The organism is Psychrobacter sp. 1Y10 (assembly GCF_052259005.1).
GTDB lineage: Bacteria > Pseudomonadota > Gammaproteobacteria > Pseudomonadales > Moraxellaceae > Psychrobacter > Psychrobacter saeujeotis.
In genome coordinates, this window is sequence record NZ_JBQQES010000001.1 from 115,343 (window position 1) to 230,685 (window position 115,343).

Genomic DNA, 115,343 nt, shown 5'->3' on the forward strand with positions numbered 1-115,343 from the left:
TTACATAACGATACTGAAACGTACACACACGTACTCGCTGATGTTGAGCAAAAGTTATGTGCCATCATTGACCCGGTATTAGACTTTGATGCCAAATCTGGCCACACTGCCACCAGCAGCATCGATGAAGTCATTGCGTTTGTCCGCGAGCAAGGCTGGGAGCTGGTCTATGTTATCGAAACGCACGCCCACGCCGATCATATATCAGCGGCCATTCATGTCAAAGAAATGCTTGGCGGTCAGTTAGTGATAGGTCAGCATATCACTGAAGTACAAAAAACCTTTAAACAAATCTTTAACTTTGATACCCGTTTTCGTACCGATGCCAGTCAGTTTGATATCTTGATAGATGATGGTGAGATATTAGAGATTGGGAGCATTACTATTACGGCGATGTATGTGCCAGGTCATACGCGTGCTGACATGGCCTATATCGCTGCTGATAAAGAAAATACCGTGGTGTTTGTCGGTGATACTTTGTTTGCCCCTGATGTAGGTACAGCGCGCTGTGACTTTCCAGGTGGTGATGCTAAAGCACTGTATCAGTCTATCCAAAAACTGTTGGCACTTCCTGAGGATACCATCATGTATCTATGTCACGACTATCCAAGTAAGGGTCGCAAGCATTGTCCAACTACTACAGTTGCAGCGCAAAAAATGGGTAATATCCATGTAAAAGAGGGTATTAATGAGGCAGAATTTGTGCAAATGCGCGAGCGCCGTGATGCCACTCTTGAGATGCCGCGTCTGATCATTCCAGCGGTACAAATCAATATTGATGCTGGTCATTTACCGTCGCCAGAAGACAATGGTATTCGCTATCTAAAGGTACCGATTAACGCATTGGGATAAAGCTACTGGCTAACTTGTTTTTAAAATACTAAGTGATAAAGCTTAAAGAGTCAGAAATGAAGGCAAATGTCGGAAGTACTGAGAGAACGTTACGTATTATAGCTGGGTTGATCATTATTGGGCTGGGAGTGTATTATCAAAGCTTATGGGGTGTGCTTGGGTTAATACCTTTGCTAACAGGATTATTTCGTTTTTGCTCTTTGTACAGAATGCTTGGCATGAACACTTGCAAGCGTTAAGCTACTACTACAAGTCTCAGCATGAATAAATGAAGACATAAGAAATAAAGATCTACAATGCTATCAATAATTGTCTTTGCTATTTGTATTTGTATAGGAGTTCTATAATGAATGAGCAAAATTGCCATCTTGTCTGTCCACATTGTCAAGTGACCAATCGCGTGCCAGCCGCACGGCTTAGTGCTGCACCAAATTGTGGTAAATGCAGTCAACCATTATTAACTGGCAGCCCACATGAGCTAAACGCACAAACGGCTAGTAAAGTCATTCAAAAAAATGATGTGCTGACTATCGTTGATTTTTGGGCGAGTTGGTGTCAGCCTTGTATTATGATGGCACCGCAGTTTAAAGCGGCTGCCAATCAGCTGCCACAAGTAGTCTTTGCTAAAGTCCAAACGGACAAATATGAGCAAGCTGCCGCGCCCTATAATATTCGTAGCTTACCGACGATGGTGGCTTTTAGAGGCGGCAAAGAGATCGCGCGACAGTCGGGCGCGCTGCCAAGCCAGCAGATCGCCCAATGGGTACAAAGCTTACAAACATAACAACTGGTTTAAATTTGTTTTTTGCAAACCAAAAAAGCCAATACGTTGATGGCGTATTGGCTTTTTTTAGTGACTTAAAGACAGTATTTTATCAGTACTGTATGCAAATTATTTTAACTTATTCGCCATAAATTTTGATGCCATTGACGAAGCTACAGCGCTGGATACGAGCAGATTGGACTATCGCATCACGTTCGCCGTAGAGCCGTGAAAGTTTAGCATCGCGGGCTTTGGTATTGTTGCTTTTACCTACACCAAAGCTGATATTAGGCGAGATACCCCAGCGCCCAGCAGAGACACCAACACCTACCCCTGAAGCAGACAACGTTGATTGCTGATTACGAGCCGATTCAACGTAACGGTTTATACGGTTATATTCTTGACTAAGTGCTTGGCAGTCATAATTTTGATAGGTACTTGGTGGCACATATTGCGGGGTAATATTACCAGTTGAGGCGCAGCCAACAAGACCAAAAGCGCCAACTGTTGCCACTAGGGTTGCGGCGGTAAGAATGTTCATAATGGCTCCATAAGGCTAAGTTGTTGTAATTGCTATTATTGTACTCTTAATGAACATACTTTCAATCACTAACATTTAAAGTACGCTGATTATTAAATGATCTTTTATAGGCTCATTTATACGTAAATATTGTGTATTAAATTAATATTACTTCAATATCAAAACAAGTTTGCAGGTTTTGTGAATGCAAGTATTACAATACCGATATACGCAATCGCTGAAATTAAAATCCCTGTCTTTCTTTGAATAGGTGTTGCATGATTGTGAAAGGCTTTTATGCTTGCACTGATGGCAGCAACAAGTAAAATAATTTTGGCAAATACCCATTGTATAGGGGCGTTTGCACTCATTAATTGCATCAACATTAAAGCCCCTGAGAAAATAACTAAAGCATAAACAATATGATTGGCTACTTTTACCATCTTTGGCGCGCGTCTGTTGGCACTTAATACTAGATAGCTTTGATATAAGAACAATACAATTACCAATACTGCCATTAGCATATGCAAGTGTTTCATTGAGTATCGTCTCCTCTAAGGTTACGGCAATTAGACTTATTATTTGTGTCTGATGATTGTTCAAGTAGGGTTTATTATTTGTTTTGTCCAGCACACAATGGGCTGTCTGGACTTTGACCTTGCCATTCTGTTGGCGTATAGGCATGAATAGCCAGTGCATGCACCGAGCCGCCTTGAGAAGTAAGTAGGGGCGCGACTAGACCATAAACCAGTTGATGACGAGCAACCAAACGCTTACTCTCAAAAGCATCGCTTACGATGGTAAGTTTAAAATGGCTTTCTTTGCCTTCAAAATAACCAGCGTGGTTCATTGATTCATTGATTAGCTCAATATACTGCGGTTGTAATGATTTTAGCTCAGCATTTAGCGCATCAGCGGTAGGGGTAGTACTCATAGCAGTCCTTTTTTATATCGTGTCAACGTCTATTACGTATTAGCACCTTTCGGTGATTTATGATCGCTATTATAGCAGACACTACCAATGATACTTTGTCATTCAATAGACATTAAGCTTGTAACGACAGCAGTAAAAAAGCAGAGTGCAAACCATGGTTTGTACTCTGCTTTATACCCCATCCAAAAATACACAATTAACGACGTGTTCTTTGGTAGAGTGGCATGACTTTGGGCATCAATGATTGCAATTGTGCAATGCGATTGCTACTGGTTGGGTGAGTGCTCAAAAATTGCGGTGGCTCGCCTTGGCTGGCACGTTGCATTTTTTGCCATAAGGTAATCGCAGCTTGTGGGTTGTAGCCTGCGCGTGCCATTAGCTCTAAACCGATTTGATCAGCTTCTGCTTCTTGAGTGCGGCTATGCGGACGACTCAGACCGAGATCACCAGCGACGTTTGCAAGCTCGGCCTGTCCTTGCGATAGACCAAAGATGCTCGCGGCGACACCGATGCCTGTTTGAGTTGCATACTCACGTGAGAGGCGCTCGCGAGAATGCTCACGAAGTGCATGAGACATCTCATGACCCATAATTGCAGCGATCTCATCATCAGTTAAATTCAGGCGATCGATAATACCTGAATAGAACATGATTTTACCGCCTGGCATAACAAAGGCGTTAAGCTGATCAGACTTTATCGTATGTACTTCCCATTGCCATTTAGCAGCGTCTGGACGATATGTACCAACTTGACCAATTAAACGATTAGAGATGTTTTTTAGGCGATTCAGTTGTGCCTTGTTAGTGTCGAGCAGACCGCGCTTGCGAGCTTCTTGTAGGTTTTTATTATAACTCTGAGCTGATAGCTGTTGTACCTGTTCACTAGAAACCAATAAGAACTGTTGACGATCAACACCAACGGCACCGCTATTGGTTGTGCTCGTACAACCTGTTAAAGTGAGTGCCGATAACGAAGCTGCCATCACTGTGGTGGTAAGCATTTTTCTCATAATAAATATCCTCATTATAAATAGTAAAAAGTTGATCAAAGCTAATCTAGTAAATAAACAGACTATTATTTAAATTTTCATATTGTTTGTCAGCTTACCTACGCTACCAATAAATTTTACCCGAACTTTTGTTAAACATAAGTATAATAATGTTAATAATGAAAAACAAAGGTGGAAAAAGTAACAAAATAAAGTATCCCTGTAACTAAGGCGATGATGGATGGTCTTATTATTTTTTATTGTGAGTTAATGAAAAATTTTGCTATATCAATAGGTTATATGGATGCTTAACGTTATCTAGTACTGGATTTAATAATATTACTCATAAACTTTAAAAAATATATTGACACGCTCAGGATTTTTGCTAAAATAGCCAGCCTATCAAGACGTAGTCGTTATTAATAACGGTATGGTTTGATATTTAGCGGGATTAGCTCAGTGGTAGAGCATAACCTTGCCAAGGTTGGGGTCGAGAGTTCGAATCTCTTATCCCGCTCCAAATATGGCTCTTTAAGAGCACTAAAGCCTCACTTTATAGTGAGGCTTTTTTTATGTGTAAAATTTTTATTATTTAGTTTTTTGATTTTTTTATCTTATAGTTCCAAATTTATATCATTTATCTAAACAAAATTAACTTATAGATAATCGTTACAAAAGACGGTCAATCTGTCACATTAAGTCAAATTAATAGGCGCATACTTATTACTGTCATTCGAACAAGAGTGACAATCAAATCATAGATAACCATCTAACAATTATATAAATAATAATTATAAGGGATAAGTATGCAGAAATTTCAACATAAAGCATTTAATGAACTATTTGATTTGTCAGGTAAAGTGGCTATCGTCACAGGCGGCGCAAATGGTATTGGTAAAGCAACCGCAATGCGCTTAGCAGAGGCGGGCGCTAATATCGCTATTGCTGATCTAAAGTTAGAAGATGCTAAAGCTGCTATTAAAGATATTGAAGCACTAGGGGTCAAAGGTTTAGCGGTCGAGTGCAATATCCTAAAAGATGATGATTTAGTCGCTATGGTTGATCAAGTAGTGACAGAGTTTGGAGCGGTTAACATCTTAATCAATAACGCTGGCGGTGGCGGCGGTGGTAAAGAAGATCCTACTAAAATCTCAGTAGATGATATCCGCCGCGACTTTGAGCTAAACGTTTTTAGTGGCTGGCGTCTGTGTCAGTTGTGCGTGCCATACATGAAAGAGTCAGGTTATGGTTCCATTGTGTTTACCACTTCCATGTCGAGTGTGAATAAAAGCCCAAATATGAGTGGTTATGCAGGATCAAAAGCCGCTGTCAATCATATGGTGGCAAACTTGGCACATGATTTTGGCCCTGAAGTACGTATTAACGCAGTTGGTCCTGGCGCGACGCGCACGGCTGCGTTAGAGAGTGTATTGACACCTGAGATTGAGAAGAAAATGCTCGCAAATACGCCTATTAAACGCCTAGGTGAAGCCGATGATATCGCCGGTGCTATGTTGTATTTTGCTGCGCCTATATCGACTTGGGTCAGTGGTCAAACTATCTTTGTAAATGGTGGTGGTGTACAAACCTTGGATTAAGATTTGCGCGATTACTGCAAAATCAAAGTATTAAAATAAAAGCATCATCTGACTTTTGACTAGATGATGCTTTTTTTATTCTAACGTTGATACATTATAGTAGAGATTTAAGTATTTCCATCAGTACAAAGACTTAAGCATGTTTATTCAAAGCAAATATAAGCCGCTTCATTGCAAAAAGTCTGCTTGCCATTTTTAAAACCCGCGAGCGCTTGTGCATTGGTGCGGATCGCTTCTACGGCACTCTTGGCTTCTAATACGATGAGCGTTGCCGGCGCACCAACGATGATATCGCTCTTAACCGCTAATAATTTAGCAGCATTTTTGGTAATCATATCAAAGGTATCGGTAAGCTCATCATCCGTAGATAGTTGTGCAATATTGGCATACATGTTAGCCATTCTGATTAATGACGCATCACCATAAGGCGTAAAGGCGTTCAAAATATTATTGCTAGAGATTGTTGTATTAAGTCCCAACGCTGCAAATTGATTCGCATTGACTGTGCCTCTAGGTATCAGGGCTTCATAGTTGCTACCGTTGATATAGATATCAGTAGCTGGTAGTACAATCAAGGTGATGTCTGCTTGTTTGAGCAATCCTGCCATCTCACCGCGCTTCATTTTATCCATAGCTGACAGTTTGGTAACGTGACCGATAGAGACGCGGCCTTGATAGCCACGCTTAATAGTCTCTTCTGCTACTTTTGGAATGCTTGAACCTTGTGGATCTAAATCAAAATCTAAATGAAAGTCGACATTGACATCAAACTGCTCAGCAATGTCAAATATCATCTCGATGTGCTGGTCTGGATTTTCATCCTTATACGGGCAGCCCCCTATTAGATCAGCGCCTTGCTCAAGCGCCTGTTGCAACAGCTCATGAGTTTTGGGTTTAGTGGTTAGGCCCGACTGAGCAAACGCGCAGATCTCAATATCGATAGCAAAAGCGTACCTATCTTGCGCTCTTTTTATCGCCTCAAAGCTACGTAATTCTGTCTTCTCATCAGTCTCTACAAAGGTACGTAGACCTACTGTGCCTTTTTTTATTGCCATCTCAATAACTCTTGAGGCGCGCTCAAATACGTCTTGTTCGGTAAAATCTTCTTTAGCTTTACCTGTCTCTTCAACCGCTTCCTTAAGTGTGCCTTCTTGTACGCTACACCGATCTAAAATGCAGGCTTTATCAAGATGAATGTGACTCTCAAAAAACCCTGAGCACACAAAGTTGCCTTTAGCATCGTAAACGTTTTTGGAAGTTTTAGACTTTTTGTCCGATTCGTTATCAGTGATATAGTCTTCTACAACGTCTATATTAGCAATATGTCCATCTTTTATGTGAATATCGACAGGGTACTGATAATCCATTAGTCTGGCATTTTTTATTGTTAAATCCGTCATTGTTATTATCCTATTTTAGGTAGTATGCGCTTATTATACTTTGCAAGACTGTTTTGATGATTAGATAGAGTAGAGTATCGAAAAAACATCTACCATCCGTTACTGTCTTAGTTCGGTGGGAATTATGTAGATGCGATAGTGAAAGGTGTTATTAGCCATAAAAAAGCCAAGCAATATGCTTGGCTTATATCTACAAGTTGATGAGCAAATTACCTTTTCATAGACAATGCCACGGTCTTATTACCTATCCAATTCACCCATTTCACTGGGAAGAAGCGCAGCTGTAATCTTATTAAGTTTGCCATTACGCCTGGTACGACTAGGAACTCTCGGTTTTCCACACCTTTTAACATGGATTTAACCGCTCTCTCAATCTTTAGCTCACCTGCTAGCTTTTTCATACCGACGCCAGCTTGCGACATGACGCCGACTTCAGATTGCGTCAATGGTGTATCTATCGGCGGCGGCGCAAAGACAGTGATATCGATACCCAATGGCTTCCATTCAAAGCTTATCGACTGCACCATGCCCCAAATAGCAAACTTCGACGCGCTATAAGAGCTGTAGCCATAACTGCCAGTGAAAGATGACATAGAAGCGGTAACCATGACTTGCTTGCCACGTGACAAAAACGGACGTACGGCAGCCAGAACGTTGCGCGTACCAAACAGGTTGATATTTATCACCCGTTCAAACTGCTCTTGGCTCATATCATCAAAAGTCCAAGGCCCTGTAATCCCCACGAAATGCATTAAAATATCTGGTGATAAGCTTTCGGCAGCTGTAGCGATTTGCTTAGTGGTCATATCCGCATCGGTCACATCCAACTGATAGGTTGCAATCGAAGCGTCATTTTTATTCATAGCTTGTAAGGTTGGTAGTACCTCATCGAGCGGTTGTACATCAAAAAGTACTAAATTGGAACCTTGGTTAATCAGTTGCTTGGCAGTTTCAAGTCCGATACCAGATGCCGCGCCAGTGATATAAACCGTCTTATTGGTAAAATAACCCATTAGGCACTTTCCTTTTGCAAGGAGCTATTTCTGGTGGCAGTTGTCTGCGTTGAGCGACTTTTTTTCGATTTTTTATGTAAGGTTCCAAATTTTGCTTCACCGATGAGATGACTGACTTTATGACCAGGGATAAGCCAGTAAGGGGTCGCTTCACTGCTTGAGGCACAGTTAGGAAAGTTAGGGTTTTTAGAGGGACCGGCGATGGTTTTTTCGACGACCATTGAGATATATTGATCATTACTGCCTTCTAGCGTGTTGCCGTTTAGGATCACCTCCATGCCTGTCTGCTGAGCATAACGGCGGATGGCATTCACTTTTGAATTCATTGGCGCATAAGCATCTGCGCCCACGCCATTCTCTGAGGTGACTCTTATCCCATCGAGCACACGTGCGACTAGCGAATGGTTACCCTCGGTATGGCCTGGGGTATGTACTAGTGCCAAGCCTTCGCCCAATTTGATGCTACCAGTAAACTTAATGACTTTATTAGGGTCGACGCCTTCGATACCGTTGGGGCAATACCAATCTGCTTGTACTGGTAGCAAAGCAGTGGTGCTTAGCCATTCTTGTTCATGCACCAAAATCTTGGCATTAGGGAAGTAGGCGACGTTATCTTTGGTGCCTAGCCAGCGGCGTATATCTTGGGTATGTAGATGATCGTAGCTGATGTAATCGACATCTTCTGGAGCTAAACCGACTTCGGCTAATGCGCCAGTCACATCACGGATGATGGGAGCAACCACGCTTTCAAGAGGCGACCAGTTGGGCATCTTGTCCGTTAAGCGTTTAAAAAACGGCGTCTCGCGATCCGCTTCGATATCAGAAGGAGAGAATAACAAGGTCTTTAATTCGTCTAAAAAGTCATAATATTGAATGATAAAAATGCGGTTTAAGATATGAAGATAGGGGAATTTATAAGTGCTTTGCGTATAGACGCCGCTGTAAGCGTACCACGTTGGGTAGGGTACTCTGACCATGTCCGCGCTTTGATAAAATTGAACAGGTGGCTCATCTATAAAGCGTTCTCTAAACGCGCTTGCCTGCTTGCGAGCTACATGTAAGCGCTCTTGAGGTAGGGGACTTTGACGTACATTGTCAAAGTCATTAATCGCTTTCATACCTAGTGCTTGCAAATCCATAATGCATCTCCTTATGATTGATGGATATCTTGACACAATACTAGCAACATTGTTTTGGGGTTTATAGCGACTTTAGAAAACTGTTGAGTCTTATTAAATTAGGCTTGCTTGTGTTTTTTATTAGAATTCATCCCAATAAGGATCGTCACCAAAACGCTCTGCAATAAAATCGATCAAATAGCGACAGCGCTGTGATAAAAAGCGGTTTTTTGGATATACCGCATAGGCGTTTAGTGTGGGCAATTGGTATTGCTTAAGAATAGGTATTAGCTCACCTTTAGCCAGTTTTTGATAAGCGATAAAGGTTGGTATAAAAATAATACCGTGATCTTTCACTGCCAAATCTACTAAGAACTCACCATTAGTCGCTTTGATTTTTGCGTTTATTGTATGGTTATGCTTTTTTCCTTGTGCATCAGTCAGCTGTAGGTTGCTTGTTTTACTAAGGCCATACTGCAAAAACTCATGTTCTTTTAAGTCTTCGAGCGTTTCAGGCGTTCCCATCTTTTCTAAATACTCAGGGCTGGCACAGAGCGCATAACGAATCAGCGCTAAACGTTTTGCCTGATAGCTAGAGTCTTGCAGCTCTCTAATACGAATGGCTAACTCAAAACCCTCTTCAATTAAGTCAACATGTCGATCAGAAAAATCTAAATCAAAGCTTAAATTGGGATGTTGATTGGCGTACTCATCGATCACATCATTTAAATGCATAAGCCCAAATGACAGGGGCGCTGTCATTTTGAGCGTGCCTTCAATGCGTGTAGGTGCACCACTGGTCTGCTCATTAAGTGCGTCAACTTCACTGAGGATATTGTTCGCCTGTCGATAATAATGCTCACCAGCCTCGGTCAAGTTAGACTGCCGTGTGGTCCGACTTATCAACTGGTTGCCCAAGCGAGACTCTAAATCTTTTAGTCGCCTACTTACAGCCGACTTAGCAACATCCAATTGCTCAGCGGCTTTAGTAATACTACCGGCTTCGACAATGCGTACAAACATTGCCATATCTTCTAGCTGTCCCATTTTAGCTGTCCTATTGTTATCTTAACTTATCGCTTTATAAGGGAGATTGTCTGCATAAAACTCTCATAAACACTTTCACAAAATAAAAAAAGCCGGGTTAAAAAACCCAGCTTCATTGTAGTACAGATTGTCTTAAGTGGACGAGCCATTGTTGTTTAAGGTCTACTTACTTAAGATCTGCTTGTTTACTGCCCTCTACCTGAATGACCAGCTTGACATCTTTCATCATACCGCCGTCTGTATAGGTATCGATACCCCATTTGGTTCTGTCGATAGTGGTTTCAAAATCACCACCACAAGCTTCTGCTTCTAACAAAGGACTATCGTAGCAGTTAAATTTAGTGGCTGTTAAAGTCACAGGATGGGTCTCATCAAGTAAGGTTAAGTCACCTTTGACGGCCTTAACTTTATTGCCATCAAACTGCCATTCAGTAGATTTAAAATAAGCCGTTGGATATTCTTTTACATTGAAAAAATCGGCAGACTTTAGATGCCCATCAAAGACTTTGAGGCCTGTGCTTAAGCTGCCCATAGGGATAGTAATACCTATAAAGCCTTTCTGCTCTTCAGGTGCGTACTCAAGAGTACCCGATAGATTATGAAAGCCGCCGCTGTTGGTCGTAGTGCCAAAGTGATCGACATAAAAGCGTACCGCGGTATGTTTGGGATCAAGCTCGTAAGTCGCTGCATGACCCAAAGTGCTAAGCATACCAAGCGCACTGATGGCTGCAAAAGTCATAGCACGATTCGCTTGTTTGATAGATTTTAAAGTCATTATAAATAATCCTTTTTAGATAAGTAAATTAATTACATTTAAGTTTGTACGTATAGGTAAGTAAGGGGTTTAGTAAATATAGTATTTCCTTTGATCGTCAGCATAAAACTGATTGAATCTGAAACTATATTATTAATTACTGCTTATACATAGAAGTAATAAGTTTAGCAAAGAACTACTTTATTTAAAGCCAAACACTATCAAGAGATGTGTAATTCCGTTATTTTTTTGTACTTTTTATAGAGTCTTCAATACTTTCCTAACTAAACTCTGCTATACAAGTGAATAGGTTTTAACCATCTTACATAGGACGTTTTTCGTAAATGATTCACTTATAAAAGTTCTTTTGTGAGCAAGAAGTTGTTAAATGTCTAGGTATTGTTCTGATAAAAAGAACATATATTTGAGATTATTACTGTTTATCTAAGTATAGTCAATGTCTACAATGAGTGCATTAAATAACTGAATCAACAATACTTAAATATATTTATTTTCATAAATATTTTAATTTACACTTTTATGGAGAGTGGCAATGGATAAATTACAAGACATAAGCGCCCCTATCGGTCGTCTGTTTTTATCAATGATTTTTATTTTTTCAGGGTTTAGTAAGATTACAGGTTATGCAGCGACAGCAGGCTATATGGAATCGGTGGGCGTACCAGGTATCTTGCTACCATTAGTGATTGCACTTGAGTTATTGGGCGGTATCGCTATCTTGATTGGCTTTAAAGCACGTCTAATATCGTTGTTGTTTGTTGGATTCAACATCGTTTCTGCACTTCTTTTCCATCAATTTTGGAATGATGAATCACAGATGAACCCATTTATGAAAAACATCGCTATGGCTGGTGGTTTCTTAATGATATTCGCTCATGGTCCAGGTGCTTATTCAGTTGATAAAGGTCATGCACCTAGAACAAGAACGTTACACTAAGCAACACAAAGCTAAGCACTGTCAAATCAATTAACGTACGGTAAATAGGAGGTCTTCATCATTATGAACACATCGACGAATATAGCCCTAGTCATCGGAAGCTTGCGTAAAGAATCAATTAACCGCAAGTTTGCTGAATTTATTGTGTCGCAGATACCAGAAAGTCTCACGGTAGAAGAAGTCAATATTGCAGACTTACCTCTCTATAACCAAGATTATGATGATACAACCATAGACAGCTACGAACGAGTTCGTCAGCAGTTAAAGAATGCTGACGCGGTGTTGATTGTCACACCAGAGCATAATCGCACCATGCCTGCTGCTTTAAAAAACGTCATCGACATCGCCTCTCGTCCTTATAAAGAGAGTGTGTGGGAAGGCAAAAAAGTAGCAGTAGTGACAGCATCACCAGGCACTTATGGGGGTAGAGTTAGCGGTCTCGATGTACGCAAAAGCATGCAGATGCTATCGGCTCAAATGATGATTAGCCCTGAAGTATACCTAGGCCATGCGACTGATAGCCTAAATGAAGATGGTAGTGTCAGTGAGCGCACGCAAAAATTCCTGCAAAAGTTTGTGGATGAGTTTGTCGTGTTTGCTGGAAATACTGGTGCATAACAGCGCCTCTAACAACACTGAATCTAACATTACAGCCTCTAAGAATGATAAGAGTGGCGCTCAAGATGATAAGCCGCCAAGCTTTTGGCAACGTTATCAAGCGCCTGTGTTGCTGACAGTCGTTGGTGGGGCTATCGATACTATTGGCTTTATCACCTTGTTTGGGTTTTTTACCGCTCATGTCACTGGTAACTTGGTGCTGGCAGGTAGCGGTCTGGTGAAAGGCGAAGATGGTCTATGGATTAAGCTTGCGTCTGTACCATTGTTTATTTTGACGGTAGTAGTAACGAAGATATACATAGATAAAAGCAAAAAACAGCAGCTGATACTGAGTCATTTATTATTAGCTGAAGCAGTGTTTTTGACCGCATTTATGGTTGCAGGCTTGTCTTTTCAACCTTTTATCGATGCAGGCGATATTACCGTTGCAATAACTGGCGGTTTGGGTTTGACTGCGTTAGCGATTCGTAATACTGCTAGCAAAACAGTCATCAAGCACATGAGTCCAACGGTACTGATGACTGGCAATACGACGCAACTAGGGATAGGTCTATCGGACTACTTATCCAATAGAACGTCTGAAAATGCTAAAAAGTTGGGACATAGCTCAGCACTGGTCATAAGCTTTGTAATAGGCGCGTTGTTAGGCGCTGTACTATATGTCAAGTTGAGCTATTGGGCCGTTGGTCTGTTTGTACTGCCCGTACTCTATTTATCATTTTTGGCCAAAGATAAAGAATTTTTACAGAATATTGGTTAAGAGCTTTTTGTGTTGTTAAGTCGCTCTGTTAATTTATTATTTGTTAAAGTAGGGCTATTCAATTACGACAGTCTAATCTTCAATGAGTAAACCATCAAAGGTAAAGATTTTTGAAAAAGGTTAAATAGTTTATCGTTAAATCAAAAACGCCACGCTTTTTAGCATGGCGTTTTTTTGTCTTTAAAATCTGATGTTCAAAATGTGAGTTACGGCGTAGCGTTATGAAAGACAGAGTTGTCTTGATACTCAGGATGCTTGTCGATGTAGGATTTGACGTAAGGACAAGTCGGTTTAACTCTTAAACCCTTTGCCGCTGCATCATCTAAGATGTATTTCACTAAGTAACCGGCGATACCCTGACCACCAAGCGCTTCTGGCACTTCAGTATGTTTATACTCGATGCCTTTTTCACCCTGACTGGTAGTAAAAAACTCGTAGTCCTCTAATGCAATTTGATCATCAATATGGATCTCAAAACGTTTTTGTTCAGTATTGTCAATGACCTCATAATCTAGAGGCTGTTTGTTTAATTCATTAGACATGTTTAGCTTTCCTTATTAGTTAATATTATGTGTTTAACGTTTTATAAATTTAACACAATTTAGTTAACATTAATAATATTAACAGCTTATGCTGATTGTTCTGTTATGAATATATTACTCTATTTAGGTTTTTATATTGTTCTTGAAATAAGAATAGTTATTTGCTATTTACCTTGTTTATCTCTCAACCAACAACAATTATAATAGCTCCATTGTTTAGACAAGTTCGTTAATCATAAATTTTCAGACATGTTTAACTACTCAATAAATAAGGATAAATTATGAAAACTATCTATCATGCAGCAGATTCTCGTGGTGATGCAAACCATGGCTGGCTCAAAAGCAAGCACACCTTTAGCTTTGCAAACTACCACAATCCAGAACGTATGGGCTTTGGCGCACTACGCGTAATCAACGATGACCATGTGAGCGCAGGTCAAGGTTTTGGTAAGCATTCGCACCGTGATATGGAAATCATTAGTATTCCATTATCGGGTAAGCTTGGTCATGGCGATAATATTGGTAACAACGGCATCATCGAAACGGGTGAAATCCAAGTCATGTCAGCCGGTACTGGTATCACGCATAGTGAGATGAATGGCGACAATGAAGAAGATGTAAAGTTTCTACAGATCTGGGTCATTCCAAACAAAATGAATGTAGAGCCTCGTTATCAGCAAGTACGCATGGACGATATCATGCAGCATAATGAGTTCACCCAAGTACTGTCACCTAATCCTGACGATGCTGGCGTGTGGATTCATCAAAATGCTTGGTTCAGCATGGGCGATTTTGACAAAGGCGTCACTCAGACCTATCAGCTAAACGATGCCAATAACGGTGTTTATATATTGGTTCTTGAAGGTAAGGTCACTGTAAACGGTCACACTTTGGATACTCGTGATGGCCTTGGTGTTTGGGATACTAAGAACTTCACAATGGATGTAGAAGAAGACGCTAAAGTACTACTAATGGAAGTACCGATGAGTTTATAAGCCACTTTGAGCTTATAAGATACGTCTTTTTAAATGATAATATTTAGAAGATGTTAAGATTATAAAATACGATAATTAAAAGTAGCGTGGTGAGATATTTATAACATCTATGTTTTAGCGCTACTTTTATTTTTACATACCGTATGTCAGGCCGTATCATTTTCATTACATTGACTGTCACATAATAGATAATAAGAGGTGAACCATGAGTATCGAAACCCTAGAACCGCGTTTGGCAGATGTTGGCGGTATTCCAATTGCCCGTCTTTTACCAAATAAAGGCAAAGAGCCTATTGGTCCTTGGTGCTTTTTGGATCATGCAGGCCCTGCCGAATTCGATGAAGATGACTCAGGCATGCAAGTCGGCCGTCATCCGCATACTAATCTGCAAACTTTTAGCTGGATGTTGAATGGCGAAGTGCTGCACAAAGACAGCTTGGGTAACGAGCAAGTTATTACCAAAAACCAAGTCAATGTCATGACTGCAGGGACAGGCCTTAATCGCGGTATCAGCCATACTGAGCAAAGTGTCTTCCCAGATACGGGTGGCTCACCAGATGCGGCACGTGCGCTAAGCATGGTGCAACTATGGATCGCACTACCAACCGACCAAGAGATTGAGCCAAGTTTCCATCATTATCCAGAGCTACCAACGTGGACGGAAGATAGCGTTGAGATGATTCTGACGACCGGTAGCTATAACAGTATCACAGGGGAGCGCTATGAGGCGCCAACCGTACAGTACTCAAAAATGGTCGGTATCGATGTGTACTGGGTCGAAGACGGTGAAGTTACGCTGAACCTAGAGCCAGGCTTTGAGTATGGGATCTTGGTGACCGAAGGCGAGATTGAGTCTGAGGGCAAAGTCTGCCCGCAAGATCAGCTACTACGCTTCCACGATAGCGATGTCGCTAACAATGAGAGCATCAAGCTGGTCGCTAAAAAGGGTACTCGTGTGATGTTTATCGGCGGTGAGCCTTTGAATAATCAAGTACTACTATGGTGGAACTTCGTCGCTGATAATAAAGAAGAGATTGAGCAATCAATTATTGACTGGAACAATGGTCATGAGCGCTTTGGCGATGTTGATTCTGATATGAAGCGGTTGGTAGCGCCAGAATTACCTGAAGGCTTTAAAGGCTAATTTGATAACAAAGACGATTTGTTAAATTATCTTTTTAAAGAAGATTTATAATTAAGTTTTTTTACAAAAAGGAAATAAGGATTTAATCCAGTTTTCTTTATAATAAATGAAATTAATCTAGTGGATGGTTATCAGATATGACTTTTTAATCATACTCATCTAGCGTTTATTTTAATCAATACACATTAATAATTTGGAGAAAATCTATGTCAGACCTAAAAGATCTACAACAATTGGCTGAAAAACGTCGTTCTATCTATGCACTAAGCAATAAGCTGCCAGTGTCTAATGATGAGGTCATTAAACTGGTTGAGCATGCTATTTTGCACACGCCATCAGCGTTTAACTCACAATCAACGCGTATCGTTGTATTATTCGGTGACGATCATCAAAAGCTGTGGGATATCACTGAAGAGACCTTGAAGGTTATAGTTGGCGATAATGAGAAGTTCCAAGGTACGAAAGATAAAATCGCAGGCTTTAAAGCAGGCGCCGGTACGATATTGTTCTTTGAAGACAAAGGCGTGGTCAGAAACATGCAAGAAGCAGCGCCTTTATATGCGGACAAATTCCCAATTTGGGCACACCAAACCAACGCCATGCATCAGTATGTGATTTGGACGGCATTGGCAAGTATCGATGTTGGCGCAAACTTGCAACATTATAATCCAGTAATTGACCAGCAAGTTGCCGATACTTGGAATATCGCTGATGACTGGGAGTTGAATGCACAAATGGTGTTTGGTGCGATCGAGCAGCCAGCTGGCGACAAAGAGTTTAAGCCAGTAGAAGAGCGTATGAAAGTATTTGGTAAATAATACCCAGGCTCAGTAATATAAAAGATGAAGAGCTAAAAAAAGCGCCATCCAGTTAAGGGGTGGCGCTTTTTTAGGTGTAAAAACTATCAATACGTAAGTTGTGGCTACATAGCGCGCTAAACATAAAGCGTTGCGCTGTTAAACGGTGGTTATTAGCTGTTTTTGCCACCCATAAGGCTGTTGGCCACCCAAGCAGGGCCAATCAATAAAAACTGTAAGTCTTCAAAAAACGATGGTTTTTTGCCTTCAATTTTATGACCGATAAACTGTCCAATCCAAGCGACAATAAAAATACCTGCCCAAATCTTAAATCCCCATGGCAGCAAGCTCATCACTGACAGACAAATAAGAATGAAAATTCCCATCGCCATAAATAGTGGCGTAGAGAGTTGCATATAAAATAGTAATACCAAAGCACTAAGTACCAGAGTAAACCAGACTGAGAGCGACATTCCCATCCCTAAAAGGCTGACAAAGATAGTCGGGACGCAAAGCCAATGAATTTTCTTATTGACTAAGTTTTGGTGGCTGACAGAGTACTCACTGAGCCATTGTTCAAGTGTACGTTTGGACATACCTGTACGATTGATACGCGACATACTAACCTCCTTGTTAGTGTTTGAGTGCTTACGAGTAGTTAAGTCATTACTGAACCATCAGTTTTAACACTATCTAAGACAATCTACCATATTATTAGCTAGACCATGCAGTCATAAGGCCTTGTTTTGGTAGCGTTATTCGCCATTTAACTATCTAATATTCTTATTAACTTTAAACTTCTACTGCATCTTGCTCGCTACGATGCCATTCGTACAAGCCGATAAAGGCATTGACTTGATAAACCATGGTTTGAATAGCAAAAATATAGTTGCCAGACATCAAGTTTACGATTAACCAAACGAAGTTGACGATAATCCACAGCCACCAGTTAAACGAATAGCGCAGAACCATAGCAGCCTGTGCGGTAATAGACAGTACAAAGGCTAAGACGTTGATCCAAAAAAAAGAAATAACGCCCAAAAACTTACTATTATCATCTTCTACAACAGCATAACCATAGCTTGCTAGTATGTCGTTGACTGTCGGAAATAGTGCTAAACCAATGACAATAAAGGTGGCGGTGATAAGCCAAACCCATTTACTGGCTGATTTAGGTACCATGTCCCCATCGAGGTCGGTGTGCTTGGACCAATAAAACAATCCATAAACATGGGTAAAAAAGTTAAATAATGGCGCAAGCATCAAGCCCACTGCACCAGACGTTGCTTGTACGACCACCTCACCAGCGGTCGCCGCCATACCAAGACCGTTACCCATGACGTTTTTGCGAAATGACAGCGACACCACACAGATCAAGCCGACAAAAGAGACTCCCAAATAAAACATGTCAAGGGTTGTGTGTTCTGTAGTGAGCCAAAAGCCTGTAGATAGTGCAACCACACCGCAAATGAACCAGATAACAATCCATTGCATGGACCATTTTCCAGTAATGTTATCTAATAGCTGAATGCGCATAACTTGTTTTCCTAAAAATATATCAGGGAGGTACTGACAAAAATGATATTATTATAAATGTGGTATTCGTGAATCTCCGAAACTTCGGATTATGATGAAACTTTAAACTATGATTTTGGTATGTTTTTACCATAAATATACTGATCGATAAATCGTAACGCTTGCTGATAGCGAGCGTCGTAGTCAGGTTCATCGATCAAATATGGTGCTATATCATGCCGTACAAATATATCGATAAGACGCTGCTCAAAACGTCCACGTGCATCAGGGTCTCCCAATGAGCGCATGCCATCGTCAACCCATGGTGTGTTGTTATCTAGCATGATCGTATGGTCTAAGCGAAACTCGTCAATACTGGCAGTGACAAATGGGTGAGTACGACCTTCATACTCTTCACAAAATGCTTGTGTGGTCACAAAATCTGTATCAACAATAGTAACAGGGGCGGTTGCTACAGCAGTAGCATCTCGAATGGCCTGTGCATGATCAAGCGCAATAGGCCCATAATCACTGTATTGTAGACCAATTTCACTACCGCCTAAGTCCGTCCCTACGTACAAGCGTCCCATCTCTAACGCAAAACTCGCCCCATAATAGTTAGCAAGCTTATGGACTAAAGTGGTCTTCCCTGAGCTTTCACCGCCAACGATAGCGACCGTCTTTGTGTAATCACCGCGTGCTTGTGGATGAATCGCTGACCAATGGGCGATGGGATCACAAGCGATAGCATAAGAGTCAAATTCAGGCTGAAGTGGGGTAGTGACCACTGTCATCAGTAATTGCTCATGAATGTCGCTCTGCGCCAATGGATGATTATCCGCGACGAATAAAACCGCTTCTGCGGGTAAGTTGAGCGCAGCGATTAAACGTTGCAGTCTAGCATTGCTGGCTGGGACATCAATCTTGATATCATCAAAGCTATCATGAAGTGGTAGCTCAATCTCATGAGTGGTGTGAATGTGGATAAACGGCAGATCTGCACAAGCCATCTGGAGCCAGCGGGCTTTATCTTGTAGCGTAATAGTGAAGTCTGGATGCGGTGACGGGTGAGCGGTAATGATGATGTGTAACGATTTTGCTTGTCCTGCAGCGTCTAAAATACTACGCATTTGCCCTAAGTGTAGCGGTTCAAAGTGTCCAATCATCAAGCCGTTATCGTACATATTGTTCCCTAAGTTGTTCTCTAAAAGTGACTTATCAAATGTTTTATTGCTCAAATTTTTATCTGTTATTTATCATGGATTATATGACACAGAGCCTTACTTAGCACAGACTATATAAAGCTTTTCGCTCTGATGCAGGTACCTTATTGTAAACTACTGCTTGGTTTTTGTGAGTCTATTTCAATACGTCACTATATCAAACGATAAAATTATCCATTATTGACTAACCATACTTTTATATCAAAAGTAACAGAGCAAACTACCAGTAGAATAAGAGAAAGATAAGCGTAACAAAGGTTATTCTGAAACATTTTGAAATACCTATTTAAAATCAAGTAGTTAGAGGTGGTCATCGATATATTAGGGTAAGTTTAAGTAGCATAAATTCACAAAGCATACCTACATGAATAACAGATGGTAAGTAAATCATTGCTATAATTATCTCAAGTCAAAAAACAACAAATGCGCAAACAAACACTATTAGAATTTTTACTGAAAGTTGAGTTAATAACGGTTTGGTTTTCTAATAATTGTTCAAAGCATGATTTTCACGCATTTTATAATAATAACGCTAATTGAAAGTAAAAAAAGAAGAGGTATGGATTTTGGGTAAATTAGCAAAATTACATCGTTCACAAAATAGCCGTATGATCGCTGGTGTGATGGGAGGTATTGCAGAGTATGTAGGTTGGTCACCAACTTGGGTACGCCTTTTATTTGTAATAATCTCTACGTTGAGTGCAGCAGTACCTGGCATATTAATTTACGTTATCTTATGGGTCGTTATGCCTAAAGCCTCAAATCAGTCTTATCAGTAATATAATTTATAGTCAGTTATACAGCATTATCAAACTTAATAAACGAATAATAATAATAGTAACATGCTACAAAGGTTGCTTATAAAGTGCACAAGCCTTAAGCATAAATCAATAGCAGCCATACAGCTTTCCTCCTGCCCAGATGTTAATTCATCTGGGTATTTTTTTGTTGTCTGGTTTTACGCTACTTGATGATCATGACGTTTATGAATGTCTAGATACCATTTTATTATTCGATATGACTTACTAGCAAGATAAATTTAGTTGCGGTAAATATGGATAAAATATCCGTTTTTTAGTAAGGTGAGCAGGCAAATAGATATGTAGCCAAATGCGCTACACGAACAGTTAGCATAGATGTTTGTTACGTTCGGTCTAACCTTCTTAATTCCATAGTGATTTTCTTATGAATTCTCAACCGATGACTTTTCAAGATTTAATCTTAACCTTACAGAATTATTGGGCTGACAAAGGCTGTGTGGTCTTGCAACCTTATGATATGGAAGTTGGCGCGGGTACCTTTCATACGGCGACTTTTTTGCGCTCACTTGGTCCTGAGCGTTGGAACGCCGCTTATGTGCAGCCATCACGTCGTCCAACTGATGGCCGTTACGGCGATAACCCCAACCGTCTACAGCATTACTATCAGTTTCAAGTAGTGCTAAAACCCAACCCGCCCAATATCCAAGAGTTATATTTAGACTCATTAAGAGCCATTGGTATTGATCCTTTAGTGCATGATGTGCGTTTCGTTGAGGATAATTGGGAATCACCTACGCTTGGCGCTTGGGGGCTTGGTTGGGAGATTTGGCTCAACGGTATGGAGGTGACGCAGTTCACTTATTTTCAGCAAGTCGGCGGTATTGAATGCTTCCCAGTCACAGGCGAGATTACTTATGGTCTTGAACGCTTGGCGATGTATGTACAAGGCGTCGATAGTGTTTATGACTTGGTTTGGACAGATGGTGAGTTTGGCCGTGTCACCTATGGCGATGTCTTTCATCAAAACGAAGTTGAACAATCAACCTATAACTTTGAGCACGCTGATGTGCCAAAGATGGGTGAGTTTTTTGATTTTTATGAAGCGCAAGCGGATAAATTGGTTGCCGAAGGCTTGCCATTACCAGCGTATGAGATGGTGCTAAAAGCCTCACATGCTTTCAATTTGCTCGATGCACGCGGTGCTATTTCGGTTACTGAACGTCAGCGCTTCATTTTACGTGTGCGAACGCTAGCGCGTAAAGTGGCTCTTAGTTATGTCGAAGCGCGTGCCAAGCTTGGTTTTCCATTGGCAGATGACGATCACCGTCAAGCGGCGCTTGATAAGTATTTGCCAAAAGAAGAGCCTGAGACGGCAGCTGAAATAGCGGACAAAAACCAGTCTAACGACAATCATCAAACGACTAATAATAAATAGGAGCATCCCATGAGTACGATATTATTTGAATTGGGGTGTGAAGAGCTGCCTCCAAAAAGCCTAAAACCACTACGTGATGCCATGCAAGCCAGTGTCATCGAACAATTAAACGAATTTAATATTAGCTTTGATAGTATTAAAGCTTTTGCCGCACCGCGTCGTTTGGCACTTCAGATTCAAGGAATTAGCGATAAGCAGCCAGATCGCATGGAACAAAAGCGTGGCCCTGCTATTAAAGCGGCATTTGACGCTGATGGTAACCCGACGCGCGCAGCAATGGGCTTTGCCAAAGGCTTAGGCATCAATGCCAGCGAGCTTGTCACTATCAACACCGATAAAGGCGATTATGTTGGCTACGAGCAGACCATTCATGGTCAGGCAACGACTGAGTTACTGCCTACTATTTTTCAGGCAGCGCTAGATAATTTGCCAATTGCCAAACGCATGCGTACAGGTGCGAGTCGTGATGAGTTCGTGCGTCCAGTACAGTGGACAGTATTAATGCAAGATGATGCTGTCATTGATGCGGTGATTCAGGGACATCAGACCAGCAATCAAACCCGCGGTCACCGCTTCCACAGTCCTGACTATCATAATATTGCTCACGCCAATGATTATGAGGAGCTCCTTACTGACCTAAAAGTTGTGGCCGATTTTGATAAGCGTCAAACAATGATCAAAAACCAAGTCAAAGCATTGGCGGATGAAGTCAATGCTGATGCGATCGTGCCGCAAGACTTGCTTGATGAAGTGACGGCGTTGGTCGATTACCCTATTGCATTACGTGCAAGCTTTGAGCCGCGCTTTTTGCAAGTGCCACAAGAAGCGCTAATCTCCACCATGCAAGCGGATCAAAAGTACTTTTGCTTGACTGATAAAGCAGGTAAGTTGCAACCGTACTTTATTTTTATTACTAATATCGAGTCAAAAGACCCCAATCAAATCATCGAGGGTAATGAGAAAGTGGTGCGACCACGTCTGGCTGATGCCGAGTTTTTCTTCTTACAAGATCAAAAGCAGCCATTGTTTGCACTAACTGAAAGCCTCAAAACCCGTGTGTTTCAAGACAAGCTGGGTACGATTTGGGAAAAGTCTGAGCGTATTGCTAAGCTTGCTGCCTTTATTGCTACCTTGATGCAACAGCAAGATCGTGATATTAGTGTTGATGAAACAGTACGCGCGGCTATGTTGTCCAAGGCGGACTTGGCAAGCTCGCTTGTTGGTGAGTATCCTGAATTGCAAGGTATCGCTGGTACTTATTATGCGCGTTTAAATGATGAGCCAGAAGCCGTCGCTACAAGCCTGCAAGAGCAGTATTTACCTAAATTTAGCGGCGATATATTACCGCAGACGCAGATTGGTATCTGCTTAGCGCTAGCTGATCGCTTAGATACGCTCGTCGGTATCTTTGCAATCGATCAAGCGCCAACTGGTTCAAAAGATCCGTTTAGCCTGCGTCGCTCTGCTATTGGTATCTTGCGGATTTTAATTGAAAAACAGCTACCGATTAATTTGGTAGCATTGGTTGAGCAAGCGATCAAAGGCTACAGCACAAGCGATGGCAGCAAAATCACTAAGATGGGTGATACTTTCACCCAAGTGATGGCGTTCTTAAATTCGCGTTATCGAGCGATGTATACAGAGCAAGGAGTGAGCGTCGATACCATCCAAGCAGTACAAGCGATTAATCCGCATATGCCACTAGATTTTGATCAGCGTATTCGCGCAGTACAAGCGTTTAGCGAGTTGCCTCAAGCTTCGATGTTAGCCGACTCTAATAAACGGGTGGCTAATATTTTAGCCAAGTCAGAAATAACCGTTGCTGACAATGTCGATGAAGCATTACTGAGCGAAGCGGCCGAACAGAATCTGTATCAAGCTGTTCAGCAAGCACAAGAGGCTGTAGAACCGCTACTTGAGCAAGCTGATTATACGCAAATATTGCAAACGCTCGCCAGCTTAGATGGGCCATTGACGCAGTTCTTTGATAACGTGATGGTCAATAGTGACGATGCAGCGCTTAAAAACAACCGCTTAGCCTTGCTCAAACAAGTACGAGCCTTGTTCTTAACCGTGGCTGACATCAGCGAGCTACAACTATAACCTTATGGTTTAAGCTCGCTTAAATTGTTTTTGCAAAGTAGTGCACTAATAATAAAAAACTGACCCTAATGAGTCAGTTTTTTATTCTCTTTAAAAAGCGTTTTTAAAAAGTGCTAAGCGCTTGGTAACAATTAATATGACAGTAAACAAACAGAGCAAAGATTGTGCTTATAGTTTAACTTACAGTACACTTCATACCGTACCTATAGTATATAAATTATCTATCTAAGGAGCATGACCGTGGCTGCTGCTATTATTATAATCATTCTTATTTGGGTCTCAATGTGGGGGTTTTATAAGTTCATGTACCCACGAGCACCCAAAAGTATGATGCCAAAAGAAGGGGATGTGACCACACCGCGCAATTGCGATTTTTGTGGGCACAGCTTGGCTGAATATCGCGGCGTCCTCGAAAGCCAGCCTAATTTGGCCACAGATAGCGATGGGCATACTGTAGCCAATAAAGAACTATTTTTTTGTAATTATGAGCATCAAGCAGACTTTCATGCTGGTAAGCATTATCAGCCAGAAGGGTAGTCTGTCATTTATGAGCTTACAAAATAGACTGTGCATCTTTCATAATTTTTCTAAGCAGTGCTTCAGCTTGTTTAGATGCTTGAGCAGTCTCGTCATCTGATTTTTTATGAGCATGAATTTTTTCATAAAGGTTCAAGCAGCATAGTACGAGTAAGTTTTCTTGACTTAAGTTCGGCGCATCTTTTTTGATATTGAGCAAAAAGTCATTGATATAATATACTGCTGAGCGTAGCTCCGCTTCTTCATTTGCAGGGCAATAAATTTGATAGGTCACACCAGCGATGACAATGTCTACTTTTTTCATTTCTGGTTCCAAAGTCGCAGGTTTTGCGCTTGTATTAGAGGCAGAGCTCCTAGAAGCTGAGTTGTTAGAAGTCAAGTTTGCATTGTCAGCGCGCTGTTTTGATGCTTCATTTTGGTTTTGCTGAGATTGCAGTTTGTCTTTTTGAGTGGCGTTGCTATTGTTATCAGTCATAGAGAATCCTACAAGTTAACGTCGTTAAAATAGTATCATTAGCCCAGACATCATTAATACATGATGCACCGCAGCATTATTAAATTAAAGTATATAAAAAACTATGCTTAGCCTTCCATTTGATCAATACGCGTCAATCGTTTTAGTACGACTTGCGTACGTTCAGCGGCGAGCTGATTTTTTTCTTGTAAGTCATGATTTTGCTTTTTGATATCGCTATTTTGTTGCTTAAGTTCATTGTTGTGCTGTTGTAGCTCATTATTCTTATGCTGCAAATCACTTATCTGTTTATGCAGTTGGTCTTGTTCTTCGCCAATCATATGATGTGCTTCAGCGAGGCTTTGATAGCGTTTATCCAGATCGCCCAACTGTTTTTTGGCATTATCGTTTTCAGATTTAAAGCTGTTTAGCTGGGTTTTAAGCGCTGCTAGTTCTTTTGGGTCGCTATTTGGCTTTTGTTTGAGGCTGCTAAGTTCGCTACTGACGAGCTGATACTGCTTTTTTATATCGAGTATCATTTTTTCTAAGTTTTTGAGTTGATCGTACATAGTCAGTTATTATCCTTAACAAGTAATGTGTGGAGGAATTTTCTTCGTTACGTTTAATAATGCCATAGGTGACCGCATAATATCTATATCAACAAAGTAATTGCACGTATTGTGCTCCATTTTTTGCTTTTATTGGCTGTAATCTTATAAATAGTATGAAATTACAGCTATTTTAAATGAATAAGTACCGACTAATTGATAGGACGATAGTTATGAATGACAACATCTCAGGCTGGAATACTTGGTCAAATACCATTGAAGATTGGACTGATGTTAGCATTAGTGAGCTACATGGTTTGATGACAGGCTTGATGACAGCATGCAATGCTCCTAGTGAGCAAGAATGGGCGACTGTCCTTGCAGAGCTAAGTTTTGCACCATTGCCAGACGCGGCGCTAACCTTATTGGCAGAGGAGGGCGAAGATACAGTATTTCAGCTAAAAGACAAAGACGATGCCTATGCATATATGCCACTTGTCCCTGATGACGAACATAGCTTATACGAACGTGTCATTGCTTTGAAACAGTGGGCGAATGGTTTTATGACAGGGTTTGGGGTTACTGATTGTGGTCTGACTGCTGAAGAAAATGAGATGCTTTCAGATTTGGCCAAAATTGGGGCTATCCGCCTTGAAGAAGATGAAGAATATGAGGGCGGTGAAGAGTCTTACCTTTATATTTATGAGTTTGCGCGTATGATACCTGTAAGCTTTGCCACCCGTAAGCGTAAACCTGTCAAAGATATCGCCCTGATTTCTGGACTGGCCATTGATGCTAAAACGACCAAAGAGTTACAAGCAGAAGGTAAGCTGCCGAAACCGATGCCACCAGTGATAGATATCATGAATCAAAACAATCCGTCATAATTGAATCGTTATAATAAGCAGTGTGATAGGAGTGCTGGTTGACAGTAAGCTTATAAGCTATAAGCGATTAAAAAGGAGACTGTGATGATAACAGACAAAGACATGCAACATCTGCGTCGCTGCGTTGAGCTTGCCGCCGAAGCTTTGGAAGCGGGCGATGAGCCATTCGGTAGCGTATTAGTGGATAGCGAGGGTCATGTATTACATGAAGATCGTAACCGTGCCAATACGGTTGATGCGACTTATCACCCTGAGATTGCTGTCGCCAAATGGGCGGCTCAAAACATGGACCCTGATGCGCGTGCAAAAGCAGTGGTCTATACCTCAGGCGAGCACTGTGCTATGTGTTCTGCTGCGCATGCTTGGGCAGGATTGGGGCGTATTGTTTACGTTAGCTCATCGAAACAGTTGGGCGAATGGATGGAGGAGATGGGCATTAAATCTTCTTCTCCTATCAATACCTTGTCGATTCAGGAAGTGGCTCCGAACATACCAGTAGAGGGCCCAGTTACTGATTTAGACAACAAGGTAAAAGAGTTACACCGGCGCTCAATCCAGAAAGACTAATGTTTGTTTTATATCGTAATGAGGATGTTCTATGGCTATGAGTAGTAGTAACGATGATGATAATCAAACCTTGTCTCATGTGACGTATCCTGCGCAAAGTATCGATTGGCTAGAGCGTCTGATAGGCTTTGATACGGTCAGTCGCCATTCCAATTTAGCGTTGATCGAAGATGTACAAGCCTATTGTGAGCAATTGGGCTTATCGGTGGATTTGACTTTTAATGAGGCTAAAAATAAAGCCAATTTATTTGTCACCGTCCCAGCAGGAGCCAACGCTGATGAGGTGAACCGTGGCCTTGTGTTGTCTGGTCATACGGATGTAGTGCCAGTTGATGGACAAGAGTGGGCATCGGAGCCATTCACCGCGACCATTCGTGGTGACAAGCTATATGGGCGCGGTGCTTGTGACATGAAAGGCTTTATTGCCTGTAGCTTAACGGTGCTACCTAAAGCAGTAGAATTATCTAAAGCGGGTAAGCTGAGCCGTCCGCTGCATCTGGCACTATCCTTTGATGAAGAGGTGGGCTGTTTGGGTGCGCCGCTGATTTTAGCGGATATCGAGGCGCGCGGTATCACTCCTGATTATTGTATCGTCGGTGAGCCAACCAATATGACGGTGGTTGTGGCACATAAAGGCATTGCTGTTTATCGCTGCCGCGTCCATGGCAAGTCTGTGCATTCATCATTGACCAAACAGGGCGTCAATGCCATCAGCTATGCCAGTCGTCTAATCGGCTATGTCGATGAGTTGGCGGAAGAGATTAGCCAGCGTGATGACAACGATGACATGTTTGATGTGCCTTTTTCAACCATGTCAGTGGGTACAATAAAAGGCGGCACAGCGACCAATATCGTACCCAATCTGTGCGAGTTCACCTTTGACTATCGTAATCTACCGCATATGACGCAAGAGAATATTGTAGCGCCCATCCAAGCTAAAATTGCCGAGCTAAACGCGCAGATGCAAGCGCGGTCTCCTGAAACCGGTATCGAGCTGATACAGGAAGAGGGCGTACCCGCAATGAACGATAATAATAATGATGAGCTACAAACGCTGATAGCGGCATTAACGGGCGATAATGAGCGCCATAAAGTGGCTTATGCCACCGAAGGCGGGCAGTTTACCAATTCTGGCATTCCGACCATTATTTGTGGCCCCGGCAGCATTGAGCAGGCGCATAAAGCCGATGAGTTCGTGGCATTGAGTGAGATTGCGCGCTGTAATGAGTTTTTACAAAAATTGCTTAAGAGCTGTGCGGTTAGTTAAGGCAGTAAGCAGTTCTTTTTTGTTATGAAGTAGCATAAAATATACCGTCTTTATGGCGGTATTTATTTTTTGCGTCTTTTGCGTTTATGCCATTTATTTTAAATAAAAGAGTAGGGGTTGGTTGATGTCTTGGCATCTGTTTGCGGTATTTTTTGCAAGTACGTTTTTTATTTCAGCGACCCCTGGTCCCAATATGTTATTAGCGTTCCAGTATGGGATGAACTATGGGGTCAAGCGGACAATCTGGACGCTGGCGGGGTTAAGCCTTGGTTTGTTTATACTGCTATTATCGACATTGCTTGGATTGGATGTCATCAGTCGCCAGTCCCCTTGGTTGCTTACGGTTATTAAAGCAGTCGGCGCAGCATATCTTATCTATTTGGGTATCAGCTCGTGGCGCGATGCTAGTGAAGGCAGCTTAATGAGTGATGCTTGTGAGATAGGTGAAGAGGTGGCAGCTGACTATCCCACTACTATGCAACCTATGGCTGATATGCCCAGACCGCGTTCGCTATCTAGTGCAGCCGTTAAGGTATCGCCGAGCAACACGACCTTGTTTCGTACTGGTATTTGGGTATCACTGTCTAATCCAAAAGCCATCTTGTTCTTTGCTGCGTTCTTTCCTAAGTTCCTCAATTTTAGTGCGCCATTGTGGCCACAATATGTGGTATTGACTATAGGATTGTTTTTGAGTGAGACAATCTGGCAGATTGTTTATACCCTAGGTGGTACAAAGCTCGCAAGCTGGCTCGATGTTGGAAATCGCTTAGCGTGGCTTAATCGTGGTTGTGGAGTGATTTTTATATTAATTGCGGCGGCGCTATTGGCCGAAGTGCTTAATAGCTTTATGGTTTAAAATAAGCCGTTTGTCATTTAGAAACTTATCATTGAGTCATAAAAAAAGTCGCTTCCTATCGAATAGGAAGCGACTTTTCTTATTTGTATCTACACAAAATAAATTTAGGCTAAAACAGCCTCAAGCTCACCCTTGACCATATGCGGACTCACAAAATCCGTCACGCGTACGTTGACGATTTTACCGAGTAGCTGATCTATTTGTTCCATATCGTAAGGGAACATAACAGTGCGTGTATTGTCCGCCGTACCGATTAGGCAATCCGGATGACGATCTGCCACTTGTTCAACCAATACGCGAGTCGTCGTGCCGACCATTTCATGAGTTTTAGCAAGCGTTGAGTCAATAATGACTTGCTGAAACTCTGCCAAGCGCTCTTTTTTGGTCGTAAAGCTCACATCGTCAGGCAGCTCTGCTGCTGGCGTACCTGGGCGTTTAGAATAGATAAAGCTATAAGAATGATCGAAATTTAACTCTTTTGCCAAGTTTAATGTATCTTGGAAGTCTTGATCGGTCTCACCAGGGAAGCCAATGATGAAGTCGCTCGACAGATAGATATCAGGACGAATAGCTTTGAGTTTATTAATCTGATTGATATAAACATCGATCGTATGATTGCGTTTCATCGCTGCAAGGATGTTGTTTGAGCCACTTTGTACAGGTAGGTGCAGGTGCGATACCAGCTCTGGTAATTGCGCATAAGCATCAATGATATCATCAGTAAACTCTAGCGGATGGCTTGTGGTATAACGAATACGCTCAACGCCATCGATATGTGATACATAATGCAGCAGCTCAGCGAAACGGCAAATACTGCCATCATCCTTTTCTCCGCGATAACCATTGACGTTTTGACCGAGCAGGTTGATCTCACGAATACCTTGCGCCGCCAAACTGTCAATCTCAGCCAATACATCGTCTAATGGACGTGACAGCTCTTCGCCGCGCGTATAAGGAACCACGCAAAATGAGCAATACTTTGAGCAGCCTTCCATAATAGAAACAAAGGCTTTATAACCCTCTACCTTTGGTTCAGGCAAAAAGTCAAACTTTTCGATACTAGGAAAAGAGATGTCAATGGTGCCAATACGATTTTTGGGAGCGATATTACGTTGCTCGCTCGATTGATCATATAGTTCTGGCAGACGGTGCAGGGTCTGCGGACCAAATATCATATCGACGTAAGGGGCACGTTTTTGGATATTATCGCCTTCTTGTGAGGCCACGCAACCACCGACTCCGATGACCAAGTCTGGACGTTTCTCTTTCAATTTACGCCAGCGACCCAATTCTGAAAACACTTTTTCTTGGGCTTTTTCGCGGATTGAGCAGGTATTCATCAAAAGCACATCAGCTTCATCAATGTCCTGCGTCACTACCATGCCGTGCGAATCGCCCAGCACATCAAGCATTTTATCAGAGTCATAAACGTTCATCTGACAGCCTTGAGTCGTGATAAATACTTTCTTAGTAGCAGTTGAGGCAGTTTCTGGATTTGTCTCTACGAGTGCATTGATAGCAGGCGCAGTGACATCAGTTTTAGCACTAGCGTCAATGATGCGGGGGTCGAATACAGAAACACTCATAAGTTAAAATCCACAATTATCAAAAATTATCAAAACATAGCGGCGATGGGCCACTAATGCGTGGCGTATTTTATCATAACCATCTGCTAATGTGAAAAGTAACCGTAGCGTATTGGATATAATTATCATAAATTATTTATAATACTATCAATTGCTTATCATGATTTTTATAGGTGTTTGACGAATATAGCAGAGTCGGCGCTATATCATCTCTGTGTTACGCGCCACTCTCTTATTTATTAACGAATAGTAAGGGCGCTGGTTGAAGGTCAGATGAATGTAGTATGATAAGTGTGATACTACCAATACAGTACATTGTTCTAGTCTTTACTTATTTTGACTGATCTCTACTCATTTTAATAAGTAGTGAGCCTATCATGGTATGAATGAACAGATAGTCGATGTTAATAAAGAGTATTTGTCAAATATTAGAATGACGTTCATAAAGTTAGTACAGGAAATGAGCACAGATAAGAGAGCTAAAACAGCATAAAGGGTTTTGGCAGTAAATGATGATTAAAATACAAAGAGAGAAAGTATGAGAAAGCAGTCAGCTGCCAATCACATTCAAAATAACAGCCAAGCTAGTGATTTTGCTATGTCTAAACCTAAACGCCATATAACTGTTATGGGCGTGCAAGCCCGATCATTACGTATTGGGGCGCTAAGTCTAGTCACCGCAATGAGTGCAGCTGGGTTGTCACAGGTTGCTTGTGCACAGCCTACAACCTCTTATGGTAATAGTTACCAGCAAGACAACAGTGTGGATTACTTTACATTAGCTGCACAAGCGGCAGACCGCGGGGACGTTAATGCCTTGTTTAATTATGAGCAATTGATGAGTGGCGGATTGTTTGCCATGTATCCGACCTACTGGCGTATGAATCTAGATTTAGAGGCACAAACCTCTGCCGCCGTATCGCAGTTCGTTCGTCAGTATCCTAATACGGTAATGGCTGAAAAATTGGTTGCTGATTTTGCCGAAACAAAAGCCGCTTCAGGTGACCACGCTTCGGTACGTCAAGTTGCTAATTTAGTGACAAATGGCGATCGTAGTGAGCGCTGTGCTGTTGCTCTTGGATTTAATAGTGGCGGTGATACGATGCGTGCGCTGGCAGAAAAGTCAGATGTTTGGTTGAGCACGCTTAAGCAGCCTGCACTGTGTGATCAGCTTGCCACTGAGCTTAATAATAATACGCTTATTAGTAATCAAGACCGCGCCGCTCGTCTCAAACGTATGTTACGTAAAGGCAAGACAGGCGATATTATGGCATTATCATCACGTCTTGGTACGCCGATTCCTTATTCTACGTTAAGCGAGATTCAGCTTAATCCAAGTGCTTATTTTGGTCGCTTTAGCATGCAGCCTAATAACCAAACCAACCAGTATTTATATCTATATGCTATAGGACGACTCGCTGAAAAGTCATACCGTGAAGCTGCTCTGCAGTTAGATTTTGATATCAAACAAGACAATCAGCGTTCAGCCAAATTATTGAATGATGATACACGTCGCTACGCTTACCGTATTCTAGGGGTAGAGCGTATGAACCACACCACTGATGATGGTTTTAGCGCTGAGGCTATCGACTGGTTTCGCAACAGCTTAGACGATGACTTTAACTTTGAAGAAGCTGAAGATTATGCTAAAGCGGCTATTCGTTTTAGTCGTTGGGATGATGTGATCGAATCGATCTCGCAAATGGATGCTGAAACTCAAAAACTGAATCAGTGGCAATATTGGCTAGCACGTGCATACGAACAGTCAAATAACAGCAGCAAGCGCAATACGGCTAAGAAAATGTATCAATATTTGGCCAAAAGTAATGATTATTATGGTTTGATGGCTAAAGACAAAGTCGGACAGCGTTTCGATGCTAGGAGCTTAGGTGGTAGCAACCTGCCAAATGTAAGTACTGCTGATAAAGCTCGTGTTCTACAAGACCAACACTTTGCACGCGCTTTTGCTTTATATAATGCTGACGCTAGCCGTGCCTATGCCAACCGTGAATGGAACTGGGCTGTAAAGCAGGCACGCGATAATCGTGATGATGGCTTAATTATTGCAGCGGCTCGTCAAGCGCATGATATGGGCTGGCTTGATCGTGCTATTTATGCTGCCGACAATACTAATAGGATAAACAGTTTGGCATTATCGCATCCAATGCCGCATCAAGATGCGGTGGTACGTTATAGTCAGTCGGCCGGTATTGATCCAGCATGGGCTTATGGCATTATGCGTCAAGAAAGCCGCTTTGTGACGTCAGCACGTTCTAACGTTGGCGCTAGTGGACTTATGCAAATCATGCCAGGTACAGCAAAATATATCGCACGTAACCTAGGTGAGTCGTATAGTGCCAGCCGTGCCAATAGTGGAGACACTAATATTCGCTATGGCACATGGTATATGAGTGATATCTTGGGTAAGCTGAACTATCAGCCTGTACTGGCAACGGCAGGTTACAATGCTGGTCCTAACAATGCCAAACGCTGGCAACCTACTTATGGTCCGCTTGCCGCAGATCAGTATGTTGAATCGATAGCCTATCCTGAGACTCGTAATTATGTGAAGCATGTAATGGAGAACGCGACTGTTTATAGTAGTTTGTTGGGTCGTACTAAGTCGATTAGTGAACGTATGGGCACAGTGCCAGCAGCGCTTTAGATTTAACAGCGATCTGATTTTTCCTATGTCGGTATTATAAAATTAAAGTTTTTGTAAGTGGTAGTAAGGGCGATGTGAAAGCGCTTTGCTACCTCTGTTATAATTGTCATTCTTTACAAAGTTTTACTAAACGGTTCATTTAAAACTGTTGCTTAAATTATTAGCATTTTACGTTCAGAACTTAGCTGCATTTTACTGTATGATGTTGCCTAAATGCTGCTGTCCATGTTTAATAACTATTGAGTATTTTTTTATTTATGATAAACAATGCCCCCATCCGGCTTGCGCATACGTTCACCAGATTTCAGTTATCTGCTCGAAAGCGTGCGCGCCAGTTTGTGCGGGTATTTGTTTCAATAGCTAAATTACGGCGAAGTGATATAAAAAGAGATGGGTCACAAAGATATTGGTCGAACAAACTTGAAAATAATGTCCCTAATAAAAATCATTATCTAACCTTGAATATTGTAGGTCTAATCCTACTACAAGGCATATTTTTACTACCAGCACAGGCAGCAAATGCTATTCAATCTAATCAAAGAGTACTAATGATTGAGATGACGCCAGCGCTGTGTAATTTGCAACCTTCACGCGCACGCATGCGTCAATGTTTAGAAGGTTATTCCTTGACGGTATCTGGACTGGATATGGGATATGGAGAGCGCTGTGGTCGCGGTAGTGATCCACGTTTAACGCCGTTGCAGCTAAAAGTTGTTAATCGTATTATGCCTGATACGACCGTACGTAGCCAAGCATGGCAGCATCATGGTGCTTGTAGTCCGCTGAGCGCCAGCAGCTATTTTCGCCAAATTACCAACTATGCCGGCGCTTTAAAACTACCTAGCGAGTTGAATACAGGTAATAGTTATACGGTTTCAAAGTCTCGTTTTATTAGTCAAATGACTCGCCTCAATAGTGGAATGTCTTCTGCTAGTGTTGATTTGATCTGTCAAGCTGGTAATCGTCGTCAGTCTGTACTGACTGACATACATGTTTGCTACGATGGTGGCCAGTTTGGTAAATGCAACGAAGTAACAAATAGTTGCGGCAGTAACTTTATTATTTCGGGTGGTAAGTAGCCATAACTATTGATGAGACAAATCAATTAAAGCAGTTCTCTTACTGTACAGCCCTTTCTTATGTGCATGATGGTTTTTGCTGACAAACTTTTGTACGTATAAAATGTAACAATATAGACATCAGTAAGCGCGTCGTTGTCCCTAGACGGTTTACTAAATGAAGTGCTACACTAGCTTTCGGTTTGTGACCGCTACCATTGAGCAAGTCTATATCTCATTGCGCAAGTCCATATCTATTATGCTTGTCTGTATAATGATGACGACATTATCTAATAATTAATTAGGGAGTATTCTATGAAACAGCCTTTACGTATTGCCGTGACTGGTGCCGCTGGTAATATCAGCTATGCGATGCTATTTCGTATTGCATCTGGTGAGATGCTTGGTAAAGATCAACCAGTTATTTTACAATTGCTTGAAATCACACCAGCGCTTGATGCTTTAAAGGGCGTGGTCATGGAATTAGAAGACTGTGCATTCCCATTGTTGGCAGGTATTGTCCAGACTGATGATGCCAATGTTGCATTCAAAGATATCGATTATGCGTTACTAGTAGGTGCACGTCCGCGTGGCCCAGGTATGGAGCGCAAAGACTTGCTAGAAGCCAACGCTGCGATCTTCTCAGCACAAGGTAAAGCATTAAACGAAGTGGCCAGCCGTGATGTAAAAGTATTGGTCGTCGGCAACCCTGCCAACACCAACGCGCTAATCGCCCAGCGTAATGCGCCAGATCTTGATCCACGTAACTTTACTGCCATGACTCGTCTAGATCACAATCGTGCGATGGCACAGTTGGCTGACAAGACAGACAGCACTGTTAATGACATTAAAAACATGACTATCTGGGGCAATCACTCATCAACTCAGTATCCAGATCTAACCGCTTGTACGGTAAATGGTAAGCCAGCATTAGATTTGGTAGATCGCGACTGGTACGAAAATACTTATATTCCAGAAGTACAACAGCGCGGTGCAGCAATCATCAAAGCGCGCGGTGCATCATCTGCGGCCTCTGCTGCCAATGCTGCCATCGCTCATATGCGTACATGGGCACTCGGTACTGATGAAAACGATTGGGTATCAATGGGTGTTTATTCAAACGGCGAATACGGTATCGCTGAGGGTTTGATTTACTCATTCCCATGTACATGTAGCAACGGCGATTGGTCTATCGTAGACGGCGTTGACGTGTCATCAGATTTCTCAAAAGAGAAGATGGCAGCTACAGAACAAGAACTTAGCGAAGAGCGTGATGCGGTTGCACACCTGCTTCCATAGGTCGTAAATTTGCTAAACCCATTGTACAAAGTAATCTAGAAGAAGCCCTCTTATATAGAGGGCTTTTTGGGTTTTAAGCGTACATCAATACAATTGATAACGTTAGATACACGTTGATTAACAGCGAATAAAAAAAAGCTTGCTACAATAAATGCGTTCGTTGAAATAATAAGTACAATCAAACTTGCATTATTTAAGGAGAGACAGTATGTTGGGTGAACCTGAATATAATATGAATGAGCTATTTGCTCAGTTGGGGCTAGATAGCTCGGATGAAGCGATTGATGAGTTTATCGAAAAGAACCAATTAGCAAAAGAAGAAGAGCTAATCGATGCTCATATTTGGAATGATAATCAGCGTATGTTTTTGCAAGAAGAATGGCAAAAAGATGCAGTGTGGGTTGAGACGATTGATGAATTAAACGTACGCTTGCATCCAGACGCTTAGAGTAAAACAACAGATGAATTAAAAAAGCCCACAACTTTACTTACAGCTTGTGGGCTTTTTTCTGCAAACAAGTTGCGCTCTTTAACTTATTTTTTGATGCTCTCGCCATTCAAGTAATTCTTTAACATCTTGATGAATACCTGCTTTAAGGTCTTCTAAACTCTCGTAGCGCCGTTCACCATGCAAAAAATGCAAAAAGCGTACTTGTAAGGTTAGATCGTACAAATCGCCTTCAAACTCTGGAAAATGCACTTCCAAGCGCCAGTTATGTGCTTTATTAATAGAAGGTCTGATACCGATATTTGCAGTACCAAACAAGCTATGCGGACGTAGGCCTACCACACCTGTTTTCTTACCCGTAGCCAGTTTTGCCAAGCCATGGGGTATTATTCTGCCTTTATCATCAAGACTGACCACATCAACAGCAAAAATACCATGAAGTGCAGGCTTTAAACGATCCAGATTTATATTAGCGGTGGGAAAGTCCATCGTTCGACCGATTTTATCTCCGCTGACAACCGATCCTGTCATAGTATAGTCGCGACCAAGTAAAACATTGGCCGAGTCGATATCCCCTGCTAACAATAAGTCACGAACACGTGTGGAGCTAATGCGGGCCGCTTTACTGCTATCATCGGTGACCGTATGTAGATTGGTCACATTTAATCCATAATCTCGTAAAAACTGACTGTCACCAGTACGATCATGACCAAATTTAAAGTCATCACCTAATACCAAAGCTTTGACATTTAGGCGCAGTGCCAACAGATCAGCGAACGCCTGCGCTGATAGCGAACGAAACTCATCATCAAAGCTTGCAACGATTAAAGTGTCGACTCCATGCTCGGCTAATAAGGCTTGCTTTTCTACTAGATTGGTCAAGCGCGCTGGAGCCTTGGCTGGTGCAAAAAACTCGCGCGGTTGGGGTTCAAATATCATGACGGCAGAATGGAGGTTTTGCGTGTTAGCGATGTCACGCACTTGCGCTAACATCGCTTGATGACCTAAATGTACACCGTCGAAGTTGCCAATAGTAAGCACGCAAGGTGCCAAATCTACAGGACTGGTATCTGCAGGCAAAGTGCTTGGTGATGCAATCAGTTGCTCAAGAAAATAGGTGTTCATAAATTTCAGCTATGATAGATAAGACCAAATAAAAAAACAAAAAACACACCTGTACTAAAAAACGATGTGTCTAAAACCAGCTATTATAAAGTAAAATAGTCACACTAACATCTATAGTCTGCTGATAATACAAGTATAGTCAATCTACTATAAAAACGTTACATCGCCTCATTATTTACTATGCCATTAGCTATGGAAACTCTATGACTAACATTACTTTGAATGCTATACCGCCTAATTCATCAATATACAATCTTGACGAGCAGTTTATGGTGCATCTTGCCAATAAACAGGATTTACCAGAGATTTTGGCAATTTATAATCAAAGTATTGCCGGCAAGCAAGCGACAGCAAACTTGACGCCGGTGACTTGTGAAGAGCGTGCAGAGTGGTTTGATGAACATCTAAATAGTCCAACGCGTCCCATTTATGTAGTTAGAGCAGCGGTTATATCAGCAGATGATGATAAGATTGTCACACAAACAAAGTCACCAATCGTTGCATGGGGCAGCTTTAGTGATTTGTATGCTCGTACGGCTTACCATATTAGCACTGAGATTAGCATCTACCTGCATCAAGGCTACCAAGGAAAAGGCTTGGGCAGTTTGCTCGCACGCTGGATGCTGGCGCAAGCGCCAAATCTTGGAATTCAAAATGTCGTCGCGCTTGTCTTTGCCCATAATAAACCAAGCCTAGGACTGTTTCATAAGCTTGGTTTTGAGCAGTGGGGTTATATGCCAAAAGTATGTGATATGCAGGGGTTTATCGCGGATGTCGTAATGCTTGGTAAAACCGTGGTAGTTGAACAAACAAAGGCCGATAACGCATAATTAATAACAGACCCTAAATGTTCTAGCCTAAAATTTTCCATTGGCCATCTATCTTTTGCAGCTCATAGGTCAGTGGTGCAGGCTCACTTTGGTCTTTCAGCATGAGCTCACCGGTGATAGTGGCACGCGTTTTATCATCATTATATGTAGTATCAGTAATAGTGACGCCTTCGACCGTTTGCTGAAAAGCCAACTGCGTATTGGCCAGCTCCTCTTCAAAGTTTGCCATATCTACTTCATAATAAGAGGCAGATTTTTTTGCATCATCATAGTACAAGCTGTTTAGCGCTTTTTTAACAGTATCTTCTGGTGTACCAGCTTCAGTAGGATTGGTGACTAGACTTTTCTGCTTGGCAGAGGAGGTAACTGGATTGATATTATCACTATCAATAGCAGTTTCCTCTTCAACGCTATCTGCTGCTATCTGTTCACTTTCAACAGCATTGTCAGCATTAGTTAATTCTGCTTCAGCTGCCTCATCCTCAGAGGTCTCAACGACAGCTGCGGTGTTTTGAGTATCACTGTCTGCTGTCTCTGTTTTTACATTGTCATTATCGCTACAACCAGTTAAAAGTAGTCCAGTGCTTAGTACGCCGACAGTTAGTATGGTTGGCAAGCGTAACAATGTAGGTCGTGAAGATTGTAATGCTGAATTTTTAGTTGTCATAATAGTCCTCAATAGCCATTTATTCATTAAAGAGCAATTATGGCAACTATCAGCGTCCTTCACTGTCAATTCTCATACTAAGCTTGTTTTGGTTTCGTAAGTTTGTACGCTACTTATTTTTTAACACTTAGTTTTAACCATGTTTTAGCTGACGAGGACGGAAGCCTGTTGCTAACAACACCACGCCATAAACTACCGCACCAACTGCACACATAATGAGCAAAGCTGCTATACGTCGCCATTGAGCATTATCAGTTGGGAAGTAGGGCAGCATGACATAAAGCACGGCAACCATAGCGCTTGTAGAAATCGCAAATTGAGCAAACAGTTTTTTCCAGTGACTGCCAAAACGGAATATCTCACGCTTATGTAAGAAATAATACAACAAGCCTGCGTTTACAAAGGCTGCTCCCGTCGTTGCTAATGCCAAGCCGCCATGCAGCGGCATGTCAAAGAAGTAAAATATGCCGATAAATATGACACTAAATACCATATTGGCAAAAACGGAAACGATACCGATTTTTACCGGTGTTCTGGTATCTTGGCGGGCAAAAAATGCTGGTGCAAAGATTTTAATCAGCATAAAGCCTAAAATACCACCTGCCATACTGCGTAACGCTAGCGCACTCATCTGCGCATCACGTAAGGTAAATTCACCACGTAAGAACAGCGCCTGCATCAACGTATCGGCCAGTATAAACAGAGCTGCTGATGCTGGAACACCAACCAAAATGATTAGCCGCGCTGCCCAATCAATGGTCTTTTTAAAGCTAACATCATCTTTTTGCGCCTCACTTTTTGACAAGCTTGGCAGAATAACCGTACCAATAGCGACACCGATTAGTCCTAGTGGTAGCTCGCTCATACGTTCGGCAGCATATAACCAAGAGACTGAACCACCTATCATGAGAGAAGCGAATACGGTATTGAGCAGTAGGTTAATCTGAGTGACAGAGACGCCAAAGATAGCAGGTAGCATTAATTTTAAAATACGCTTAACACCTTCGTGTTGAAAATCAACTTTAGGTGCAACCAGTAATTTTTGTTGCCATAGCTGTGGCAGCTGTATTAAAAACTGCAACAAACCAGCGATAGCGACTGCATAACCGAGCGCCATAATCGGCGTATCAAACATTGGAGCGAAAATCAGTGCGCCGCCAATCATGCATAAGTTTAATAATACTGGTGCAAAGGCCGGTGCAGCAAAACGTCCGTAACTTTGCAGAATACCGCTGGCAAAAGCGGTCATAGAAATAAATAGTAAGTAAGGGAAGGTAAGACGGAGCAGCTCAGCGGTAATGGCAAATTTATCGGGCTGATCAGCAAAGCCAGGCGCAAATAATGTCACTACCCAAGGCGCGATTAAAATGACAACGACTGTCAGCATGGATAGCACCAGCAACAGCGCCCCTGAGGTACGACTGACTAAAATCTGTACCTGTTGCAGACTGTATTTTTCTTTATATTCGGACAGTACAGGGACGAAAGCTTGGCTAAATGCACCTTCTGCAAACAGACGCCGTAAAAAGTTTGGTATCTTAAAGGCGACCAAAAAGGCATCCATTAGGCCACCTGCGCCAAAGACACCTAAGAGTACGATATCGCGTACTAGACCTAAAATACGAGACAGCATGGTCATGCTACTGACCACCATGGTTGAACGAAATAACCGACTTTTTGCCATGAGAACCTATTTTGCCAAATTGTTTACTGATGGTTGTTTGCTGATGTAGTGTTGTCAAAAAACTGACGGATTATAGCACTTTCATGGCATATCTATAGCATAGATAAATGAATTGAATGTGGAATTGACTGCTGCTGTTATTATGAGTAATCGCTACTTACATAATTTCTCGGCCACCAGCTCACGCAACTTCGCCCATTCAAAATAATCACCAGGATCTGTCTTACGTCCCGGTGCAATATCACTGTGTCCGGTTAGGTGTCGGCGGGTTTTTGGATAGGCGGCGTATATAGCGGCGACTACTGCTGCAAGCGTGTCGTATTGAGCGATGGTGAAGGTCACAAAATCTGACCCTTCAAGCTCGATGCCAATGCTATAATCGTTACATTCAGGTCGGCCAAGGTAGCTTGATCTACCCGCATGCCACGCGCGTTCATCGAAATTTACAAATTGAGTAATAGAGCCATCACGTTCGATAAATAGGTGCGCTGAAACTTCTGCGCCTTCAATCGTCTGAAAATAAGGATGTGCGTCCCAGTCTAATTGATTGGTAAATAGCGCTTTTACATAATGTACGCCGTCAGTACCACAGGTGCCAAACTCATTCGGTGGTAGGCTAATATTATGGATGACGATAGTATCAATAGTCGTATTGTCAGGTCGTTTATTATAATTCGGTGATGCAACCCACGTCGCGTCGGATAATAGGCCGTCTTTGATAGTCATTGACGATGGGGTAGCTGAACTGAGCATAATGTTCTCTTTATCTTATATAGTGGTATTAATAAGTTTTCGTAAAGTAGCAACAAACATAATTTATATGCTTAAGAACCAAATAATTAAATAGTTTAGCTCAAGGATAGTTTTTGAAATATTTAAGTCAACAACCTAGCAGAACTTGTTGACCAGACCTTAGCAGCGCTACCAGCCTATCAATATTAACGTGCGAGATTTTACCTTATGTCTATAAAGCCGTCTTCTATATCTGTAGATTGTACCTTAAGCGCAATTAGCCTGCGAGCTTGCAGTCATCGAGCACGTTTGTCACTTGTTATTGCTGGGCTACTACTCTCTGCAAATGCGCAGGCCTTTTTACCAACGCCATTGTCAGTAGTGACGACAGGTGAGCTAGCGCCTAATATAAATTCTGCGTCTCAAGTAAAAGCGGTGAATTTGGATAGTGATAAGAGTGTGCAAAACAATCAAGCTCATTCACTACAAGCCGAACAACTATTAGCCACATGGCGTAAGCAGGTGCAAGCAGACAATCTTGCTGAGCATACAACATGGCGACGGTTATTATATTTTTTGGATGATAAAAAGTCGTTCTTTAATAGAGATGCGCCCAAAAGCTTAATCGATAGTCCAGAATTCTTTATTAGTGCGAATGGGCAACAGGATGCCAGTGCTGAGCTTGATGCGATGCTTGTGGCATTTGCCAATCAAATCGCAACCTCTCAAACCACACAGTCTACCAATAACTCAAACTCAGCCATTTGTCGTTTTCCAGCGCGCACGCACTGGCTTACTGAGACTTTGGGCATTGATAGTTCGAGCTTGCAAGCTGACTGCCCTGAGCTTAAAGAGTGGATGACCATGCTGAACCCCAAGCAGCTGTCGATTATGTTTGCTGAGGAGTATTTGGACAATCCTATCTCCGCTTTTGCTCACACCTTGCTGCGTATTGACTCGCCAGCAAGCGCGGCAAATCCTAGCCAAATTCATCATGCTTACGCGCTCAATGACACCGTCGATGGCAATCCTGATGATGCTTTTGCTGTTTATGCTATCAAGGCTACCAGTGGCGGCTATGATAATAGGATTGAGATTGACCCTTATCCAGAGAAGCTGGCCAAGTATCTCAAAGACGATGAGCGTGACGCTTGGACGTATCAGTTGGATTTGACACCCGCAGAAGTGCAGCAAATTATATTGCATGTATGGGAAACCAAGGATTTAGATATTCCTTATTATTTCACCACAGATAACTGTGCTTCTGAGATTTTACGGTTGATTGATGTCGTGCGCCCTGAGCAGGATTTGCTCAGTCAATTGCCCTATGTCGTTATTCCTTCCGACGTGATTCAACTGCTAAATAAAGAAGCCATATTAGCAAATGCCCGTTACACACCAGCTGACAGTACCGTACGTCAAGCTGAGCTGAATAAAGCCAAAGCAGCAGCGCTTGGTTATCAGAAACTGTCTAAAGATGACGCTCTTGATATTAAATCAGCAGAGCGCAATTTGGCATCAAGTATATCTGCTGGTGATGCTGACCCAAAAACGATTATAGATCACGGTATTGTCGCCTCAGATAATAACCCTATCGACAGGCATCCTTTGCAAGTGGCTCAAATTGGTATTGGGCAGCGCGGTGACAACAGCTATGTTGATGTTGGGTTACGTCTAGGCTTTCATGACACCCTTGATCGGGCGTCAGGATTTTCACAGTTCTTTAATTTAGAAGCGCTCGCCACTACGCTGCGCTTTTATGATACTGATAGCAGTAAGGACAATGAACCTGACAGTGTGGTGTTAGAAAACTTTACCGTGCTGCGCGGACGCTCTTTTAATCCGGTCAATACTGCCAAGCAAGGCAAGACTTGGGGCGCAAGTGTCGAAGCAACGCGTGTGAACGATGGCTCGCAAGCCGAGGGTCGGGATCATCTAGTTGGGAGCGTTGGCTATGAAACTGGCTGGTCGTGGGCGTTCGGCACACCTAGTGCTGGTACTGGTGAGATGCCGCCACAGTTATGCTATGCCCTATTATCAGGGAAAGGGCAAGCAGGGCGCGGGATTAATAAAGGTTTTCGCGTAGGCGCAGGCGTAAATGCTGGCTGCCGTTATCAGATTAACAATCAGTTACGCGCGCAGGCTGAATTGCAATTGCCATATTGGTATCATGGCAGCAGCGATGACTCTAACACTCGCGGTCATTATTGGCAGCCGATCTCAAGCTTAGGTCTGCAATACGATATCGATAAAAAACAAGCATTACGCATCAATGCCAACTACGACTGGCAAGATCGCGTCGATGCCAATGACGATGTGCAATTGTCATACAGACGCTATTTTTAAGGATATAAAATGAGTACGCAAAATTTACTGATTATCGGACAAGGTGATATCGGACTGCCAGTCACCAATAAACTTGCTGAGGACGGTTTATCGGTCACGGGTCTTGCCCGCAGTAAACGCGAACATTATGATTTAGATAGTAATGCAAAGTTTATGCAAGCTGATGCGTTGACACTTAGCGCTGAGCAGCTCCAAGACTTTACTCATATGGCAGTTATCGTCACTCCCGATGAATATTCGACCAGCGGTTATCACGATAGTTACTTGGCGATTAATCAACATTTAGCAGAGCTTGCGGACACGCTAACCAACCTTGTGCGCGTGGTTTTTATTTCCTCAACGGGTATTTATGGGCAGGATAGTGGCGAATGGATTGATGAAGATACTGCGCCTGTTACTCCTGAGCGCGCAGCTTCCAAAGTGATACTCCAAGCAGAACAAGCGCTGCAACAAGGTTTTGGTCATAAAACCATTGTCATTCGTCCGAGCGGAATTTACGGACGTGAGCGTCTCATGCGCCTACGTAAAGCCCGCGAGCCACAGAAAAAGCCCGTGGCAGCCGCGCACTGGAGCAATCGTATTATGGATCGTGATTTGGTCAATATTATCGCCAATGTACTGATTACAGATGCGCCGAAGCCCCTTTATATCGCCACTGACTATGCGCCAGTCACAACTTTTGAGCTAGGCGTTTGGTTAAGTGAGCAGATAGGAGAGACGCCTCCTGCTATTGATAATAAAAAAACAGCGGTTACGGGGAAACGCTTACATAGCAACATTCCGTTAGCTTGGCTCAATTATCCTGACTGGCAAGCAGGTTATCGTGATATTTTGAGTCATCAAGAGTAATGCCAAATCCAAAAAGTATGATTAGCGGTGTCAAACTCGTTTAGTCTACAATATGTAGTACTTACACTTGTTTTCCTTGCTACTCTAACTTTTGTGAAAGGCATAAGATGACAGTTTGATTTAATTAGAATTGATTTTATGTTTTATAGTTTATGGAGATTTCATGACCCAGCCTTCTACTTCTGATAATCGCTTATCCAGTGCTGAACGTGCAGTAATAAGCGATAAACTGGCAGAAGGCAATGCTGATCTGTCGTCTACATTGGCTGATAGTAAGCAGCCTGCGATCGTGCACCCTAACTTTGATCCGAGCCAATCGCCACTTGATCCTGCACGGCCTTTAAGTGATATCCCAGAGCCTGCTCGACGCCTAAATGGTCAATTGCGACGGCTCTATGGAAATTCTGCGCGGTTTTATCAGCCTAATGAAGACAGCTTATCGAAATGGGAGCTGGTTGCGTCAGAGGCATTGGTTGAGCATTTGTCATTATTAAATGCGGCAAAGCTTGTCGAGTTTCCTGATAATTTTTATCAAAATCATAGCGAGCAGCCGTTATTATCGCCACTAAGTGACATGACTCTATTAGATATGTCGGATATTCAGCAGGCAATTCGCGCTCATCCAAAACTGAATCGTTATGGTTTTGCGCTTGCTGATAGCCCAGTAAAAATTAATAAAAATGACGGTGGCTCTAACAACAATGTCTCTAATAACGATTTTAATAAAAAAGATACCAAAGCGTCTTCTGCCTCGTTACGTGCTTTGACCAAACGTTATAATCCTGATGAGTTACTCAACAGCCTTTATGCTGATGACTGGCAAGTGATTTTGCAGCCGCAGCAGTTTGAGACAGGCGAGGGCAGTTTGGCTACAGATATTATGGCGTGTAGCGTCGCTCTTCATGCTTTAAAGCAATGTAGTACGCGCAAAACTATCAATCATAGCTATAGCGCGGCGCAAATCTGTCAGCATGTCCGTAGCTATTTGCTTAGCCAGCTTGATCTTGAACCAGCACAGCGTTATCAGTATCGTCAAGTGCGACTATTTGCAGGACATATTATTGTTGCGGCTTATCATTTAGGCTGGGACATACAAGTGAGCCATGATGGTCAATGCTATTTTAATCTCTCATCGCGTAATGGCCTACTGACTCGTTATCCGAATATGCAAGATTACGACATCAATGGTTGGTCAAGCTGACCAATAATGCGTACAATAATGCAAATTTTTTGCCCTTTATTTTGCTGATAGGAATGCCATAATGCTCAATGCCTCAATGACTAATGCTCAACCTGCCCAAAACGTTTCTTTCTCATCGCATCAATTTATTCAGCTCGCTTTAGACAATCAAGTTTTAAAGTTTGGTGAGTTTGTGCTTAAGTCTGGTCGTATCAGCCCATATTTTTTTAATGCTGGCTTGCTAGCGACAGGTGAGATGTTATCGTTACTAGCGCGCGGTTATGCAGATGCTTTGGCTGAACAGATGGCAGCTAGCAATAACGGTGCAGAGCAGCAAGAGCTGGTTATTTTTGGCGCGGCTTATAAAGGTATTCCATTTGTGGCCGCAACCGCGCAAGCGTTATGGCTGCATCATGGCATCAATGCTAAATGGGGTTATAATCGTAAAGAAGCCAAAACTCATGGCGAAGGTGGTAACTTAGTGGGTGCTGATGTCAGTGGCAAAGCTGTCTGGGTGCTTGACGATGTTATTACTGCGGGTACAGCGATGCGCGAAGTGGTCGAGATTTTAGAGCAATCGGGTGCAAGTGTGGCGGGTATTATTGTTGCTCTTGATCGCAAAGAAAAAGGCCAAAATGATCATTCTGCTATACAAGAGCTTACCGCGACGCTAGAAGTGCCTGTACATGCTCTCGTTAATATTGATGATTTAATTAGTTATTTAGCAGACGACCATGGTGCACAAAGCGGCCAGTATAAAGACGCGACCCAACTTGCAAAGATGCAGCATTACCGCGAGCAGTACGGCGTATAGTTTGTTGTTAGGATGCTGTTCTTGAGCTGTATTCAAGCGTTAGTATATTGCAGGTACTTATAAATAAGGGTTTATAAATACCTGCCTATAGATTAAGTGTCTGTCAATTTTAATAACTGCCTATTTATAATATAACGTAAGTGAGCCTTATCATGAGCCAAGAAAATCAAAAAAAATCTCTAAAAATACTCGTTATCATGGATCCTATCGAGCAGGTTAACTATAAAAAAGATACCAGTTTGGCAATGATGTGGGCCGCTCAAGACCGCGGTCATACGCTTGGTTATTGTCAGATTCATGATCTATGGTTGGATCGTGGGCAGTTGATGGTCGATACACAGCCAGTAACGGTAAAGCGTGATCCTGAAAACTTCTATACGTTAGGTGATAAAGCGACAGGTCCGGTCAGTGACTATAACGTGATTTTGATGCGTAAGGATCCACCGTTCGACATGCGCTTTATTTATGCAACCTACCTGCTCGATCATGCCAAAGCGGCAGGCGTGTTAGTGGTCAATGACCCGCAAGCGATTCGCGACTGTAATGAGAAGCTGTTTGCGACTTGGTTTAGCGAGTATATGAGCCCAACGATTGTGACCAGTAAACAGGCCCACATTCGCAAGTTTATCGCTGAGCAACAAGACGTAATCGTCAAGCCATTAGATGGGATGGGCGGAACTGGTATCTTTCGTCTGACCGCCGACAGTGCCAATATCGGCGTAACGCTGGAGATCTTGACTGAACTTGAGACCTTGCCAATTATGGCACAGCGTTATCTACCTGAGATTATTGAGGGTGATAAGCGTGTGTTGATCGTCGATGGGGTAGTGGTTGATTATAGTTTGGCACGTATTCCAGTCAAGGGCGAGACCCGTGGTAATCTAGCTGCAGGTGGTAGCGGTGTGGCCATGCCGCTCACCGATATTGAACGTCAAGTGGCAGAAGTAGTCGCTCCTATTGTCAAAGAAAAAGGTCTCATGTTCGTTGGTTTAGACTTAATCGGTGGCCGGATTACAGAAATTAATGTCACCAGTCCCACTTGCGTCCGTGAGATTGATGATCAGTGTGGTACGGACATTGCGACAGACTTTATGATAGCGATAGAAGCTCGTTGTTAAGGATTGTATTTTGAAGATGAGCGGTTATTAATTTTTTGATATCTCTCATTTTTATTGTTTGGCATTAAAGTGTTTCAACTCATTATTTAAGCGATAAAGTGCTATATAAATGAGCATAAATTCCTCTATACTATGCGGTCTTTAGTGTATGAGCTTTTATAGTGAATTATTATTATTAATATATGAGTGGCTACTACTTAATATTTGTTTCAGTAAAGATAAGAAAGGCAGGCGTTAATGAAAACACCGCACATAATGATGATGGCCGCTGGTACGGGTGGCCATGTATTCCCAGCTCTGGCAGTTGCTGAGGAATTGACCCAACGCGGTGCCGTCATTCACTGGCTAGGTACGCCAAACGGTATGGAAAATGGTTTGGTCAAACCAGCTGGCTATGATTTTCATCCTATTGCGATGCAGGGATTGCGTGGTAAAGGTATCACGCGCCTAGCCAAGTTACCTTTTACCTTACTATCAGCGACGATGGCTACAGTCAAAATTATTCGTAGCAATCAGATTGATATGGTGGTGGGTTTTGGCGGTTATGTCACAGCACCCGGCGGTATTGCAGCACGTATGACCAATACGCCACTAATTATTCATGAGCAAAATGCCATCGCTGGTATGAGCAATCGTTATTTGGCGAAGATTGCAACTAAGGTACTACAAGCGTTTGATCATACCTTTGCTGATAGTACACAAGATGCAAAGCTTGAAAGCGTTGGTAATCCAGTACGTAATGCGATTTCGGGTGTCGCTGAACCGATTAAGCGCTACGATATCAGTGATCGTTCACCTTTAAAGCTATTAGTCGTTGGTGGCTCATTGGGCGCGCAAGTGTTAAACGATACCGTACCTAAGGCACTTGCGTTAATAGGCCGTCCTTTTGAGGTACAGCATCAGTGCGGTCGTAATAATGAGCAAGCGACAAAAATAGCTTATGATAGCGAGGATTTAAGCGCTCATAAGTTCACTGTACAGCCATTTATTGACGATATGGCAGCGGCGTACAACTGGGCAGATATTATCGTTTGTCGAGCAGGCGCGTTGACAGTTACCGAAATTCAAAATGTCGGTATTGCCGCGATTTTTGTACCGCTACCTCATGCAGTTGATGACCATCAGACTGCTAATGCACGCACCTTGACGTCACACGATGCTGCGATTTTATTACCGCAGTCTGAGCTAACAGCGCAGCGTCTGAGTAATGAGCTTGCAGCGCTTGATCGCCACACTTGCTTGGAGATGGCAAAAAAAGGCCATGCCCTTGCCAATCGTAGCGCCACTAGCCAAGTTGCTGATATTGTTTGGCAAGCCTTGTAGCCTATATCTTCAGAAGCTACTGTTTCCATAACTGGTTGTTTCTACAACTAATTCAATAAATTTACTGGCCTTTAATAAAGAGAACCTTTTATGTCTACCTCCGCGAAAGCTCTACCCAAGCGTTTGATTGAAATACCAGAAATGCGCCGTATCCAGCATTTGCATTTTATTGGTATTGGTGGCTCGGGAATGTGCGGAATCGCTGAGGTTATGAATAATCAAGGCTACCAAGTTAGTGGCTCTGATATTGCTGATAGCGTGGTAACTCGGCGTCTACAGCAGATTGGTATTGAGATATCAATTGGTCATGATTCCAAGAATATCGCGAATGCAGATGTCATCGTTGTATCCTCAGCAATTGATCGTAGCAATCCTGAAGTAAAAGCGGCGTTAGAGGCGCGTCTACCAGTGGTACGCCGCGCTGATATGCTTGGCGAATTAATGCGTTATCGTCATGGTATTGCCGTTGCGGGCGCGCATGGCAAGACTACAACGACTAGTTTGCTGACTACTATGATGGCAGAAGGGCAGCTCGATCCGACCTATGTGATCGGCGGTAAGCTAAATGCATCTGGTAAAAATGCTGCGCTTGGTAGCAGTCGCTATCTAGTTGCCGAAGCGGATGAGTCTGATGCATCGTTCTTGTCATTGCATCCAATGGCAGCGATTGTCACCAATATCGATCAAGATCATATGGAAACTTATGAAAACAGCTTTGATAAATTAAAAGCCGCTTATATTCAGTTTTTACAAAACATGCCGTTTTATGGCTTGGCTGTGGTATGTGGTGACGATCCAGAGCTATATGCAATGATTGATGATATTGGCCGTCCAGTACTAACTTTCGGACTTGAGCCGTTCAATGATGTGCAAGCGATTGACGTGGTTAGTGAAGGCACTAAGACTCACTTTACGGTACTGCGCCGTGACCGCGAGCCACTACGTTTAACGTTAAATATCCCAGGTATTCATAACGTCTATAATGCCCTTGCTGCTATCACCATGGCAACTGATGAAGGGGTAAATGATGATGCTATTGAGCGTGCTTTACAAAAATTTGAAGGTGTCGGACGCCGCTTTGAGCAGCATGCTTCTGTCAGTGTTGATGAAGGTGATGTCTTACTCATTGATGATTATGGGCATCATCCAAAAGAAGTCGATGCCACGATTAAAGCGGCGCGCCAAAGCTTCCCAGCTCGTCGTTTAGTGATGCTGTTTCAGCCGCATCGTTATAGCCGTACGCGTGATTGCTTTGACGATTTCGTTGAAGTGCTCTCAAATGTTGATGAATTGCTATTATTAGATGTATATTCAGCAGGCGAAAGTCCTATTGCGGGTGCTGATACTAAGGCCTTGGCACGTAGTATTCGTCTTCGCGGCGCCGTTGAACCTACGATTGTTGATAAAGACAATCTTGCGCCCGTTATGCAGCGTCTTCTAGAAGCTAATGACATGCTCTTGACCCAAGGCGCTGGTAACATTGGTCAAATTGCAATCGATTTAGCTGCAAATGATTTATATCTTAAATAAGTTTTAAAAGATTTTTGGAAATCGTACTCATGACTATTAATGACAATCAACACACAAATCTTCTCAATAGTGTCAACGATGGTGCTGATAATGAAACACTTATCACCAATCCAGAGTCAGCTTTAGCAGCAGCTGCTCAAGCAGAGAAAGATGGTATAGAAAATAACCAGCCAAGCCAAGCCTCATCATTGAGTGTTGCGACGAGCAAAGTCAAAGATGCCAGTGAGTTTGGTAAAGTCGCTGTCATTTATGGCGGTAGTAGCAATGAGCGCAGCGTATCATTAGACAGTGGCGCAGCAGTCTTGCAAGCATTACAAAACCAAGGTGTTGATGCCATACACTTTGATCCTAAGCATCAAGATATTACCGAGCTACGTGATTATGATCGAGTGTTTAACGTGTTGCATGGTCGCGGCGGCGAAGATGGATTGTTACAAGGCGTGTTGCAATGGTTTGATATCCCGCAGACAGGTTCAGGAATTTTAGCATCGGCACTTGGCATGGATAAAGTACGTACCAAGCAATTGTGGCAGGGCTGCGGCTTATCGACAGCGCCATTCTCATTACTAACGGCTAATACTGACTGGCAGCAAGTCGTCAACATGCTAGGGCTACCTTTGATTATTAAGCCCGTTCATGAAGGTTCAAGTATTGGCATGACGAAAGTCAATAACCTTGACGAGTTGCCTGCAGCATACGCAACGGCAGTACAGTGCGGTGATGCAGTAATGGCGGAACGCTGGATTACTGGACGCGAGTTTACGATTGTTGTTATCGATGACGAAGCTTATCCAGTGATACGTCTTGAGCCTGCCGACATTACCAATTTTTATGACTTCGAAGCAAAATACAACCGTAACGATACCAGTTATTATATTCCGTGTGGTTTGAGCGATGCTGACGAAAAGCATTTGCAAGCGTTGAGCCTTGCAGCATTCCGCGCGGTTGATGCAAAAGGTTGGGGACGTATTGATGCGATGCAAGATGAGGCGGGCAACTTTTGGCTACTTGAGATCAATACTGTCCCGGGTATGACCAGTCATAGTTTAGTGCCCATGGCGGCTAAGGCTTACGGCATGGATTTTGATATGTTGTGCTGGCATATATTGGCACAGACACTTTAATAGATAAAAGGATAAGTAGAGACTGATTGTCATCGCTTATTTTACATAAAGTGAATTTTATTACGGTTTATCAAACTAAATAGGTAATTTTTCTAGTACTATATTGAACAAAACGGATATAATGCCACTTCATATTGTATCACTAGCCCTGCTATATCCCAGCTTCATGTAAACTTGTGTAAAATCACTGGCTACAGCATGGGTTAGGCTATTGTTTACCATCAAAATACGTTAAGATTGTTATGATTGGCTTATGTTGATGATATTCAGCTCATTTTAAGCATTTTCTGTTATACAGAATGATAAAGCTATGATAAAAGGTGTTTATTGGAATAACAGTTATTCAATCAAATATTTATTAAGTTAACAACATATAAAAAGTATAGGGGCAAATGCGGCTATGGCTCAAACTGTCAATGGAACAACTGACTTGATGAGTAATGACGTCCGTCGCCCAGGATCTAGCTTACAAATACCTTTATGGGTAAAGTACATTTTTACGACTCTGGTAATAGGGTTATTGTTGTTAATACTATTAATGGGTGGTAAAGCTTTACGTGATGCACCGCCAGCGGCTATTCATGTTGATACACAAGACTTATCTACTGCTCAGCATCAAGTACTGCAACAGACCATGAACCAGCAGAAAGTAAGCAGTTTTTTTACAACTGATTTACAAGCGTTACGAGATATTGCCATGAGTCTTGCTTGGGTTGATGAAATTAGTGTGACTCGAGATTGGCAACAAGGTATTGTCATTACTGCACTACCTAAACAAGCAATAGCCAATTTTGGTACGGAACGACTGGTTGATGCAAAAGGTGCAGTATTCGTGCCAGCTGATAGTGAAGCGTTGATTCAGCCGCAGTTTGCTACATTGCAAGGTGAAGTAGACCAAGCACCTGTGATTATGCAACAAATGCAACAAATCAATGATTGGTATGTTCCGCTTGATATGCGAGTAGAGGATATTATTTTAACACCTCGAATGACGTGGCTGGTACGTTTTGATAACGGTCTACGGGTCATTGTTGATAACGAAAATACTGCTCAAAAACTGCTCAATTTGAGTCAACTTTTGAACAATCAATTGGCTGATCGTCGCGACAATATACAATCGATAGATTTACGTTATAAAAATGGTTTTACAATAGCGTGGAAAGTAAAAGAGTCGTCGGCAGAGTCTCCGACGAGCTAGTCTGTAACATAGGGTTTATGCTTTGTGGTCTGGTTATATGAGTAGGATAGTTGCACAATTTTTGTACTATAAATGATAGAGTGAATCAAATAGTACTGTTCTAATGATTCAATAGAGACAGCAGATAGTCTTCTATTTAGTGATAATTTGTTTGGTAACATGAAAAATACTGAAAATCTGGTTGTTGTCCATCTAAGTGCCACTGCAGTTTATGTGGTGATTGGTAGCGTTGTCTCTGCAAAAGACATACGTATCATGGGTGTTGGACAAGTCAAAAATAGTGATTTTTATCAAGGCCAAATCAAGCATCGCGAACGTTTACAGGGTGCAATCAAACAAGCCATTCAAGATGCTGAAGATATGGCAAATTGCCGTGTGCATAGTGTATGGCTAACACTTGCGACGCCTGAGTTATCTAGTAAAAATAGTATCGGTAACGTTGCAGTTGAAGAAGAAGTAGTACGTGCTAGGGATATGGTACAAGCATTATCTAATGCCAAATCTCAAGACTTACCCTCTGATTATTATTTAATGCATTGTTGTCAGCAAGGTATTTACATTGATGAGCAGGATACTATGGTTGATGATGCGATTGAGATGATCGCAAAAAACATCACGGTTATGTATCACATGATGATGATGCCAGTCTCTAGCCGTCAAAATATTCAAAAGCTATTACAAGGTTGTGATGTTGGTATCGATCATATTGTTTTTGATGCAGTAACAAGTGCTGAATATAGCCTAATGAGTGAAGAGCGCCAGCAAGGTGTCTGTCTAGTAGATATAGGCGCGAGTACCACTAGTATTTGTGTATATAAAGAAAATAAACTTATTTTTACTCACTGTATAGCCAGTGGTAGTCATGAAGTAACCATGGATATCTCAGCCGATATCGGTATTTCTATGATAGAAGCTGAAAAGCTCAAAAAATCACATGGCACAGTAGATATAAATAGTATGGATCCAAGCTCGTTCTTTATCTTTAAACCGCAAGGTTCAGGTGACGAAGTTAATGTTAGTCTTTATAATCTAGCGCGCATTATTGAGGCACGTTATGTACAGATATTTACTGAAGTCGTACGACAACTTCATGAAGCCGAGTTATTAGGATATATTGATCGAGGTATTGTGCTTAACGGTGGTGGTAGTACTATTAAAGGTATGATACCTTTTGCTAAAAGGCTATTAAAAATGCCTGTAGTGTTATCCAACACTCATCCTGCTATTAGTGCTTATAACCATTTCGATAATGAGGAATCGTTTAAGCAGTTAAGTATGCAGGTAAATAATCGTGCTTATCAAACGGCATTTGGTACTTTGCTCTATAGTCAAAGTGAGCAATTTCGTCATAGTGAGCAAAGTGAACCCGATGCCATTAAAAGAGGTCGTATAAAAGGGACCTTCAAAAATGTCGGTCAACGTTTTACTAGTGTTCTGAAAAAAATACTTTGAGATTTTGAGGTGATACACAAAAATCTTAAGTATTTTTAACCCATATTTGTCATGGACGATTGAAAGTAGGCGTTTGATATACGTGTTTTGAGACTATCGTAGTACTGTATGATTATATTATCAGCGTAACATGTTTTAATAGAGGTTTAACACACATTGATTGAACCTCATCTTTATTATTTTATTTGTATGTATTTATATATAGTAAGTCGATAGTACTTTATACGAGTGCGTTGTCACGTATCGACCATCACGCTATCTGCAACTGGAGAACCTTTTTTATGTCAAAATACACCATGCCAGATGATAACCAGTCTCAAAGCAACGGCCAAGCTCGTTTTACCGTATTCGGTGTAGGCGGCGGTGGCGGTAATGCTGTAGAACATATGGTACAGCAAGGTATCAAAGGCGTGACGTTTATCTGTGCCAATACTGATAGACAAGCCCTTGATCGTCTAACCGTACCGCATAAACTGCAACTTGGCGCTAAAAGTAATCGTGGTCTAGGGGCGGGTGCCAATCCAGAAGTCGGACGCGAAGCAGCAGAAAGCGAAGAAGAAGCGATTCGAACGCTACTTGAAAACTCAGACATGGTATTTATCACAGCTGGTATGGGCGGTGGTACAGGTACGGGTGCAGCGCCTGTTATCGCGCGTATTGCTAAAGAGATGGAAGTGTTGACAGTGGCAGTCGTTACGACACCATTTAAGTTTGAAGGTGGTAAGCGTAATAAATCTGCTAAAGCAGGAATTGAGCAATTAACAAACTTCGTTGACTCTATTATTACTATTCCTAATGATAAACTTATGAGTGTGTACGGCAATATTTCAATGAAAGATGCATTCAAAAAAGCGGATGACGTCTTATTGCATGCAGTACAAGGTATCGCTGAAACTATTGCTCGTTCAGGTCTTGTCAACATTGACTTTAACGATATACGTACGGCAATGACGGCTAAAGGTCATGCGATGATGGGTGTTGGACGTGCGAGCGGCGATGATCGTGCGCGTCAAGCAACTGAAAAAGCAATTAAGTCACCTTTGTTGGATGATCTGTGCTTAGAAAACGCGAAAGGTCTATTGGTCAACGTTATTTCTTCTGAAACTTTATCGCTAGATGAGTTTAGTCAAATCAGCGAGATTGTTGAAGGTATAACGGATACTGATGAAGCAAACATTTTCTATGGTTCAGTTGTTGATGAAGAGATGGGTGATGACTTGCATGTTACTGTGATAGCCACAGGTCTAACATTGGATGAAAAGATGGAGAAAGCGCCTCAAGTCCAACAGCCAGTACCTTCTGTCACTAGTACCCAATCAGTAGATCCAAACTTACATACCAGTGCATTAAACAGTCAAAAGCATTCGCAAAATCAGACGTATCAAGATAATGGCGTACGTTCTACATCTACTCAAGAACAACCGCAAACTAAAACCAATAGCATTCAAGATTATCTAAAACGTCAACAGAACAAATAGTATGTTTTAGATAACTATACTATTTGTAATGTATATATTTTTACATTTGTTTTTTATATAGTTCTTAAACATATCACCAACAATATATTAAACATAAAAAACCAGCACAATAGTGCTGGTTTTTTTGCATTTATACTAAAAAAAGGTACATATACCCTTCGTTTTGTAAGAGTCTAAGCTGACATCAGTACTTTTAGGAACCTTTATAAGTATTATAGATTGATACTTATATGGTTATTTAATATATAAATCATGGGTATAAGAAGATTACGGTGCCATAACTGTAGCGAATTAAGGCCTGCTAATGGTAAACTATGACAATTGTAACAAAGTATGTGAGAAAACAGCCATGAATCAACGAACCATAGAAAAAGCGATAGCTATCACAGGCATTGGTTTGCATAGTGGTCAGCCTGTCGATTTGGAGTTTCATCCGCAACCAGTTAACACTGGAATAGTTTTCGAGCGTTCTGACATCGTTGGTAGTGCGCCAATACCAGCCAGTGCTTTTTTGGTACAAGATACTATGATGTCATCAAATCTTGTTTTCGGTGGGACGCGTGTTGGTACAGTAGAGCATTTATTAAGTGCAATCGCTGGGCTTGGAGTAGATAACCTATTAATAAAGGTATCAGCAAGCGAGATACCAATTATGGATGGCAGTGCATCGCCTTTTGTCGGTCTATTATTGCAAGCAGGTTTTGTTGAGCAAGAAGCGCTAAAAAAGTTTTTGAAAATCGTCAAACCTGTGCGTGTCGAAGTTGATGACAAATGGGCAGAGCTGCATCCATATGAAGGATATGAGTTAAATTTTGAAATTGACTTTGATCATCCAGCATTTGATAAAGACTTTCAACATGCTCAATTAGATTTTTCAACACAGAATTTTATCGAACAACTAAGTGAAGCCCGTACCTTTGGTTTTTTACAAGATATTGAGACTCTAAGACAAAATAACTTAGCATTAGGCGGTAGTATGGATAATGCCATCGTTATCGATGATGCTCGTATTCTGAATGTTGAAGGGCTACGTTTTGCTGATGAGTTTGTTCGTCACAAAATATTAGATGCTTTAGGCGATTTATATCTGATTGGTTATCCCATTATAGGTCGTTTTAATGCCTATAAGTCAGGACACGCATTGAACAACATGCTAGTCCGAGAAATTTTATCAGATAAAAGTAACTTTGAAATTGTAACATTTGATGACAACGTAACTTGTCCAATCGAGTATTTACCTTCAACAGGCTTAATAGTTGAAGGATAAATACAGGAATATACAGGAAGTATCGCAACACTTACGTAAGATTACATAATTTAATCAAAATAATGCTCAAATTATAACCATAATAGCGAATATATGATTTTGTATTGTTTGATTGAGTAGCTGAAGCCTAGAGTATTCAAAAGCTCAAAGTTTTCTAAAAGTCATCTGTTAGTCAAAACTCTCGATTGGGTTCTGACTAACAGATGATTTTTTTTGTTTGCGAAATTACAAAAACGCAGCGTTATCAGCTTATTTCCCTCTGTCACTTTACATAAGTTTACATTGTAATAGAGGGTTTTTTTACTCATTTACCAGCCGTAAAAGGGCTTTTTTGAGGTTTTTATCTGCCGTGACATGCTCTGCAGCCTGTGCTATAGTCCGCTTTGTGTTTTGGCTAAGAGCCTGATTTTTACCAATTTTATGAGAGTTTAGGTCACTTGTTATTGACGATAAATTCTTTTCATTTAACAATTTATTTGAACTCGTTTTTGAAACGATGACCTTTATTTTCTTAAGTTGTTTAAATGTAATCGATTGTTCTGTTAATACTTGTAGATAGGCACTTTGTAGATAACGAATATGGTTGGCTGCAGTAGCAGAGCCTACACTTAATGTTAATTGCTCAGAGCTCAAGCCAACGACCCAGCAATTGGCAAGTATTTCCTCAGGTAGACAGTCAATTAGAAGTGTTTTTAGTTCATGAGTCATCTGTGCATAAAGCTGCATATTTTCAGTTAAGGCTTGAGGTAGGGCGCTACCAGCAAATGCCTGATGATCAATAAGTTTAGCAAGCTGATTAGGCTGTTTCTTCGACATTATGTTTACTCATCCATTGGGTGATAAAGGTCGATAAATAAATTGAGTATGTTGAATTTTATCACGGTTACTTAGTGATACGTCTTCTAAATTAATTAATGTTTTGTCATGGATGACAAGCAATCTTGTATTAACAATAGGTAGTAAATTTATGAAACAAGCTTTATTAATTTTGTCAGTATTGGGAATGGGTTTAGCACAAACGAGTGGTGCTGCCGAAACCACCTTTCAGCCAAATAATACCTTGAGTCATACCATTACAAATATTTCAGTATCTCAGAACTACGGTTCTAGTCGTAATATCTATAGCACTAATAGTGGCGCGCATGTTTTTAGCAATGATGAAATTAGTCAAGCTATTGACAACTTAAGTGCTCATGCCAAACAAAAAGAGTATAAATTAGCCTCATTAACCAGTCGCTTATCTTATGAGCGTCAGCAGCAAGCAAGCAGCAGAATACCAGATAGTAACTCTGCCCCTGCTATTGCAGCTGCTCGTGCGTCAAGAGTTGCTCTTTCTAGAAGCTCTGGTTATTGTGCCCGCTATGTGCGTAAAGCTTTGCAATCAGCTGGTTATGAGTTCACTCCAAACCCTTCAGCTTATCAGTACGCCTCCCGTGGTACACTTGCCAATGCTGGTTTTACTAAAATCAGCAACGACATGGCGCCTCAAGTTGGAGATGTCATAGTCTATGACCGTAGCTCAAAACGCCCACATGGTCATATACAGATTTTTGATGGTTCAGATTGGGTGTCTGACTTCCGCCAGAACAGTATTAGCCCGTATAGCGGTGTACATAGCTATACCACATGGCGTGATTCGCAATATGTTGATGATGCATCGGATCGTGGTATCTACCTAGCTATGGCTGATAAATAAAACATAAGTAAATTGTTTAAACTTATTATTTTAGCGTTTTCTCCTAACTCAGTAATGCTCTTTATGACATTACTGAGTTTTTTTATTTCTATCATCGTTCAACTATCAAAGCTATCTGCTATCTGCTATGAGCTATGAGCTATTCAAAAGACCAACCAGCCATTAAACGTTGCTTGACGTTATAAAAACTATTTCGTTAGTGCAGCTTGCAAATCCAGCACTGTCCAATAACAGTGTTGATGAAAGTCAGGCGGGGTAGCGTGAGCTGGGGCAAAGTACAGGTTTGTTTTACCAAACTGTAGAATGACGCATGGATGTAATAGCTTTATGCTGATATCGCCGGATAAGTCGTGGTTATGAGTATTGAGCGAGAGCTGTTCTAAAGACAATCCAAAGCAGCGTCGATATTGATAGTACGGAGTAAATTTGGTGATGGTTGAGTCCACAAAGTGGTTTGCCAGTGCGGGATGTGGTTTTAGACGGTTTATTGGTTCTGCCTGCTGGTTTGAGGCGTTCTTAGCCCAAGTGACGTTCGCTTTTGTAGTACAGTTTGCTTGCATCAATGGTACTGGAGGCAGTGTCGATGGTGTACGATATTCATCAAATTTGTAAAGAGCATATTGTCCGTTTGGATTAACATTGATTTCTATATAGTTAGCTGTTGTATCAAAAACTTCACTACTGACAAAACATTCAAGACAAGTACGCTCCCATAAATAGTCGGTAAAACGGACTTTTGATTGTTGCCATGCTGTCCAATCTAGCTGCGCAGCTAGCCTAACGGATGGTAGCTGTATTTGGTAGCTCAACCAAAGTTGGCGTGTCGACAGCACAATCGAGGCTTCTACGTTAATGCGTATTTTTTGTAGCTCTTTAATCGATACACCGATTTGCTCTGCATCAGCCGATAATGTGTCGGTTGCCAATCGTAAGGTAAATAGCTGGCTCATAGTACTTGATTCATTATAGAAAAGATCGTCAATGTAGATTTGATAAAATGAGGGATAAAATAAAAGCCACGAGCAATGATGCAACGCAGCTTCTATAATCTTGGCTGTTCTTTCAATCTATTTTATACGCTTCATAGATACTAATTATTGAGCATGACGTGCTAAGTTTGATAACTTAGGATTAGCATTTGGATTCTGACGTAGCAATAACGCCATACGTCCAATAGTATGAATCACATTGGCTTTGGCTGCGGTTGCAAGCTCAGTGGCGACTACGTCACGGTCATGCTTACTGCCAGCTGGTAATTTTACTTTAATAAGTTCATGATCGGTCAAAGCGCGATCAATCTCTTCGGTGATAGCGGGAGTAATGCCATTGTTACCGATCATAACAATGGGTTTGAGCTCATGACCAATACCTTTTAAGCGTTTAATCGTAGCGTTATCAAGTTGCATAGTATTCCTAAATTTTAGTAAAAATAAAAAACAGTTCTAAAATGGTTGAATTGTCATAATAAGTCATAATAAATAAGAAGCAATGTTATCTAAACGACATGACCAAAACCATGTTATTAAAAAAGTTAATATTCATTATAAATAATCTATGACTATCTTGCATGATATCAGTACCATTTTGCACGATTTTACGTGATGAAAATGTTAAACTGAATAACTTGTTGCATTATAAACGCTGCTGGATCATAAAGCTGCTAAATCGTTAATAATGCCTTTAAATTTATTTATAAAAATAAAATTATCTTTAATGGGTATTATCGAATGGGTTTATTAGCACAATATAGTCGATACTAAATAAAAAATGAGATCATCTTTAATTGATAGAAATTTAGTCAGTCGGCTGTTAAAAATTATGACATCGTAAAGTATATGACACCATAAAGTAATAGGAGCAGGTATTTTGGCCACGCGCATTGAAAATAAAGGTTTATCAAAAAGTAGCCGTGCTTGGATGAAAGAACATATTGATGATCATTATGTAAAAAGAGCGCAAAAAGATGGCTATCGTGCGCGTGCTGCATACAAGCTGCTTGAGATCAATGAAAAGGCTAAATTAATATCGTCTGGAATGACAGTAGTAGATTTGGGTAGTGCACCTGGTAGTTGGTCACAAGTCGCCGGTCAACTGGTCGGTGAAAGCGGTACATTGATCGCCTCTGATATTTTGCCTATGGACGCTCTAGCAGATGTAACCTTTATTCAAGGGGACTTTAGAGAAGCAGATGTTTTTGACAAAATTATGACTGAGGTCGGTGACAGACAAGTAAATGTGGTATTGTCTGATATGGCTCCTAATACAGCCGGAAACAGTGCTGTCGATCAACCGCGAATGATATATTTATGCGAGCTTGCAGTGGACTTTGCTTTGGAGACCTTACCTAAAGGTGGCGCGCTTATTATGAAAGTGTTTCAGGGCGAAGGGTCACAGGAATTACGTAAGCAGATGCAGTCCAAATTTAGTAAGATTCGTAGTATCAAACCTGCAGCATCAAGACCACGGTCTAAAGAGATGTTTTGGATAGCAATAAAATAACTTGTTATTTCAATAGGTTGTATCTAATAAATAGTTTATGATTGATTTTATAAAGTACGTCATATTACGTGTAAAACCGCTACAATTGCTAACTGAATAAACGCAGCTTTTGCTTGAATTGTGCAGGTTAAAACCACATATCATGATATATTAACTTTGTTTTGTTTCAAGCAAAGTCGTCTGATAATGTATGATGAATTTATATTACATTTTTATATAGGCGTTACGTGTCTAGTAAACACACCAATAAGTAAGGGATGGGAATAACTAGTGAGCGACATGGTAAAAAATACCTTATTGTGGCTGGTGGTAATCGGCGTTTTGGTACTGGTGTTTAGCGGCTTTGATCAATCATCTGAGCCAGATAACCTTAACTACTCTGAGTTTGTGACCGCAGTGTCTGAAAACCAAGTAGCCAGTGTTGAGATCGACGGCGAGCAAATCATCGGCGAAAAGAAAAATGGTTCATCTTTTGAGACCATTAGGCCAGCTGTGACTGATGAGCAGTTGATGCCTCTATTACGTGAAAACCAAGTCGAAGTCCAAGGGACTGCGCCTAAACGTCAAAGCGTGCTGATGCAATTGCTAATAGCCAGTTTCCCAATCTTATTGATTATTGGTTTATTTTTGTTCTTTATGCGCAACATGCAGGGCGGCGCTGGCGGTAAAGGCGGCGGTCCGATGAGCTTTGGTAAGTCTAAAGCTAAGATGCTGACTGAAGACCAAATTAACGTCAATTTTGAAGACGTTGCTGGTTGTGAAGAGGCTAAAGAAGAAGTCGTTGAAGTCGTTGATTTCTTACGTGATCCTGATAAGTTCACTAAGCTTGGCGCAACCATTCCACGTGGTATCTTGATGGTAGGTCCACCTGGTACAGGTAAGACACTATTGGCAAGAGCCATTGCTGGTGAAGCCAAAGTGCCTTTCTTCTCAATCTCAGGTTCTGATTTTGTAGAAATGTTCGTCGGTGTTGGTGCGTCTCGTGTTCGTGATATGTTTGAGCAAGCGAAGAAAAGTGCGCCATGTATTATCTTTATTGATGAGATTGATGCTGTTGGACGTCATCGTGGCTCTGGTATGGGCGGCGGTAACGACGAGCGTGAGCAAACGCTTAACCAGTTGTTGGTTGAGATGGATGGTTTTGAAGGTAACGAGGGCGTTATCGTCATTGCAGCGACTAACCGTGCAGATGTACTCGACAAAGCGTTATTGCGTCCGGGTCGTTTTGACCGTCAAGTACAAGTAGGGTTGCCAGATATCAAAGGTCGCGAGCAGATATTGAAAGTGCATTTAAAGAAACTTCCCAATACAGTCGCTGTCGATGCAAATGCTCTTGCTCGTGGTACACCTGGATTTAGCGGTGCACAACTGGCTAACCTAGTAAACGAAGCAGCATTGTTTGCAGCTCGTCGCAACAAAACTAGCGTCGATATGAACGACTTTGAAGATGCTAAAGATAAGCTATACATGGGTCCTGAACGAAAATCTATGGTGATACGTGAAGAAGAGCGCCGTGCAACTGCTTATCACGAATCAGGCCATGCTTTGGTTGCTGAACTACTACCGGGTACTGATCCTGTTCATAAGGTAACAATTATGCCGCGTGGATTTGCACTTGGCGTAACATGGCAATTACCTGAGCATGACCAGACCAGTATGTATAAGTCAAAAATGCTCAGCGATATTGCTATTTTGTTTGGTGGACGTATTGCAGAAGAAGTGTTCATTAATCAGATGTCAACAGGTGCTTCTAATGACTTTGAACGTGCCACAAAAATGGCTCGTGCTATGGTTACTAAGTATGGCATGTCCGATGCACTTGGTATTATGGTATACGAGGATGACGATAGTTCACAAGGCTATTTTGGTTCTAGCAATCGTACTATCTCAGAAGCCACACAGCAAAAAGTAGATGAAGAAGTGCGCCGTATGTTAGAGGAGCAGTATGACATTGCTCGTGAGCTAATTGAAGGCAACCAAGATAAGATGCATGCAATGGTCGATGCATTGATGAAATGGGAAACGATTGACCGTGACCAGTTGCAAGATATTTTAGCAGGTGAAGAACCACGTCCACCTAAGGTTTATCAGCATGGTGTCAATTTGGGTAAAGGTAACGTTAAACCAACCGGTTTAACACCGCCACCATTACCAGCAATGTAAGTCAAAATCGAAACCATAGTTATTATAAAAAAGCCCTTTTCATAAAGGGCTTTTTTAATGGTTTAAAATTTTTGGTAGCGACTAGCAATACTAATCATTAGTACTATAAGCGACAGACATCTCGCTAGATTATGTGTTTGTTCTACTATTAGATATAATTATGATCTTTTATATGACAGAATATATTATTTATAAAATATAATCATTGATGGATGAGTTATGTCATTATTCGACCCTTTACCAGCTTATACGCTATATGGTCCTACGAAAAAGCTAGATTTATCTCAGCCCCATATCATGGGTATTTTAAATGTGACGCCGGACTCGTTTTCGGACGGTGGCCAGTTTAATGCTATTGATAAAGCAGTTGAACATTGTCAGTATATGCTTGAATCAGGAGCAACCATCATTGACATAGGAGGCGAATCTACTCGTCCAAATGCCGACTCTGTGGCGACTACTGAAGAAGTATCGCGTGTGGTCCCAGTCGTTGAGGCAATAAGGCAACAACTTGGCGAGGAAGCCTGGCTATCTATTGATACCAGTAATCCTATAGTTATACAAGCCGCTGTTGAGGCAGGCGCAGATATTTGGAACGACGTACGTGCTTTAAAACGCGAAGGTGCAATTACAATGGCAGCCAAACTTGATGTTCCTGTAATGCTTATGCACATGCGTGGTGAGCCAACGACGATGGGTAGTTTGGCGCATTATGATGATATAGTCAGTGAAGTGAGTGCTGAGTTGACGACTCGTATCGATGAGGTAATAGCTTTCGGCGTTGAGCGTGATAAAATAATCATAGATCCTGGCTTTGGATTTGCTAAAAACCATGAACATCACTGTGCACTATTGACCCAACTTGATAGCTTAAAAGCGCTTGGATTACCGCTGATGTTTGGCGTGTCGCGTAAGCGCTTTTTAGCTGAAGTATTGGCTAACAGTGGCCTTGATCAGCTTGCGACAACTAAAGCCCCTGATCGCGATACAGTAGGAGTTGCAGCTGGTTTGTTTGCGCTGCAACAAGGAGCCTGTATTATTCGTACGCATAATGTCCCTATGATGCAGCAAGCGGTGGCATTATGGAATCAGTTATCTGCTTACGAGCAAAATAGAGTCCAATAACGACAATGACTATTCTATAATGCTATAACGTATTTTTATTTAGACGTATCTTCAATGAGATCAAAATTATGACAGTCAAAAGCCAGCCAGAGCCTACCAACGAACAGCGCCGGATTATTTATCAAGCACGCCGCGGCTTAAAAGAGTTGGATTTTTATATCGATCCGTATGTTAAAGAGCTTTACTTGACAGCAGATTCTGCTGAACAAGCAGCTTTTGCAAACATGCTTACTTATGAAGATCCTGATCTATTAGATTATTTTACCAATCAGGCGCGCCCAGATGATGAGGCAATATGGACGCTGGTCAAGAAAATTAAAATGTGGCGTCATGGGAAAGATTTGTCATAACGGATTGGTTTTAACCGATGTATGATTCTACTGCGGTTCAGTTGCCTACAAATCTACGTATCGATACTGCTATTAAATATGGCAGTCGACTTCGTACGTTAATGTATACTGGATTGTCAATCTCAATCGTTTTATTATCTTGGCTTGCCAAGCTGTCATGGTGGCAGTACGCTTTAATTTTGATGGTGAGTGCAGCAGTGATAGGTTATTTGGCTTTATCAAGGCCAATACTACTACATTTAAGTCAGCCTCCCTTACACAATCATCTAAATAAAGAGTGGCAGTTGCTTATGCGTACTGGTCGCGACGATGAATTATGGCGAGCTGATCTCAACAATGTTCATCGTTATCAATGGCTATTAAATTTCCAATTTGTTACTACTGAACCTTTTAAGCGCTCTTTGACCATTACTATCTATCGTGATCAAGTCAGCCTTGATCATTGGCAACAATTAAATATCTTAGCCACTATAGTAAATAAGAAGCACGGTTAATGTTAAGGTTTAAAAAACCTATATTGCTATATAATTTTATAAAGACTCTTCTTATTGGTCGTTGGGTGGCAACCTTACGAAGCACTACGTGTGATAACAAAATACCTATGCCGATGGTTAACACGGTTTGTTATATTGTCTAACAAGACTATCCATACTATAAATAGTTATGATGTCATGTACGACAATATGATTAAAATAAGGAGAGGTAAATATTATGAGTTTATTAGGAAATTTAATTACACAAGTTGCTCGCAGCGCAATGGATCCAGAAGATTCTAAACGTAATCCAGTTAATCAAAACATTAATCCGCGCCGTACCGGTGGTCTTGGCGATATTTTGGGCGGCGTATTAACGGGTAGTCGCAACCAAACACGTGAGTATAATCCGCAACAATATGACCGTCAGTCAGATAATGGTTTGGGTTTAGATGATATCTTAGGCGGCTTGACTGGTGGTGGTCAGCGCGGCGGTATCACTTCTGGTGCAGGTGGGCTGGGTGATATATTAGGTGGTGTGTTAGGCGGTCAGCGTACTAGAGGCGGCTTTGGTGGTAAGGGTATGTTAGTTGCAGCTCTTATGCCTATGGTGCTTAGCTGGATTCAACGTAATGGTGGACTTAGTGGCGCGCTATCTAAAGTTACAGGTATGGGTTATGACAACCAAGCGCGCTCTTGGATGAGTAACCACGAGCTTAATGATAATTTAGACCCTAATGACATCAATCGTTTATTTGATGAAAAAGAAATTCAACAAGTCGCTGCGCATACTGGTGCTAATGATGTAGAAGTACGTCAAGGTCTGGCTGAGCTGTTACCAGAGGTTTTTAATCAATTAACACCGCATGGCAACTTAGATAATGAATCAGAGGCCAATCAAGAGATAGACCAGATTGTTAGCCAATTATCTAGTCGTCTTGGCACGTTGAAATAAGACAAGTATTTTCCAGTTTTAATACGCCATGTTTTAGTCTAAAAAAGAGTACATTTAATAATGTGCTCTTTTTTATGTTTAATAATCAGAAAATCATAGCACCATTAGTTTTTAAACTATCAGGCTTTAAACTATCAGGCTTTAAAGAGTTATGTTAAAAAAGGTGAGCAATAAAGCAGTACTGGTCTAGTCGTTATATGATAGCTATATAATTAGTTGAGAGCTGCTTCACCATATAGTTCCATTGCAGTCATAACTTTATAAGTACGAATTGTCAAAGCTACAGAGCTAATAAATAATATATCACTAATCTCAAAAAGTTTAATAAGGTTGAGTCAGTAATGCCATTTAAGCCTATTCAAGCTGCTATTGCCGTCTTAGTTGGTCTGATAATTTGGTTCGTCATTCCAGTGCCTACTGGGGTTACACCCGAAGCTTGGCACATGTTGGCATTGTTTATCGCAACTATTGTGGCAATCATAGGTAAGGTATTGCCTATTGGAGCGATTGCTATCATTGCAGTCACCTTAGTGGCATTAACAGGTGTGACGAGTGATAGTCCAAAGCAAGCAATCAATGATGCATTATCAAGCTATTCAAGCCCATTGATTTGGCTGATTGGTATCGCGGTAATGATATCACGAGGCTTGATAAAAACTGGTCTTGGTCGACGTATTGCTTATTATTTTATTTCGATTTTTGGTAAAAAAAGCATCGGTGTGGCTTACTCTTTAACAGCAGCTGAGCTGATGATAGCGCCCATTACGCCTTCTAATACTGCCCGTGGTGGCGGGATTATTCATCCCATCATGAGGTCCATTGCAAAAAGTTTTAATTCAACACCAGAGGAAGGCACGCAAAATAAAATTGGTCGTTATTTGGCTATGGTTAATTACCATGCCAACCCCATCACTTCAGGTATGTTCATCACTGCTACTGCACCAAACCCTTTAGTCGTTGACCTAGTTAATAAAGCAACAGGCGGTAATATTCAGCTGTCATGGACGACGTGGGCAGTTGCGATGTTTGTACCAGGGATGCTGTGTTTGCTAATTATGCCATTAGTTATTTATATGATTTATCCGCCTGATATAAAAGCAACCCCCAATGCTAGAGGTTTCGCCAAAGATAATTTAGATGAAATGGGAGATATCAGTACCCAAGAAAAAATCATGCTCGGTGTCTTTGCATTGATGTTGATATTGTGGGCCAACATTCCGGCTCTGATATTCGGTGAAGCCTATAGTGTTGACGCTACCACCACAGCTTTTATTGGATTAACGACTTTGATACTGACTGGCGTACTTACGTGGGATGACGTTCTCAAAGAGAAGTCTGCTTGGGATACCATCATTTGGTTCGGTGCACTTATCATGATGGCGTCCTATCTTAACGAGCTTGGACTGATCAGCTGGTTTTCGGGTAATATTGAATCGATGATTGGCGCGACTGGGTTTGGCTGGGTAGGTGCCGTAACGATTTTGACGCTAGTTTATTTATATATCCATTATTTCTTTGCCAGTACGACTGCTCACATTACCGCGCTATTCGCCGCCTTTTATGCGGTAGGGTTAAGCTTAGGTGCACCGCCGATGTTATATGCGTTGATACTTGCAGCAGCGGGAAATATCATGATGACCTTGACCCATTACGCGACAGGTACTGCTCCAGTTATCTTTAACTCGGGCTATGTGACGCTAAGAGAGTGGTGGAGTATTGGTGCGATAATGAGTGTAGTTAACTTGGTGATATGGATAGGCGCAGGTCTGGTTTGGTGGAAAGTGCTTGGTTATTATTAAAAATGCTTGATTATAATTAACGATCTTTACTCTTAAACGGCAATAAGAATTAGCTAGAAGCGATCATCTAACGTTTCTAGCGTATAGTTGAGCGCGGCAAAGCAGATGTCGCTCTTAAATCCACGATACTGCAAAAACCGCAGCTGGCGCGCCTTGTCTTTTTGTTCAGTAGGGATATCGTTTCCATATTTTTTAGTACGTACCTCTACCGCAAGCTTTAGCCAGTCCACGCCTTCAACCAAGCTCTCTGCACTATCATCAACAAAGTCTCTAAATTCATCGGACTCTGCATTAGCCATATCAATTAACTCATCAATATTGCTAGGCATAGCTATCTTTTTTCGATAAAACTCTTGCTTGATACGTCCACGTCCACGACCTTTACGAATACTTTCTCGAATAAGCATTAAGGTCGTACGATAATCACTTTGATAGCCTTTTTCCTCAAACTCATCAAGCAGCGCATCGATTTTGTCAGGATCCTGCTCTTTATCCAGTAGCTTTTGCTTTAACTCAGCTTTGCCATATTCGCGGCGTGAGAGATAATAGAAGGCCAACCAGCGTAAGCGGCTCTCAGCTTTGATGGCATCGATATCTGCTTGTCGCTGCTCAGGCGTGCGTAAGTAGGCTTTTAACGCAGATGGTAAGTTATCCGCTTGACTATCTACTTTGCTGTCTTCGTTATTATGATTAATTGTATCGTCACTACTGTAATTTACAGCTGACTTGGCTTCTATGTCAGACTTATCGTCTATATTGGTTTCATGAACATCACTTTTAACCTCTGCCAGTATCTCTTTAATACTTTGCGCTTTAGGCGGCTGATAGGTAGGTACTGTATTAGGTTCAGGTTCAAAGTTAGCCGCTGGATGAAAACGCTTCTTACGCTTTTTGGATTTGGTTTTAGCAGTATGACCATGAGAGGAGGGTAGGAGTTTGTTGTCAGATTCATTAAAACCATCAAACGTCTCATTGACTGATAAAGAAGGCTCAGGACCGAATTTTGCAAATTTGGACTTGACGATAGAGCTTCTATTTTTGGCAGGATTTTTAGACAGATATTTTTGAGTGGCTGTTTTTGACTTTGAGGCAGGTGTACTAGCTGAATCGGCCTGCGATTCAGCTAGAATTTCAGCTAATGTTTTAATTTTCATAACTATTAATCAGCTAATCAATAAAATATATATGCAATAACTATTGAACTGGCGCTGCGTCTGATTTTTCATCCACATCATCCGCGTCTGATGCATCATTGTTGTCAACAACACCAAGTTTTTCGACACGTATCTTCGCTTCAATAGCTTGAGCAATTTCAGGATTTTCCTTCAAGAAGATGACTGAATTGGCTTTACCTTGACCGATTTTTTCATCGCCATAGCTATACCATGCTCCAGCTTTACCAACAGCACCAACTTCAACGCCTAGGTCAATGACTTCAGCTAAATGGTTGGTACCTTCACCATAGGTGATTTCAAACTCAGCCTGACGGAATGGAGGCGCCATTTTGTTCTTAATGACTTTAACACGAGTCTGGTTACCGATGATTTCATCACCGTTTTTGACCGCACCAATACGGCGAATATCCATACGTACTGAAGCATAAAACTTAAGAGCATTACCGCCTGTGGTAGTCTCAGGGCTACCAAACATAACACCAATTTTCATACGAATTTGGTTAATAAATACCACCATACAGTTAGAGCGCTTGGCATTACCGGTAATCTTACGTAAAGCTTGACTCATCAAACGTGCTTGCAAACCCATATGAGAGTCGCCCATTTCGCCTTCGATCTCTGCACGCGGTGTCAAAGCAGCAACGGAGTCAACGACAATCATATCGACTGCCCCTGAGCGTACCAACATATCCGTAATCTCTAGCGCTTGCTCACCATTGTCAGGTTGAGAAACCAATAGATCATCCGTATTTACGCCAAGTCTGCGCGCATAGACAGGATCAAGAGCATGTTCTGCATCAATAAAAGCACAAGTACCACCTTGCTTTTGACACTCTGCAATTGCTTGCAGCGTCATAGTCGTTTTACCTGAGCTCTCTGGACCATAAATCTCAACAATACGTCCTTTAGGCAGACCACCAATTCCAAGAGCGATATCCAAACCTAATGAGCCAGTTGATACAACGTCTACATCAAGCGCTGCCGAATCATCACCTAGATGCATGATAGTATTTTTGCCAAATTGCTTTTCAATTTGACCTAGTGCCGCTTTAAGTGCTTTGGCTTTGTTGTCGTCCATAATGGAGTCCTTGTCATAAATTTTCATAAAAGAGTAATTAAAAATTCGAAGGTATAATGGTAAGTGCAGAAAATATCCTATTAGATCATCTGTCTTAACATATCTTTAAGATCGTAGTTGTCTAAATAAATGCAATATAAACATCTCGTTCCACTATACAGTAAATAATACTAGCAATAGAAGTAGAATGAAGTTTAGAGTAAAAGATTGGTAGGTGTGTGAGTTGATGCAGTGATTATAACAAAATCTAGGTGCAACATCATGATAGGAAAGGTATCAAACGACAACAGCTGTCGTGTGAGATAGAGTGTAATTTAATTGTCTAAATGGGTAGAAAAACTTGTCATTATTATGATAAATTAGAATCATTAACAATGAAGGATGTCAACAAGAATATTGAGTTGTCCACAGGAAACAATAGGCTTCAGAGTCGAGTTTGTGAAACATCGATTGGTATTCAAAATTTTTTAAATTAATTCATAAAAAGTCAATTTTACTTTTATTGAGATGTAAGTTATTGATTTATATATCTATTTAAATTGTATAAAAATTAACCAATTTTACCTAAACCATTAGTTTATCAAGTCAAATACGTGTCAAGTAGTGACTTATCCACATACTTATCCACAGGGAATGGGGAAAACTCAGCAAACCCTTATGCTATCAATGTTTGCGCTAATACTAAAAGTTGTCTAACCCTCCTAGTCCTTTTTTTCAAGAACAATATATTTGAAAATTGCTTTAATTTTTCTGTTTTTATGTCTATGTTTCACGTCGCTAAAGAACATAACATATTCTGACAAATACAGTCTTTATTTGTCAAAATATTAAAATAGTAAAAAATACTTTTATTAAAAATAATCGCTAGAAATAGCAAGGGTTTTTATCATTATTTTTATCATGAGAATGTGCTTAAGAGTCACGTAGAGAATAATGCGATGTTATCGCGAATAAATATACAATAAAGCTTAGCATTAGAATCAATCGAATCATTACAAAAAAGCGGCTAAGTTAATTAGCCGCTGTATATAAACCATCAAAGAAAGTATAAGAATCTAGTCCTTAATATATATTAAGTCCCATACGCCGTGACCGCGCTCTAGGCCACGACGTTCAAACTTGGTCATTGGACGAAAGCTAGGACGCGCCGTAAAATTACCTTTACCAGCTTGATTTCTAAGCCCAGCGAAATTGTCTAGGACATCAACCATCCAAAACGCATAATGCTCCCAGTCAGTTGCGGTATGAAACCAGCCACCTTGCGTTAAACTACGAGTGACAATAGCCATGCGTTCAGGACTCACAAAACGGCGCTTATAATGGCGCTTTTTTTGCCATGGATCAGGGAAATAAAGCTGGATACGATCAATGTGATCTTCTGGCAGCTGCTTTAGTAGCTGAATGGCATCACCATTGATGATTTTAACATTGGTTAAATTCTGCGTACCGGCCATATAAGCGCACTTACCAATACCAGGCTCATGTACCTCAACGCCAACAAAGTTACGTGTAGGATCGGCCGCTGCCATCTCAATGAACGAATCACCCAGCCCAAAACCAATTTCTAGGGTAAGGGGCGCATCACTGCCATTGGGCTTATCGCTAAATAATGAACGCAGATCGTTTATGCCTTCAAGATTGCCGTCACCGAAACTATTATTGACCAAATACTGAGTAAATTCTGGATCAGTTAGGGCCAGCTCAGCATTTTTATTCATATGAGTGCGGCGTTTCATAAAGGTATTGACGATACGTTTATGTTTGTTATCAGGCGCTTCAGTATCAGATGTCATAGACTCGTTGGTCTGTGTGTCGGTATTAGCTGATACATCGGTATCATGCTTGATGAGACTATCGTTGTGAGAATGTTCATTCATAGGAGCAGTAAAATTCGATTGGGTAGCGAGTATGAGCGTATTATAAGTTAAATACTCTTGTGTGTGAACGTGCAATATTTGAATGCTCAACTAACTTATTTATGATTAAACCGTTATACATGTCTTTTCCGATGGTCTATCATCTGGTTTGAAGTATTTCATGCAGGCTTTAATAGACGCCACATCATTTTGTTGACCTATACTAAAGTACATCGTATCTGCTTTTCTATTGTCATATAATAAAGGGCATTTATCGTCACACTGCTATTTAGCGACCTAAACACCAAGTAATCGTAAACCCTTAACAGTCAATAGAGCCTACTGCTATGTTATTTATTGAGACGGATTCGCCACCACCGTTTTATCAAGAACAGCTGAGCCCTCTCAAACGTAAACAGCTTGACCAATGGTTTATTGGTCATCGTACGCAAGGTTATTACCTTAAGCGTTTTGCACAGTTTGATCAGCAAGGATACCTATCACCTAAGTGGCATTGGGCGGCATTTTTTATCACTCTACCTTGGCTCTTGTATCGCAAACGTTACATGGATGCGCTTGTATATAGTGTGGCTGGCTGGTCATTTATCCAACTTAATATCGTCATCGCGCTAGTCACGTTTGAGTTTGTAGCGATGCCTTATATTCCAGATGCCTATCAGATGGCAACACGTATTGGCATTGCTGGGATAATTTGGCTGTTTTGGTCATTTATGGTGGCGCGCTGGACCGATGCTTATTATTACCGGATGGCGCGACGTGAGATTGCTGATGCTATCAATGACCATCCGCGCGATGAAGCTGCACAGCAAGCACATCTACGCCGTGAGGGCGGGGTAAGCTTATTTGGTTTAGGACTGGGCTTTGGGTTCTTTGCTTTTGCGCTCATGGTGATCAATGTGCAGTTTTTACCAATCATTGCCAAGCAAAAAGAAAACGAGGTGTTGTTTGATGCGTATGACATCACCAAAAATGCACAAAATCGAGTCGCGCTAATTTATCAGCAAACAGGAGTGTGCCCGACCAACTTGCCACTTAGTACCGATGCTCAGCAAGTACGTATGCATGTTACTACGCAAGTAGAAGGGGTAGCTGCGACTGACTGCGCAGTCGTGGCGACCGTTCAAAACGTCAAGTTTCCTATACGCTATCTAAATGATCAAACGCTAGTATTTCACCACAATCCAGATACTGATAGCTGGAGCTGTATAAGTTCACTTAACGAAAAACAGGCTCCTAAGCGCTGTATAACTAATTAAAAATGAACATGCACACATTAGGACTATTGATAGCTAAGATTGTATAAAGCTGAACGTAATATAACGATAATATGCAGACCCTAGATAAGTTTGCAACAACCGCTAGGCTTTGGGGTCAGTAGCAACATTGTTTGAGGCATCGTCAACTGGAGTTGCTTGTTTCTTAAGTACTTCATAAAAATCCCCTAAGTCCATCTTGCGCGCTTTACCAATATCTTCGTCAAACAAGCTTTCAAGCTCTGCCATTGCAGATTGTGCTGATTCAATCATCCTTGCTTCATCATCATAGATAGCTTGCTGACGTTCAATCAAATCATCGTCATAGTCGCGGAAAGTCTGAATCGTATCGCGGGCTTTTTCAGGTGATATACCAAGCAGCTGTAGGGACTCGCGTGACATATCTAACGAGGACAAGTAGGTCTCACGCCAGATATGACGGACGCCAACCTCACGTAAACGGTAATAATGCTGACGGTCACGGGCGCGCGCCAATACAACCAAATCAGGATAGTTTTTGCGCAGATACTCAGCAGTGGTGATAGAGCGCTCTAAATCATCAACAGCGATAATAAAAATACGGGCTTTACTGATACCAGCCGCCCGCAAAATCTCAGGGTTTTTTGGGTCGCCATAATAGACTTGGTTACCAAATTTACGTACAAAATCCACTCGGTTTGCCGAGCGTTCGATGGCCGTAAATTCGATATTATGCATACGTAGCACACGGCCGATAATCTGCCCGACGCGTCCAAAACCTGCAATAATGACAGGATGCTCATGATCGGGAATGGTGTCGTGCTCGCGACTAGGCTTACTTTTAGCAAATAAAGGCTCACCGACTTTGTCTAATAATAAGAAGGCAAGCGGGGTGAGTGCCATAGAAATGGTCACGATTAAATTTAGCGTGTTCTCCATTTCGGGCGCTAATACGTTTTGGGTTGCAGCGACGTTAAATAATACAAATGCAAATTCACCACCTTGAGCTAAGGTCACGCCAAGACGGATACTGGTCGGCCAGCGATTGCCTAGTACCTTTGCAATAGTGGTAATTACAGCGAATTTGATGAACATTAACGCCACGGCACAACTTATGATAAATACAGGATGTGCCATGATGAGCTTAATATCAGTCAGCATGCCTACTGACATAAAAAATAGACCGAGCAGTAAACCTTTAAAGGGCTCAATACTGGCTTCTAGCTCATGACGATATTCAGAATCTGCTAAGAGTACACCAGTCAAAAACGCCCCCAATGCCATCGATAGGCCGATTTGTCCCATCAAAATAGACACGCCCATAACGATAAATAAGGCCACAGCAGTCAGTAGCTCTGACGCACCACTAGATGCGACAAATTTAAAAAATGGTCGAATAACATAACGGCTAGCGAGGATAAGACCACCAAAGACGGCAAAAACTTTGGCAAAATAAATCAAATCGTAGCTTTGTTCGCGCACACCTGACAAAAATGGAATTACTGCTAGTAATGGAATGACGGCAATATCTTGAAATAATAAGATGGTAAATGCTTCGCGACCATGGGTACTAGAGAGTTGCTGCTTTTCGGTTAGTATCTGTAATACAAAGGCGGTAGATGACAGGGCTAGACCAAAGCCGACGATAAAAGCGGTATCCAATCGTAAAGAGAAAAAATGATACAAGATGACCATTAATAATGTGCCAGTAAGCCCAACTTGCAAGCCGCCAAGGACAAATATAGAACGTCGTAATGCCCACAGACGCGATGGTTGCAGCTCAAGACCAATGATGAACAACAGCATGACCACGCCAAACTCAGAAAAGTGTAGTAAGCTTTCAGCATCACCTGCCACATCTAGCGCGCTTGGACCTAATATTAGTCCTGTAATCAAGTAACCGAGGACAGTGGCTATACCGAAGCGTTTACCGAGAGGGACAAAAAGCAGCGCTGCACCCAAAAATATGGTGGCTTGTAGCATCAAGTTTGGAGAGCCGGCAGCGGCAGCGAACATATAAAATCCTTAGCAATCAATTTAAAAACATAATCAACGACATAGTAAATAAAACAATACAGTTATTTTTTACGATAAATCTTCCAAACGCCATTCTCTGCTATCGGGTTACTATAGGCATCGTTACGACGTTTACGTGGTGTCTGTCTGCTATCAATTACTTTAAACTCAGGCAAAGCATGAACGATAAGCCCCGTACGATAGAAGCGTACACGCTCAGGCTCTAACATCTCACCTTTTCTGTCACGGCAAAATACATACGCACGCAGATCAATAAACTCACGGTGAGCGACTAAACGTGCCTCATCGTCGTTATCAAATACTGCTGCCATACGCGCAATATCCTCAGCACTATAATCGCCGCATTTATCAGTCAGTGCGCCGACCGAACCAAAACTTTTAGACTCCTTGGCATGAGTTTTAGTGAGATGTAGGCGCTGAACATGATAGATAAACTGGGGAATCTCAAGGCTGGCTGGCAGTGGTAGATAGTCGGGTGGTAGGTTGGCTGCAGGATAAAACGCCATCGCACGCTCAAGCAAAGTTTGCCAACGTTGTTGGTATGCTTGGACTTCTGCTAAGTTGCCTTCATAGATGGGCATGTCGCGAATTTGACGTAAAATGTCAGGCGGAAACTGCTCGTCACGAAACTTAGCAATGTCTTCTTGCAGGGTTGATAGCAAAACCTTGGCGTGTTTTTTGCCATCTTTTGACGTAGGGTTGTCAATATAGTCTGGGGCGACAAAGGGCGCTGAGCGTCTAGACATAGGATTATATCGTCAATAAGTAGGTTAAAAAAATACTAATAAGTCTGCTTACCAAAGTCAATCGGTATGATAAATAGAGGATTTATATCGTTATTATAACCATATAACCCCCTTTAAAGCTTATCTTTTTAAATTGTACAACTAAGGTTTTGAGAAAAACTACCGAATTAATCTGAACATAAGTAATAAACGAAGAAGTTCTTTATTATTGAATGAAATAAATCACGGCAATGCTCAAGACTTATTGTTAATGACTATGCCCAATATGACTATTACTATCTATAGGACGTTCTGAGACATCACAAACCAGCGCATCGCTATGGGTTTTGGTCTGCGGGTGCGATAAGCTTTCAACCTGAATGGTAGCATGATGTATACCAATCGCTAACAAACCTTGTTCAAGATTGGCAATCAATACGCTGGCATCCGAAATTCTCATATCTCCATCGACCATTACATGGCAAGATAGCGCATTTAGCCCGCTGGTGATGCTCCAGACATGTAGGTCATGGACTTGTTTTACTTGTGGATGGGCAAGCAGTTTGTCTTCAACATCGACAAGTGAGATGCCTTTTGGTGTGCCTTCCATTAAGATATGTACCGAATCACGTACGACGCGGTAGCCACTTACTAAGATAAGTATGGCGACAATGACAGACGCTGCTGCATCCGCCCAAACCCAACCAAATCCCATCATTAATAGCGCGGCAACAATAGCAGCAACGGATCCCATTAAATCACTTAGTACATGCAAGTAAGCACTTTGCATATTGAGATTAACAGGCTCTTTTGTGTCAGAGCTTTCGACTTTTACCATGTCCTTATTTGCTTTATCTTTATTTGATCCATGGCTGTGATCATGAGCGTGCCCATCGCCACTGCTACTACCACGATGCATCAGCCAAGCGACTAAGATATTGACTAGCATACCGATGGTTGCGACGATAAGCATACCTTGGGTGGCAATCTCTGGCGGCGAGTTAAAGCGTTTGATCGCTTCATAAAAAATCATCAAGGCGATAATCACCAGCGTCGCACCATTAACTGTGGCTACGATAATCTCAAAGCGTTTATACCCAAAGGTCTTTTGATGCGTGGCTGTTTTTTCGCCGATTTTAAATGCCATCAAGGTCGCACCAAGGGCGATGGCATCGCTGAGCATGTGTCCTGCATCGGACAATAGCGCCAAACTTCCAGTCAGCAACCCACCGATTGCTTCGATAAACATGTAACCAGTAATAATGATAAAGCTAATAAGTAATGTGCGCTGATAGCCTTTGGTATCTCGCGGTGCGGTAGTCTGCTCTAAATGTTCATCATGATCATGGGTGTCTTGATTGTTAGGAGTATAGTTACTATCGTCCTTTTTATACACATCAATATGCTCACTTGGAGGCAAGTGCTTTTTTTGCTTATGATTGGGATTTTCTTGACTCATAACGATACTCAAACTTATTAAAATTTATAACAAATAACTCTGATGACTGATAATAAATCTAACATAGTCGGGTATTAGAAGCTGTAACGACGAGGTAAAAATGAAGCCAGTAAGCTATAGTCGATTCACTGTAAAAATGACATAGTGCTACTGGTATAAATTTTCCTTGCGTGCTGTTATCACAGAGGCTGCGCAAAATTCATTCCAGTAGCACTCTTCAATTTATAACCATTTATAATCATGTTATTTTGAATTGACTATACGTTTAGTAGCCTAAGAATAATAAGAGTAAACTGTGATAAGTTTGAGGTGTAAGCCTACCAGCCAATGGGATCAATATCTAAAGTCAGTTTTAGGTATTTAGCGCTGGGTAGCGCCAGTACTGGTTGCCACCAGTGACTTAATACATGGTGGAGCTGCTGGCGCTCTTTGGCAAGTAATAACAGCTGCGCATGGTAGCGACTATTTTTTTTACTCATAGGTGCATCGATGGGGCCTAATACTGCCAAGTTGTGTGCATTTGGAAGAATAGATATGGCATCTTTGAGTGCTTGCCTGGTGCTGACGAGAGTTTTTCCTTCGCAGCGAATCAACGCGGCATGGGTATAAGGCGGCAATCCCATCATTTTGCGCTCTTGCAACAGTTCACGCGCAAATGATAAATAACCGTCTTTTACCAGTTTTAATAGCAAATCGTTGTCTGGTTGCAATGTTTGAATCAGCACGCGTCCTGCTTTATTGCCACGTCCTGACCGTCCTGCTACCTGAATCATTAACTGCGCTGTATGCTCAGGCGAGCGAAAGTCCGCAGACAAAAAGCCGCGATCGGCATTGGGTAAGCAAACCAAGGTAACGTTTGGAAAATGATGACCTTTGGCGACCATTTGCGTGCCAACCAATATAGCAGGATTGCCTTGATTGATACGCTGATAAATATTTTCCCAGCTGTCTTTGCGCCGTGTAGTATCACGATCGATTTGAATAATAGGGTACAGCTCTTTGCTGGTTTGCGGGTTGGCAAAAATCGCGTGCAAATTTTCGCTTAGCCTTGTCGTACCTATACCTTTGGCATCCAAGTTTTGACTGCCACAATCAGGGCAAATGGTTGGAATATAAGCTTGCCAGTCACAGTGGTGGCATTTTAGATATGAGCTATATTGAGACTGACTATTGTAATGAACGGTCAGATGGGCATCGCAGCGCGGACAATCTGCTTGCCAGCCGCAAGCTTCGCATAATAAGACAGGTGCATAGCCGCGCCGGTTTAGGAACACCAACACTTGATCGCCAGCCTCTAGCGTTTGTCGTATTGCCCCAATCATGGCGTCTGTCAGTCCTGTATCGTAGCGTGCGCCATCGTCCGTCGTCTGCTGATGGGTACTTTGCAAGCGCGCATCAATAAGCTGCATGGGCGCAGGTTTGGCATTACCTGGCCGTGTCCGTAACTGGTACTCTACCAGTTTGTCATCATCGACCAGTTTTAGATGTTCAAGAGAAGGAGTAGCGGTACCAAGTATGACTGGGATATTGTATTGTACACCGCGGTAGAGTGCGACGTCAGCAGCATGGTAACGCAGTGTATCTTGTTGTTTATACGAGCCGTCATGGGCCTCATCAACGACGATCAGCCCCAAGTTAGCAAAAGGGTAGAGCACTGCTGATCGCGTGCCGATGATGATTTGAGCGTGTCCTGTGCGGCAGTCTTGCCAGCCTTGCAAGCGGTGAGTATTGTTCATACCAGAATGCAACAACACAATATGAGCGGCAAACCGACTGGCAAAACGGGCGCGCGTCTGCGGTGTTAAGCCAATTTCTGGCACCAAAATCAAAACTTGCTTGCCAGCTTCAAGTACCGCTTGCATCGTTTGCAAGTAAACTTCGGTCTTACCACTGCCAGTAATGCCATTTAATAAAAAACCTGTGTAGCGCTGAGCTTGATGAGTAGCGATGATAGCGCTGACCGCCTGCTGCTGTTCTTCGTTTAGATCAAGGGGCATTTTCGCTAACGTGACAGGAGACGGCACTTGTTTTGGCTCAATATAGCGCTCAATCAGACCTTTTTCTTCTAAAGTCTTTAAAAAGGCGCGCTCCATACCTTCTAATAACAGTACATCTTCACTAGCACCGCGCGCGCCATGTAGTTTGAGCATATCAAACTGCTGCTTTTGTTTTTTTGCATTGGCATGAAAGTCATCGTCGCTTACATGCGGCAAAATTCGCCAATGTGTAATCAGTAAGTCCAACGGCTTGCCTTTGCGCACTAGGCTTGGCAAGATAACGGCTAGAACATCACCGAGCGGATAGTGGTAATAACGCGCAAGCCAATAGGCAAGTTTTAACATACTGGCATTTAAAATAGGCTCAGCATCTAAGCATTTATTAATAGGTTTAAGCTTACCGCTAGGTACATTGCTATCGGCTCTAGCGATATGAGCAATTACAATACCGATTAGGGTTTGACGACCGAATGATACCTCGACACGGCTACCAATCTGAGGTAAAGAGACGTTTGATGAGATGTTGTTATCAGTTGATACGCTATAGTCAAATACCCGATAAAGGGGCACGGGTAGAGCAACTTGTACCAACATAAAATGCACCCTTAGCTTTTTGATATATAGCTTTTAGATTAAATTTTTAGATATGTAGCTTTTAGCTATTTAGATTATTGCATTAAAAAGAGAGATAGCAATAAGCCCAAATAAACATATTTGGGCTTACTCTATAGTTATCTTTTAAAAAGTATATTTTTTGATTGAATCATTTGAGAGTCAAGTAAAACAATATAGCAGTTTATTCAATATATAAAATGGCTTCAATCTCAACGACGCCACCCTTTGGTAGCGCAGCAACCTGTACGGCAGCACGAGCTGGGTACGGCTCGCTTAAGTTTTCGACAAAGACCTCATTTAAAACAGCAAAGTCACTTAAGTCAGTCAAGGATACGTTAAACTTCACCACATCGCTTAAGCTACCACCAGCAGCTTCACAAACGGCCTTTAGGTTAGCAAATACTTGCTTGGCTTGCGCTTCAAATCCGTCACGTAATTCCATCGTTTCAGGGTCAAAACCAAGCTGGCCTGAGATATATACGGTATTACCAACTTTTACGGCTTGTGAATAGGTACCAACAGCTGCTGGCGCTTTATCAGTTTGGATGGTTTGACGGCTCATGTTGTATCCTTGTCTTATTTTTACTGGTTTAGTTTGCAAGAGTTTTTGCTAAAAGTTAGCAGGAGAGTCTAGCACTATTTTGGATTTTTTTAAATTCATACAAAGAGTAACGCGCGCTTGTACGCTTATAGCTGATATAGGCGTACGATATTAGGAAAGCCGAGTAAAGAGCGCAGTTCACGAATACCTTGCGCCAAATGATCACGGCTACGGACAATGACGTGAACGATGGTGTCGCTGCTACGTACATCGACAGTTTCGACGCCGATATTAAGCTGACGCAAGTGGTAGATAACTTCACTGATTTGTTCATCGCTAAGGGCAATCGACAGTTTTAGGTAAGCTGGAAAACGAATCTTTCCATTTTGCTCATCTTCTTCACTTTGTTTGATCGCTTTATCACTACGCCAGCGTAACTGTATGACCTGATAAGGATTGTCTTTACGGATATCATCAAGCGAGAAGCACTTATGACGATGAACAACCAAGCCATGACGTGAGAGATGTCCAACGATAGGGTCACCATAGATAGGATGACAACAATTGGCAAAATCAATCTCAACACCGGTGGCATTTGCAATCAGTTGCTGCGGTTGTACCATACCATTGTGGGGTCGTTGAGCCTGTAAATTGCTGACTTCATCACTGAACAAACGTGACACTACAAGCTGTGGTAGCAAGGTGCCAGAGCTTATTTGTTCAAAAAGCGCGCTTTTCTCTGGTAAGCCGCGCCATTCGATAAGATTTTGCCAATCATTATCCGTCAAGTCGTCGAGGTTCTTTTGGTAGGTCTTTAATGCGCGATCCAAAGCTTGCTGCCCATGATGCTGTTTATCAGCCGCTGATAAGTCTTTAAACCACCGTAAAATCTCTTCACGGGCTTTGTTGGTCACGACAAACCCAAGCCATTCAGCTTTTGGCTCTGAGTGACTATTGACTTCGATTTCGACCAATTGGCCGTTTTTGACTACCGTACCCAGCTTGGCTTTTTTACCCTCAATATTGGCCCCAACCGCTACGTTACCGACCATAGGCCCGACAGCGTAAGCGAAGTCTAGCGCTGTTGCCCCCTGTGGTAACTCATAAGCACGTCCCTGCGGACTATAACAGATGATTTTGCTAGAATGCAGATAGTCCATCAGCTCGTTAATGGTAGAGACGGCCGCGGTGAAGTCAGGGCTGTTCTCATCTAAAGTATCCTCATCAACCAAGTCTTTCATATTGCGTAATGAAGCTTGAATGACGGATTGACTCACGTCAGACGCATGTTCTGCACCGATAACCCCAAGCCTGGCTGCATTTTGCATCTGTTTGGTCAAGATAGTGACTTTCACAAAATCGTTATCACGTTCATAAATCAGGGTGAGCGACTGATTGCCGCCGGGCAGAGGTCTGCGAATATTGTCTTCAATATGTGAGTCATCGATTTGATACTTTTTAATCAAATAATATGCCAGCTTGTCACAAGCTTCAATATTATCCAGCACAATCTCAAATGCATAATGGCGAAGTAGGGCATTGATTTCACCGCGATTACGGAAGAACTGTCGATATATAGCCACGCGATTATCTAACACCTTTACATGACCACCAAGCCCCAAGTTATTAAGAACTATGGTCAGATAACGATGAATAGCTTCTCTTTGAAAATTACGTCCAAGACCATGCTGCAACAGTTTGTCAGATAACTTGTTGTACATATCAGAGTTAAGATTGCGATAACACAAGACTTCAATGTAATCAGCAATATCGTTGAGACCCATCAAGCGTGCAAATGGCACATAAAAATCCAAGGTCTCTTGGGCGGTAGCGCGCTGCTTTTCAGGACGAACCGCATCAAGCGTTGACATATTGTGCAGACGATCGGCAAGCTTAATGATTAGCACGCGTGGATCATTTAAAGTTGCAGTGAGGATTTTGTGAAAAGTAGCGGCTTTGTTTTGCTGCTTGTTGTGAGTAGAGGATTTGAGCTTGGTGACGCCATCGACCAGTCTTGCGACAATTTTGCCATAGCGCTGTTCAATCTGCTCATCACTAACCTCTGTATCTTCGACCGTATCATGCAAGATTGCTGCGATGATCGTATCTCGATCTAGCCGAAAGCCGGCCAATATTTCAGCGACCGCTATAGGATGAGTAATATAAGGCTCACCTGATTTGCGCCGGTCTTTTATGTGCGCAACATCACCAAAGGCACAAGCATCTATAATGTCGCGACGCTCGGCTGCACATAAATACCCAACCGAACGCAGTAAGTTATACTGAGCTTCATCAACCAGATGGTGACTGAGTTTGGGTAAGGTTTGGCTCATAGAGTGGCGATCCTATTGTTCGTGACATGACTGGGAATTATTACTCAACCAGTTTTTATACATCTGATGGCTTAATGCTAATGCTAATGCTAATTCTATATGGATATGAGTTGTACGGTTGTCGCCATGAAAATTATGCTTGTAAAGATAGCTCAGCTACAAAGTCTTTCTATTTTTATTACTGCGACGCCACCCTCTAATTAATCGTAAATTGCGTTAAATGTCAACTACTAAGCGCATAGACACTTTAAATATCTTAAAACTACAATCATTGATATAAGCTGTCCGTGAACATAAATGATTAACAATCGTTTAGAAAAATACAGCAGATATAAACGGCAAAAACCACAGCATGACACTGTGGTTTTTATTACTGCAATCTATGTTGTAGTGTTTTTATCTAAGCTGTCATATAGAATATATGGCGACCGCTCAAACAAAAACAAGACTATATCACGCTAGAAGCTATGATCGCCTGACAAGGCTAAATCTAGTGAGCTTGTGGCAAAGTTGTGCTCTGGCTGATTTAGGATATCGCGAGTAATCTTACCAGCGGCAATTTCACGCAATGCCAATACAGTCGGCTTATCGTTGTCGACTTCTACTAACGGCTCGGCAATGCCTTTTGCAAGCTGACGAGCACGTTTGCTGGCAACCAATACCAATTCAAAGCGATTATCAACATTCTCTAAGCAATCTTCAATCGTTACTCGTGCCATAAATAGCTACCTCGGTTGTTTTTATCAGTAACGAATATAGCTCGCCACTTAATAAAAATAGTATCAAAAACATAAGGGTCAATAATTGGCTATTATAGCATTTATTTACTCAAACGCGCAGTTGCTTTTTATACCTTATATTCTAAGTACCACAGCACTAATCAATCGACTTATGATTGGTCAGCTGGGTCTGACAATAGGTTTGTAATGACGCGACTATAGCGTTGCTGTTGACGTCTTAGCGTTTGTCTATCTGCTACGATGATAGATTTTAGCTCTGTTAACGCCACCTCAAAATTGTCGTTAATCACCACATAGTCGGCATGTACATATTGCGACATCTCGTTCACTGAACCTGCTAAGCGCTGTTCGATGACGTCGGTGCTGTCTGTCGCACGTGTCGATAGACGTTGACGCAATGTCGCCACACTTGGCGGTAAGATAAACACCATGATTGCTTCAGCAAATATCTTTTTGACTTGCAGCGCCCCTTGCCAATCAATCTCCAAAATAACATCAACGCCTGCTTCTAGTTGCGTACGTACACTTTGCTCTGAGGTGCCGTAGTAGTTGCCAAAGACTTCTGCATGCTCTAAAAACTGACCTTCAGCGATAGCTTTAGTAAAAACATCGACACTAGTAAAGTGATAATGATGACCGTCAATTTCCCCAGGTCGCGGCTGACGGGTAGTATGAGAGACACTGACAGTCAGATCGTTGGTGGTAGCAAGTAACTGTTTGACCAGTGAGGTCTTGCCAGTACCAGAGGCTGCAGTAATAATAAACAATGAACCTGTCATACAGTGTGTCCTAGTAATAAATGAGTAATCAAATAAGTAAGCAGATAAAGACTGGTAAAAAAAGAAAATGCCATCATGTAAAACGATAGCAAGTACGACTAATAACAATTACGTCTACTTTAATAATTATAAATTGCTTTTGATATCGTCGTATTGATGAGTAATCCTGTCAAAGTTATGACGATTGCGACTATGGTATTTTAGAAGGCAATAAAAGCAAATTATGCTAAAGTAGCGTATTGTTCCACTCTAATTTTTTGAATTCAAGTTTAGAATCTAAATTATCTAATGATAGGCCGTCTTATGCAAATTTATCTTGCTAATCCACGCGGATTTTGTGCTGGTGTGGACCGCGCAATTGCGATTGTTAACGAAGCATTAACGCGTTTTGAGCCCCCTATTTATGTACGTCACGAAGTTGTACATAACAAGTTTGTGGTTTCAGACTTAGCCAATCGCGGTGCTGTATTCGTTGAGGAGCTCAATGAAGTGCCAGATGGCTCAATCGTTATTTTCTCAGCGCATGGCGTCTCAAAAGCCGTTGAAGATGAGGCAACACGCCGTGACCTGACTGTATTTGATGCCACTTGTCCACTAGTCACTAAGGTACATATCGAGGTTGCAAGATTTGCGCAGGATGGTATGGATGCAGTGCTGATCGGCCATGCCGGTCATCCTGAAGTTGAAGGTACAATGGGACGCTTTAACCGTCGTCATGGCGGGCAAATACATCTGGTCGAAAACGAGGGCGATGTCAAAGAATTGACGGTACAAGATGCCGAACGTTTAGCGTTTGTTACCCAAACCACGCTGTCAATGGATGATACCGCGCGTGTCATCGATGCATTACGCGACAAATTTCCTAGTATTCAAGGGCCACGCAAAGATGATATCTGCTATGCCACTCAAAACCGACAAGACGCGGTCAAAGATTTGGCTGGACGCTGCGAAGTCGTCTTGGTGGTAGGCTCACCAAACTCATCGAACTCTAATCGTCTGCGTGAATTGGCAGAACGTATGAGCTGCCGCGCTTATTTGATCGATAATGCCAGTGAGATGAATCGTCAATGGTTTGAGGGGATTGAAAGTGTTGGGGTGACTGCTGGCGCGTCTGCACCTGAAGTGTTAATTCAAGAAGTGCTACAACAGCTTCAAGACTGGGGTGGTGATTTGCCCAGTGAGTTGTCAGGTATCGAAGAAAACGTGACGTTTAGTTTGCCAAAAGCGTTACGTATCCCAGTTACCCAAGTAGGTAAATAGGCAAAATAACATGAAAAAACAGAAAAAAAGATTTGTATTGTCAGAGGCGACACTTGATGAGATTAACAGACAATTAACAGTTAATATGTTTGTCATTGGGCTGCTGGTCATGTTGCTTGGTCTAAACACAGTGCACTTTATAAAAGAATACAATCTTTTTTACGGACTTCTAATCGCCACTGTCATTTTCTTATTGTTCTTGATGATAAAGAGCCGCAAGATTCTTAAGATGAAAAAACAAGAGTTTACTAAATAGGGCGTAAAGGTAGACCAACGCTCGAGTATTCTATAGGTTATACAACCTTACGACATCTAAAAACACTATATCTAAAAATACTACATTCAAAAACTAAGGATGGTTATGTCAGCTTACTATAAATTTATAAACCGCGAGCAACAAGCCGATGGTAGTTGCGTGGCACACTATCAACCAACCAAGCATGCACAAGGCGCTTGGAACGAGCATGAGCAGCATATGGCGCCAGCGACTGGGTTATTGACTGTCGAATTGGAAAAGTTTGTACCGCAAGCCAATATGCGAGTTGCTCGTATTAGTCTTGATATCTTGGGACTGATTCCACTTGATGAGTTTACTGTTACTACCCGTTGTATTCGTCCAGGCAAGACTATTGAATTAATAGAAGCAGTCATGAGTAGTCGTGGTCGTAATTGTATTATTGCGCGCGCTTGGCGTTTGATGACTCAAGATACCAGTGCTGTCGCAGGACTAGAAGATCAGAAGGCCTTGCATCAGCCAGACGAGCTGCCTGTTTGGGGAGATATGAAAGGTTGGCCGGGCGGTTTTATTGAAAGCGTGCGGTTGGTCGCTGCTCCAGAGCGTCGGCCAGGCAAGGGTATGGTCTGGATAACCAATGATATCGAAATGGTAGCAGGTGAACCCACTGATGACTTGGTCCATCTTTTGGGTATGGTTGACACGGCTAATGGCGTCGTACCTCGACTTGGCATAGAACTGTCAGCTGCTCAATGGATGTTCCCAAATACTGATTTGCAAATTCATATGCATCGCGCACCGAAAGGTCGCTGGCTTGGTATCGAAGCGGTGCAACAGTACGGCGATGATGGGATAGGACTGACCAGTGCAGTATTGCATGATGTACATGGGCCTTTTGGTCGCAGTGAGCAGATTTTGACGATTCGCCCAATGCCGCACTAATTATAACTGACATGTAGTTGGTCGACTTGACTCAAATTGAGTACCATGAAGGACCCATTTTATGTTAAGAGCCAATTTATGTTCTAAAAATCAAAACGGAAACATGCGTTTAATTTATTATACTAATAGTTGAAAATCGGTTCTAATAGGAATTAGTAAGACAATAAGTCATATATAAGTCATATATAAGATGCAATGATGGATGTCAGTCTCTAATTTATTCCTTAAAGGAGCCCTACAATGAGCGATAAAAGATGCCCTTATGATCCTACCCAGCTCACCATGAGCAATGGTGCCCCAGTGGTAGATAACCAAAATAGTATGACCGCAGGTAAGCGTGGTCCATTACTGGCACAAGATTTATGGCTTAATGAAAAGCTGGCTGATCTCAATCGTGAGGTGATTCCAGAACGTCGTATGCACGCTAAAGGCTCTGGTGCGTTCGGTACTTTCACTGTTACCAACGATATTACTAAATATACTCGGGCCAAAGTTTTTAGCGAAGTTGGCAAGCAGACTGAGATGTTTGCGCGTTTTAGTACCGTTGCAGGTGAGCGCGGGGCAGCCGATGCTGAGCGTGATATTCGTGGCTTTGCGCTAAAGTTTTATACCGAAGAGGGTGTTTGGGATATGGTAGGTAACAATACCCCAGTATTCTTTGTCCGTGACCCGCGCAAGTTTGCAGATTTAAACAAAGCGGTAAAGCGCGACCCACGTACCAATATGCGTTCTGCGACCAATAATTGGGATTTTTGGACACTATTGCCCGAGTCTTTGCACCAAGTGACTATTACGATGAGTGATCGCGGCTTGCCAGCTTCGTATAGGCATATGCACGGCTTTGGCTCGCACACTTATAGCTTTATCAATCGTGATAATGAGCGCTTTTGGGTGAAGTTTCACTTTGTCACTCAGCAAGGTATCAAGAACTTAACCGATGCTGAGGCCGCTGATATCATCGCAAGCAACCGCGAAAGCCATCAAGAAGATTTGCTCAATGCTATCGATAACGGCGACTTTCCAAGATGGAAAATGTATGTGCAAATCATGCCAGAGGTAGAGGCGGATCAAGCGCCTTACCATCCTTTTGATTTGACTAAAGTATGGCCAAAAGGCGATTATCCACTAATAGAAGTGGGTGAGTTTGAATTAAATAAAAACTCTGCCAACTATTTTGCAGATGTAGAGCAAGCGGCTTTTGCACCTAATAATCTTGTACCAGGTATCAGCGCTTCACCAGATCGCATGCTACAAGCTCGCTTATTTAGCTACGCCGATGCTCAGCGCTATCGTTTGGGCGTCAATCACAAGCAAATTCCAGTGAACAAACCACGTTGTCCTGTGACAAGTAACCAGCGAGATGGCCAAGGCCGTGCCAATGACAACTATGGTAGCCTACCGCACTACGAGCCTAACAGCTTTAGACAGTGGCAAGATCAGCCTGACTATGCTGAACCACCACTCAAGATTGATGGTTATGCCAAGCATTACGATTTTCGTGAAGACGACAGCGACTACTTTAGTCAACCACGCGCATTGTTTAACCTCATGAATGATGAGAAAAAACAGATGTTGTTCGACAATACTGCAAGAGCAATGGGTGATGCTCTAGACTTTATTAAGTATCGGCACATTCGCAACTGTAACTGGTGTGATCCTGCTTATGGCGAAGGCGTGGCCAAGGCGCTGGGCATGACCGTCGAAGATGCGATGGCAGCGCGGGATACAGATCCTGCACGTCATCTGCCTAGTTGTCTATAGACTGCAAATTGTATGAATTTATCTAAAAGTACCGCCTTAGAAAACTAGGGCGGTTTTTTTACGACTAATAATTGTTTTTAGGTTATTTGAACTTGAAATTTTTGCCCATGCCCCTATTTGATTAATCAGCCTAGCAGTATTTACCGCGCAGTTTTGTGCATAAGTTGCGCTCATCTGCTGGTACTTGATGTTCTTGTGATTAATCTATGCTGGCTACAGCATTTTTGGTATAAATAATAGGAGTTTTTATGAGTGAGCAGGCCCAAGCGGATAATAAAAATACGGATAATCTTAATGCTAATAGCAGTACCGCTACTGAAAGTACCCCTGAATTAAAAAAACATACTTTTGAAGCAGAAGTGGCGCAGTTACTACATTTGGTGACCCATTCGCTGTATTCTAATGCCGACATCTTTGTGCGTGAACTGGTCTCAAACGCCTCTGATGCTTGTGATAAGTTGCGTTTTGAAGCAACCAATGATGACAGCCTTTATGAAGACGATGGGGAATTAAAAATCCGTATCGCAGTCGACACCGATGCTAAAACCATTACCTTTACTGATAACGGTATTGGTATGAATGAAACCGATGCCATCGAAAACTTAGGAACGATTGCCAAGTCGGGTACCAAAGCATTTTTAGATAAGCTGTCTGAGTCGCAAAAGCAAGATGGTCAATTGATCGGACAGTTCGGTGTTGGTTTTTACTCAGGCTTTATCGTGGCAGATAAGATTAGCGTTGAATCACGTAAAGCAGGTGAGCCTGCGGATAAAGGTGTGCGCTGGATATCAGACGGTACTGGTAGCTTTACCGTTGAGACAATCAACAAAGCACAGCGTGGCACTGCCATCACTTTGCACTTAAAAGAAGAATATAGCGCAGGCGAAGACAATTACCTTGATCGCGGTAAAATCAAGCGTTTGGTCAATAAATACTCAGATCATATCAGCTTGCCCATTCAGATGCGTAAAGAAGTTTGGCAAGAAGATGTCGCTGATGACAGTGACGATTCAGAAGAAAACAGCGCACCTGCTGGCGGTGAAATGGTACTTACTGATGAGTGGGAAACCATCAACAAGGCTAGTGCACTATGGACGCGCTCAGCATCTGAGATTGAAGATGATGAGTACGTCGATTTCTATAAGAACATCACCTATGACATGGATGAGCCACTAACTTGGACGCATAACCGCGTTGAAGGCCGTGTACAGTACACGCAACTGCTTTATATTCCCAAAAAAGCGCCGATGAATTTGTATACGCGTGAGCAGCAGCATGGTCTTAAGCTGTATGTCAAACGCGTCTTTATTATGGATGATGCTGAGCAGTTGCTACCGATGTACTTGCGTTTTGTGAAAGGGGTTATCGACTCAGCAGACCTACCATTGAACGTCAGCCGTGAGCTGCTACAAGAGTCGCGTGATGTAAAATCTATCCGTGATGGTAACGCGCGCCGAATCCTCACCATGCTCGCAAGCCTTGCCAATAGCGAAGATAATGACAAGCAAGAAAAGTTCGCCCAGTTCTATAGTGAGTTTGGCGATGTGATCAAAGAAGGTCTTGGCGAAGACATGGGTAACCAAGAGCGTATTGCTAAATTGCTGCGTTATGCAACCAGCACTGACGATAAGGTTGCGACCAGCTTTGAGGACTACAAAGCGCGTATGAAAGATGGACAAAAAGCCATCTACTATCTAACAGCCGACAATTTGTCTGCTGCAAAAAATAGCCCACAACTTGAGCTATTTAAGAAAAAAGGCATCGAAGTTATTTTGATGACCAGCCGCGTTGATGAATGGGCGATGAACTTCTTGACGCAGTTTGATGAAACACCATTGCAGAACATTGCAAAAGGTGCGGTAGATTTAGGCGACTTGCAGGACGATGAAGAAAAAGCAGAGGCTGAGAAGGCACAAGAAACCATGAAGCCAGTTGTCGATAAGTTAAAAACGACGCTTGGTGATCGAGCTAAGGATGTCAAAGTATCGACGCGTCTGGTCGATAGTCCAGCTTGTTTGGTCGTAGGTGAGGGTGAGTTGTCGCCACAAATGATTCAAATGCTGCAGCAAATGGGGCAGGAAGTACCAGAGAGCAAGCCCACGCTTGAGGTGAACCCTGAGCACCCGCTAATCAAAAAGCTTGAGAGCAGCGAGCAATTTGATGACCTTGCGCAAGTGATCTTTGATCAAGCGTTATTAGCAGATGGCGGTCAGCTTGAAGATCCAGCGGCTTATCTTAAACGCGTCAATGAGCTATTGATGAAATAATATCTATTAATTGAATTAAAAAAGGTCTTGGTTTCAAGGCCTTTTTTTGTTTGATTTTTAATTCAGTATTTTATAGGGTATTTTACAAATCATGCTTATCGTCTTAGCTGACAATCCGTTACAATCGCGATAGATTAGCAAGATAAACTATGAGGTTATGTTATCAATATGATGGTAACCATTTGTCTCGACTAGATAGAGGTCTAAGTCTTTGCCACTCTCGTCGCTAAAAACCGTTTCCCTTCAGCGCTTTTCACTCAACTTCGCTGCCAATATTATTGCTGCTCTTTGGATGTTGGTAGGGTCAACGCGTGCGTTTTCTTGGGTAAAGCCAACATTTATACAATTTGTGCTATTTGCCTTATTAGCGTTAGGCAGCAACGTTTTATTTTCTTGGTTGGCTGCTGAAGCTGGTAGTGTCTTTAATGAGCAAGGATTGGTCAGTTATCTAATTTGGCCTGCTATTATCTCTTTGGTCGGTATCGTTCTGGCGCGGCGTTCTGGTAATCATACCTTGGTGTTTGTACCAGTGGTGCTATGGTTGGTAGCTGACACATTATCTGCGCTGCTGCAGAGCATCGTACAGGTTTTGGGTAGTCATGGGTGGTTACCGGATTGGAGCTATTCTTTTCTACCGATATTGTTTTTAGTGTTGTTCTTGTGGCAAACATTAGCATTGTTATGGATATTTGCCCGAAGACAGCGTACCCCCTGGTGGGAGCGCATTACTATTTTATTGGGAGCGGTAGCATTACTAACCATTTGGCAGCGTAATGTCGCAGATCAACCTATTTTTAAGCAGATACCCATACAGCCTGTGTTAGAGGAGGCAGCACTGTATGAGCAGCCACGTCTATTACAACAAGCATTAACAAGTATTGATCCAAATGTAGCTGGCAAGAATGACTGGTACTTTATGGGAGTGGCAGGGTTCTCTGAGCAAAACGTTTTTCGTTCTGAAATAAATAAGGTGCGAGAATTGTTTGATGTGCGCTTTGGCACTAGTGGTCAATCATTGGCGCTCATCAACAATACTTATAGCTGGCTGGACGAGCCAGTCGCGACTAAGACTAGTATTTTACAGGGATTAAAAACAATCGGTCAGCAAATGGATGCTGACGAAGATGTTCTATTCATGGCGTTATCTTCACATGGTGACCAAGACTTTATTCATTTATCTAACCCGCCACTTGAGATGGATAATTTAGATGCTACGTGGCTACGAGAGGCGCTTGACGCTTCGGGTATTCGCTGGCGTGTGATTGTAGTGTCCGCTTGCTACTCTGGTTCGTTTATTGATGAGTTGGCTTCGCCAACTACCGTGATAATTACTGCCTCAGCTGCTGATAAGATGTCGTTTGGCTGTACCAATACGGCTGAGATGACCTACTTTGGTCAAGCATTTTTTGCAGAAAGTTTACGTGAAAACACCAGTTTTGCTGCAGCCTTTAAGGATGCGCGTCTACGTGTTAGCGAGCGCGAAAACTTTATGGGCTTTGAGTCATCAGACCCGCAAATGGTCGTCGGTAGTTTGATGGAGACAGCATTACCAGCGTTTGAAAAAGTATTGTTTGATAAAACGCGCTCCTCGGTAGAGCATCTTACTAATAATACGGAAGCCAGCGGCGCAATGCTTGAAGATACTATTAATAATAATGCCATCAATGATGATGCTATCAATAGTAATAAAAGCACTGCTATGTCCGGCGCAAAGTAATGAATAAGCGTCATTTTGTTTAAGTCATAGTAGCGATCTACTATGCTCGCCACTATTATCATCTTATGTGATCGCGCGTTTGATTTTGCTCACAATGACGTATCTTTCGTTTTACTTATCACTACGTCCGTCATTTCTGAAAATGTTATCATTGTCTTATTGGTTGACGCGATAAAGCATGATTTATTTTAAGTTCAATAAAAAAGGATAGTCATTATGAACAATTCTTATAACAACAGTTTATCTACTAATACTCAGCTCACACAAAAAAGCGTGAATCGCTGCTTTGATGGCGAACAGCATTATTACAGTCATCAATCGACAGCGACCAAAACGTCAATGACGTTTAGTATCTATTTGCCAGATGAGGCGCTAGCAGGAAAGGATTGTCCTGCCATCTTATATCTATCAGGTTTGACTTGTAATGCTGACAACGTCACTCATAAAGCGCATTTTCAACAAAGATGTAGCGAGCTTGGCATGATATTTATCGCGCCAGACACTTCTCCTAGAAGTAGCGAAGATGATGACGTGCCAAACGATGAGCGTTATTTTGTTGGTCAAGGCGCAAGCTATTATGTCGATGCAACTTGTGCGCCATGGGCTAAAAACTTTAACATGCAAAGTTATATCGTTGATGAGTTATATGATCTGCTTCGTTCTGAGTTTCCTATTAGCAGTATCGGTGTCACAGGCCATTCTATGGGTGGTCATGGCGCATTATTACTCGGTTTTAAATTTCCAAGTAAGTTTGTCAGTGTGTCGGCATTGTCTCCAGTAAGCGCGGCCAGTGAGTCAGCATGGGGGGAGGCCGCTTATACAGAATACTTTGGCGATGACAAAGCGCAGTGGACGCAAGCTGATGCAACGCAAACGATCAAAAGCGTCGGTCGTAAGTATTCAAGTCTCTTAGTTGACCAAGGTGCTGCTGATAACTTCTTAGCAGAAGGGCAGCTACAAACGCCTAAGCTACAAGAAGCTTGTGAAGAGGCCAAACAGCCGTTAACACTACGCTATCAAGCAGGTCACGATCACAGCTATTACTTTATCCAAACCGTAATCAATGATCATATTGAACATCATTGGCGCATGGCGCAGCTGAGTTAGTTACTTACTTACCTTTATCTCTAAATTTACTCTAAACTATTATTTATAAAGCAGTTTTTGTGACTGTACTGTAGATAGATGGCTTAGCGGATAGTTCAACCAAGCTCCATTATTGATGTAAAATAGAGCTTGGTTAAATAAATGCTTCATGCATAAAAGGTAAGAGTTTATGGTATATCATCAAGCGTCATCCATAGGTGAGCGCTTAAATAATCAGCAGCATGTTCAATCATCACTTGCTACTATGCAGGCTGACATAGATACAGCTTTACGAAAAAAACAAGCAACCAATAATAAGGCCAAAGACACGCTTAGATTAGATATTGTGAGCTCAGATCAGTTGCAGTCAAGATCAGATACTCTAGCGGTTGATAAAATACTGGATGCCGCGCAAATATCACGTGTGATAGAGATGGCATGGGAAGATAGAACGCCTTTTGGCGCTATAGAGCACACTTATGGACTTAGTGAAGCTAATGTTATCAAGTTGATGCGTCAACAGCTAAAACCCTCATCTTTTCGTTTATGGCGTCAACGTGTAACCGGTCGCGCCACTAAGCATGAAGCAAAACGATCTTTTGAAGTAGGCCGTGCCTATTGTAAAACCCAATACAAGCCACGATAGTAGTTTTAAGACAGCAATTTTAAAGTCATCAGTTTTAGAGGTATAGTTTTCAAAGCATAAGCTTTCAAGACATTATTTTTTAGAATAGAAAGTTTATCGGTTTATCTAGCATTAATAATGTTGAGGTAAGCCTTCTCGTTTTTATCAATTTACCAAACTTATCAATTCATCAAAACATTAACTAGGTAGCTCAATTATGATTAGCCCGTCTAAACAATATCTAATCGCCCCTTCAATACTATCTGCTGACTTTGCGCGTTTGGGCGAAGAAGTGGATACTGTCTTAAAAGCGGGAGCCGACGTCATACATTTTGATGTAATGGATAACCATTACGTACCGAACCTGACCTTTGGTAGTATGATTTGTAAGGCGTTGCGTGATTATGGTATTGATGCACCCATTGATGTACATCTGATGGTTAGCCCAGTCGATGGTATGATTGAGCAGTTCTTGGAGGCGGGCGCTAGCGTTATTACTTTTCATCCAGAAGCTAGTGGGCATATTGATCGCTCCTTGCAACTAATCAAAGATGGCGGCGCGAAATGTGGTTTGGTACTAAACCCGGCTACGCCACTGCATTATTTAGATTATGTGATGGATAAAGTCGACCAAATTTTACTGATGAGCGTCAATCCTGGATTTGGTGGGCAGTCGTTTATTGAAAGCACACTAGATAAGGTGCGCGAAGTCCGTCAGCGTATTGATGCGAGCGGCCGTGATATTAGATTAGAGGTCGATGGTGGTATTAAAGCGAGCAATATTCGTGCTATCGCTGAAGCTGGTGCGGATATGTTTGTGGCAGGTTCTGCTATCTTTAATCAAGATGATTATCAAGCTGCTATCACGGCCATGCGTCAAGAGTTGTCTTTAGTAAATAGCGCAAACTAGCCGTCATAAAGATACTGGTAAGAATATTTTTACCTCACATAAGGGTATATTATGGATAAGCCAACTTCACCAGTAACAAGCGATAAGAATTCGCCTGACAAGCAACAAAAACGCAGTTTAGTACCCAAAGGAATCACCATTGGCCTAGCAGTATTTTCGTTGATACTAAGCCTTGCTGGATATGGTTTTCGCTTAATGGTGGGGGATGATGTCGGAGACGTGTTACGCCATGCTGCGGTGATAGTCCCTGCTTTTGTAGTTGGTATTCCGTTACTTTTTTGGCTTGGCGCGCGTGTATTTAACAAGGTTAATGGTACTGACATTGCAGGCTGGAATGCGATAAGTCTAGGTTATCTGACTTCCTGTATTGCAATGTTATGGTTGATGGGTACTTATAGTTAGATTTCATACCATTTATAGGTTTTTATCATTGTTAAGTCATGATCTTAGGGCGGGTCCTCATTTTTAGCTTATCAGAGGTTCACTCGTTCAGATTGAGGATATACCCTAGTCTTGACTGGAATTTTATATGCAAATTATGCCCACCCGTATTGCGAATATTATTTACCCAAAAGATCTGCCCAACGTTTTGTTTACCAGTCTTATCATTGCTTGTCTATTATTAGGATTGGCGTCGTTAAGTCATGGTACAGGGTTGCAAGGCTGGTTACATGTTTTTGAGAGCTGGCTATTGATGCTCATCATTATACCTACTGCTACTGCCACCATTGCTTTACCTTTCAAATACCGTGATCCAGCGTTAGAGCTTAAACTAATGTATTACCTTGGTATGTTTGTCGCTTTGCTATTTACCTTAGCAAAGTTACGCTATTGGCGTTAATTACTAGGCTAGTATAATTTCTTTGAATGCTTGTTATTGCATAGGAGTTGCATTATTACCCTTGAATTATAGCGTCAAAGCGTCCATTGTATGAGTATGATACATTTACTCATATTGTCCTGAGACGAAAAACTCTATGCAACGATGAGACAGTATAATTGAGGACATATTAGATGCCATACGATATCGATAATGAGATAGAAGTAGACAACGACAACCAAGATAAGTTTGCAGGATTTGGTAAAGAAACGACTCTTGAATTGGTAGAAAGTGATGACGGCAGATTATTGTTACGTGATGCTGAGCAGGACGACACCCCATTGATGACGATTGATTTTTCGGACAAGCTCAAAGAGCTGCTCGGTAGTGATACTCAAGCGATCGGTCAGCATATGATTCATGCTGCAATTCAGGTCATCATGCAAAAACAGATGAGTCAATGGCATGCGCATGTCTATGATAAAGAACCCACGCATTATAGTTAATGTGCGATGAGTGAAACTATAGCAGTTTATTCATAAAAAGCTAAATTACAGACCATAAAAAAGGGTTTATCAATTGATAAACCCTTTTTTATGGTCAAATAATAAGGCAATCACTATTACTTGATTTTTGCTTCTTTAAAGATCACATGCTGACGTACTTTAGGATCAAACTTTTTGATCTCCATTTTGCCAGGCATTGTGCGCTTGTTTTTGGTGGTAGTGTAGTAATACCCAGTACCAGCAGTCGATACCAACTTGATTTTATCTCTCATGATAGCTTTCCTTTAGATGGTGGTGATAAGCGCGTGGCTTAAACTTTTTGACCTTGTGCGCGCAAATCTGCTAACACTTTATCAATACCAACTTTGTCGATGATGCGCATACCTTTGGTAGACACACGTAGACGAACAAAACGGTTTTCTGACTCTACCCAAAAACGATGGTTATGAAGGTTTGGTAGAAAGCGACGACGGGTTTTGTTGTTTGCGTGCGAAACATTATTACCCACCATAGGGCGCTTTCCAGTCACTTGGCAAACTCTAGACATGGCGAACTCCTAATCTATGCGGTATGAGGGATTCTCATACCAGTCTGGGCAAGTTGCGCGTATTTGCGGCATGGACACAGCAAGCAGCAGCTTTGCACCAAACAAAACTATATGAAGGTTGAGCTGGTTTTACTGTCATATAAAGGCAAATAACAGAGTGACCAATTCAGAAAATTTTAAAGCCGACATTTATACCATAAAATCAGTGAATACTCAAATTATTTTACGATAAACATCGTCTTATAGAAGCGTCATTATACCTTGAATTGACACTGCTATGTGATTGATTACTTAACTTATAGGTATAATTTTTAGTTGTAAGTTACAACAAAAGTCAGTAAGGTTACCGTTATAATTTTAATACATTATATATATAGAGTAAACAGAATGTAACTTTATCTATTTTTATTATGCATTTATAGATTGGGTACGATTCTTGCTTGTATTTTTGAACATATCATAGCTGATTCGGATTCGGAGTCCAAAACATGTCACATAGCTCGCTACCTTTTACTTCTAAGCTGTTTCAACTTACTTCTTTGACTTGTGCATTGGCATTAGCAGGTTGTGGTGGAGGGGGTGATGGTGACACAGTAGATTCTGTTGCACCTGCACCTGATTTAGGTATTGAGCAGCCAGGATCAGGTGGTAGTAACGGGGGTAATGGGAATAATGGTGGGGGCGAACAAGTTCCAGATACTGAACCTGATTTCTTTTTGCAAAAGCTTACTACCTTACCATCCATTATTGAGCTATCGGATGAAGAAACTCTCTTTACTGTTACTGTTAAAGCCGTTGAGAAAAACTCTGGTGGAGCAATGGTTGGCAAAGCAGTTACTTTAAAAGTAAATGACTCTGAAACCAACGGCATTACTATCGAAGGTCAGAGTACTCAAGCTACCGATAATGACGGTAATGCTGTATATACGCTCAAGCTCAATCCGCAAGCAGTTGATGACAAAGACGAACTGATAAATAAAGGCTTTACTTTATTGGCTACTGCTGAGAAAGCAGATGGTACAGCTGTTGCACCGCAAGAGTTGAAGGTTTCAGTAAGCAAAGAAGGCAGTGGCGATGGTACACAAGTCACTGAAAGTAAGCTTGAAATCACCTCTTCATTAAGCACAATTTCAGTTTCTAATAATACTCTAAACCCTTATGGAGATAATGCCCAGCTGACTGTCATTGCTAAAAACAACAATGGTGCTCGTGTTCAAGATGTAAAAGTTGGACTCGGTATTGATAGTATTAAGGGTATATCTATCGTAGGGGGTAATGGTAAAGTTACTGATGCTAATGGCATGGCAACCTTTAATATTAAAATAGAAGAGAATATTTGGACAGATGAAGATGCGGATAAGCTTGAGGCATTGCAAGAAGAGCTTACTGCATTGCTCGAAGGTGAAGGAATTGCATATGCTATCAGTATCCAAGAGCAAAATGGTGCTACCAAACAAGATACAGGCTATTTACCTATAGCGTTGCCTGTATCTGACTATGAGTTAAGCATGACCAATAGCGCAGAGCCACTTAGTGCTTATGGTGATACACAACAGCTGACTTTTACTGCTAAGCCAAAAAATAGTAGCGTATCAACCAATATTAACGGCGCTAAAGTCACTGTCAAGCTTAATGATGCACCTAATGGTGTGAATCTGGCAACCAATCAGCTGACTTTAGATGATAAAGGTCAAGCGACTGTTGCGTTGACGATAGCACCTAACCTTAAGGAGTCTATACGAAAAATGCTCGCTGAAGATGGCATCAGCTATACAGTGACATTGTCGGAACCCAATCGTTCAATCACTCCTAAAACATTTAAAAGTTCAGTTGAAATACCAGTTGCAAAGAACGTAGTGAGTTTTGAAGGAAGTGACAAAAAACAAATCTCAAGCTCTGGTGGTAGTGCAGTGATTAGTTTTAGAGTCAATAGTAAAAATGGAGGAGCAGTAGCCAATCAATTGGTTTCAGCGACTCTACCAACGGCTTTGACTAGTAAAGGCTTATTGACTATTGACGGTAGTGCTGAACAAGCTACTAATGATAAGGGTATTGTAAGCTATATAGTGCGTGTACCTTCAGGACTGAATGAAGCACAAAAATTATCATTAGAAAAAGCGGCAAGCTTTGTCTTAAGTATCAACGCTGTGGAAGATTCTGGCGTTAGCAGTACGGCAAGTAGTAAAAGCATTACTATTGGCTCGGACATTGGACAAAGTGATATAACATTGACAGCCAAAAGCGTACCAGCGATCGTTAGCGTCTTAGATGAGCAGTTTAAGCTACAGGTTATTGGTAAACGTAAAGATGGTAGCGCTGCAAATGCTCGCTCAGTAAAGCTAATTATCAATAAAGGCGCAGGCGTAACTATCGTTGGTAATCAGCAGGATACTAACGATGCTGGCGTAGCGACATTCACGGTCAAAATTGACCAAAGCTTGACAGCCGCTCAGCGTGACCAATTGATAAAGTCTGGCATCAGTTATACTGCTGTCTTAACTGATGAAGATGGTACTCAAGCCAAAATTACTCAGGCCATCAAGGTTGAACAACCAGACACCAGTATTGAGTTTGACACTATCATAACTCCAACAATCAGTGAGCTCGGTGGTAGCGGCAACATTAATGTTAGGCTGACGGCTAAAGGTAAAGCACAGGCCGTTGCAAACCAAAAAGTTGATATTCAACTAGGCGCTAAAGCACAAACTTATGGCGTTACTATTGCTCAAGAGACAGCGACTACAGATTTCAACGGTGATGCAACTTTCGTCGTTCAGATACCAGACAATCTAACTGCCGAGCAGCGCGCTGATCTCAAAAGCGTAGGAATTAATTATCAGCTATCTTACGTTGAAAATAATATTACTTATAAGTCTGAAATACAAAAAGTTAATATCGTTACTCCTACCGTTTCTCTAAACATTTTGAATGCAACGAATAATATTGATAACCAAGCAGGCTATATTCTTAATAATGCTGGTAGTGTTGCTAAAATACAGGCACAGCTCAATAATCAATCATCAGGCGAACAAGTAGCCAATCAACCAGTCAAACTTACCCTCGACGATAAGTCGTTGGCAAGTTTATTAACCATCAATAATCAAACTGGCTCATCAAATATTGTTGCTAATACAGATAACAATGGCTTGGTTGATTTTAATGTTGTGGTAGGAGGCGGATTAACAGATGCAGAAAAAGAGGCGCTTAGCAAAACAGTATTAACTGCTACCTTAACAGAAACATTAACTGGAAAGCAGCAGCAGGTCAAAATTAAAGTACAATCTATGACCGCCGCTATCTCTTTACTAGGCAGTGCATTAAAACCACTTAATTTAAATGGCGGTGAGAGTCAGATTGAGGTTATTGCAAAGGATAGTAAAGGCAATATTGTAGATGGACAAAAAGTATTCCTTGCTCTTCCAGCCTCTATTGTTCGTCAAGGAGTTGCTTTGGTCTCTGGTGGTAACCAGACCACTGACAACTCAGGCAAAGCGACATTTAGCATTGCTGTACCCAACGACTTAACCACTGAGCAAAAGGCGGCTATTGGTAGTAGCTTCGTCGTGGGATTATCAGCTGCTGACTCTAGTAGTAATATCGCTACGCAAACCGTTACCGTTAACACCGTTACACCAACGGGTACCAAAGAGAGCTTGAGCATTGGTGCAAACAAAGTAGTTAACACTCAAGGGGATACGTTCAAAGTATTTGTACGCGTGACTGATAAAAAAGGTAGTATCGCAGGACGTGAAGTGCGCTTAAATGTCGATGATCCTATTAAGACTGGCGTGAACATTGCTAATGGCAAAGCCACGACTAACAACGATGGCGTCGCTAGTTTTGATCTTACACTCACAGACGGTGCTAGCGTGAATCAAGCTATTTTAGAAGAAGCTGGTATTCGCTTAACTGCCAAGACAACAACTGTTGAAAATGTTGAGTTGGAGCAAAACTACATTGTAGCTGTAGATTCTACTAGTATTGATAGCTATCAAATTCTAGTTTCTTCTGACAAACCTACTTTAAACACTGGTGGCGATCAAACTAACGCCACTTTCCGCGTAACCGATAGCAGTGGTGGCATCTTGGTAGGGGTGCCAGTTCAATTAAATATAGAAAACTTAGCAGCTAGCGGGGCCGCTCTATCTACGCCAAGCATGGTAACTACTGATGCTAGTGGCTTGATAAATGTTGGTGTGTTACTAACGGCCAATAATGTCAATGCACGCCTTAATCATAGTGTCGTGATTAACGCCAAAATCGTCACGCCGCAATATGACGAGGATGGTAATGTTAGTATGCAAGTGCGTGAGGAGAAGTCGTTAAGCTTATCAGCAGTTGGCACAGAGATTACGCTTGCTGCGACAGAAGCCAATTTAAAAGATGATGCTTCTACTACTATTACAACCACATTAGTGGATGGTGCGGGACGTACTATTGCCAATGCTGGTATGGAGTTAGTCGACGCGAACGGTGATGTTATCCACTCTAGTGCGACTGCTATTAGCAATGCAAATGGTCAAGCAGTATTTAATATTAACGAAGCTGATTTGAGCTTTGATAGCAATGGTAACTTACGTGTATTTGCTCGCGCTATTGGTGAGGAACGTGTCAATATTCAGCGCAGTATCAGCAGTATTGATTTGGTTAAAGTCTCACAGGCAGGTATCAGCTTTATCGATATTACAGATGTCTACGATGTCAATAAAGCCCATACCATTAAGGTTCAAATACGTCGTGATACAGATGCTCAAGCAGCGGAGTTAATTGGTAAGCAAGTCGAGGTGCAAACCACACTAGGTAAGTTTGCTAGTGGTAGTGCTGTTAGCAATAATGTCATCGTTACCAAAACTATTGCTGCCAATGACATAAGTGGCAATATTATTACGATACCTGTTACCTTAACGTCAGAGCTTGCTGGTATTACGGTACTACAAGCAACTGTACTGGGTGAAAATGTTAATGGTCAGCCTAAGTATCAAACTACCGTCGATACACGCTTCCGTGCCACTACACCTGCGAAAATGCTGTTCCAAGCAGTAAAATCCGTTATTACGCCAGGTGGTAGTACTGAAATTGTTGCTACGGTGAAGGACAAAAACGATGTTCCTGTAGAGGGCCAAACGGTCGTGTTTAGTCGTGCGGCAGATTCATCAGCAGGACGTTTGTCAGCTGCTACGGCAGTGACAAATAGCAGAGGTGAGGCACGAGTGGTTTATCAAGCCAATGCTAGCTCACCGATTGGTGGTGTGATTATCAATGCACGCTTGTTACAAGACAATGCAAGTATTGGTAGTAAGACCACCAACATTACCGTTTCAAAAGAAGCGGTCTATACCACGTTAGCCTTTAGTAATGTAGTTTCTTCTGATACGATTTATTATACGAAACGTGTTTCAATTTCAGTGATGGACGGTTCGGGACGTGCTGTGCCTAATCAGGAAGTGTCAATTAAGTCTTACGCTACTGAATATGCACAAGGTGTATATTGTCTGTTAGATAGTACAACTACTTATCAAGCTGCTGATATCGAGGAATTAGACGAAAATGGTAAGGTGATTCAGGTTACAACACCAGAGCCTCAAACGTACTCTGAAAAAACACCAGTACCGTTAAAGTCTGATTGGTATCCTACGGAAGATGCTAACTACAATTACACGCTAGATCAAGATTCTGACCCTATATTAAATGAAGATAAAAATTTTAGTGGTAAGCTTGAAGCTATTAATCCAGTCACTATTCTTGGTAGCACTGTTTCAGAAGATGGTTACTCATTTATCACAGATGATGAAGGTCGCGCTGACTTTGATATTCGCTACCCACTACGCTATTCGAACTGGGTAAAAGTACGCTTTGATGCTTCAACCTTTGTCAATGGTAGTGAAAACACACAAAGCATTAACTACCAACTACCAACTTCAGTAGATGACCTAATAATAAATGGTTCTACCTTAATAACTCCTTGGATTAACAATGCAAGTCCGTTTGGTACGGGTGGTGCTACATGTACCAATAGCTTGAGTGTGACGATAAATGAGAATATACCGCGTACAAGAGTAACTTTATCTCCATATTCGCCAAATTACAACGTAACAATTAATGGTGAGCAATCAGGTAATCAGCCAAATGCAGGGTTTGATACATATATAATAGATTTCAATAAAGCGTTTGAACTTGGTTCAACTGTAACTGTAAATAACAACGGTTTTGGTTTTTCTAAAGTTATCAAAATTGAGCAATGATTTACAATATTTACTTATATCATTGATATTTAATACGTACCCCCAACCTCGCGTTGGGGGTTTTTACATTCATAATCTCAATAACGAAATACATTCAGCAAAAAGTGGTAAAAACAATTAGAATAGTGAATTTGCTACGCTCTTAGTGGTTATTAAAATACAAAAAGCAATTATTCTATTTTAGGTTGGGTGCTCTATGTCAGATACTGAAACGACGACTTCATCAAGTGCTTTATCGCACGCTGTGTCTAATGCATCATTCCCTCTCGATGCTATTGATACCGCTACATTATTGATTAAGTGCCGCGATCAAGCAGGCATTGTACAGGCAGTATCAGAATTCATTCATCGCTATGGCGGCAATATTATCTCCCTTGACCAATACTCTACCGCTCATGAAGGCGGGCAATACTTTATGCGTCTGGAGTTTGCATTAGCAGGTTTAAGTGAGATTATTGAAAACTTTGAGGCCAGCTTTGCACATACTGTTGCCAAGCGCCACAACATGACTTGGCGTCTACATGACAATGCAATTAAGACGAAAGTCGGTATCTTGGTATCGAAGTTTGATCATGCATTATTAGATTTGTTATGGCGTCATCAGCGAGGTTTGCTCGATTGTCAGATTACCTCGATAGTGAGTAACCATCCTGACTTGCGCCAAGCGGTCGAAAACTTCGGTATACCGTTTCATCATGTACCAGTGACTAAAGATAATAAGGTAGAGGCAGAAGAGCAGATTCATACATTGATGGCAGGTAATGATTTGTTAGTATTGGCGCGTTATATGCAGATATTATCATCTGACTTTATCGAACGCTGGCCGATGCAGGTTATCAATATTCATCATTCGTTTTTGCCCGCATTTGTGGGGGCTGACCCATATCGTCAGGCTTATGAAAAAGGCGTTAAGCTGATTGGAGCGACTGCGCATTATGTCACTGCGGAGCTTGATCAAGGACCCATTATTGAGCAAGATGTGCACCGTGTGACTCATCGCCAAAGTGTGATAGAGTTACGTGCTATTGGCCGTGATATTGAACGCAATGTATTGGCTCGCGCTGTAAATTGGCATGTGCAAAACCGAGTTATAGTGACAGGTAATAAAACAGTGGTTTTTAATTAAAAAAGATTGTCGGTAATTGGTGATTAAATAGTTTTGATAAAGAGAGTGTTTTATAACACCAGCTCTAAAACAAACTTGCTACCAACGAAGCCCACTGCTAATAAGATAAAAGCATAAAAGGTAATGTTAGCCGCTCGCTTGCCACGCCAGCCTGCGCGCCAATGACCTATCAATAGTACGCCAAACAATATCCATGACAGCAAGCTAAAGACTGTTTTATGTACAATGTGCTGTGCCATTAAATCTTGTACGTAGATAAAGCCAATGCCTAGCGCAATGCTTAGTATGATAAAGCCTACCAATATCATATCGAACAATAGGCTTTCCATGCTTTGTAGAGGCGGTAGTTTGTTCACCCAAAAGCGATGAATGGTGTGGTGTTTAAGTTCACGGATCTGCAGACGTAAAAATAGCGCTTGTAGGGCAGCCATTAGCAGGACACAATAGGCGGCCAGTGACAATAAAATATGTGCTTCAAGTCCGATGCTTACATCAGTTAACGGTTGATAGGGTGCGCGGCCAACATAGCCTATCGTCATGCCGATAAGTGCCGACGGCGCCGCTAAAATACCGAGACTAAGAATAGGGCGATACAGGCAAAAGAGTACGTAAAAGAATAAGAAAAATAGACTGATGAGACTGATTATATTAAATAGGTTAAAATTTAATCCATATAACGTAACGACATACGGGTACAATAGCGCGGCATGGGCAAGCATACCAACGGTTAATAAACCTAGGCTTAAACCCTTATGTATAAGGTGATTTTTTGTCAGTGCCCAACTGATATGGATACTGACCAATATATAAGCCATACTGGCAACGATAAACACAAGGTGCACTGGTAAAAAACCTCATCCCATAATGAGCGCAAAATCGCCGCTCAATTTATTGCTAAAGTGGTATTATTAGAATAATCGTTCAATTTATCATAAAATGAAGGCTAATTGAGAATCATCTTCATTATTCTTTATGACTATTAAGGCAGTTGTTACCAAACCTACAAATGCTAAAAGCGTAAATTATACGCTAGTATCAATAAGTGGTGGTTTTTGGATAAATTGTACACAAATTAAGTGAGTAGTATTCCAAACTATTTTATTTAGTCCCTCATTAATAAAGTGCTTTTTGGCTGTATATATTTTGATAAAAAGCCTTTTGATAAAAATATTTTAACTGTTTAACTGAGAGTTATTTATGTTTGATACCTTAACAGAACGTCTGTCGTCAAGCCTACGCAATATCGTTGGCACAGGACAACTGACTGAAGACAACATTAAAGACACCTTGCGCGAAGTGCGCATGGCACTGTTAGAGGCTGACGTCGCCTTGCCAGTAACCCGTGATTTTGTCAAACGCGTCAAAGAGCAAGCGCTCGGAGCGGAAGTACTCAAAGAGCTAGCACCAGGACAAGCCTTTGTAAAGATTGTCCATGATGAGCTGACCGAGATGATGGGCAGCGCTAATCAGCAGCTTGAGATGACAGGTAAACCGCCTGTAGTCTACTTGCTGGCAGGTTTGCAAGGTGCAGGTAAAACCACTACTGCAGGTAAATTAGCCAAATATCTACAAGAGCGCCAAAAGAAAAAAGTCATGTTAGTCTCAGCGGACGTATATCGTCCAGCAGCGATCAAACAGCTTGAGCAGGTCGCCGGTCAAGTAAATGCCAAGTTTGTCAATTCAAGCATTGATGAAAACCCTATTGATATTGCTAAGCGCGCCATTGAAGAAGCCAAGATCCAGTATCAAGACATCTTAATCATCGATACGGCTGGTCGTTTGCACATTGACGACACTATGATGGATGAGATTAAGGCGCTGACGGCGGCGGTTAATCCATCTGAGACCTTGTTTGTGGTCGATGCGATGACGGGTCAAGATGCGGCCAATACTGCCAAAGCCTTTAACGACGCATTGCCATTAACTGGTGTGGTCCTCACCAAGACCGACGGTGATGCACGTGGCGGTGCTGCACTTTCTGTCCGTGCGATTACAGGTAAACCGATTAAGTTCTTAGGTCGCGGCGAAAAACTAGACGCATTAGAGCTTTTTCATCCTGAGCGTATAGCCCAGCGTATCCTTGGTATGGGTGACGTACTAAGTTTGGTTGAAGAAGTCGAGCAAAAAATCGACCGCGACAAAGCCGAAAAAATGGCGAAAAAGATGCAAAAGGGCGGTGATTTCGACCTTGAGGATCTACTGACTCAGTTTCAACAAATGAAAAATATGGGCGGTATGTCGGGCTTTCTTGATAAGATGCCTGGTATGGGTGGATCAGACATGCAAAAGGCAGTCGAAGACGCTAAGCCTGAGGAAAAGGTACGTGAAATGGAAGCGTTGATTAATTCTATGACGCCATTTGAACGTAAAAATCCAGATAAGATCAATCCAAGCCGTAAGCGCCGTATCGCCGCAGGCTCTGGCCGTGAGATTCAAGACGTCAACCGTTTGCTAAAGCAACATAAACAAATGGCAAAAATGATGAAAATGATCTCAAAGCCTGAAGGTATCAGTAAGATGATGAAGTCGATGCAAGGATTAATGGGCGGTGGCGGCGGAGCTGGGGGCGGTGGTCCTCTATTTGGCGGTGGCGGTCAGCAGGGCGGTCCCAAAGATGTGAACCCGCAACAAATGGCGAAGCAAATGGGCCTTGATCCCAATAATATGCCTAGCACCGAAGAGATGCAAAAACAGATGCAAGAGCTGCAAAACCAGACGCCTAAGAATTTTAAAAAGCGTTTTTAATAGACCAGTGACAAGTTTCTGTTATTGTAAGTTTTCTTTTTGATGAAAACCCAAAGCTAAGGCAGTTTTGGGTTTTTTTTATGAAAACTGTAGGCAAATTTTTTGATGAATAAAGTATGAAAAACGTAGAAAGTCATAAAATGGCTTATTCTAAATGCTATGATAGGCCCAATTTTATTTGGGTGTTTTTGATATAGTCGTCCAAAGTGAAATTGTTATAAGTTTAAACGTGCTACTGGTATAAATTTTACTTGCGTACTGTTGTCTCAGAGGTGGCGCAAAATTCATCCCAGCAGCGCTAATCTATTCTTAGATCTAATCGATTATAGTTGATTTTTTATAGAAGTAGTATAAGTTTAAACTGTTATAAAGCAACCGAGTGTAGAGGTAATACTGCAAACGAGACGCTATAATATCTTATAGCGGACTGACTATAGTGCCAAAAGTATAAACCGAGGTTACAATGTTTTTAGCAATGGATACCGTGTTTGATCAATGTTCGATCGCCATCTTAGATGCGAGTGGGCAAGTGCTGTCGAGCCATACAGAGACGGGTAAACGTCAGCAGACCCAGCAAATCTTGCCGATGATTGATGCAGCGCTGTCTGAGTCAAATCTCAATCTTGCTGACCTACAAGCATTAATCTTTAACCGTGGCCCTGGTGCATTCAGCGGTATTCGAATTAATACTGCAGTGGTACAAGCATTATCTGTGGCACATGATTTGCCTTGTGTAGGTGTGTCTAGCTTACAAGCCATAGCCCAGTGTGCGTATCAGCAGTACGGCGTGACGCACGTATATAGTGCCCTCGACGCACGTATGCAACAAGTCTATTTTGGCCAATATAAAATAGAAGAAACAGAGCAATACCCCGTTGCCATAATGCAGCCGGTGTCAGTCGATAATAGCGATAGTACTGAGCGGTTGCTGGATTATGACAGTCAGACAGCGCTTAATCTTGCTATCGTTGGTAATGGTGCACCGCTCTTAACACTGTATGATGGACAAGTATGTCATGATGATGTCTGGCCTACTGCAGTGGTGATTGGTCAATTAGGTATTGCTCAATTTATGAGTACTGGCGGTACAGAGGCTGCGCAAGCGCTACCAGAGTATCTGCGCAATCAGGCATGGAAAACCTTAAAAGAGCAAGGTAAAGCATAGCTTTTAATATATTCATTTAAGAGAATGCATATAGATGGGCAATAGTAGCTATGTGTAACTTATTATAAAAGCAACGACAATATAGGACGGCCAATAGGTCTGTTTTTAGGAAAATAATTGTGGATATACTCTTGTTAATTCAAGCTGTCATTATGGGTATCGTTGAAGGCATTACTGAATTCTTACCCATTTCTAGCACGGGTTATTTAATTCTATCTGCCGATTTAATGAATTTTTGGACTAAAGATAAAGTCGATTTGTTTGTGGTGGTGGTACAGCTTGGTGCTATTTTGGCAGTCATTTATGACTATTGGGGTAGGCTGTGGCAAGCGTTGATGGGTCTGCTGACGGGCAAAGCTGACGGTATGAGTAACCCAAGACAGCTGGGGCTGAGCTTGATTGTCGCTACTGTTCCTGTGATGCTTGTAGGCTTTACTTTTGCTGATGAGATCAAAACCTACTTATTTAATCCTATTACTGTTGCTATCATGCTCATCATCGGTGGTCTGCTGATATTTTATGTTGAAAAACGTCCCAAAACGATCATTGCTCGTGAGGCCGAAGACGTCAGTCTAAAGACAGCGTTGATGATTGGTTTGTTTCAGTGTCTGGCGCTGATACCAGGTACATCACGTTCAGGTGCGACTATCATTGGTGCGCTCTGGCTTGGCGTTTCACGTAAAGCTTCAGCAGAATTTTCATTCTTTTTGGGGATTCCGGTCATCGTTGGTGCCGCATTACTAGATTTGCTTAAGCATGGCGATGTGTTGACCAGTAGCGAAGATTGGCTGGTGTTAGGCGTAGGCACAGTAGTATCTTTTATTGTAGCGCTACTTTGTATTCGCTGGCTTGTCGCTTGGGTAAGCCGCCGTGACTTTACGATTTTTGCATGGTTACGTATTATTACTGGGGTGGTAGTATTGTTGGCGTCTTGGTTGTTTGGTTATCAAATGGCAGGTTAAACATGCACTATGATTTATGGTCTTATCAATCGTTAAGAGAAGGGCAGTCATGAGCGCGTCGCTACCAGCAGCTAACAATCTTAGTGCGCAAAGTCATTGCCAACTGCTTTATGTCAGCGAGCATCAGCAAGCCCAGATTGAGCGCCTGCACGTCCTGATAGAACAGCATCAACTCCCCATCAGCCTAATGACTAAATTGTTTGCCGAAAAGCTCAATCAAAAACGTCGCAAGCAATTAAGTCAAATGTCCACTTTACCCATTTTATTATTGGATGAAAAAGACAAGCTGTCGTGGTTGAGTGATGGATTGAGCGTTACCCCAGAATGGGATAAATTGCAGCGCCGTGTGGTAAGCGCTGGACGTAAGTCTGAGCTGTTGCTGCAAGCGGCTAAAGTTACATCGGACAGCCGCGTTATCGATGCAACAGCAGGCTTTGGTCACGACAGCTTGATATTGGCCAGCACCGGTGCTCAAGTCACTATGCTTGAGCAGCAACCTTTAATGGCGTTGCTACTACTAGTAGAGCAGCAGCGTATGAATGCACTACCGAATTGGCAAAAGCTGATGAGCCGTCTGCAAATCATCAATACCGATGCGCTAAGTTATTTTACGCAGTCAAATGCAGAGATGACAGCCGCCAGTCAACAGTCAATTGACGTTGTATATTTGGATCCGATGTTTCCAGAAGACAGCTATCAAGATAGTAAGACGGGCAAAGGCGCCAAAGTCGGCAAGCATATGCAAGCCTTACACCAATTGGCTCGTCCGCCGACAATGGACGAAGAGTGCCAACTGCTACAAAGTGCGCAAGCTATCGTCAGAAATAGCGACAAACAAGGCCGCGTGGTGGTAAAACGGCCACAGCTTGCGCCGCCACTTGCCAATCAACAACCAAGTGAAAGTTGGCATAATGAAGCGGTACGTTTTGATGGTTATTTTGTTTGATATCTAGGCAATCCAGTTTTAGAACGTTACCGTGCTGCTGGAATATATTTAGGACTCATGGATTTAGGAGCAAGGAATGTCGACGTTAATCATATGGGTGATGGGGGCAGGGTTGTTATTGATAAATATCATACTGCGTACTCGGATTCTCCGGCTTGAAGCGTCTCTTAAAGCACTAAGAGGCTCACAAGAGTATTTAACTTATCTGCATAAGCAAGCTCAAACAACGCAAAATAATAAAGTGGCAGCCATCAAGGCGCTGCGTAAAAAATACCCTGAGCTATCATTGATTGAAGCCAATAAATTATGGCAGCAAGTCCAGTAATCTTAACCAAAAACATAAGTCGCATACATAACTTTTTATTGATGATAATTAAAATACCATGACATTTTCAGACAAACTACACGCCTATTTGCAGCTGACACGCTTTGATAAGCCAGTCGGTATAGAGCTGCTACTTTGGCCCACACTTTGGGGCGTGATGCTGGCTGCTATGGGCCATGCGCAGCAGCAAGGGGCAACGGCAGGTCTGCCCAGCCTAAAGGTATTTATATTATTTGCACTGGGCGCGATTTTTATGCGGGCGGCAGGTTGTGCGATTAATGACTTTGCCGATCGTAAAGTCGATGGTCATGTCAGTCGTACTAAAGGTCGCCCTTTAGCAGATGGACGTTTATCTGCTAAAGAGGCCATTGCTGCATTTTTAGTGTTGGTATTATTGAGTGCCAGTCTATTGTTTTTCTTGCCCATCGAAGTATTTTATTGGTCTTTAGGAGCAGTCATACTGGCCTTTATTTACCCGTTTATGAAACGTTTTACGCACTTACCGCAAGTGTTTTTGGCTGCAGCGTTTGGCTGGGCGATACCAATGGTGTATGTAGCGGTGCAAGGTGCGCCTGACATTTGGTGCTGGTTGTTGTTTATAGCTTATATGTGTTGGACGGTGGCTTATGATACCCAGTATGCCATGGCGGATCGTGAGGATGATTTAAAGATTGGAGTCAAGTCTACGGCAATACTCTTTGGCCGCTATGATGTCGTTATCATCTCGTTACTGCAAATGTTGTTTTTGCTCATTATGGGCGTGGTAATGTGGCATTATTTTGCGCCGACATCGCTGGGCATCACTCCAGTATTTGGACTAGCGTTGGTCGCAATGATGTTTGCTAAGCAAAACAGCGCCTGTGCCACTCGTCATGCGATGTCTTGCTTTCAGGCATTTTTAGCCAATATATGGGTCGGGCGCTACGTCTTTGCGCTTATCGCAATTGCTTGTTTATGGACGACTTTTAATGGATAAATTCAAGAAGCTCTCAAAGTCAAAAGCGAGAAAGCGGGTTGACCTCAATGGTCCAAGCGTCGATTATCAGGCAAAGCTGGCTGAGCATGGTTTGACTCGCGAGCAAGTCATTGCTACCGAACGTAAATTGGCGAAGTTTGCCAACACTATGGATTCGCTCGTGCGTGTGCCGTTTACTAAGCAAGGGATGGGCGCTGATGCGGCGCTTTCGACCATTCCGCTAGCAGGAGATTTGGCGGGACTCGCGTTGACCAGCTATGCTTTTATATTAGGTCGTCAGCTAGGCGTCCCAGCACATAAGATGACGCCAGCAGTCAGACTGGCGCTAATTGATATGGTGGTTGGCATTGTACCTGGTATTGGGACGCTGCTGGATATCTTTATACGTCCTAGTCGTAAGACCTTGGGCATCGTACATCAGCACCTACAAGATGAGTATGGCATCACTGAAACCATGCATATGGATCGGCCATTTTTACATCAATCATTAGAAGACAAGCAGCGGCAAAGTCGCTTTTGGCGCAATCCTATCGTGGCTTGGCTCTATCTGCATATACCTGACATATTAGGGCTAGTCGTTTTGATATTTGTTGTTTGGGGATTGTGGGCCGTGATGAGCTGGCTGGTCGCTATGTTTGGTAAAACAACGGGTTTTGGCTAAAAGAAAGCAATAAAAAGGCGGCACACGATAGTAACGTGTGCCGCCTTTTTATTGCTTAAAATATTATTTTTAAGAGGCTTAAGCTATGTGTCTTTTCACAATTTACTCAGTGACGACTTCAGCATCAGCGCTGATAGCATCGAAGCTTGTGACATTATTGTTTTTAATAAGGTCGATGCTACCACCACCTGCGTGAGTGACCAGCTGCATATGACCATCTGTAGAACGATAAGTTGGATTATTGCCTTGGCCTTCGGGTGCGCTGAGCATCATAGTCGGTTTGTTAGGCAAAGTGACAAGGGCATTGAGTACGCCTGCTGCTGAGGTCTCAAAGACGACGGATAACGTTTCACCTGCCGCGTTTTTGTAAATGACATCAGTGATTTGTGCGCCTTTAATAGCTTGTTCTGGATTAGGAGTCAGGTCTGCTGTATTTGGTTCTACTTCTACGGTTTCGATATCGTTTTCAAGCTCGTTTACGCTAACATCGTTCTTTGACTTTTCGGTGGAATCAACCGAGTTTTGAGAGCTGTCTATAGGTGCACTATTGTCATTGCTATCACTGTCATTATTAACAGACGTAGTTTGAACGGTGGTCGTTTCAGCTTGTGGCTCATTAGCTGCTTCAGGTTCTGGTGTCTTTTGGCAAGCAGTCAGTATCAGCCCACTAAAAAGAAAGGCGGGAAAAACACGCAAGTAGGACTTGGATTTTAGTGACGCTATAGCAAGGGCTTTCATAGTAAGGTTATTATTCCATTAAAAGGGTTTATTTGAGCATAGTGAGCTGTCATCTGCTGTTGGATAACAACATATTGCTAAGTACTTACGGTAATAACGAGCTGTCGCTGTCCGCCATACTTATCAAGGTTATCTCGATGCTCGCATAAATATACGCCTTGCCACCTGCCAAGTCCCAATACGCCATTGCTAAGTGGGATGGTTAAACTGACCCCAAGCATTATACTTTTAAAATGGGCTGGCAAGTCATCCGAACCTTCTAATGTATGACGGTACTCGGGTTGATTAGCAGGCGCAATTTTATTCAGCCAATCTTCAGTATCTAGTCTGACATCTGGGTCAGCATTTTCGTTAATCGCGAGACTGGCAGAGGTATGCTGTAAAAATAGGTGCACTAGACCTACTTGAGATGAATTAGGTATTAGCTTACGAATCGCATCTTCAATCATTGGCGTTATGATATGAATGCCGCGCGCATAGGCAGGCAGGGTCAGCGTGGTTTGGTGGTAGGGCATTACATACCTCTCGTTATTAGAAACAACTTTATAGCTTCATACTATAAAATAGCCAAGAATGTGAAAAGCTCAGTCATAACAAAGCTGAAACCAGGTTTGAATGTTAACTAAGCGGCGTCTGTAAGCGCGTACGATTGGGCGACAGGCGCGCGCGCATCGCTGCTGACAATGGTGCAAAAGATCCTAGCATCATATCTGCAAGCGTTTCAGCGCATATGGGCGCTAACGCATAGCCTTTAGCGCCCATCGCACTCATAACCCAAGTACGCCGGCTTTGTGCTAATCGTCCTACGATAGGATGATAATCAGGGGTTTGAGTTCGAACGCCGGCACGCCCCTGCCATAGACTGCTATCGGCTGGAATAACCGATTCCATCTCAGGAATGGCAGAGACGAGCTTTTCACGACTAATATGGTGCTCTTCATTACGAATATCAGTGTCTGTATCATTGCGTATAAAGCTAGCGCCTAATAATAGATGCGCTGCACCTTCTACCACATCATTCAACTCTTTATCATCAGCTTGCGCGGTAAAGACGGCACAGTAGCCGCTATATTTAAGCGGTATTTTAGGTAGGTTTGTGAGCTGTTTGGTGGTTGGCGTGAACCACGAAAGCTGACCACGAATTTTACGACAATCAAAAATACGCTGATCTATTTTGTGACTCTCATAAGCGGCGCAAATCACCACATTATCGGCACTAATAGTCATCACGCCTTTGTCCTGATTACTGCCTTCAATACGAACACAGCTTTCCATCTCGTTAATATTGCTAACGTCTAATTGCTGAAAGCAGATGAGCGGATGGGTCAGTATTATATTTTTTAATGCTTGAGGGTTGACCAAACCGGATTGTGGTAAGTACAAATTCTCTGATAAATCATGCGTTTTTAATCCGGTAGTCTCTTGTGCTTGCGCAAGCGATAGCGTGGTTGCCATCTCATCCGGATAGTCTGCAATTTGTTCTGTGCCGATATTGGCTTTTATCAGCAAATCTAGTGCGCCAGTTAACTCAAGTACGGGCGCTGTATTTTGCTTTGCAGCCTTTTTATTAAGCTGTCGATATAGACGGCTGCTATAGAGATAACCGATGCTATGCAAATGCTCATCGACATGATGAATCGGTGTCATCTTAGGTGCGAGTAGGGCGCGAGGATTGCCAGATGCTCCGGCCAAAGGTGCTGATTTATCTAGCAAAGTGACATTAATACCGCGATTGGCAAGTGACCACGCTGTCATTAAGCCTGAGACACCAGCGCCAATGACAATACTATGGGCGCTATTAATAGCTTGATTAATAGCTTGATTATCAGGATAGTCATGAGCATCACTACGGTTATCTGACAAATCGGTAGACTCAGCCATGATGGCGGTGAGCATCTCACGTTTACGGCCAAAGCCTTTGACTTTTTTGATCTCAAAGCCGCAGTCTTTTAGTGCGCGTTTGACGATACCTGCGCAGCTATAAGTAGCTGCGGTCGTGCCAAGGTAGGAGAGACGCTGTATTTGTGCGAAGATGTTTTCAGCCCACAATGTACTATTACAAGAAGGGGCAAAGCCATCCAGATACCATGCGTCAATGTAGGGTGCTGGCTTGATAGAGGCGTCTAATGCCAATTTGGACAAACTATCAGCTGCGTCACCAAACCACATATCGACAGTCAAATTATCATCGAGGAAGTTTAGACGATGACATCCTGCGATCAGAGGCGGATAAGCCGCTAAAAACTGCGCAGTCAGCACAGACAGCTCAGGCGCACGCTGTGCCCATAAAGCTAAGATTTGGGTAAGATCTGTGAGCGGTATCGGATGTTTTTCTGTGGTAATAAAGTGTAGCTTCGCTGTTGCCAAGTGTGGATGGGCATGACGCAGCTCTCGCCATAGCTGCCA

105 protein-coding genes and 1 tRNA gene (2 of these 106 running past the window's edge) are annotated in these 115,343 nt (G+C 42.1%); 66 read left to right on the top strand and 40 right to left on the bottom strand.

All coding sequences use genetic code 11. The annotated features are described in order from the left end of the window. From ACTXGH_RS00490 to trxA, 3 genes are all read left to right on the top strand, one after another. A protein-coding gene (locus ACTXGH_RS00490; RefSeq protein ID WP_439295773.1) for an MBL fold metallo-hydrolase crosses the window boundary here: on the top strand, positions 1–852 show its 3' portion. 18 nt of this gene lie to the left of the window's left edge; 852 of the gene's 870 nt are visible here — the last part of the coding sequence; its start codon lies off the left edge, out of view; the stop codon is at positions 850–852. A gap of 56 nt (positions 853–908) precedes the next feature. Continuing rightward, complete coding sequence (locus tag ACTXGH_RS00495) at positions 909–1,091, top strand: YgaP family membrane protein (protein WP_439295772.1); 183 nt, start codon at positions 909–911, stop codon at positions 1,089–1,091. Positions 1,092–1,198: 107 nt separating this feature from the next. Further along, complete coding sequence (gene trxA / locus ACTXGH_RS00500) at positions 1,199–1,636, top strand: thioredoxin (protein WP_439295771.1); 438 nt, start codon at positions 1,199–1,201, stop codon at positions 1,634–1,636. A gap of 118 nt (positions 1,637–1,754) precedes the next feature. Here the strand turns inward: trxA and ACTXGH_RS00505 are convergent, their stop codons facing one another. From ACTXGH_RS00505 to ACTXGH_RS00520, 4 genes are all read right to left on the bottom strand, one after another. Beyond that, entirely contained in the window at positions 1,755–2,156 is a 402-nt protein-coding gene (locus tag ACTXGH_RS00505; RefSeq protein WP_439261970.1) for a hypothetical protein, read from the bottom strand. A 158-nt stretch (positions 2,157–2,314) separates the two neighbouring features. After that, positions 2,315–2,674, bottom strand: coding sequence for a SirB2 family protein (locus tag ACTXGH_RS00510; protein ID WP_439295770.1), 360 nt, complete (start codon positions 2,672–2,674; stop codon positions 2,315–2,317). A gap of 74 nt (positions 2,675–2,748) precedes the next feature. Further along, positions 2,749–3,069, bottom strand: a complete 321-nt coding sequence (locus ACTXGH_RS00515) for a BolA family protein (protein ID WP_439295769.1) — start codon at positions 3,067–3,069, stop codon at positions 2,749–2,751. A 196-nt stretch (positions 3,070–3,265) separates the two neighbouring features. Then, the gene (locus ACTXGH_RS00520) at positions 3,266–4,078 is read right to left on the bottom strand and encodes a M48 family metallopeptidase (protein WP_439261965.1); all 813 of its coding nucleotides are present in this window, start codon (positions 4,076–4,078) and stop codon (positions 3,266–3,268) included. Positions 4,079–4,502: 424 nt separating this feature from the next. Between ACTXGH_RS00520 and ACTXGH_RS00525 the strand changes: the two genes are divergently transcribed. Further along, positions 4,503–4,577: transfer RNA gene (locus ACTXGH_RS00525), tRNA-Gly, on the top strand. A 286-nt stretch (positions 4,578–4,863) separates the two neighbouring features. Further along, positions 4,864–5,655, top strand: a complete 792-nt coding sequence (locus ACTXGH_RS00530; RefSeq protein ID WP_439295768.1) for a glucose 1-dehydrogenase — start codon at positions 4,864–4,866, stop codon at positions 5,653–5,655. A gap of 143 nt (positions 5,656–5,798) precedes the next feature. On the opposite strand, the gene ACTXGH_RS00535 is transcribed toward ACTXGH_RS00530, so the two are convergent. From ACTXGH_RS00535 to ACTXGH_RS00555, 5 genes are all read right to left on the bottom strand, one after another. Continuing rightward, positions 5,799–7,055 carry an amidohydrolase family protein gene (locus ACTXGH_RS00535; protein ID WP_439295767.1) on the bottom strand — a complete coding sequence of 419 codons (1,257 nt, stop codon included), beginning with the start codon at positions 7,053–7,055 and terminating at the stop codon, positions 5,799–5,801. Between the two features lie 209 nt (positions 7,056–7,264). Next, the gene (locus ACTXGH_RS00540; RefSeq protein ID WP_439295766.1) at positions 7,265–8,068 is read right to left on the bottom strand and encodes an SDR family NAD(P)-dependent oxidoreductase; all 804 of its coding nucleotides are present in this window, start codon (positions 8,066–8,068) and stop codon (positions 7,265–7,267) included. Beyond that, complete coding sequence (locus ACTXGH_RS00545; RefSeq protein WP_439295765.1) at positions 8,068–9,207, bottom strand: MBL fold metallo-hydrolase; 1,140 nt, start codon at positions 9,205–9,207, stop codon at positions 8,068–8,070. Before ACTXGH_RS00545 ends, ACTXGH_RS00540 begins: the two co-directional genes overlap by 1 nt. Positions 9,208–9,327: 120 nt before the next feature. Further along, the gene (locus ACTXGH_RS00550; protein ID WP_439295764.1) at positions 9,328–10,233 is read right to left on the bottom strand and encodes a LysR family transcriptional regulator; all 906 of its coding nucleotides are present in this window, start codon (positions 10,231–10,233) and stop codon (positions 9,328–9,330) included. A gap of 166 nt (positions 10,234–10,399) precedes the next feature. Continuing rightward, positions 10,400–11,008, bottom strand: coding sequence for a YceI family protein (locus tag ACTXGH_RS00555; protein WP_439295763.1), 609 nt, complete (start codon positions 11,006–11,008; stop codon positions 10,400–10,402). 532 nt (positions 11,009–11,540) lie between these two features. Between ACTXGH_RS00555 and ACTXGH_RS00560 the strand changes: the two genes are divergently transcribed. From ACTXGH_RS00560 to ACTXGH_RS00570, 3 genes are all read left to right on the top strand, one after another. Continuing rightward, complete coding sequence (locus ACTXGH_RS00560) at positions 11,541–11,945, top strand: DoxX family protein (RefSeq protein WP_439295762.1); 405 nt, start codon at positions 11,541–11,543, stop codon at positions 11,943–11,945. A 63-nt stretch (positions 11,946–12,008) separates the two neighbouring features. Then, positions 12,009–12,563, top strand: coding sequence for an NADPH-dependent FMN reductase (locus ACTXGH_RS00565; protein WP_439295761.1), 555 nt, complete (start codon positions 12,009–12,011; stop codon positions 12,561–12,563). Beyond that, on the top strand, positions 12,526–13,323 hold the full coding sequence (locus ACTXGH_RS00570) for a YoaK family protein (RefSeq protein ID WP_439295760.1): 798 nt from the start codon (positions 12,526–12,528) through the stop codon (positions 13,321–13,323). The genes ACTXGH_RS00565 and ACTXGH_RS00570 overlap by 38 nt, the downstream gene beginning before the upstream one ends. A 206-nt stretch (positions 13,324–13,529) precedes the next feature. Here ACTXGH_RS00570 and ACTXGH_RS00575 read toward each other — a convergent pair whose 3' ends face one another. Beyond that, positions 13,530–13,865, bottom strand: coding sequence for a GNAT family N-acetyltransferase (locus ACTXGH_RS00575; protein WP_439295759.1), 336 nt, complete (start codon positions 13,863–13,865; stop codon positions 13,530–13,532). A gap of 281 nt (positions 13,866–14,146) precedes the next feature. Here ACTXGH_RS00575 and ACTXGH_RS00580 point away from each other — a divergent pair, with 281 nt between their 5' ends. From ACTXGH_RS00580 to ACTXGH_RS00590, 3 genes are all read left to right on the top strand, one after another. After that, complete coding sequence (locus ACTXGH_RS00580) at positions 14,147–14,860, top strand: pirin family protein (RefSeq protein WP_439261946.1); 714 nt, start codon at positions 14,147–14,149, stop codon at positions 14,858–14,860. A gap of 205 nt (positions 14,861–15,065) precedes the next feature. Next, the gene (locus ACTXGH_RS00585; RefSeq protein ID WP_439295758.1) at positions 15,066–16,004 is read left to right on the top strand and encodes a pirin family protein; all 939 of its coding nucleotides are present in this window, start codon (positions 15,066–15,068) and stop codon (positions 16,002–16,004) included. A gap of 206 nt (positions 16,005–16,210) precedes the next feature. Further along, positions 16,211–16,822 (top strand): nitroreductase family protein, encoded by a 612-nt coding sequence (locus ACTXGH_RS00590; protein WP_439295757.1) that lies wholly within the window; start codon positions 16,211–16,213, stop codon positions 16,820–16,822. 152 nt (positions 16,823–16,974) lie between these two features. Here the strand turns inward: ACTXGH_RS00590 and ACTXGH_RS00595 are convergent, their stop codons facing one another. The 3 genes from ACTXGH_RS00595 to nadR all read right to left on the bottom strand — a co-directional run bounded on the left by ACTXGH_RS00595 (position 16,975) and on the right by nadR (position 19,500). Continuing rightward, complete coding sequence (locus ACTXGH_RS00595) at positions 16,975–17,421, bottom strand: Mpo1 family 2-hydroxy fatty acid dioxygenase (protein WP_439261940.1); 447 nt, start codon at positions 17,419–17,421, stop codon at positions 16,975–16,977. Between the two features lie 172 nt (positions 17,422–17,593). Further along, on the bottom strand, positions 17,594–18,337 hold the full coding sequence (gene pnuC / locus ACTXGH_RS00600) for a nicotinamide riboside transporter PnuC (protein ID WP_439261939.1): 744 nt from the start codon (positions 18,335–18,337) through the stop codon (positions 17,594–17,596). A gap of 107 nt (positions 18,338–18,444) precedes the next feature. Beyond that, the gene (gene nadR / locus ACTXGH_RS00605) at positions 18,445–19,500 is read right to left on the bottom strand and encodes a multifunctional transcriptional regulator/nicotinamide-nucleotide adenylyltransferase/ribosylnicotinamide kinase NadR (RefSeq protein WP_439295756.1); all 1,056 of its coding nucleotides are present in this window, start codon (positions 19,498–19,500) and stop codon (positions 18,445–18,447) included. A 605-nt stretch (positions 19,501–20,105) separates the two neighbouring features. Here nadR and ACTXGH_RS00610 point away from each other — a divergent pair. From ACTXGH_RS00610 to ACTXGH_RS00625, 4 genes are all read left to right on the top strand, one after another. Beyond that, entirely contained in the window at positions 20,106–20,318 is a 213-nt protein-coding gene (locus ACTXGH_RS00610) for a PspC domain-containing protein (protein ID WP_439295755.1), read from the top strand. 421 nt (positions 20,319–20,739) lie between these two features. Then, positions 20,740–21,735, top strand: coding sequence for a glycine--tRNA ligase subunit alpha (gene glyQ / locus ACTXGH_RS00615; protein WP_439295810.1), 996 nt, complete (start codon positions 20,740–20,742; stop codon positions 21,733–21,735). 9 nt (positions 21,736–21,744) lie between these two features. After that, positions 21,745–23,838 (top strand): glycine--tRNA ligase subunit beta, encoded by a 2,094-nt coding sequence (glyS, locus tag ACTXGH_RS00620; protein ID WP_439295754.1) that lies wholly within the window; start codon positions 21,745–21,747, stop codon positions 23,836–23,838. A 234-nt stretch (positions 23,839–24,072) separates the two neighbouring features. Continuing rightward, positions 24,073–24,375: a hypothetical protein gene (locus ACTXGH_RS00625; protein WP_439276520.1), complete on the top strand. Its 303-nt coding sequence runs from the start codon at positions 24,073–24,075 to the stop codon at positions 24,373–24,375. A 16-nt stretch (positions 24,376–24,391) separates the two neighbouring features. On the opposite strand, the gene ACTXGH_RS00630 is transcribed toward ACTXGH_RS00625, so the two are convergent. Beyond that, positions 24,392–24,850 carry a cell division protein ZapA gene (locus tag ACTXGH_RS00630; RefSeq protein ID WP_439295753.1) on the bottom strand — a complete coding sequence of 153 codons (459 nt, stop codon included), beginning with the start codon at positions 24,848–24,850 and terminating at the stop codon, positions 24,392–24,394. A 107-nt stretch (positions 24,851–24,957) separates the two neighbouring features. Then, positions 24,958–25,398, bottom strand: coding sequence for a hypothetical protein (locus ACTXGH_RS00635; protein WP_439295752.1), 441 nt, complete (start codon positions 25,396–25,398; stop codon positions 24,958–24,960). Between the two features lie 212 nt (positions 25,399–25,610). On the opposite strand from ACTXGH_RS00635, the gene ACTXGH_RS00640 reads away from it, so the two are divergent. The 4 genes from ACTXGH_RS00640 (at position 25,611) to ACTXGH_RS00655 (ending at position 28,954) form a co-directional block, all read left to right on the top strand. Continuing rightward, positions 25,611–26,264, top strand: coding sequence for a UPF0149 family protein (locus ACTXGH_RS00640; RefSeq protein ID WP_439261930.1), 654 nt, complete (start codon positions 25,611–25,613; stop codon positions 26,262–26,264). Positions 26,265–26,348: 84 nt separating this feature from the next. Next, positions 26,349–26,831, top strand: a complete 483-nt coding sequence (locus ACTXGH_RS00645) for a nucleoside deaminase (RefSeq protein ID WP_439261929.1) — start codon at positions 26,349–26,351, stop codon at positions 26,829–26,831. Between the two features lie 31 nt (positions 26,832–26,862). Continuing rightward, positions 26,863–28,098 (top strand): acetylornithine deacetylase, encoded by a 1,236-nt coding sequence (gene argE / locus ACTXGH_RS00650; protein WP_439295751.1) that lies wholly within the window; start codon positions 26,863–26,865, stop codon positions 28,096–28,098. Positions 28,099–28,222: 124 nt separating this feature from the next. Continuing rightward, complete coding sequence (locus ACTXGH_RS00655; protein WP_439295750.1) at positions 28,223–28,954, top strand: LysE family translocator; 732 nt, start codon at positions 28,223–28,225, stop codon at positions 28,952–28,954. 104 nt (positions 28,955–29,058) lie between these two features. Here the strand turns inward: ACTXGH_RS00655 and miaB are convergent, their stop codons facing one another. Beyond that, positions 29,059–30,540 carry a tRNA (N6-isopentenyl adenosine(37)-C2)-methylthiotransferase MiaB gene (miaB, locus tag ACTXGH_RS00660; RefSeq protein WP_439295749.1) on the bottom strand — a complete coding sequence of 494 codons (1,482 nt, stop codon included), beginning with the start codon at positions 30,538–30,540 and terminating at the stop codon, positions 29,059–29,061. 682 nt (positions 30,541–31,222) lie between these two features. On the opposite strand from miaB, the gene ACTXGH_RS00665 reads away from it, so the two are divergent. From ACTXGH_RS00665 to ACTXGH_RS00680, 4 genes are all read left to right on the top strand, one after another. Further along, on the top strand, positions 31,223–33,205 hold the full coding sequence (locus ACTXGH_RS00665; RefSeq protein ID WP_439295809.1) for a lytic transglycosylase domain-containing protein: 1,983 nt from the start codon (positions 31,223–31,225) through the stop codon (positions 33,203–33,205). Positions 33,206–33,753: 548 nt separating this feature from the next. Continuing rightward, positions 33,754–34,284 carry a T2 family ribonuclease gene (locus ACTXGH_RS00670; RefSeq protein WP_439295748.1) on the top strand — a complete coding sequence of 177 codons (531 nt, stop codon included), beginning with the start codon at positions 33,754–33,756 and terminating at the stop codon, positions 34,282–34,284. A 294-nt stretch (positions 34,285–34,578) separates the two neighbouring features. Beyond that, positions 34,579–35,562 (top strand): malate dehydrogenase, encoded by a 984-nt coding sequence (locus ACTXGH_RS00675; RefSeq protein ID WP_439295747.1) that lies wholly within the window; start codon positions 34,579–34,581, stop codon positions 35,560–35,562. Positions 35,563–35,770: 208 nt separating this feature from the next. Further along, on the top strand, positions 35,771–36,010 hold the full coding sequence (locus ACTXGH_RS00680; RefSeq protein ID WP_299217662.1) for a DUF2789 domain-containing protein: 240 nt from the start codon (positions 35,771–35,773) through the stop codon (positions 36,008–36,010). A gap of 81 nt (positions 36,011–36,091) precedes the next feature. On the opposite strand, the gene ribF is transcribed toward ACTXGH_RS00680, so the two are convergent. Further along, positions 36,092–37,135, bottom strand: coding sequence for a riboflavin biosynthesis protein RibF (ribF, locus tag ACTXGH_RS00685; protein WP_439295746.1), 1,044 nt, complete (start codon positions 37,133–37,135; stop codon positions 36,092–36,094). Between the two features lie 203 nt (positions 37,136–37,338). Here ribF and ACTXGH_RS00690 point away from each other — a divergent pair, with 203 nt between their 5' ends. Next, positions 37,339–37,965: a GNAT family N-acetyltransferase gene (locus tag ACTXGH_RS00690; RefSeq protein ID WP_439295745.1), complete on the top strand. Its 627-nt coding sequence runs from the start codon at positions 37,339–37,341 to the stop codon at positions 37,963–37,965. Positions 37,966–37,987: 22 nt separating this feature from the next. Here the strand turns inward: ACTXGH_RS00690 and ACTXGH_RS00695 are convergent, their stop codons facing one another. The 3 genes from ACTXGH_RS00695 to ampD form a co-directional block, all read right to left on the bottom strand. Further along, complete coding sequence (locus tag ACTXGH_RS00695; protein ID WP_439295744.1) at positions 37,988–38,632, bottom strand: hypothetical protein; 645 nt, start codon at positions 38,630–38,632, stop codon at positions 37,988–37,990. 133 nt (positions 38,633–38,765) lie between these two features. Continuing rightward, complete coding sequence (gene murJ / locus ACTXGH_RS00700) at positions 38,766–40,316, bottom strand: murein biosynthesis integral membrane protein MurJ (protein WP_439295743.1); 1,551 nt, start codon at positions 40,314–40,316, stop codon at positions 38,766–38,768. A gap of 153 nt (positions 40,317–40,469) precedes the next feature. Next, a complete protein-coding gene (gene ampD / locus ACTXGH_RS00705) occupies positions 40,470–41,069 on the bottom strand; it encodes a 1,6-anhydro-N-acetylmuramyl-L-alanine amidase AmpD (protein WP_439261911.1) in 600 nt (199 codons plus the stop codon). 207 nt (positions 41,070–41,276) lie between these two features. Here ampD and ACTXGH_RS00710 point away from each other — a divergent pair, with 207 nt between their 5' ends. From ACTXGH_RS00710 to lpxC, 12 genes are all read left to right on the top strand, one after another. After that, the gene (locus tag ACTXGH_RS00710) at positions 41,277–43,394 is read left to right on the top strand and encodes an Lnb N-terminal periplasmic domain-containing protein (RefSeq protein ID WP_443561641.1); all 2,118 of its coding nucleotides are present in this window, start codon (positions 41,277–41,279) and stop codon (positions 43,392–43,394) included. Positions 43,395–43,403: 9 nt separating this feature from the next. Continuing rightward, on the top strand, positions 43,404–44,243 hold the full coding sequence (locus ACTXGH_RS00715) for an SDR family oxidoreductase (RefSeq protein ID WP_439261908.1): 840 nt from the start codon (positions 43,404–43,406) through the stop codon (positions 44,241–44,243). 163 nt (positions 44,244–44,406) lie between these two features. Further along, positions 44,407–45,444, top strand: a complete 1,038-nt coding sequence (locus ACTXGH_RS00720; RefSeq protein WP_439295741.1) for a hypothetical protein — start codon at positions 44,407–44,409, stop codon at positions 45,442–45,444. Between the two features lie 76 nt (positions 45,445–45,520). Continuing rightward, positions 45,521–46,237, top strand: a complete 717-nt coding sequence (gene pyrE, locus ACTXGH_RS00725) for an orotate phosphoribosyltransferase (protein WP_439262138.1) — start codon at positions 45,521–45,523, stop codon at positions 46,235–46,237. Between the two features lie 152 nt (positions 46,238–46,389). Continuing rightward, the gene (gene gshB / locus ACTXGH_RS00730) at positions 46,390–47,355 is read left to right on the top strand and encodes a glutathione synthase (RefSeq protein ID WP_439261904.1); all 966 of its coding nucleotides are present in this window, start codon (positions 46,390–46,392) and stop codon (positions 47,353–47,355) included. A 237-nt stretch (positions 47,356–47,592) separates the two neighbouring features. After that, on the top strand, positions 47,593–48,678 hold the full coding sequence (gene murG / locus ACTXGH_RS00735) for an undecaprenyldiphospho-muramoylpentapeptide beta-N-acetylglucosaminyltransferase (RefSeq protein ID WP_439261902.1): 1,086 nt from the start codon (positions 47,593–47,595) through the stop codon (positions 48,676–48,678). 90 nt (positions 48,679–48,768) lie between these two features. Further along, complete coding sequence (murC, locus tag ACTXGH_RS00740) at positions 48,769–50,208, top strand: UDP-N-acetylmuramate--L-alanine ligase (RefSeq protein WP_439295740.1); 1,440 nt, start codon at positions 48,769–48,771, stop codon at positions 50,206–50,208. A gap of 29 nt (positions 50,209–50,237) precedes the next feature. Beyond that, positions 50,238–51,332 carry a D-alanine--D-alanine ligase gene (locus ACTXGH_RS00745; protein ID WP_439261898.1) on the top strand — a complete coding sequence of 365 codons (1,095 nt, stop codon included), beginning with the start codon at positions 50,238–50,240 and terminating at the stop codon, positions 51,330–51,332. A gap of 400 nt (positions 51,333–51,732) precedes the next feature. Continuing rightward, positions 51,733–52,530, top strand: coding sequence for a cell division protein FtsQ/DivIB (locus ACTXGH_RS00750; protein WP_439261896.1), 798 nt, complete (start codon positions 51,733–51,735; stop codon positions 52,528–52,530). 159 nt (positions 52,531–52,689) lie between these two features. Then, complete coding sequence (gene ftsA, locus ACTXGH_RS00755) at positions 52,690–53,982, top strand: cell division protein FtsA (protein ID WP_439295739.1); 1,293 nt, start codon at positions 52,690–52,692, stop codon at positions 53,980–53,982. Positions 53,983–54,263: 281 nt separating this feature from the next. After that, complete coding sequence (ftsZ, locus tag ACTXGH_RS00760) at positions 54,264–55,460, top strand: cell division protein FtsZ (protein ID WP_299217620.1); 1,197 nt, start codon at positions 54,264–54,266, stop codon at positions 55,458–55,460. Positions 55,461–55,809: 349 nt separating this feature from the next. Then, positions 55,810–56,727, top strand: coding sequence for a UDP-3-O-acyl-N-acetylglucosamine deacetylase (lpxC, locus tag ACTXGH_RS00765; RefSeq protein WP_439295738.1), 918 nt, complete (start codon positions 55,810–55,812; stop codon positions 56,725–56,727). A gap of 300 nt (positions 56,728–57,027) precedes the next feature. On the opposite strand, the gene ACTXGH_RS00770 is transcribed toward lpxC, so the two are convergent. Then, a complete protein-coding gene (locus ACTXGH_RS00770; protein WP_439295737.1) occupies positions 57,028–57,543 on the bottom strand; it encodes a DciA family protein in 516 nt (171 codons plus the stop codon). A 151-nt stretch (positions 57,544–57,694) separates the two neighbouring features. Between ACTXGH_RS00770 and ACTXGH_RS00775 the strand changes: the two genes are divergently transcribed. Next, entirely contained in the window at positions 57,695–58,423 is a 729-nt protein-coding gene (locus ACTXGH_RS00775) for a CHAP domain-containing protein (protein ID WP_439261890.1), read from the top strand. Between the two features lie 188 nt (positions 58,424–58,611). Here the strand turns inward: ACTXGH_RS00775 and ACTXGH_RS00780 are convergent, their stop codons facing one another. Both ACTXGH_RS00780 and ACTXGH_RS00785 read right to left on the bottom strand, forming a co-directional pair. Beyond that, positions 58,612–59,373 carry a DOMON domain-containing protein gene (locus ACTXGH_RS00780; RefSeq protein ID WP_439261888.1) on the bottom strand — a complete coding sequence of 254 codons (762 nt, stop codon included), beginning with the start codon at positions 59,371–59,373 and terminating at the stop codon, positions 58,612–58,614. A gap of 144 nt (positions 59,374–59,517) precedes the next feature. Continuing rightward, entirely contained in the window at positions 59,518–59,829 is a 312-nt protein-coding gene (locus ACTXGH_RS00785; RefSeq protein WP_439261886.1) for a YhbY family RNA-binding protein, read from the bottom strand. Between the two features lie 460 nt (positions 59,830–60,289). Between ACTXGH_RS00785 and ACTXGH_RS00790 the strand changes: the two genes are divergently transcribed. The 7 genes from ACTXGH_RS00790 (at position 60,290) to ACTXGH_RS00820 (ending at position 67,787) form a co-directional block, all read left to right on the top strand. Further along, positions 60,290–60,922 (top strand): RlmE family RNA methyltransferase, encoded by a 633-nt coding sequence (locus ACTXGH_RS00790; RefSeq protein WP_439261884.1) that lies wholly within the window; start codon positions 60,290–60,292, stop codon positions 60,920–60,922. 270 nt (positions 60,923–61,192) lie between these two features. Beyond that, positions 61,193–63,085, top strand: a complete 1,893-nt coding sequence (gene ftsH, locus ACTXGH_RS00795; protein ID WP_299217600.1) for an ATP-dependent zinc metalloprotease FtsH — start codon at positions 61,193–61,195, stop codon at positions 63,083–63,085. Between the two features lie 219 nt (positions 63,086–63,304). Further along, the gene (gene folP / locus ACTXGH_RS00800) at positions 63,305–64,210 is read left to right on the top strand and encodes a dihydropteroate synthase (protein ID WP_439295736.1); all 906 of its coding nucleotides are present in this window, start codon (positions 63,305–63,307) and stop codon (positions 64,208–64,210) included. 68 nt (positions 64,211–64,278) lie between these two features. After that, positions 64,279–64,560: an FAD assembly factor SdhE gene (locus tag ACTXGH_RS00805; RefSeq protein ID WP_439261880.1), complete on the top strand. Its 282-nt coding sequence runs from the start codon at positions 64,279–64,281 to the stop codon at positions 64,558–64,560. 17 nt (positions 64,561–64,577) lie between these two features. Beyond that, positions 64,578–65,054 (top strand): hypothetical protein, encoded by a 477-nt coding sequence (locus tag ACTXGH_RS00810; protein WP_439295735.1) that lies wholly within the window; start codon positions 64,578–64,580, stop codon positions 65,052–65,054. Between the two features lie 217 nt (positions 65,055–65,271). After that, a complete protein-coding gene (locus ACTXGH_RS00815) occupies positions 65,272–65,988 on the top strand; it encodes a YidB family protein (RefSeq protein ID WP_439261877.1) in 717 nt (238 codons plus the stop codon). Positions 65,989–66,329: 341 nt separating this feature from the next. Further along, positions 66,330–67,787 (top strand): anion permease, encoded by a 1,458-nt coding sequence (locus ACTXGH_RS00820; RefSeq protein WP_439295734.1) that lies wholly within the window; start codon positions 66,330–66,332, stop codon positions 67,785–67,787. Positions 67,788–67,840: 53 nt separating this feature from the next. Here ACTXGH_RS00820 and ACTXGH_RS00825 read toward each other — a convergent pair whose 3' ends face one another. The 3 genes from ACTXGH_RS00825 to trmB all read right to left on the bottom strand — a co-directional run bounded on the left by ACTXGH_RS00825 (position 67,841) and on the right by trmB (position 71,833). Further along, positions 67,841–68,941 carry a regulatory protein RecX gene (locus ACTXGH_RS00825; RefSeq protein ID WP_439295733.1) on the bottom strand — a complete coding sequence of 367 codons (1,101 nt, stop codon included), beginning with the start codon at positions 68,939–68,941 and terminating at the stop codon, positions 67,841–67,843. A gap of 40 nt (positions 68,942–68,981) precedes the next feature. Next, positions 68,982–70,040, bottom strand: coding sequence for a recombinase RecA (gene recA / locus ACTXGH_RS00830; protein ID WP_439261873.1), 1,059 nt, complete (start codon positions 70,038–70,040; stop codon positions 68,982–68,984). 1,055 nt (positions 70,041–71,095) lie between these two features. Then, positions 71,096–71,833, bottom strand: coding sequence for a tRNA (guanosine(46)-N7)-methyltransferase TrmB (trmB, locus tag ACTXGH_RS00835; protein WP_439262136.1), 738 nt, complete (start codon positions 71,831–71,833; stop codon positions 71,096–71,098). 410 nt (positions 71,834–72,243) lie between these two features. On the opposite strand from trmB, the gene ACTXGH_RS00840 reads away from it, so the two are divergent. Next, entirely contained in the window at positions 72,244–73,173 is a 930-nt protein-coding gene (locus ACTXGH_RS00840) for a DUF2628 domain-containing protein (protein WP_439261872.1), read from the top strand. 102 nt (positions 73,174–73,275) lie between these two features. Here ACTXGH_RS00840 and ACTXGH_RS00845 read toward each other — a convergent pair whose 3' ends face one another. From ACTXGH_RS00845 to gmk, 8 genes are all read right to left on the bottom strand, one after another. Further along, on the bottom strand, positions 73,276–75,165 hold the full coding sequence (locus ACTXGH_RS00845; protein WP_439261870.1) for a monovalent cation:proton antiporter-2 (CPA2) family protein: 1,890 nt from the start codon (positions 75,163–75,165) through the stop codon (positions 73,276–73,278). Between the two features lie 62 nt (positions 75,166–75,227). After that, positions 75,228–75,932, bottom strand: coding sequence for a hypothetical protein (locus ACTXGH_RS00850; protein ID WP_439295732.1), 705 nt, complete (start codon positions 75,930–75,932; stop codon positions 75,228–75,230). A gap of 247 nt (positions 75,933–76,179) precedes the next feature. After that, entirely contained in the window at positions 76,180–77,370 is a 1,191-nt protein-coding gene (locus ACTXGH_RS00855; RefSeq protein WP_439295731.1) for a cation diffusion facilitator family transporter, read from the bottom strand. A 317-nt stretch (positions 77,371–77,687) separates the two neighbouring features. After that, a complete protein-coding gene (locus ACTXGH_RS00860) occupies positions 77,688–79,961 on the bottom strand; it encodes a primosomal protein N' (RefSeq protein ID WP_439295730.1) in 2,274 nt (757 codons plus the stop codon). Positions 79,962–80,163: 202 nt separating this feature from the next. Beyond that, positions 80,164–80,544 (bottom strand): RidA family protein, encoded by a 381-nt coding sequence (locus ACTXGH_RS00865; protein WP_299217568.1) that lies wholly within the window; start codon positions 80,542–80,544, stop codon positions 80,164–80,166. Positions 80,545–80,669: 125 nt separating this feature from the next. Further along, complete coding sequence (locus tag ACTXGH_RS00870) at positions 80,670–82,856, bottom strand: RelA/SpoT family protein (RefSeq protein ID WP_439295729.1); 2,187 nt, start codon at positions 82,854–82,856, stop codon at positions 80,670–80,672. Positions 82,857–83,314: 458 nt separating this feature from the next. Further along, positions 83,315–83,575, bottom strand: coding sequence for a DNA-directed RNA polymerase subunit omega (gene rpoZ / locus ACTXGH_RS00875; RefSeq protein WP_058369370.1), 261 nt, complete (start codon positions 83,573–83,575; stop codon positions 83,315–83,317). Positions 83,576–83,745: 170 nt separating this feature from the next. Further along, positions 83,746–84,375 (bottom strand): guanylate kinase, encoded by a 630-nt coding sequence (gmk, locus tag ACTXGH_RS00880; protein WP_439295728.1) that lies wholly within the window; start codon positions 84,373–84,375, stop codon positions 83,746–83,748. Between the two features lie 303 nt (positions 84,376–84,678). Here gmk and ispH point away from each other — a divergent pair, with 303 nt between their 5' ends. From ispH to ACTXGH_RS00940, 12 genes are all read left to right on the top strand, one after another. Further along, positions 84,679–85,635: a 4-hydroxy-3-methylbut-2-enyl diphosphate reductase gene (gene ispH / locus ACTXGH_RS00885; protein ID WP_058369368.1), complete on the top strand. Its 957-nt coding sequence runs from the start codon at positions 84,679–84,681 to the stop codon at positions 85,633–85,635. 10 nt (positions 85,636–85,645) lie between these two features. Then, positions 85,646–85,891, top strand: a complete 246-nt coding sequence (locus tag ACTXGH_RS00890; protein ID WP_058369367.1) for a hypothetical protein — start codon at positions 85,646–85,648, stop codon at positions 85,889–85,891. Between the two features lie 105 nt (positions 85,892–85,996). Beyond that, the gene (locus tag ACTXGH_RS00895) at positions 85,997–86,812 is read left to right on the top strand and encodes a thioesterase family protein (RefSeq protein ID WP_439261857.1); all 816 of its coding nucleotides are present in this window, start codon (positions 85,997–85,999) and stop codon (positions 86,810–86,812) included. A 240-nt stretch (positions 86,813–87,052) separates the two neighbouring features. Then, entirely contained in the window at positions 87,053–88,573 is a 1,521-nt protein-coding gene (locus ACTXGH_RS00900; RefSeq protein WP_439261855.1) for a catalase, read from the top strand. A gap of 248 nt (positions 88,574–88,821) precedes the next feature. Then, positions 88,822–90,840: a molecular chaperone HtpG gene (gene htpG, locus ACTXGH_RS00905; RefSeq protein ID WP_439261854.1), complete on the top strand. Its 2,019-nt coding sequence runs from the start codon at positions 88,822–88,824 to the stop codon at positions 90,838–90,840. A gap of 211 nt (positions 90,841–91,051) precedes the next feature. Next, positions 91,052–92,557, top strand: a complete 1,506-nt coding sequence (locus ACTXGH_RS00910) for a C13 family peptidase (protein ID WP_439295727.1) — start codon at positions 91,052–91,054, stop codon at positions 92,555–92,557. Positions 92,558–92,773: 216 nt separating this feature from the next. Continuing rightward, positions 92,774–93,664 (top strand): S-formylglutathione hydrolase, encoded by an 891-nt coding sequence (gene fghA, locus ACTXGH_RS00915; protein WP_439261850.1) that lies wholly within the window; start codon positions 92,774–92,776, stop codon positions 93,662–93,664. 376 nt (positions 93,665–94,040) lie between these two features. Continuing rightward, entirely contained in the window at positions 94,041–94,289 is a 249-nt protein-coding gene (locus ACTXGH_RS00920) for a TIGR03643 family protein (RefSeq protein WP_439262134.1), read from the top strand. Between the two features lie 196 nt (positions 94,290–94,485). After that, positions 94,486–95,178, top strand: a complete 693-nt coding sequence (gene rpe, locus ACTXGH_RS00925) for a ribulose-phosphate 3-epimerase (protein WP_439295726.1) — start codon at positions 94,486–94,488, stop codon at positions 95,176–95,178. 51 nt (positions 95,179–95,229) lie between these two features. After that, positions 95,230–95,580, top strand: coding sequence for a hypothetical protein (locus ACTXGH_RS00930; protein WP_439261846.1), 351 nt, complete (start codon positions 95,230–95,232; stop codon positions 95,578–95,580). 127 nt (positions 95,581–95,707) lie between these two features. After that, a complete protein-coding gene (locus ACTXGH_RS00935) occupies positions 95,708–96,019 on the top strand; it encodes a hypothetical protein (protein ID WP_299217542.1) in 312 nt (103 codons plus the stop codon). A 173-nt stretch (positions 96,020–96,192) separates the two neighbouring features. Next, entirely contained in the window at positions 96,193–96,504 is a 312-nt protein-coding gene (locus tag ACTXGH_RS00940; protein ID WP_439295725.1) for a hypothetical protein, read from the top strand. A gap of 116 nt (positions 96,505–96,620) precedes the next feature. Here the strand turns inward: ACTXGH_RS00940 and rpmG are convergent, their stop codons facing one another. Together rpmG and rpmB are read right to left on the bottom strand one after the other, a co-directional pair. Further along, on the bottom strand, positions 96,621–96,776 hold the full coding sequence (gene rpmG / locus ACTXGH_RS00945; protein ID WP_010201403.1) for a 50S ribosomal protein L33: 156 nt from the start codon (positions 96,774–96,776) through the stop codon (positions 96,621–96,623). Positions 96,777–96,814: 38 nt separating this feature from the next. Then, complete coding sequence (gene rpmB / locus ACTXGH_RS00950) at positions 96,815–97,051, bottom strand: 50S ribosomal protein L28 (RefSeq protein ID WP_075100488.1); 237 nt, start codon at positions 97,049–97,051, stop codon at positions 96,815–96,817. 488 nt (positions 97,052–97,539) lie between these two features. On the opposite strand from rpmB, the gene ACTXGH_RS00955 reads away from it, so the two are divergent. Together ACTXGH_RS00955 and purU are read left to right on the top strand one after the other, a co-directional pair. Beyond that, positions 97,540–103,293: a hypothetical protein gene (locus ACTXGH_RS00955; protein WP_439295724.1), complete on the top strand. Its 5,754-nt coding sequence runs from the start codon at positions 97,540–97,542 to the stop codon at positions 103,291–103,293. 196 nt (positions 103,294–103,489) lie between these two features. Beyond that, on the top strand, positions 103,490–104,419 hold the full coding sequence (gene purU, locus ACTXGH_RS00960; protein ID WP_439261841.1) for a formyltetrahydrofolate deformylase: 930 nt from the start codon (positions 103,490–103,492) through the stop codon (positions 104,417–104,419). A gap of 50 nt (positions 104,420–104,469) precedes the next feature. Here purU and ACTXGH_RS00965 read toward each other — a convergent pair whose 3' ends face one another. Further along, positions 104,470–105,234: a cytochrome C assembly family protein gene (locus ACTXGH_RS00965; protein WP_439261839.1), complete on the bottom strand. Its 765-nt coding sequence runs from the start codon at positions 105,232–105,234 to the stop codon at positions 104,470–104,472. Between the two features lie 382 nt (positions 105,235–105,616). Between ACTXGH_RS00965 and ffh the strand changes: the two genes are divergently transcribed. The 7 genes from ffh (at position 105,617) to ACTXGH_RS01000 (ending at position 112,199) form a co-directional block, all read left to right on the top strand. Further along, entirely contained in the window at positions 105,617–107,164 is a 1,548-nt protein-coding gene (gene ffh, locus ACTXGH_RS00970) for a signal recognition particle protein (RefSeq protein WP_439295723.1), read from the top strand. Positions 107,165–107,627: 463 nt separating this feature from the next. Further along, positions 107,628–108,329, top strand: coding sequence for a tRNA (adenosine(37)-N6)-threonylcarbamoyltransferase complex dimerization subunit type 1 TsaB (tsaB, locus tag ACTXGH_RS00975; protein ID WP_439261836.1), 702 nt, complete (start codon positions 107,628–107,630; stop codon positions 108,327–108,329). Positions 108,330–108,448: 119 nt separating this feature from the next. After that, positions 108,449–109,291, top strand: a complete 843-nt coding sequence (locus ACTXGH_RS00980) for an undecaprenyl-diphosphate phosphatase (RefSeq protein ID WP_299217524.1) — start codon at positions 108,449–108,451, stop codon at positions 109,289–109,291. Positions 109,292–109,340: 49 nt separating this feature from the next. Next, on the top strand, positions 109,341–110,237 hold the full coding sequence (locus tag ACTXGH_RS00985) for a class I SAM-dependent methyltransferase (protein ID WP_439261832.1): 897 nt from the start codon (positions 109,341–109,343) through the stop codon (positions 110,235–110,237). A 76-nt stretch (positions 110,238–110,313) separates the two neighbouring features. Next, complete coding sequence (locus ACTXGH_RS00990) at positions 110,314–110,562, top strand: hypothetical protein (protein WP_439261830.1); 249 nt, start codon at positions 110,314–110,316, stop codon at positions 110,560–110,562. A gap of 58 nt (positions 110,563–110,620) precedes the next feature. After that, positions 110,621–111,538, top strand: coding sequence for a 4-hydroxybenzoate octaprenyltransferase (gene ubiA, locus ACTXGH_RS00995; RefSeq protein WP_439295722.1), 918 nt, complete (start codon positions 110,621–110,623; stop codon positions 111,536–111,538). Further along, complete coding sequence (locus tag ACTXGH_RS01000) at positions 111,531–112,199, top strand: DUF4112 domain-containing protein (RefSeq protein ID WP_439261826.1); 669 nt, start codon at positions 111,531–111,533, stop codon at positions 112,197–112,199. Before ubiA ends, ACTXGH_RS01000 begins: the two co-directional genes overlap by 8 nt. 102 nt (positions 112,200–112,301) lie before the next feature. On the opposite strand, the gene ACTXGH_RS01005 is transcribed toward ACTXGH_RS01000, so the two are convergent. The 3 genes from ACTXGH_RS01005 to mnmC form a co-directional block, all read right to left on the bottom strand. Next, positions 112,302–112,937, bottom strand: coding sequence for a hypothetical protein (locus tag ACTXGH_RS01005; RefSeq protein ID WP_439261824.1), 636 nt, complete (start codon positions 112,935–112,937; stop codon positions 112,302–112,304). A 77-nt stretch (positions 112,938–113,014) separates the two neighbouring features. Next, the gene (locus tag ACTXGH_RS01010) at positions 113,015–113,452 is read right to left on the bottom strand and encodes a secondary thiamine-phosphate synthase enzyme YjbQ (protein WP_439261823.1); all 438 of its coding nucleotides are present in this window, start codon (positions 113,450–113,452) and stop codon (positions 113,015–113,017) included. Between the two features lie 103 nt (positions 113,453–113,555). Next, positions 113,556–115,343, bottom strand: partial view of an FAD-dependent 5-carboxymethylaminomethyl-2-thiouridine(34) oxidoreductase MnmC gene (gene mnmC, locus ACTXGH_RS01015; protein ID WP_439295721.1) — the 3' portion only. It continues 312 nt past the right edge of the window; the window shows 1,788 of its 2,100 coding nt (coding positions 313–2,100); the start codon falls outside the window, past its right edge; its stop codon occupies positions 113,556–113,558.

What these genes read in the sequence shown, in the direction of transcription:
- ACTXGH_RS00495 (WP_439295772.1), top strand. Translation starts at nt 909, where the DNA reads ATGAAGGCAAATGTCGGAAGTACTGAGAGAACGTTACGTATTATAGCT.
- trxA (WP_439295771.1), top strand. Translation starts at nt 1,199, where the DNA reads ATGAATGAGCAAAATTGCCATCTTGTCTGTCCACATTGTCAAGTGACC.
- ACTXGH_RS00505 (WP_439261970.1), bottom strand. Translation starts at nt 2,156, where the DNA reads ATGAACATTCTTACCGCCGCAACCCTAGTGGCAACAGTTGGCGCTTTT.
- ACTXGH_RS00510 (WP_439295770.1), bottom strand. Translation starts at nt 2,674, where the DNA reads ATGAAACACTTGCATATGCTAATGGCAGTATTGGTAATTGTATTGTTC.
- ACTXGH_RS00515 (WP_439295769.1), bottom strand. Translation starts at nt 3,069, where the DNA reads ATGAGTACTACCCCTACCGCTGATGCGCTAAATGCTGAGCTAAAATCA.
- ACTXGH_RS00520 (WP_439261965.1), bottom strand. Translation starts at nt 4,078, where the DNA reads ATGAGAAAAATGCTTACCACCACAGTGATGGCAGCTTCGTTATCGGCA.
- ACTXGH_RS00530 (WP_439295768.1), top strand. Translation starts at nt 4,864, where the DNA reads ATGCAGAAATTTCAACATAAAGCATTTAATGAACTATTTGATTTGTCA.
- ACTXGH_RS00535 (WP_439295767.1), bottom strand. Translation starts at nt 7,055, where the DNA reads ATGACGGATTTAACAATAAAAAATGCCAGACTAATGGATTATCAGTAC.
- ACTXGH_RS00540 (WP_439295766.1), bottom strand. Translation starts at nt 8,068, where the DNA reads ATGGGTTATTTTACCAATAAGACGGTTTATATCACTGGCGCGGCATCT.
- ACTXGH_RS00545 (WP_439295765.1), bottom strand. Translation starts at nt 9,207, where the DNA reads ATGGATTTGCAAGCACTAGGTATGAAAGCGATTAATGACTTTGACAAT.
- ACTXGH_RS00550 (WP_439295764.1), bottom strand. Translation starts at nt 10,233, where the DNA reads ATGGGACAGCTAGAAGATATGGCAATGTTTGTACGCATTGTCGAAGCC.
- ACTXGH_RS00555 (WP_439295763.1), bottom strand. Translation starts at nt 11,008, where the DNA reads ATGACTTTAAAATCTATCAAACAAGCGAATCGTGCTATGACTTTTGCA.
- ACTXGH_RS00560 (WP_439295762.1), top strand. Translation starts at nt 11,541, where the DNA reads ATGGATAAATTACAAGACATAAGCGCCCCTATCGGTCGTCTGTTTTTA.
- ACTXGH_RS00565 (WP_439295761.1), top strand. Translation starts at nt 12,009, where the DNA reads ATGAACACATCGACGAATATAGCCCTAGTCATCGGAAGCTTGCGTAAA.
- ACTXGH_RS00570 (WP_439295760.1), top strand. Translation starts at nt 12,526, where the DNA reads ATGAGTTTGTCGTGTTTGCTGGAAATACTGGTGCATAACAGCGCCTCT.
- ACTXGH_RS00575 (WP_439295759.1), bottom strand. Translation starts at nt 13,865, where the DNA reads ATGTCTAATGAATTAAACAAACAGCCTCTAGATTATGAGGTCATTGAC.
- ACTXGH_RS00580 (WP_439261946.1), top strand. Translation starts at nt 14,147, where the DNA reads ATGAAAACTATCTATCATGCAGCAGATTCTCGTGGTGATGCAAACCAT.
- ACTXGH_RS00585 (WP_439295758.1), top strand. Translation starts at nt 15,066, where the DNA reads ATGAGTATCGAAACCCTAGAACCGCGTTTGGCAGATGTTGGCGGTATT.
- ACTXGH_RS00590 (WP_439295757.1), top strand. Translation starts at nt 16,211, where the DNA reads ATGTCAGACCTAAAAGATCTACAACAATTGGCTGAAAAACGTCGTTCT.
- ACTXGH_RS00595 (WP_439261940.1), bottom strand. Translation starts at nt 17,421, where the DNA reads ATGTCGCGTATCAATCGTACAGGTATGTCCAAACGTACACTTGAACAA.
- pnuC (WP_439261939.1), bottom strand. Translation starts at nt 18,337, where the DNA reads ATGCGCATTCAGCTATTAGATAACATTACTGGAAAATGGTCCATGCAA.
- nadR (WP_439295756.1), bottom strand. Translation starts at nt 19,500, where the DNA reads ATGTACGATAACGGCTTGATGATTGGACACTTTGAACCGCTACACTTA.
- glyQ (WP_439295810.1), top strand. Translation starts at nt 20,740, where the DNA reads ATGACTTTTCAAGATTTAATCTTAACCTTACAGAATTATTGGGCTGAC.
- glyS (WP_439295754.1), top strand. Translation starts at nt 21,745, where the DNA reads ATGAGTACGATATTATTTGAATTGGGGTGTGAAGAGCTGCCTCCAAAA.
- ACTXGH_RS00625 (WP_439276520.1), top strand. Translation starts at nt 24,073, where the DNA reads ATGACCGTGGCTGCTGCTATTATTATAATCATTCTTATTTGGGTCTCA.
- ACTXGH_RS00630 (WP_439295753.1), bottom strand. Translation starts at nt 24,850, where the DNA reads ATGACTGATAACAATAGCAACGCCACTCAAAAAGACAAACTGCAATCT.
- ACTXGH_RS00635 (WP_439295752.1), bottom strand. Translation starts at nt 25,398, where the DNA reads ATGTACGATCAACTCAAAAACTTAGAAAAAATGATACTCGATATAAAA.
- ACTXGH_RS00640 (WP_439261930.1), top strand. Translation starts at nt 25,611, where the DNA reads ATGAATGACAACATCTCAGGCTGGAATACTTGGTCAAATACCATTGAA.
- ACTXGH_RS00645 (WP_439261929.1), top strand. Translation starts at nt 26,349, where the DNA reads ATGATAACAGACAAAGACATGCAACATCTGCGTCGCTGCGTTGAGCTT.
- argE (WP_439295751.1), top strand. Translation starts at nt 26,863, where the DNA reads ATGGCTATGAGTAGTAGTAACGATGATGATAATCAAACCTTGTCTCAT.
- ACTXGH_RS00655 (WP_439295750.1), top strand. Translation starts at nt 28,223, where the DNA reads ATGTCTTGGCATCTGTTTGCGGTATTTTTTGCAAGTACGTTTTTTATT.
- miaB (WP_439295749.1), bottom strand. Translation starts at nt 30,540, where the DNA reads ATGAGTGTTTCTGTATTCGACCCCCGCATCATTGACGCTAGTGCTAAA.
- ACTXGH_RS00665 (WP_439295809.1), top strand. Translation starts at nt 31,223, where the DNA reads ATGAGTGCAGCTGGGTTGTCACAGGTTGCTTGTGCACAGCCTACAACC.
- ACTXGH_RS00670 (WP_439295748.1), top strand. Translation starts at nt 33,754, where the DNA reads ATGATTGAGATGACGCCAGCGCTGTGTAATTTGCAACCTTCACGCGCA.
- ACTXGH_RS00675 (WP_439295747.1), top strand. Translation starts at nt 34,579, where the DNA reads ATGAAACAGCCTTTACGTATTGCCGTGACTGGTGCCGCTGGTAATATC.
- ACTXGH_RS00680 (WP_299217662.1), top strand. Translation starts at nt 35,771, where the DNA reads ATGTTGGGTGAACCTGAATATAATATGAATGAGCTATTTGCTCAGTTG.
- ribF (WP_439295746.1), bottom strand. Translation starts at nt 37,135, where the DNA reads ATGAACACCTATTTTCTTGAGCAACTGATTGCATCACCAAGCACTTTG.
- ACTXGH_RS00690 (WP_439295745.1), top strand. Translation starts at nt 37,339, where the DNA reads ATGACTAACATTACTTTGAATGCTATACCGCCTAATTCATCAATATAC.
- ACTXGH_RS00695 (WP_439295744.1), bottom strand. Translation starts at nt 38,632, where the DNA reads ATGACAACTAAAAATTCAGCATTACAATCTTCACGACCTACATTGTTA.
- murJ (WP_439295743.1), bottom strand. Translation starts at nt 40,316, where the DNA reads ATGGCAAAAAGTCGGTTATTTCGTTCAACCATGGTGGTCAGTAGCATG.
- ampD (WP_439261911.1), bottom strand. Translation starts at nt 41,069, where the DNA reads ATGCTCAGTTCAGCTACCCCATCGTCAATGACTATCAAAGACGGCCTA.
- ACTXGH_RS00710 (WP_443561641.1), top strand. Translation starts at nt 41,277, where the DNA reads ATGTCTATAAAGCCGTCTTCTATATCTGTAGATTGTACCTTAAGCGCA.
- ACTXGH_RS00715 (WP_439261908.1), top strand. Translation starts at nt 43,404, where the DNA reads ATGAGTACGCAAAATTTACTGATTATCGGACAAGGTGATATCGGACTG.
- ACTXGH_RS00720 (WP_439295741.1), top strand. Translation starts at nt 44,407, where the DNA reads ATGACCCAGCCTTCTACTTCTGATAATCGCTTATCCAGTGCTGAACGT.
- pyrE (WP_439262138.1), top strand. Translation starts at nt 45,521, where the DNA reads ATGACTAATGCTCAACCTGCCCAAAACGTTTCTTTCTCATCGCATCAA.
- gshB (WP_439261904.1), top strand. Translation starts at nt 46,390, where the DNA reads ATGAGCCAAGAAAATCAAAAAAAATCTCTAAAAATACTCGTTATCATG.
- murG (WP_439261902.1), top strand. Translation starts at nt 47,593, where the DNA reads ATGAAAACACCGCACATAATGATGATGGCCGCTGGTACGGGTGGCCAT.
- murC (WP_439295740.1), top strand. Translation starts at nt 48,769, where the DNA reads ATGTCTACCTCCGCGAAAGCTCTACCCAAGCGTTTGATTGAAATACCA.
- ACTXGH_RS00745 (WP_439261898.1), top strand. Translation starts at nt 50,238, where the DNA reads ATGACTATTAATGACAATCAACACACAAATCTTCTCAATAGTGTCAAC.
- ACTXGH_RS00750 (WP_439261896.1), top strand. Translation starts at nt 51,733, where the DNA reads ATGGCTCAAACTGTCAATGGAACAACTGACTTGATGAGTAATGACGTC.
- ftsA (WP_439295739.1), top strand. Translation starts at nt 52,690, where the DNA reads ATGAAAAATACTGAAAATCTGGTTGTTGTCCATCTAAGTGCCACTGCA.
- ftsZ (WP_299217620.1), top strand. Translation starts at nt 54,264, where the DNA reads ATGTCAAAATACACCATGCCAGATGATAACCAGTCTCAAAGCAACGGC.
- lpxC (WP_439295738.1), top strand. Translation starts at nt 55,810, where the DNA reads ATGAATCAACGAACCATAGAAAAAGCGATAGCTATCACAGGCATTGGT.
- ACTXGH_RS00770 (WP_439295737.1), bottom strand. Translation starts at nt 57,543, where the DNA reads ATGTCGAAGAAACAGCCTAATCAGCTTGCTAAACTTATTGATCATCAG.
- ACTXGH_RS00775 (WP_439261890.1), top strand. Translation starts at nt 57,695, where the DNA reads ATGAAACAAGCTTTATTAATTTTGTCAGTATTGGGAATGGGTTTAGCA.
- ACTXGH_RS00780 (WP_439261888.1), bottom strand. Translation starts at nt 59,373, where the DNA reads ATGAGCCAGCTATTTACCTTACGATTGGCAACCGACACATTATCGGCT.
- ACTXGH_RS00785 (WP_439261886.1), bottom strand. Translation starts at nt 59,829, where the DNA reads ATGCAACTTGATAACGCTACGATTAAACGCTTAAAAGGTATTGGTCAT.
- folP (WP_439295736.1), top strand. Translation starts at nt 63,305, where the DNA reads ATGTCATTATTCGACCCTTTACCAGCTTATACGCTATATGGTCCTACG.
- ACTXGH_RS00805 (WP_439261880.1), top strand. Translation starts at nt 64,279, where the DNA reads ATGACAGTCAAAAGCCAGCCAGAGCCTACCAACGAACAGCGCCGGATT.
- ACTXGH_RS00810 (WP_439295735.1), top strand. Translation starts at nt 64,578, where the DNA reads ATGTATGATTCTACTGCGGTTCAGTTGCCTACAAATCTACGTATCGAT.
- ACTXGH_RS00815 (WP_439261877.1), top strand. Translation starts at nt 65,272, where the DNA reads ATGAGTTTATTAGGAAATTTAATTACACAAGTTGCTCGCAGCGCAATG.
- ACTXGH_RS00820 (WP_439295734.1), top strand. Translation starts at nt 66,330, where the DNA reads ATGCCATTTAAGCCTATTCAAGCTGCTATTGCCGTCTTAGTTGGTCTG.
- ACTXGH_RS00825 (WP_439295733.1), bottom strand. Translation starts at nt 68,941, where the DNA reads ATGAAAATTAAAACATTAGCTGAAATTCTAGCTGAATCGCAGGCCGAT.
- recA (WP_439261873.1), bottom strand. Translation starts at nt 70,040, where the DNA reads ATGGACGACAACAAAGCCAAAGCACTTAAAGCGGCACTAGGTCAAATT.
- trmB (WP_439262136.1), bottom strand. Translation starts at nt 71,833, where the DNA reads ATGACATCTGATACTGAAGCGCCTGATAACAAACATAAACGTATCGTC.
- ACTXGH_RS00840 (WP_439261872.1), top strand. Translation starts at nt 72,244, where the DNA reads ATGTTATTTATTGAGACGGATTCGCCACCACCGTTTTATCAAGAACAG.
- ACTXGH_RS00845 (WP_439261870.1), bottom strand. Translation starts at nt 75,165, where the DNA reads ATGTTCGCTGCCGCTGCCGGCTCTCCAAACTTGATGCTACAAGCCACC.
- ACTXGH_RS00850 (WP_439295732.1), bottom strand. Translation starts at nt 75,932, where the DNA reads ATGTCTAGACGCTCAGCGCCCTTTGTCGCCCCAGACTATATTGACAAC.
- ACTXGH_RS00855 (WP_439295731.1), bottom strand. Translation starts at nt 77,370, where the DNA reads ATGAGTCAAGAAAATCCCAATCATAAGCAAAAAAAGCACTTGCCTCCA.
- ACTXGH_RS00860 (WP_439295730.1), bottom strand. Translation starts at nt 79,961, where the DNA reads ATGTTGGTACAAGTTGCTCTACCCGTGCCCCTTTATCGGGTATTTGAC.
- ACTXGH_RS00865 (WP_299217568.1), bottom strand. Translation starts at nt 80,544, where the DNA reads ATGAGCCGTCAAACCATCCAAACTGATAAAGCGCCAGCAGCTGTTGGT.
- ACTXGH_RS00870 (WP_439295729.1), bottom strand. Translation starts at nt 82,856, where the DNA reads ATGAGCCAAACCTTACCCAAACTCAGTCACCATCTGGTTGATGAAGCT.
- rpoZ (WP_058369370.1), bottom strand. Translation starts at nt 83,575, where the DNA reads ATGGCACGAGTAACGATTGAAGATTGCTTAGAGAATGTTGATAATCGC.
- gmk (WP_439295728.1), bottom strand. Translation starts at nt 84,375, where the DNA reads ATGACAGGTTCATTGTTTATTATTACTGCAGCCTCTGGTACTGGCAAG.
- ispH (WP_058369368.1), top strand. Translation starts at nt 84,679, where the DNA reads ATGCAAATTTATCTTGCTAATCCACGCGGATTTTGTGCTGGTGTGGAC.
- ACTXGH_RS00890 (WP_058369367.1), top strand. Translation starts at nt 85,646, where the DNA reads ATGAAAAAACAGAAAAAAAGATTTGTATTGTCAGAGGCGACACTTGAT.
- ACTXGH_RS00895 (WP_439261857.1), top strand. Translation starts at nt 85,997, where the DNA reads ATGTCAGCTTACTATAAATTTATAAACCGCGAGCAACAAGCCGATGGT.
- ACTXGH_RS00900 (WP_439261855.1), top strand. Translation starts at nt 87,053, where the DNA reads ATGAGCGATAAAAGATGCCCTTATGATCCTACCCAGCTCACCATGAGC.
- htpG (WP_439261854.1), top strand. Translation starts at nt 88,822, where the DNA reads ATGAGTGAGCAGGCCCAAGCGGATAATAAAAATACGGATAATCTTAAT.
- fghA (WP_439261850.1), top strand. Translation starts at nt 92,774, where the DNA reads ATGAACAATTCTTATAACAACAGTTTATCTACTAATACTCAGCTCACA.
- rpe (WP_439295726.1), top strand. Translation starts at nt 94,486, where the DNA reads ATGATTAGCCCGTCTAAACAATATCTAATCGCCCCTTCAATACTATCT.
- ACTXGH_RS00930 (WP_439261846.1), top strand. Translation starts at nt 95,230, where the DNA reads ATGGATAAGCCAACTTCACCAGTAACAAGCGATAAGAATTCGCCTGAC.
- ACTXGH_RS00935 (WP_299217542.1), top strand. Translation starts at nt 95,708, where the DNA reads ATGCAAATTATGCCCACCCGTATTGCGAATATTATTTACCCAAAAGAT.
- ACTXGH_RS00940 (WP_439295725.1), top strand. Translation starts at nt 96,193, where the DNA reads ATGCCATACGATATCGATAATGAGATAGAAGTAGACAACGACAACCAA.
- rpmG (WP_010201403.1), bottom strand. Translation starts at nt 96,776, where the DNA reads ATGAGAGATAAAATCAAGTTGGTATCGACTGCTGGTACTGGGTATTAC.
- rpmB (WP_075100488.1), bottom strand. Translation starts at nt 97,051, where the DNA reads ATGTCTAGAGTTTGCCAAGTGACTGGAAAGCGCCCTATGGTGGGTAAT.
- ACTXGH_RS00955 (WP_439295724.1), top strand. Translation starts at nt 97,540, where the DNA reads ATGTCACATAGCTCGCTACCTTTTACTTCTAAGCTGTTTCAACTTACT.
- purU (WP_439261841.1), top strand. Translation starts at nt 103,490, where the DNA reads ATGTCAGATACTGAAACGACGACTTCATCAAGTGCTTTATCGCACGCT.
- ACTXGH_RS00965 (WP_439261839.1), bottom strand. Translation starts at nt 105,234, where the DNA reads ATGGCTTATATATTGGTCAGTATCCATATCAGTTGGGCACTGACAAAA.
- ffh (WP_439295723.1), top strand. Translation starts at nt 105,617, where the DNA reads ATGTTTGATACCTTAACAGAACGTCTGTCGTCAAGCCTACGCAATATC.
- tsaB (WP_439261836.1), top strand. Translation starts at nt 107,628, where the DNA reads ATGTTTTTAGCAATGGATACCGTGTTTGATCAATGTTCGATCGCCATC.
- ACTXGH_RS00985 (WP_439261832.1), top strand. Translation starts at nt 109,341, where the DNA reads ATGAGCGCGTCGCTACCAGCAGCTAACAATCTTAGTGCGCAAAGTCAT.
- ACTXGH_RS00990 (WP_439261830.1), top strand. Translation starts at nt 110,314, where the DNA reads ATGTCGACGTTAATCATATGGGTGATGGGGGCAGGGTTGTTATTGATA.
- ubiA (WP_439295722.1), top strand. Translation starts at nt 110,621, where the DNA reads ATGACATTTTCAGACAAACTACACGCCTATTTGCAGCTGACACGCTTT.
- ACTXGH_RS01000 (WP_439261826.1), top strand. Translation starts at nt 111,531, where the DNA reads ATGGATAAATTCAAGAAGCTCTCAAAGTCAAAAGCGAGAAAGCGGGTT.
- ACTXGH_RS01005 (WP_439261824.1), bottom strand. Translation starts at nt 112,937, where the DNA reads ATGAAAGCCCTTGCTATAGCGTCACTAAAATCCAAGTCCTACTTGCGT.
- ACTXGH_RS01010 (WP_439261823.1), bottom strand. Translation starts at nt 113,452, where the DNA reads ATGCCCTACCACCAAACCACGCTGACCCTGCCTGCCTATGCGCGCGGC.